This window comes from Trinickia sp., from assembly GCF_051953405.1.
In the GTDB taxonomy this organism is placed as follows: domain Bacteria; phylum Pseudomonadota; class Gammaproteobacteria; order Burkholderiales; family Burkholderiaceae; genus Trinickia.
Genome location: NZ_JBQCIV010000159.1, coordinates 56,274 through 168,380, shown reverse-complemented (window position 1 = coordinate 168,380; position 112,107 = coordinate 56,274). Strand labels below are relative to the sequence as shown.

At 60.6% G+C, this 112,107-nt stretch carries 112 protein-coding genes and 1 tRNA gene (2 of these 113 running past the window's edge); 62 read left to right on the top strand and 51 right to left on the bottom strand.

Translation table 11 applies throughout. From position 1 onward, the window contains the following. The 6 genes from ACTHN9_RS29550 to ACTHN9_RS29525 all read left to right on the top strand — a co-directional run. Positions 1-442: the 3' portion of a YqgE/AlgH family protein gene (locus tag ACTHN9_RS29550; protein WP_440540376.1), read on the top strand. The gene continues 137 nt to the left of window position 1, outside the view; the window shows 442 of its 579 coding nt (coding positions 138-579); its start codon lies beyond the left edge, outside the window; the stop codon is at positions 440-442. Beyond that, complete coding sequence (gene ruvX / locus ACTHN9_RS29545; protein WP_440540375.1) at positions 439-873, top strand: Holliday junction resolvase RuvX; 435 nt, start codon at positions 439-441, stop codon at positions 871-873. The genes ACTHN9_RS29550 and ruvX overlap by 4 nt, the downstream gene beginning before the upstream one ends. Beyond that, on the top strand, positions 860-1,375 hold the full coding sequence (gene pyrR / locus ACTHN9_RS29540) for a bifunctional pyr operon transcriptional regulator/uracil phosphoribosyltransferase PyrR (protein ID WP_440540374.1): 516 nt from the start codon (positions 860-862) through the stop codon (positions 1,373-1,375). The genes ruvX and pyrR overlap by 14 nt, the downstream gene beginning before the upstream one ends. 116 nt (positions 1,376-1,491) lie before the next feature. Next, positions 1,492-2,529 carry an aspartate carbamoyltransferase catalytic subunit gene (locus tag ACTHN9_RS29535; RefSeq protein WP_440540373.1) on the top strand — a complete coding sequence of 346 codons (1,038 nt, stop codon included), beginning with the start codon at positions 1,492-1,494 and terminating at the stop codon, positions 2,527-2,529. Between the two features lie 86 nt (positions 2,530-2,615). After that, entirely contained in the window at positions 2,616-3,899 is a 1,284-nt protein-coding gene (locus tag ACTHN9_RS29530; RefSeq protein ID WP_440540372.1) for a dihydroorotase, read from the top strand. A gap of 63 nt (positions 3,900-3,962) precedes the next feature. Then, entirely contained in the window at positions 3,963-4,817 is an 855-nt protein-coding gene (locus ACTHN9_RS29525; protein WP_440540371.1) for a lysophospholipid acyltransferase family protein, read from the top strand. A 10-nt stretch (positions 4,818-4,827) separates the two neighbouring features. On the opposite strand, the gene cysC is transcribed toward ACTHN9_RS29525, so the two are convergent. Both cysC and ACTHN9_RS29515 read right to left on the bottom strand, forming a co-directional pair. Further along, positions 4,828-5,397: an adenylyl-sulfate kinase gene (gene cysC / locus ACTHN9_RS29520; protein ID WP_440540370.1), complete on the bottom strand. Its 570-nt coding sequence runs from the start codon at positions 5,395-5,397 to the stop codon at positions 4,828-4,830. A gap of 17 nt (positions 5,398-5,414) precedes the next feature. Continuing rightward, complete coding sequence (locus ACTHN9_RS29515; RefSeq protein ID WP_440540369.1) at positions 5,415-6,263, bottom strand: symmetrical bis(5'-nucleosyl)-tetraphosphatase; 849 nt, start codon at positions 6,261-6,263, stop codon at positions 5,415-5,417. Positions 6,264-6,448: 185 nt separating this feature from the next. Here ACTHN9_RS29515 and rfbB point away from each other — a divergent pair, with 185 nt between their 5' ends. From rfbB to ACTHN9_RS29385, 26 genes are all read left to right on the top strand, one after another. Next, the gene (rfbB, locus tag ACTHN9_RS29510) at positions 6,449-7,510 is read left to right on the top strand and encodes a dTDP-glucose 4,6-dehydratase (protein WP_440540368.1); all 1,062 of its coding nucleotides are present in this window, start codon (positions 6,449-6,451) and stop codon (positions 7,508-7,510) included. 12 nt (positions 7,511-7,522) lie between these two features. Continuing rightward, positions 7,523-8,404 carry a glucose-1-phosphate thymidylyltransferase RfbA gene (rfbA, locus tag ACTHN9_RS29505; protein ID WP_440540367.1) on the top strand — a complete coding sequence of 294 codons (882 nt, stop codon included), beginning with the start codon at positions 7,523-7,525 and terminating at the stop codon, positions 8,402-8,404. Between the two features lie 2 nt (positions 8,405-8,406). Then, positions 8,407-8,955: a dTDP-4-dehydrorhamnose 3,5-epimerase gene (gene rfbC / locus ACTHN9_RS29500; RefSeq protein ID WP_440540366.1), complete on the top strand. Its 549-nt coding sequence runs from the start codon at positions 8,407-8,409 to the stop codon at positions 8,953-8,955. Continuing rightward, positions 8,952-9,878, top strand: coding sequence for a dTDP-4-dehydrorhamnose reductase (gene rfbD / locus ACTHN9_RS29495; RefSeq protein ID WP_440540365.1), 927 nt, complete (start codon positions 8,952-8,954; stop codon positions 9,876-9,878). Before rfbC ends, rfbD begins: the two co-directional genes overlap by 4 nt. Before the next feature lie 23 nt (positions 9,879-9,901). Further along, positions 9,902-10,504, top strand: a complete 603-nt coding sequence (locus tag ACTHN9_RS29490; RefSeq protein WP_440540364.1) for a GDP-mannose pyrophosphatase — start codon at positions 9,902-9,904, stop codon at positions 10,502-10,504. Then, entirely contained in the window at positions 10,504-13,590 is a 3,087-nt protein-coding gene (locus ACTHN9_RS29485) for a family 78 glycoside hydrolase catalytic domain (RefSeq protein WP_440540363.1), read from the top strand. Before ACTHN9_RS29490 ends, ACTHN9_RS29485 begins: the two co-directional genes overlap by 1 nt. Positions 13,591-13,885: 295 nt before the next feature. After that, positions 13,886-15,169 carry a nucleotide sugar dehydrogenase gene (locus ACTHN9_RS29480; protein ID WP_440540362.1) on the top strand — a complete coding sequence of 428 codons (1,284 nt, stop codon included), beginning with the start codon at positions 13,886-13,888 and terminating at the stop codon, positions 15,167-15,169. Between the two features lie 10 nt (positions 15,170-15,179). Continuing rightward, a complete protein-coding gene (locus ACTHN9_RS29475; RefSeq protein WP_440540361.1) occupies positions 15,180-16,208 on the top strand; it encodes an NAD-dependent epimerase/dehydratase family protein in 1,029 nt (342 codons plus the stop codon). A 75-nt stretch (positions 16,209-16,283) separates the two neighbouring features. Next, a complete protein-coding gene (murJ, locus tag ACTHN9_RS29470; RefSeq protein WP_440540360.1) occupies positions 16,284-17,579 on the top strand; it encodes a murein biosynthesis integral membrane protein MurJ in 1,296 nt (431 codons plus the stop codon). Further along, the gene (locus ACTHN9_RS29465; protein WP_440540359.1) at positions 17,576-18,640 is read left to right on the top strand and encodes a glycosyltransferase; all 1,065 of its coding nucleotides are present in this window, start codon (positions 17,576-17,578) and stop codon (positions 18,638-18,640) included. Before murJ ends, ACTHN9_RS29465 begins: the two co-directional genes overlap by 4 nt. Before the next feature lie 90 nt (positions 18,641-18,730). Beyond that, a complete protein-coding gene (asnB, locus tag ACTHN9_RS29460) occupies positions 18,731-20,632 on the top strand; it encodes an asparagine synthase (glutamine-hydrolyzing) (RefSeq protein ID WP_440540358.1) in 1,902 nt (633 codons plus the stop codon). An 18-nt stretch (positions 20,633-20,650) separates the two neighbouring features. After that, positions 20,651-21,763, top strand: a complete 1,113-nt coding sequence (locus ACTHN9_RS29455) for a glycosyltransferase family 4 protein (protein WP_440540357.1) — start codon at positions 20,651-20,653, stop codon at positions 21,761-21,763. Between the two features lie 90 nt (positions 21,764-21,853). Continuing rightward, positions 21,854-22,810, top strand: coding sequence for a UDP-glucose 4-epimerase family protein (locus ACTHN9_RS29450; protein ID WP_440540356.1), 957 nt, complete (start codon positions 21,854-21,856; stop codon positions 22,808-22,810). A 73-nt stretch (positions 22,811-22,883) separates the two neighbouring features. Next, complete coding sequence (locus tag ACTHN9_RS29445) at positions 22,884-23,444, top strand: sugar transferase (RefSeq protein WP_440540355.1); 561 nt, start codon at positions 22,884-22,886, stop codon at positions 23,442-23,444. Continuing rightward, positions 23,444-25,396, top strand: a complete 1,953-nt coding sequence (locus tag ACTHN9_RS29440) for a polysaccharide biosynthesis protein (protein ID WP_440540354.1) — start codon at positions 23,444-23,446, stop codon at positions 25,394-25,396. The genes ACTHN9_RS29445 and ACTHN9_RS29440 overlap by 1 nt, the downstream gene beginning before the upstream one ends. An 11-nt stretch (positions 25,397-25,407) precedes the next feature. Continuing rightward, positions 25,408-26,658: a glycosyltransferase family 4 protein gene (locus ACTHN9_RS29435; protein ID WP_440540353.1), complete on the top strand. Its 1,251-nt coding sequence runs from the start codon at positions 25,408-25,410 to the stop codon at positions 26,656-26,658. Positions 26,659-26,724: 66 nt separating this feature from the next. Continuing rightward, on the top strand, positions 26,725-27,591 hold the full coding sequence (locus ACTHN9_RS29430; RefSeq protein ID WP_440540352.1) for a dTDP-4-dehydrorhamnose reductase family protein: 867 nt from the start codon (positions 26,725-26,727) through the stop codon (positions 27,589-27,591). 11 nt (positions 27,592-27,602) lie between these two features. Beyond that, positions 27,603-28,613, top strand: a complete 1,011-nt coding sequence (locus ACTHN9_RS29425) for an SDR family NAD(P)-dependent oxidoreductase (RefSeq protein ID WP_440540351.1) — start codon at positions 27,603-27,605, stop codon at positions 28,611-28,613. Further along, a complete protein-coding gene (gene wecB / locus ACTHN9_RS29420; RefSeq protein WP_440540350.1) occupies positions 28,606-29,736 on the top strand; it encodes a non-hydrolyzing UDP-N-acetylglucosamine 2-epimerase in 1,131 nt (376 codons plus the stop codon). Before ACTHN9_RS29425 ends, wecB begins: the two co-directional genes overlap by 8 nt. Positions 29,737-29,936: 200 nt before the next feature. Further along, positions 29,937-30,800, top strand: a complete 864-nt coding sequence (locus ACTHN9_RS29415; protein WP_440540349.1) for a hypothetical protein — start codon at positions 29,937-29,939, stop codon at positions 30,798-30,800. Between the two features lie 285 nt (positions 30,801-31,085). After that, on the top strand, positions 31,086-32,318 hold the full coding sequence (locus ACTHN9_RS29410) for an O-antigen ligase family protein (RefSeq protein WP_440540348.1): 1,233 nt from the start codon (positions 31,086-31,088) through the stop codon (positions 32,316-32,318). After that, positions 32,319-33,653, top strand: coding sequence for a hypothetical protein (locus ACTHN9_RS29405; protein WP_440540347.1), 1,335 nt, complete (start codon positions 32,319-32,321; stop codon positions 33,651-33,653). It abuts the gene before it with no gap. Positions 33,654-33,949: 296 nt separating this feature from the next. Beyond that, positions 33,950-34,693: a hypothetical protein gene (locus ACTHN9_RS29400; RefSeq protein WP_440540346.1), complete on the top strand. Its 744-nt coding sequence runs from the start codon at positions 33,950-33,952 to the stop codon at positions 34,691-34,693. Between the two features lie 12 nt (positions 34,694-34,705). Then, positions 34,706-34,870, top strand: a complete 165-nt coding sequence (locus ACTHN9_RS29395; protein WP_440540388.1) for an IS4/Tn5 family transposase DNA-binding protein — start codon at positions 34,706-34,708, stop codon at positions 34,868-34,870. Between the two features lie 270 nt (positions 34,871-35,140). After that, positions 35,141-35,911: a methyltransferase domain-containing protein gene (locus ACTHN9_RS29390; protein ID WP_440540345.1), complete on the top strand. Its 771-nt coding sequence runs from the start codon at positions 35,141-35,143 to the stop codon at positions 35,909-35,911. 310 nt (positions 35,912-36,221) lie between these two features. Further along, the gene (locus tag ACTHN9_RS29385) at positions 36,222-37,064 is read left to right on the top strand and encodes a phytanoyl-CoA dioxygenase family protein (protein WP_440540344.1); all 843 of its coding nucleotides are present in this window, start codon (positions 36,222-36,224) and stop codon (positions 37,062-37,064) included. A gap of 115 nt (positions 37,065-37,179) precedes the next feature. Here ACTHN9_RS29385 and ACTHN9_RS29380 read toward each other — a convergent pair whose 3' ends face one another. The 9 genes from ACTHN9_RS29380 to ACTHN9_RS29340 all read right to left on the bottom strand — a co-directional run bounded on the left by ACTHN9_RS29380 (position 37,180) and on the right by ACTHN9_RS29340 (position 44,626). Continuing rightward, entirely contained in the window at positions 37,180-37,797 is a 618-nt protein-coding gene (locus ACTHN9_RS29380; RefSeq protein WP_440540343.1) for a class I SAM-dependent methyltransferase, read from the bottom strand. Positions 37,798-37,815: 18 nt separating this feature from the next. After that, positions 37,816-38,964, bottom strand: coding sequence for a dTDP-4-amino-4,6-dideoxygalactose transaminase (gene rffA / locus ACTHN9_RS29375; protein WP_440540342.1), 1,149 nt, complete (start codon positions 38,962-38,964; stop codon positions 37,816-37,818). A gap of 63 nt (positions 38,965-39,027) precedes the next feature. After that, positions 39,028-40,116, bottom strand: a complete 1,089-nt coding sequence (locus tag ACTHN9_RS29370; protein ID WP_440540341.1) for a glycosyltransferase family 2 protein — start codon at positions 40,114-40,116, stop codon at positions 39,028-39,030. A 5-nt stretch (positions 40,117-40,121) separates the two neighbouring features. Next, on the bottom strand, positions 40,122-41,030 hold the full coding sequence (locus ACTHN9_RS29365; protein WP_440540340.1) for a hypothetical protein: 909 nt from the start codon (positions 41,028-41,030) through the stop codon (positions 40,122-40,124). Between the two features lie 14 nt (positions 41,031-41,044). Next, positions 41,045-41,710, bottom strand: coding sequence for an acetyltransferase (locus tag ACTHN9_RS29360; RefSeq protein WP_440540339.1), 666 nt, complete (start codon positions 41,708-41,710; stop codon positions 41,045-41,047). A 6-nt stretch (positions 41,711-41,716) separates the two neighbouring features. Then, positions 41,717-42,346, bottom strand: coding sequence for a class I SAM-dependent methyltransferase (locus tag ACTHN9_RS29355; protein ID WP_440540338.1), 630 nt, complete (start codon positions 42,344-42,346; stop codon positions 41,717-41,719). Positions 42,347-42,353: 7 nt separating this feature from the next. Further along, positions 42,354-43,082: a WbqC family protein gene (locus ACTHN9_RS29350; protein WP_440540337.1), complete on the bottom strand. Its 729-nt coding sequence runs from the start codon at positions 43,080-43,082 to the stop codon at positions 42,354-42,356. A 108-nt stretch (positions 43,083-43,190) separates the two neighbouring features. Continuing rightward, a complete protein-coding gene (locus ACTHN9_RS29345) occupies positions 43,191-44,075 on the bottom strand; it encodes a class I SAM-dependent methyltransferase (RefSeq protein WP_440540336.1) in 885 nt (294 codons plus the stop codon). Continuing rightward, the gene (locus tag ACTHN9_RS29340) at positions 44,072-44,626 is read right to left on the bottom strand and encodes a hypothetical protein (protein WP_440540335.1); all 555 of its coding nucleotides are present in this window, start codon (positions 44,624-44,626) and stop codon (positions 44,072-44,074) included. The genes ACTHN9_RS29345 and ACTHN9_RS29340 overlap by 4 nt, the downstream gene beginning before the upstream one ends. A 200-nt stretch (positions 44,627-44,826) precedes the next feature. Between ACTHN9_RS29340 and ACTHN9_RS29335 the strand changes: the two genes are divergently transcribed. Beyond that, positions 44,827-46,725: a polysaccharide biosynthesis protein gene (locus ACTHN9_RS29335; protein ID WP_440540334.1), complete on the top strand. Its 1,899-nt coding sequence runs from the start codon at positions 44,827-44,829 to the stop codon at positions 46,723-46,725. Positions 46,726-46,784: 59 nt separating this feature from the next. Here the strand turns inward: ACTHN9_RS29335 and ACTHN9_RS29330 are convergent, their stop codons facing one another. The 6 genes from ACTHN9_RS29330 to ACTHN9_RS29305 all read right to left on the bottom strand — a co-directional run bounded on the left by ACTHN9_RS29330 (position 46,785) and on the right by ACTHN9_RS29305 (position 53,527). Beyond that, a complete protein-coding gene (locus ACTHN9_RS29330) occupies positions 46,785-47,888 on the bottom strand; it encodes an MraY family glycosyltransferase (protein WP_440540333.1) in 1,104 nt (367 codons plus the stop codon). Positions 47,889-48,034: 146 nt separating this feature from the next. Then, complete coding sequence (locus tag ACTHN9_RS29325) at positions 48,035-49,066, bottom strand: hypothetical protein (RefSeq protein WP_440540332.1); 1,032 nt, start codon at positions 49,064-49,066, stop codon at positions 48,035-48,037. A gap of 173 nt (positions 49,067-49,239) precedes the next feature. Continuing rightward, entirely contained in the window at positions 49,240-50,271 is a 1,032-nt protein-coding gene (gene galE, locus ACTHN9_RS29320; protein ID WP_440540331.1) for a UDP-glucose 4-epimerase GalE, read from the bottom strand. A gap of 2 nt (positions 50,272-50,273) precedes the next feature. Beyond that, positions 50,274-51,431, bottom strand: a complete 1,158-nt coding sequence (locus tag ACTHN9_RS29315) for a glycosyltransferase family 4 protein (protein ID WP_440540330.1) — start codon at positions 51,429-51,431, stop codon at positions 50,274-50,276. 9 nt (positions 51,432-51,440) lie between these two features. Next, positions 51,441-52,274, bottom strand: coding sequence for a glycosyltransferase (locus ACTHN9_RS29310; protein ID WP_440540329.1), 834 nt, complete (start codon positions 52,272-52,274; stop codon positions 51,441-51,443). Next, positions 52,271-53,527, bottom strand: coding sequence for an oligosaccharide flippase family protein (locus ACTHN9_RS29305; protein WP_440540387.1), 1,257 nt, complete (start codon positions 53,525-53,527; stop codon positions 52,271-52,273). Before ACTHN9_RS29305 ends, ACTHN9_RS29310 begins: the two co-directional genes overlap by 4 nt. Positions 53,528-53,730: 203 nt before the next feature. On the opposite strand from ACTHN9_RS29305, the gene ACTHN9_RS29300 reads away from it, so the two are divergent. After that, entirely contained in the window at positions 53,731-55,125 is a 1,395-nt protein-coding gene (locus tag ACTHN9_RS29300; RefSeq protein ID WP_440540328.1) for a phosphomannomutase/phosphoglucomutase, read from the top strand. A gap of 66 nt (positions 55,126-55,191) precedes the next feature. On the opposite strand, the gene ACTHN9_RS29295 is transcribed toward ACTHN9_RS29300, so the two are convergent. After that, on the bottom strand, positions 55,192-56,172 hold the full coding sequence (locus ACTHN9_RS29295; protein WP_440540327.1) for a DUF2242 domain-containing protein: 981 nt from the start codon (positions 56,170-56,172) through the stop codon (positions 55,192-55,194). Between the two features lie 344 nt (positions 56,173-56,516). Here ACTHN9_RS29295 and waaC point away from each other — a divergent pair, with 344 nt between their 5' ends. The 4 genes from waaC to ACTHN9_RS29275 are packed head-to-tail and all read left to right on the top strand — an operon-like array spanning position 56,517 to position 61,504. After that, entirely contained in the window at positions 56,517-57,458 is a 942-nt protein-coding gene (gene waaC, locus ACTHN9_RS29290; RefSeq protein WP_440540386.1) for a lipopolysaccharide heptosyltransferase I, read from the top strand. 22 nt (positions 57,459-57,480) lie between these two features. Beyond that, positions 57,481-58,365, top strand: coding sequence for a Kdo hydroxylase family protein (locus ACTHN9_RS29285; protein ID WP_440540326.1), 885 nt, complete (start codon positions 57,481-57,483; stop codon positions 58,363-58,365). Positions 58,366-58,370: 5 nt separating this feature from the next. Then, entirely contained in the window at positions 58,371-59,696 is a 1,326-nt protein-coding gene (gene waaA / locus ACTHN9_RS29280) for a lipid IV(A) 3-deoxy-D-manno-octulosonic acid transferase (protein WP_440540325.1), read from the top strand. 23 nt (positions 59,697-59,719) lie between these two features. Further along, positions 59,720-61,504, top strand: coding sequence for a DKNYY domain-containing protein (locus ACTHN9_RS29275; protein WP_440540324.1), 1,785 nt, complete (start codon positions 59,720-59,722; stop codon positions 61,502-61,504). Between the two features lie 88 nt (positions 61,505-61,592). Here the strand turns inward: ACTHN9_RS29275 and ACTHN9_RS29270 are convergent, their stop codons facing one another. The 5 genes from ACTHN9_RS29270 to ACTHN9_RS29250 all read right to left on the bottom strand — a co-directional run bounded on the left by ACTHN9_RS29270 (position 61,593) and on the right by ACTHN9_RS29250 (position 68,880). Next, on the bottom strand, positions 61,593-62,933 hold the full coding sequence (locus tag ACTHN9_RS29270) for a type VI immunity family protein (RefSeq protein ID WP_440540323.1): 1,341 nt from the start codon (positions 62,931-62,933) through the stop codon (positions 61,593-61,595). A gap of 33 nt (positions 62,934-62,966) precedes the next feature. Continuing rightward, entirely contained in the window at positions 62,967-63,158 is a 192-nt protein-coding gene (locus tag ACTHN9_RS29265; protein WP_440540322.1) for a hypothetical protein, read from the bottom strand. Between the two features lie 237 nt (positions 63,159-63,395). Further along, the gene (locus tag ACTHN9_RS29260) at positions 63,396-64,742 is read right to left on the bottom strand and encodes a type VI immunity family protein (protein ID WP_440540321.1); all 1,347 of its coding nucleotides are present in this window, start codon (positions 64,740-64,742) and stop codon (positions 63,396-63,398) included. A gap of 36 nt (positions 64,743-64,778) precedes the next feature. Continuing rightward, a complete protein-coding gene (locus ACTHN9_RS29255) occupies positions 64,779-66,050 on the bottom strand; it encodes a VRR-NUC domain-containing protein (RefSeq protein WP_440540320.1) in 1,272 nt (423 codons plus the stop codon). 13 nt (positions 66,051-66,063) lie between these two features. Continuing rightward, a complete protein-coding gene (locus ACTHN9_RS29250; protein WP_440540319.1) occupies positions 66,064-68,880 on the bottom strand; it encodes a type VI secretion system Vgr family protein in 2,817 nt (938 codons plus the stop codon). A 349-nt stretch (positions 68,881-69,229) separates the two neighbouring features. Here ACTHN9_RS29250 and ACTHN9_RS29245 point away from each other — a divergent pair, with 349 nt between their 5' ends. Further along, entirely contained in the window at positions 69,230-69,388 is a 159-nt protein-coding gene (locus ACTHN9_RS29245; RefSeq protein WP_440540318.1) for a hypothetical protein, read from the top strand. Positions 69,389-69,411: 23 nt separating this feature from the next. On the opposite strand, the gene ACTHN9_RS29240 is transcribed toward ACTHN9_RS29245, so the two are convergent. The 16 genes from ACTHN9_RS29240 to ACTHN9_RS29165 form a co-directional block, all read right to left on the bottom strand. Next, entirely contained in the window at positions 69,412-70,659 is a 1,248-nt protein-coding gene (locus tag ACTHN9_RS29240) for a glycosyltransferase (RefSeq protein WP_440540317.1), read from the bottom strand. 116 nt (positions 70,660-70,775) lie between these two features. Then, positions 70,776-71,396, bottom strand: coding sequence for an urease accessory protein UreG (ureG, locus tag ACTHN9_RS29235; protein WP_440540316.1), 621 nt, complete (start codon positions 71,394-71,396; stop codon positions 70,776-70,778). 25 nt (positions 71,397-71,421) lie between these two features. Continuing rightward, on the bottom strand, positions 71,422-72,102 hold the full coding sequence (locus tag ACTHN9_RS29230) for an urease accessory protein UreF (protein WP_440540385.1): 681 nt from the start codon (positions 72,100-72,102) through the stop codon (positions 71,422-71,424). 4 nt (positions 72,103-72,106) lie between these two features. After that, on the bottom strand, positions 72,107-72,787 hold the full coding sequence (ureE, locus tag ACTHN9_RS29225) for an urease accessory protein UreE (protein ID WP_440540315.1): 681 nt from the start codon (positions 72,785-72,787) through the stop codon (positions 72,107-72,109). A 17-nt stretch (positions 72,788-72,804) separates the two neighbouring features. Continuing rightward, a complete protein-coding gene (gene ureC / locus ACTHN9_RS29220; RefSeq protein ID WP_440540314.1) occupies positions 72,805-74,511 on the bottom strand; it encodes an urease subunit alpha in 1,707 nt (568 codons plus the stop codon). Positions 74,512-74,557: 46 nt separating this feature from the next. Further along, a complete protein-coding gene (locus tag ACTHN9_RS29215; RefSeq protein WP_440540313.1) occupies positions 74,558-74,863 on the bottom strand; it encodes an urease subunit beta in 306 nt (101 codons plus the stop codon). A 13-nt stretch (positions 74,864-74,876) separates the two neighbouring features. Next, a complete protein-coding gene (locus tag ACTHN9_RS29210; RefSeq protein ID WP_102648250.1) occupies positions 74,877-75,179 on the bottom strand; it encodes an urease subunit gamma in 303 nt (100 codons plus the stop codon). A gap of 247 nt (positions 75,180-75,426) precedes the next feature. Continuing rightward, complete coding sequence (locus ACTHN9_RS29205; RefSeq protein ID WP_440540312.1) at positions 75,427-76,332, bottom strand: urease accessory protein UreD; 906 nt, start codon at positions 76,330-76,332, stop codon at positions 75,427-75,429. Between the two features lie 62 nt (positions 76,333-76,394). After that, positions 76,395-77,087 (bottom strand): urea ABC transporter ATP-binding subunit UrtE, encoded by a 693-nt coding sequence (gene urtE / locus ACTHN9_RS29200; RefSeq protein WP_440540311.1) that lies wholly within the window; start codon positions 77,085-77,087, stop codon positions 76,395-76,397. A gap of 63 nt (positions 77,088-77,150) precedes the next feature. Further along, positions 77,151-77,936 (bottom strand): urea ABC transporter ATP-binding protein UrtD, encoded by a 786-nt coding sequence (gene urtD / locus ACTHN9_RS29195; RefSeq protein WP_440540384.1) that lies wholly within the window; start codon positions 77,934-77,936, stop codon positions 77,151-77,153. Between the two features lie 62 nt (positions 77,937-77,998). After that, entirely contained in the window at positions 77,999-79,249 is a 1,251-nt protein-coding gene (gene urtC / locus ACTHN9_RS29190; protein WP_440540310.1) for an urea ABC transporter permease subunit UrtC, read from the bottom strand. After that, a complete protein-coding gene (gene urtB / locus ACTHN9_RS29185; RefSeq protein WP_440540309.1) occupies positions 79,246-80,859 on the bottom strand; it encodes an urea ABC transporter permease subunit UrtB in 1,614 nt (537 codons plus the stop codon). Before urtB ends, urtC begins: the two co-directional genes overlap by 4 nt. A gap of 112 nt (positions 80,860-80,971) precedes the next feature. After that, complete coding sequence (gene urtA / locus ACTHN9_RS29180) at positions 80,972-82,270, bottom strand: urea ABC transporter substrate-binding protein (protein ID WP_440540308.1); 1,299 nt, start codon at positions 82,268-82,270, stop codon at positions 80,972-80,974. Between the two features lie 392 nt (positions 82,271-82,662). Continuing rightward, a complete protein-coding gene (locus tag ACTHN9_RS29175) occupies positions 82,663-82,986 on the bottom strand; it encodes a rhodanese-like domain-containing protein (RefSeq protein ID WP_440540307.1) in 324 nt (107 codons plus the stop codon). A gap of 87 nt (positions 82,987-83,073) precedes the next feature. Next, positions 83,074-83,727 (bottom strand): protein-L-isoaspartate O-methyltransferase family protein, encoded by a 654-nt coding sequence (locus tag ACTHN9_RS29170; RefSeq protein ID WP_440540306.1) that lies wholly within the window; start codon positions 83,725-83,727, stop codon positions 83,074-83,076. Between the two features lie 94 nt (positions 83,728-83,821). Further along, complete coding sequence (locus ACTHN9_RS29165; RefSeq protein WP_440540305.1) at positions 83,822-84,079, bottom strand: hypothetical protein; 258 nt, start codon at positions 84,077-84,079, stop codon at positions 83,822-83,824. A gap of 127 nt (positions 84,080-84,206) precedes the next feature. Between ACTHN9_RS29165 and ACTHN9_RS29160 the strand changes: the two genes are divergently transcribed. The 4 genes from ACTHN9_RS29160 (at position 84,207) to ACTHN9_RS29145 (ending at position 87,134) form a co-directional block, all read left to right on the top strand. Next, entirely contained in the window at positions 84,207-84,488 is a 282-nt protein-coding gene (locus ACTHN9_RS29160) for a YkgJ family cysteine cluster protein (protein ID WP_440540304.1), read from the top strand. 23 nt (positions 84,489-84,511) lie between these two features. Next, positions 84,512-85,531 (top strand): tryptophan--tRNA ligase, encoded by a 1,020-nt coding sequence (gene trpS, locus ACTHN9_RS29155; protein WP_440540303.1) that lies wholly within the window; start codon positions 84,512-84,514, stop codon positions 85,529-85,531. 66 nt (positions 85,532-85,597) lie between these two features. After that, positions 85,598-86,203: a DUF1439 domain-containing protein gene (locus ACTHN9_RS29150; protein ID WP_440540302.1), complete on the top strand. Its 606-nt coding sequence runs from the start codon at positions 85,598-85,600 to the stop codon at positions 86,201-86,203. A gap of 94 nt (positions 86,204-86,297) precedes the next feature. Next, positions 86,298-87,134 carry an undecaprenyl-diphosphate phosphatase gene (locus tag ACTHN9_RS29145; protein WP_440540301.1) on the top strand — a complete coding sequence of 279 codons (837 nt, stop codon included), beginning with the start codon at positions 86,298-86,300 and terminating at the stop codon, positions 87,132-87,134. Positions 87,135-87,197: 63 nt separating this feature from the next. Here ACTHN9_RS29145 and trmB read toward each other — a convergent pair whose 3' ends face one another. The 4 genes from trmB to ACTHN9_RS29125 form a co-directional block, all read right to left on the bottom strand. Further along, complete coding sequence (gene trmB / locus ACTHN9_RS29140; RefSeq protein ID WP_440540300.1) at positions 87,198-87,974, bottom strand: tRNA (guanosine(46)-N7)-methyltransferase TrmB; 777 nt, start codon at positions 87,972-87,974, stop codon at positions 87,198-87,200. Between the two features lie 177 nt (positions 87,975-88,151). Then, a complete protein-coding gene (locus ACTHN9_RS29135; RefSeq protein WP_440540299.1) occupies positions 88,152-88,358 on the bottom strand; it encodes a hypothetical protein in 207 nt (68 codons plus the stop codon). Between the two features lie 266 nt (positions 88,359-88,624). Beyond that, a complete protein-coding gene (locus ACTHN9_RS29130) occupies positions 88,625-89,065 on the bottom strand; it encodes a lysozyme inhibitor LprI family protein (protein WP_440540298.1) in 441 nt (146 codons plus the stop codon). 328 nt (positions 89,066-89,393) lie between these two features. Beyond that, positions 89,394-89,468: transfer RNA gene (locus tag ACTHN9_RS29125), tRNA-Gly, on the bottom strand. A 469-nt stretch (positions 89,469-89,937) separates the two neighbouring features. Here ACTHN9_RS29125 and ACTHN9_RS29120 point away from each other — a divergent pair. The 4 genes from ACTHN9_RS29120 (at position 89,938) to ACTHN9_RS29105 (ending at position 93,177) form a co-directional block, all read left to right on the top strand. Continuing rightward, the gene (locus tag ACTHN9_RS29120; protein ID WP_440540297.1) at positions 89,938-91,257 is read left to right on the top strand and encodes a DUF6402 family protein; all 1,320 of its coding nucleotides are present in this window, start codon (positions 89,938-89,940) and stop codon (positions 91,255-91,257) included. Beyond that, on the top strand, positions 91,254-91,901 hold the full coding sequence (locus tag ACTHN9_RS29115; protein ID WP_440540296.1) for a hypothetical protein: 648 nt from the start codon (positions 91,254-91,256) through the stop codon (positions 91,899-91,901). The genes ACTHN9_RS29120 and ACTHN9_RS29115 overlap by 4 nt, the downstream gene beginning before the upstream one ends. Positions 91,902-92,044: 143 nt before the next feature. Beyond that, positions 92,045-92,527, top strand: coding sequence for a hypothetical protein (locus tag ACTHN9_RS29110; protein ID WP_440540295.1), 483 nt, complete (start codon positions 92,045-92,047; stop codon positions 92,525-92,527). A gap of 353 nt (positions 92,528-92,880) precedes the next feature. Then, positions 92,881-93,177 (top strand): hypothetical protein, encoded by a 297-nt coding sequence (locus ACTHN9_RS29105; RefSeq protein WP_440540383.1) that lies wholly within the window; start codon positions 92,881-92,883, stop codon positions 93,175-93,177. 66 nt (positions 93,178-93,243) lie between these two features. On the opposite strand, the gene ACTHN9_RS29100 is transcribed toward ACTHN9_RS29105, so the two are convergent. Further along, a complete protein-coding gene (locus ACTHN9_RS29100; RefSeq protein WP_440540294.1) occupies positions 93,244-93,378 on the bottom strand; it encodes a hypothetical protein in 135 nt (44 codons plus the stop codon). A gap of 239 nt (positions 93,379-93,617) precedes the next feature. After that, entirely contained in the window at positions 93,618-94,343 is a 726-nt protein-coding gene (locus ACTHN9_RS29095; RefSeq protein ID WP_440540293.1) for a DUF5343 domain-containing protein, read from the bottom strand. An 879-nt stretch (positions 94,344-95,222) separates the two neighbouring features. Between ACTHN9_RS29095 and ACTHN9_RS29090 the strand changes: the two genes are divergently transcribed. Both ACTHN9_RS29090 and ACTHN9_RS29085 read left to right on the top strand, forming a co-directional pair. After that, the gene (locus ACTHN9_RS29090) at positions 95,223-95,525 is read left to right on the top strand and encodes a type II toxin-antitoxin system HigB family toxin (protein ID WP_440540292.1); all 303 of its coding nucleotides are present in this window, start codon (positions 95,223-95,225) and stop codon (positions 95,523-95,525) included. Between the two features lie 4 nt (positions 95,526-95,529). Continuing rightward, positions 95,530-95,892, top strand: coding sequence for a helix-turn-helix domain-containing protein (locus tag ACTHN9_RS29085; protein ID WP_440540291.1), 363 nt, complete (start codon positions 95,530-95,532; stop codon positions 95,890-95,892). A 271-nt stretch (positions 95,893-96,163) separates the two neighbouring features. Here the strand turns inward: ACTHN9_RS29085 and ACTHN9_RS29080 are convergent, their stop codons facing one another. After that, on the bottom strand, positions 96,164-96,760 hold the full coding sequence (locus tag ACTHN9_RS29080) for a hypothetical protein (RefSeq protein WP_440540290.1): 597 nt from the start codon (positions 96,758-96,760) through the stop codon (positions 96,164-96,166). A gap of 492 nt (positions 96,761-97,252) precedes the next feature. On the opposite strand from ACTHN9_RS29080, the gene ACTHN9_RS29075 reads away from it, so the two are divergent. Both ACTHN9_RS29075 and ACTHN9_RS29070 read left to right on the top strand, forming a co-directional pair. Next, positions 97,253-98,002: a hypothetical protein gene (locus tag ACTHN9_RS29075; protein WP_440540289.1), complete on the top strand. Its 750-nt coding sequence runs from the start codon at positions 97,253-97,255 to the stop codon at positions 98,000-98,002. Positions 98,003-98,156: 154 nt separating this feature from the next. Next, the gene (locus ACTHN9_RS29070; RefSeq protein ID WP_440540288.1) at positions 98,157-98,444 is read left to right on the top strand and encodes a hypothetical protein; all 288 of its coding nucleotides are present in this window, start codon (positions 98,157-98,159) and stop codon (positions 98,442-98,444) included. A 175-nt stretch (positions 98,445-98,619) separates the two neighbouring features. Here the strand turns inward: ACTHN9_RS29070 and ACTHN9_RS29065 are convergent, their stop codons facing one another. From ACTHN9_RS29065 to ACTHN9_RS29055, 3 genes are read right to left on the bottom strand one after another with little or no spacing between them, the layout of a single operon-like run. Further along, positions 98,620-98,976, bottom strand: a complete 357-nt coding sequence (locus tag ACTHN9_RS29065) for a hypothetical protein (protein ID WP_440540287.1) — start codon at positions 98,974-98,976, stop codon at positions 98,620-98,622. A 52-nt stretch (positions 98,977-99,028) separates the two neighbouring features. Continuing rightward, entirely contained in the window at positions 99,029-99,376 is a 348-nt protein-coding gene (locus tag ACTHN9_RS29060) for a DUF1493 family protein (RefSeq protein ID WP_440540286.1), read from the bottom strand. Continuing rightward, entirely contained in the window at positions 99,376-99,807 is a 432-nt protein-coding gene (locus ACTHN9_RS29055; RefSeq protein WP_440540285.1) for an STM2901 family protein, read from the bottom strand. Before ACTHN9_RS29055 ends, ACTHN9_RS29060 begins: the two co-directional genes overlap by 1 nt. Positions 99,808-100,248: 441 nt before the next feature. Between ACTHN9_RS29055 and ACTHN9_RS29050 the strand changes: the two genes are divergently transcribed. Both ACTHN9_RS29050 and ACTHN9_RS29045 read left to right on the top strand, forming a co-directional pair. After that, positions 100,249-100,452, top strand: coding sequence for a hypothetical protein (locus ACTHN9_RS29050; protein ID WP_440540284.1), 204 nt, complete (start codon positions 100,249-100,251; stop codon positions 100,450-100,452). 88 nt (positions 100,453-100,540) lie between these two features. Further along, positions 100,541-100,846 (top strand): helix-turn-helix domain-containing protein, encoded by a 306-nt coding sequence (locus ACTHN9_RS29045; protein WP_440540283.1) that lies wholly within the window; start codon positions 100,541-100,543, stop codon positions 100,844-100,846. 245 nt (positions 100,847-101,091) lie between these two features. Here ACTHN9_RS29045 and ACTHN9_RS29040 read toward each other — a convergent pair whose 3' ends face one another. After that, positions 101,092-101,559, bottom strand: a complete 468-nt coding sequence (locus tag ACTHN9_RS29040) for an ASCH domain-containing protein (protein ID WP_440540282.1) — start codon at positions 101,557-101,559, stop codon at positions 101,092-101,094. 405 nt (positions 101,560-101,964) lie between these two features. Here ACTHN9_RS29040 and ACTHN9_RS29035 point away from each other — a divergent pair, with 405 nt between their 5' ends. From ACTHN9_RS29035 to ACTHN9_RS28995, 9 genes are all read left to right on the top strand, one after another. Then, positions 101,965-103,683 (top strand): CHASE domain-containing protein, encoded by a 1,719-nt coding sequence (locus ACTHN9_RS29035; protein ID WP_440540281.1) that lies wholly within the window; start codon positions 101,965-101,967, stop codon positions 103,681-103,683. Continuing rightward, positions 103,680-104,315 carry a response regulator transcription factor gene (locus ACTHN9_RS29030; RefSeq protein WP_440540280.1) on the top strand — a complete coding sequence of 212 codons (636 nt, stop codon included), beginning with the start codon at positions 103,680-103,682 and terminating at the stop codon, positions 104,313-104,315. The genes ACTHN9_RS29035 and ACTHN9_RS29030 overlap by 4 nt, the downstream gene beginning before the upstream one ends. Before the next feature lie 136 nt (positions 104,316-104,451). Further along, positions 104,452-105,603, top strand: coding sequence for an FG-GAP repeat domain-containing protein (locus tag ACTHN9_RS29025; protein ID WP_440540279.1), 1,152 nt, complete (start codon positions 104,452-104,454; stop codon positions 105,601-105,603). Between the two features lie 107 nt (positions 105,604-105,710). Further along, positions 105,711-106,622, top strand: coding sequence for a DUF1566 domain-containing protein (locus ACTHN9_RS29020; protein WP_440540278.1), 912 nt, complete (start codon positions 105,711-105,713; stop codon positions 106,620-106,622). A 624-nt stretch (positions 106,623-107,246) separates the two neighbouring features. Next, a complete protein-coding gene (locus ACTHN9_RS29015) occupies positions 107,247-107,465 on the top strand; it encodes a hypothetical protein (protein WP_440540277.1) in 219 nt (72 codons plus the stop codon). A gap of 201 nt (positions 107,466-107,666) precedes the next feature. Beyond that, on the top strand, positions 107,667-108,473 hold the full coding sequence (locus tag ACTHN9_RS29010; RefSeq protein ID WP_440540276.1) for a transporter substrate-binding domain-containing protein: 807 nt from the start codon (positions 107,667-107,669) through the stop codon (positions 108,471-108,473). Between the two features lie 69 nt (positions 108,474-108,542). Then, positions 108,543-109,220, top strand: coding sequence for an amino acid ABC transporter permease (locus ACTHN9_RS29005; RefSeq protein WP_440540275.1), 678 nt, complete (start codon positions 108,543-108,545; stop codon positions 109,218-109,220). Continuing rightward, complete coding sequence (locus ACTHN9_RS29000) at positions 109,217-109,867, top strand: amino acid ABC transporter permease (protein ID WP_440540274.1); 651 nt, start codon at positions 109,217-109,219, stop codon at positions 109,865-109,867. The genes ACTHN9_RS29005 and ACTHN9_RS29000 overlap by 4 nt, the downstream gene beginning before the upstream one ends. Further along, complete coding sequence (locus tag ACTHN9_RS28995; RefSeq protein WP_440540273.1) at positions 109,854-110,573, top strand: amino acid ABC transporter ATP-binding protein; 720 nt, start codon at positions 109,854-109,856, stop codon at positions 110,571-110,573. Before ACTHN9_RS29000 ends, ACTHN9_RS28995 begins: the two co-directional genes overlap by 14 nt. A gap of 83 nt (positions 110,574-110,656) precedes the next feature. On the opposite strand, the gene ACTHN9_RS28990 is transcribed toward ACTHN9_RS28995, so the two are convergent. Further along, a protein-coding gene (locus tag ACTHN9_RS28990) for a LamG-like jellyroll fold domain-containing protein (protein WP_440540272.1) crosses the window boundary here: on the bottom strand, positions 110,657-112,107 show its 3' portion. 766 nt of this gene lie beyond the right edge of the window; 1,451 of the gene's 2,217 nt are visible here — the last part of the coding sequence; the start codon falls outside the window, past its right edge; the stop codon is at positions 110,657-110,659.

Below are 112,107 nucleotides of genomic sequence, written 5' to 3'. Positions count from 1 at the left end.
CAATCGGCCGACGGACATCGATCTCGAAGCGCTGTTTACCCGCATCGATCTGAAGCTCGAAATCGAGCCGCTGCTGCATGTTCCCGTCTACTTCGGCGGCCCGGTGCAAACCGAGCGCGGTTTCGTGCTGCACGAGCCCGTCGAGGGCAGTGCCTATACGTCGTCGATGGCGGTCACGGGCGGCCTTGAAATGACAACGTCGAAAGACGTGCTCGAAGCGGTGGCGAGCGGCAAAGGTCCGCAACGCTTCTTGCTCACGCTCGGCCATGCGGGTTGGGGCGCGGGGCAGCTCGAAGAGGAAATCTCGCGCAACGGCTGGTTGACGGTCGAGGCCGATCCGAAGATCGTGTTCGACGTTCCGGCCGAGCAACGTTTCGAGGCCGCGCTGGCGCTGCTCGGCGTCACGCCCTCCATGCTGTCGGGCGACGCGGGTCACGCATGATAAAAGCGGTCGGGCGTGAGGCGACGCTGCTTGCGTTCGATTACGGCGAAAAGCGCATCGGTGTGGCAGTCGGCAATGTCCTGATGCGCCAGGCGCGAGCGCTCGTCGTCGTGCCGAATCGCGATCGCGCGTTTCGCTTCGAAGCCGTCGGCAAGCTGATCGGCGAATGGAAGCCCGAGGCCTTGGTGGTGGGCTTGCCCTGCCACCCGGACGGCACGCCGCACGAAATGACGCAGCTCGCCAAGCGCTTCGGCAACCAGTTGAACGGGCGTTTCAACTTGCCCGTCGCATGGGTGGACGAGCGCTACAGCTCGGTGGCGGCCGATCTCGACATGCGCGAGCGCGGCGTGGCGGCCGAGATGCGCGATGCCGAGGCGGCGCGCATCATTCTTCAACAATACCTGGACGGGCTTTCCGATGAGTTGCATTGATGCAGAAGCGTCCTACGCGGCGCTCCTCGCCCAGATTAGCGCCGCTTACGGTGCATCGTTCGGGGCCGCGGACGGCCCCGTTCTTGCAGGAATCCACAGCGGCGGCGCGTGGCTGGCCGCGCGTCTTGCGCGCGATCTCGGCGCGAAGTTTTTCGGGGTCGTGAACGTGGCGCTGCATCGCGACGATTACGCCAAGAAAGGGCTGCACAGCCAAGCGAGCCCCACGTCGCTGCCGTTCGACGTCGAGGGCCGGCGCATCGTGCTCGTCGACGATGTCTTGCATACGGGCCGCACCGTGCGGGCGGCGATCAACGAACTGTACGATTACGGGCGTCCCGCCGCCGTCGAGCTGGCGGTATTGGCGGAGCGCAGCGGCCGCGAAATGCCGTTCGAGGCGCGCTTTGTCGGGGCGCACGCGGAAATCGGCGAGGACGCGACGCTCGTGCTCGAGCAAGGCAGCGAGATGACCTTCACGTTCCGTACCGAACCGCGCGGCGATTGACCTTGCAACGGGCTTGCCGCGATGTTTTTTGCGTTGTTCTTCGCGTTGTTTTTCGACCAGGCGCGTGCGTATTGTGCCGGCGCGCTTCGTCCACCCCTGTTTTAACCTGACCGATTATGAACACCGTCACCCCGGGCCGTGCCGATCACGGCGGCGAGTCTGCTGCCGCCTCCGCCGAGCGCTTTCGCTATGGCTTCCTGAAGGGCAATCCGCAGCTCACGAAGAACGGCGAGCTTAAGCATTTGCTGTCGATCGAAGGGCTGCCGCGCTCGATTCTCACGCATATCCTCGACACGGCCGAGCCGTTCGTGAGCGTGACCGATCGCGAGGTTAAGAAGGTGCCGCTCTTGCGCGGCAAATCGGTCTTCAATCTCTTCTTCGAGAATTCGACGCGCACGCGCACGACGTTCGAGATCGCGGCCACGCGCCTGTCGGCCGACGTGCTCAATCTGAACATCAACGCGTCTTCGACGAGCAAGGGCGAATCGCTGCTCGATACGATCAACAACCTGTCGGCCATGCATGCCGACATGTTCGTCGTACGCCACGCGTCGAGCGGCGCGCCGTATTTGATAGCCGAACACTGCGCACCGCACGTGCATGTGATCAACGCGGGCGACGGGCGCCATGCGCACCCCACGCAAGGCTTGCTCGACATGTACACGATTCGTCACTACAAGCGCGATTTTACGAATCTGCGCGTGGCGATCGTCGGCGATATCCTGCACTCGCGCGTGGCGCGTTCCGATATCCATGCGCTGACCACGCTCGGCGTGCCCGAAGTGCGCGCGATCGGTCCTCGCACGTTGTTGCCGGGCGGGCTCGAAGAGCTGGGCGTGCGCGTGTATCACGATCTCGACGAAGGGCTGAAAGACGTCGACGTCATCATCATGCTGCGGCTGCAGAACGAGCGCATGAGCGGTGCGTTGCTGCCCTCGGCGCAGGAGTACTTCAAGAGCTGGGGGCTTACGCCAGAACGGCTCGCGCGCGCGAAGCCCGATGCGATCGTCATGCACCCGGGCCCGATGAACCGTGGCGTGGAGATCGATTCGCAAGTGGCCGACGGCCCGCAATCGGTGATCCTGAACCAAGTGACGTTCGGCATCGCGGTGCGGATGGCCGTCATGAGCATCGTGGCCGGCAACAACGAGTGACACGGCCGAGCGGGCCGCATCGAGCGGCCGAACGGCCGAACGGCGATAGAAAATAGAAGAGCGACGGAAAGACAAAAAGGCAGCGCATGAAGATTCATATCGAAGGCGGCACGGTGATCGACCCGCAAGCGGGCGCCGAACAGCGCGCGGACGTGTTCATTGCCGAGGGCAAGATCGCTGCCATCGGCGCGGCACCCTCCGATTTCAAGGCGGACAAGACGATCGACGCGAAGGGGCTCTACGTGGCGCCGGGCTTCGTCGATTTGTCGGCGCGGTTGCGCGAACCCGGCTACGAGCATAAAGCGACGCTCGAATCGGAGATGGCGGCGGCCGTGGCCGGCGGGGTGACGACACTTGCGTGCCCGCCCGATACCGATCCGGTGCTCGATGAGCCTGGGCTCGTGGAAATGCTGAAGTTCCGGGCCAGCAAGATGAATCGCGCGCACGTGCATCCGCTCGGCGCATTGACGGTCGGTTTGAAGGGCGCCGTCATTACCGAGATGGTGGGACTGACCGAAGCCGGTTGCGTCGGCTTCACGCAGGCCGATTCGCCAATCGTCGATACGCAAGTGCTGCTGCGCGCATTGCAATATGCGAGCACGTACGGCTACACGGTCTGGCTGCGGCCGCAAGATGCTTGCCTCGCGAAGGGCGGTGTGGCGGCGAGCGGTGCCGTGGCGTCGCGCTTGGGCCTGTCCGGTGTGCCGGTGGCGGCCGAAACCATCGCGCTGCATACGATTTTCGAATTGATGCGCGCCACGGGGGCGCGGGTGCATCTGTCGCACTTGTCGTCGGCCGCGGGCGTCGCGCTCGTACGGGAAGCGAAAGCAGAAGGGCTGGCGGTGACGTGCGATGTCAGCGCGAACCACATTCATTTGATCGATGTGGACATCGGCTACTTCGATTCGCAGTTCCGTCTCGATCCACCGCTGCGCACGCAGCGCGATCGCGAGGCGATTCGCGCGGGGTTGGCCGATGGCACGATCGACGCGATTTGCTCGGCGCACACGCCTGTCGACGACGACGAAAAGCTATTGCCGTTCGCCGAGGCCACGCCGGGTGCGACGGGCCTCGAGTTGCTGCTGTCGCTGACGGTAAAGTGGGCCGACGAAGCGCGGCTGCCGCTCGCGCGGGCGCTGGGACGCATCACGGCCGAACCGGCGAAGGTGCTGCAGTTGCCCGTGGGCCGGATCGAAGCGGGCGCGGTGGCGGACGTTTGCGTGTTCGATCGCAACGCCTATTGGCGTGTCGAGCCGCGCGCGCTCAAGAGCCAAGGGCACAACACGCCGTTCCTCGGCTATGAGCTGCCGGCACGGGTGCGTGCGACGCTCGTGGCAGGGCACGTCGCGTACGAGCACGTACCGGCTTGATGTCCGGCAACGGCATGACGGACGCGCGAATCACGAACGGCTGACTAACGATTGCTGAATGCAATGAAGCTCGCTTTTGCCAAACTTCGGCTGGTGCTCCATCTGCTGCATGGGGTGTGGATCATCGCCGTCCGGTTCCCGCGCCTCTCGGAGGCGGCCAAGCTCGAAGTGAATCGGGCTTGGTCGATCAAGATGCTGCGGCTCGCGGGCATGCGGCTCGTCGTGCATCACGACGAACGCAGGATCGATCATGGCGCGCTCGTGGTTGGCAACCACATCTCTTGGCTCGATATCTACGTCGTTAATGCGTGGCGTCCGACACCGTTCGTCTCGAAGGCCGAGGTGCGTCATTGGCCTGTGGTCGGGTGGCTTGCGCATCGGCTCGGGACGATTTTTATCCACCGCGAGAAGCGCCGGGACGCGCATCGCACGATGCATGAGATTGTCGAACGGGTGTCGTCGGGCGGATCGGTTTGTTTGTTTCCCGAAGGCACGACGTCGGATGGCACCTCGTTGCTGCCGTTCCATGCGAACTTGTTTCAATCGGCCGTTTCGGCGCAGTGTCTCGTGCAGCCTATTTGCCTGCTGTACGAGGATCGGGATGGGCATCAATCGACTACGCCCGCTTATATCGACGAGGTGACGCTCGGGCAGTCGCTCGATGCCGTGCTGCGCGGCGGGCCGTTTACGGCGCACTTGTATGTCGGGGCGCCGATCGAGCCGATGAGCGATCGGCGGGCGCTGTCGGCGAAGGCGCGCGAAGCGGTCGGGGCGGGGTTGGCGGCGTTGCAAAGCGGCGTGAAGGCCTCGGTCGCATCGGCATCGGCAACGGCAGTGGCGCCGGCGCCGGCTCAACCGTTGCCCTCCGACTCGGGCAACGAGCTACCGCCCAGTCACGCTGTTTCAGGCGACGTCTAAGCGCGGCGCGTCAGCCGGGCGTGCGATAGGCTAGGCGCAGCCGGGAGCGAGCGAAGCGCTCCAACTCGCTTAGCGATTGCGCGATGGTCGAGCCGCTGGTGTCGATTGCCAGATCCGGCATGGCGGGCACCTCGTAAGGGGAGGCCACGCCCGTAAATTCAGCCAGCGTGCCGCTGCGCGCTTTGGCGTACAGGCCCTTGGGATCGCGCCGTTCGCAAACGCTGAGATCGCTGCTTACATGGACTTCGAAGAAGCGCTCGCCCACAATGGTGCGCGCGAGCTGGCGCTGCGCCGCCGCCGGTGAGATCAACGCGCAGATGACGACGAAACCCTCGGCCTTGAACAACGCGGCGACCTCGGCCGTTCGACGAACGTTTTCTTGACGGTCGGCGGGGCTGAAGCCGAGGCCAGCGTTCAGGCCCGTGCGCAAGATATCGCCGTCGAGCACGACCGCCAAGCCACCTTCGTTTGCCAGGCGCTGTTTCAGCGCGGTGGCTAGCGTGGTTTTGCCGGCACCGGACAAGCCGGTGAGCCATAGGACGCCGCCGGGGGCGTGCGTCGGGTTGTTGGTGTTTTGCATGGGGTGCGCGATCGGACCTATTCGGCGCCGGAAGCGCATCCATCGCATTCGACCTGCATGACTTGGCGCTCCGAAGGTATCGCGGCGAGTTTAACAGCGGACAAGCGATTGCCCCAGACGCAGCCCGAATCGAGGCCGATGAGATTGTCGCGCAGCATGAGCCCAAGGGCGGCCCAGTGGCCGAATACGACGGTGACGTCGGCTGTGCGCCTGTCGGGCACGTCGAACCAGGGTAGATAGCCGGGCGGGGCCGAAGCGGGGCCTCCGTTGGACGCAAACTCCATCGTTCCGTCGGGCGTGCAGAAGCGAATTCGAGTAAAAGCATTGAACGCGACGCGCATGCGGTCCTTGCGCTTCAAATCCGGCGACCAGCGGCGCGGCTCGTTGCCATAGAGATCCCTGAGCGTTTCCTGCCAATCGGGACCGCGTAATGCCCTGTGCAGCTCGTCGGCGAGTTCGAGCGCGAGCCTCGGATCCCATTGCGGAAGGAGTCCCGCGTGCACCATCAACATGCCGTCTTCGAAATGCGCGAACGGGCGGTGGCGCAGCCAGTCGAGCAGAGGCTGCGCGTCTGGGGCGTCGAGGATGCTGGCGAGCGTATCGCTCCCCCTCATTTTTCGGATACCGGCGGAAACCGCCAGTAGGTGGAGGTCGTGGTTGCCGAGCACGGCCCGCCCGCGCGCGCCCAGTTCGGCGACCGCCCGAAGGGTGGCAAGCGAATCGGGGCCGCGATTGACCAGATCGCCGGCAAACCATAGGGGGGTGTCGGGCCCGAGCGGAAGCGCGGCGAGCAAGCGCAGAAAGGGCGTGTGGCAACCCTGGAGGTCGCCGAAGGCAAACGGGGTGGAAAGGGAAGAAGGGTTCATTGCGATCGTTTCCGGCCGTGTCGCGGCGTTTGAGCGCTCATGGGCCGGTATAATCCCACGTTTTGGGCTTGTGTCCCCGTTGGGCATCGGGCTTGATGCGCGACAGCCGTACGGATGCGGTCCTCTGGCTGGGATTGTACGGAAAGCGGCATCGCGAGCGGCTATTAGTTTTGCAAGGGAACCCTATGATCCTCATTACGGGCGGCGCCGGTTTCATTGGCGCGAATTTCGTCCTGGATTGGTTGCGCGACTCCAGCGAGCCAATCGTCAATGCCGATAAGCTTACTTACGCGGGCAACCTGCGGACGCTGCAGCCGGTGCTTCACGATCCCAGACACATTTTTGCACGTGTCGATATCTGCGACGGCGCGGCACTCGAGGCACTGTTTGCCCAACATCGTCCGCGAGCGGTCGTCCATTTTGCCGCCGAAAGCCATGTCGATCGATCCATCCACGGCCCCGCGGATTTCGTACAAACCAACCTCGTCGGCACATTCACGTTGCTCGAGGCGGCGCGTGCCTATTGGGGCAAACTGAACGCCCCCGAGCGCGCTGAATTCAGGTTCTTGCACGTCTCCACGGACGAGGTGTTCGGTTCGCTCACGGCCCAAGATCCGCAATTTTCCGAAACCACCCCTTATGCGCCGAATAGTCCCTACTCGGCTACGAAGGCGGGGTCGGATCATCTCGTGCGTGCCTATCACCACACTTACGGATTGCCGACGCTGACAACGAACTGCTCCAACAACTATGGCCCGTACCAGTTCCCCGAAAAGCTGATTCCGCTGATGATCGCAAACGCGATCGCGGGCAAGCCTTTGCCTGTCTATGGCGACGGCCAGAACGTGCGCGATTGGCTTTACGTCGGCGATCATTGCTCGGCGATTCGCGAAGTGCTTGCCCGCGGTAAGCCGGGTGAGACGTACAACATCGGCGGTTGGAACGAGAAGACGAACATCGAGGTCGTGCATACGATCTGCGATTTGCTGGATGCGCAGCGTACCAAAGCGCAAGGCTCGTACCGCGATCAAATCGCGTTCGTGAAAGATCGCCCGGGGCACGACCGCCGTTACGCTATCGACGCTCGCAAGCTCGAGCGGGAGCTTGGATGGAAGCCGGCCGAGACGTTCGAAACGGGGCTCGCGAAGACCGTGCGTTGGTATTTGGACAGCCAGGCATGGGTGGACGAAGTGGCTTCCGGCGACTACCGCAAATGGGTCGAGACGAATTACGCGCATCGCGACTAAGGAGACACAACCATGGCGCGAAAAGGGATTATTCTCGCGGGCGGCTCGGGTACGCGGCTCTATCCGATCACGCATGTCGTATCGAAGCAGTTGCTGCCGGTATACGACAAGCCGATGATTTACTACCCATTATCGACCCTGATGATCGCGGGGATCCGCGACGTGCTCATCATATCGACGCCGCAGGACACGCCGCGGTTTTCCGCGATGCTTGGCGACGGCAGTCAATGGGGCATGAACATTCAATATGCGGTGCAACCGTCGCCCGACGGGCTCGCACAGGCATTCATCATCGGCCGCGATTTCGTCGGAAGCGATCCATCGGCACTGATCCTCGGCGATAACATCTTCTATGGCCACGACCTTGTAGGCCAGTTGGAGCGCGCAAACGCACGCGAGTCCGGTGCAACGGTCTTCGCCTATCACGTGAACGATCCCGAGCGGTACGGGGTGGTGGAGTTCGATCCCGCGTTTCGTGCACTTTCGATCGAAGAAAAACCTGCCAAGCCGCGTTCGAATTACGCGGTAACCGGACTTTATTTTTACGACGAGCGCGTTTGCGATATCGCCGCGGACATTCGGCCATCGGCCCGAGGCGAACTCGAAATCACGGACGTCAATTCGCGCTATTTGAACGATGGCGCATTGAACGTCGAAATCATGGGGCGCGGGTACGCGTGGCTCGATACTGGAACGCACGATTCGCTCATCGAGGCAGCATCGTTTATCGCGACCTTGCAGAAGCGCCAGGGGCTCGTGGTCGCCTGCCCGGAGGAAATCGCATTCCGCCGTAAATGGATTTCGGCCGAACAACTCGAATGCCTCGCGGCACCGCTTGCGAAGAACGCCTACGGGCGATACCTGCGCAACCTCCTCTCCGATCCTGCTCCCTGAACATGAAAGTCATCGCGACCAGTTTGCCCGACGTCAAGATTATCGAGCCCAAGGTATTCGAAGATCCTCGCGGCTTCTTTTTCGAAAGCTTCAACGCGCGCCACTTTGTCGAACACGTCGATCCCACGGTGCAATTCGTCCAAGATAATCACTCGCGCTCGGTAAAGGGCGTGCTGCGGGGCCTGCACTATCAAATTCAGCATCCGCAGGGCAAGCTCGTGCGTGTCGTGGCGGGTGAAGTGTTCGATGTGGCCGTCGACATTCGTCGCAGCTCGCCCACGTTCGGCCGGTGGGTAGGCGTTGTGCTGTCCGCTTCCAACCGGCGTCAGCTTTGGGTGCCACCGGGTTTCGCTCACGGCTTTTACGTGACGTCCGACAGCGCTGAGTTCTTGTATAAGACGACCGACTACTGGTATCCCGAACACGAGCGTAGCCTGCTTTGGAACGACCCGGCACTCGCGATCGCATGGCCGCTCGACTGCACCGCGCCGCAAGTTGCCGCCAAGGACGCCGCGGGCCGTGTGCTGGCCGATGCCGAGGTATTCGAATGAAATGCTTAGTAACGGGTTGCCGCGGCCAGGTAGGCTGGGAACTCACGCGCTCGCTGGCGGTGCTCGGCGAGGTGGTGGCTTGCGACAGGAGCACGGCCGATCTATCGAGACCCGATAGCTTGCGTGCGCTCGTCGCCAACGTGCGGCCGGACGCGATCGTGAACGCGGCGGCTTATACGATGGTCGATAAAGCGGAAGAAGAAGAGGCCCTCGCGCACGTCGTGAATGCCGACGCCGTTGGCGTACTTGCGCAAGAGGCGCGCAAAGCGGGCGCGTTGCTGGTTCACTACTCGACCGAGTACGTCTTCGACGGGGCGAAGGCTGCCCCCTACGTCGAAAGCGACACGCCGAATCCGCTCAATGCTTACGGGCGTAGCAAGCTCGCGGGCGAGCGGGCGATCGCGGCGGTTGGCGGCGACTGGCTCACGCTGCGGACATCGTGGGTCTACGGCGCGCGCGGCAAGAATTTCCTGCGGACCATGTTGCGGCTGGCGTCGGAGCGCGAAACGTTAAAGGTGGTGGCGGATCAATTCGGCGCGCCCACTTCGGCTCGAATGATCGCCGACCTCACGGCCGAGATACTGCGCGAAGCGTTGCGCGAGCGCCATGCGGGGACATTCGAAAGCGGTCTCTTTCATTTGACGGCCCAAGGTTCGACGAGTTGGCACGGGTTCGCCTCAAGCATCGTCGAAGCGGCGCGTGCCGCGCTGCCGGACGGCGCAATCGCCGCGCGGGAGATCGCCGCGATCGCAACGAGCGATTACCCCACGCCGGCGCGTCGTCAGAACAACTCTCGATTGGACAATGCGAAGCTGGACAAGCGCTTTGCGGTTCGGCGCCAGCCGTGGGAAGAGGCGATGCGTCTCGTGCTCGACGACCTATTAGATCAAGCGCAGGCGCCCGCGGTCGTTCGCCGCGGTTGACTCGCCGCTGTTGGAGAATATCGATGTCCTTGGATGACCGCGTGCGGGTGACGGACGTTGCCGTGCTGTCCGACGATTGGAACCGACTCGAAAAAGTCACCTTCGATTACCGGCGCAGCGACGGTGCGACGCAGACATTGACCCGCGAGGTCTATCACGTCGACGATGGCGCGACGGTGCTGCTTTATGACGTCGCGCGCCGCACCGTGGTGCTCGTCAAGCAATTTCGCTTGCCCATGCATTTGCGCGAAGGGCGCGGCTACATGATCGAGGCGCCGGCCGGCCTCGTGGGCAATGCGAGTCCCGAGGCGCGCATCAAAGCGGAAGTCGAAGAGGAAGCCGGTTACCGGGTGAAGACGGTGACGAAGATTTTCGAGGCCGTCATGATGCCTGGCTGCGCCGGTCATCGCGTTCATTTCTTCGTCGCGCCATATACGCCATCGGACAAGGTGTCGGCTGGCGGCGGCATGGTGGTCGAGGGCGAGGACATCGAGGTGATCGAAGTCGAGTTCGAGGAAGCGCTCGCGATGGTGGAACGCGGCGCGATCGTCGACGCGAAAACGATCCTACTGCTGCAGCACGCCAGGATCGGTCTTTTCGGAAACGCCACGGCAGGGGGCCGCTGATGCGCGTCGTTGGTATGGTGCGGCGCGTTGCGGCGGCCTTCGGCGCGGCGCTCTTGTGGTCGGTTTGGATGTCACCCGTTTCGGCGCAGACATCGAACATTCATGTGGTTAGCACGACGGTCGACTACGCTACCGATCCGCTGGGCATCGATACGGTTCGACCACGCTTGAGCTGGGTGCTCGCCTCCGATCGAAGGAATGAAGCGCAAAGCGCCTATCAGATTGCGGTGGCCTCCGACCCGTCGAAGCTCGGCAAGCCCGATGTCTGGGATAGTGGAGAGGTCCGTTCGAATCAATCGGTGCTCGTCTCGTATAGCGGGTCGCCGCTCGTCTCTCGAATGCGCTACTACTGGCGCGTGCGCGTATGGGATGGAGCGAATCGGCCGTCGGATTGGAGCAAGCCGGCGGTATGGGAGATGGGGCTGCTGTCGCCCGGCGATTGGCATGCCGATTGGATCGGATACGACCACCCGTTGCCGCCGCCTCCGGCCTTCGATCGGCCCGATATGCCGACGTCGTTGCGCCCCGGCGAAACGCAGGGCCAGAGCTTCGAGACCGATAGGCCGTTCAGATCGGTCGCGGCGCTTATTCCGACTTTTCAGACCAAGAATTCGAGCGTTACCTTGTCGCTCTACCGAGGCGGCCCGAATGGCCCGCTTGTTGCACGCAAGCGGTTCAAGAATCAGGGCGACGGCCAGTGGTCGGCGATCGCATTGAGCCGTGCTGCCGCGCCTGGCAAGTACTATCTCGCGGAGTCGCACGTCGAAGGTCAGATCGGCTGGTGGACGTCGAGCAGAAGCAACTACGACTACGGCGATGCATACCTGAACGGGAAGGTCGTCCCAGGCTTCCGGAAGATCCAAATAGCGACAGTGGGGGATGCGCCTTCGGGGGTACTGAATCCGCAGTTTCGCAAGACGTTTTCGGTGGGCAAGCCGATCAAGTCGGCAAGGCTTTATGCGACGGCGCTCGGATTGTACGAGGCGCGAATCAACGGTCAGCGTGTCGGCGACGACGTCTTGACGCCGGGCTGGACCGACTACAACGCGCGCGTGCAATACCAAACTTACGATGTGACGAACCTTGTCAAGCGTGGCAAGAACGCGATCGGCGCATTCATCGCGCCGGGATGGTATGCGGGACACGTCGGGGGATTCGGCATGGCACAGTTCGGCCTGATGCCGGCTCTGCTCATGCAACTCGAAATCACTTATGCGGATGGCACCACCGAGCGGATCGCAACCGATCGCAGTTGGAAGTCGAGCCTTGGGCCGCTCGTCCAAGCCGACCTCGTCATGGGGGAAACGTACGACGCGCGTCGCGAGCTAACGGGCTGGGATTCGCCGGGTTTCAACGACGCCAGATGGAAGCCTGTCCGAATCAAGCATGGCGTGAGCGCAAAGCTGGTGGCCCAAGTCGACGAGCCTGTCCGAGTCACCCAAGAAATCAAGCCGGTGTCCGTTTCGAAAACGAAAGCGGGCGCCTCTATTTTCGATCTCGGCCAGAACATCAGCGGTGTCGCGCGCATACGGGTATCCGGGCCGGCCGGCCAGCGGGTCACGATTCGGTACGCGGAGGTGTTGAAGCCAGACGGCACACTCTATGTGGACAACCTGCGATCGGCGAAGGCAACCGATGTCTATATCCTCAAGGGGCGCGGCGTCGAGACGTTTGAGCCCACGTTTACCGTCCATGGCTTTCGCTACGTCGAAGTGTCCGGCAGCCGCGGCCCGGTGGACGTCGTCGGGTGTGTCGTCAATACGGCGGCACCCGTCACGTTGTCGTTCAGCACGGACGTGCCGCTGCTGAACCGGCTCCAAAGCAACATCGCGTGGGGGCAGCGGGATAACTCCGTTTCGGTGCCGACCGATACGCCTGCGCGGGACGAGCGTCTCGGGTGGACTGGCGATATCGCTGCGTTCTCGGGAACCGCCGTCTACAACATGAACGTCGCCCGGTTTCTCGGTAACTGGCTGACCGACTTGCGCGCGACGCAAACGGCGGAAGGCGAGTATGCCGCCGTGGCGCCGATCGGCGAGACGATGGGTGTCGACAAGGCAGCGCCGGGCTGGGGCGACGCCGGTGTGATCGTGCCGTGGGCACTCTACCGGCAGTATGGCGACCGCCAGGTGCTCGAGTCCAATTTCGATGCGATGGCGCGCTGGGTGGCATTCCTGCAAAAGAACAGTTCCGCCTTCCTTCGCCCGGCGCTTGGCTACGGCGACTGGCTGAACGTCCACGATGAAACGCCGAAGGACCTGATCGCCACGGCGTACTTCGCCCACAGCACGGCGATCGTCGCGAAGGCGGCGCGCGTATTGGGAAAAGACGCGACGCCTTACGACAAGTTGTTTGGCCAGATTCGGGCTGCGTTCGACAAGGCATACCTGCTCAAAAACGGGCGCCTCGCCGGGGACACGCAAACGGCGTATGCGCTGGCCTTGACGATGGATTTGCTGCCGGAGGGGGTACGCGCTGCTGCCGCGAACCGATTGGCTGAACTCGTGAAGGCCGATGGCTGGCACTTGTCGACCGGATTCCTCGGCACGCCCGCGTTGCTCGGCGCGTTGTCGGAAAACGGCCACGCCGATGTCGCGTATCGTCTGCTCCTCCAAACGAGCTACCCGTCTTGGGGCTACGAGATCGGCAAAGGCGCCACCACGATATGGGAGCGCTGGGACGGTATCCGGCCCGATGGCACATTTCAGAATCCCGCCATGAACTCGTTCAACCACGCTGCCTTGGGTTCGGTAGGACAGTGGATGTACCAAAACGTCGCAGGCATCCGTCCGGAAAACGCAGGCTTTGAGCGAATCGTCATCAAGCCGCTGCCGGCGCCCCAGATTCACACGGTCGAGGCACAGTATCAATCGGTTTATGGCCCCATTTCGTCCAATTGGTCCCAACAGGGCGGCCGGTTCACTCTGGGCGTGACGATTCCCGTCAACACGCGGGCCGAAGTATGGGTGCCGTCGGCCGAGGGCGCGAAGATCGACGTGGATGGCGCGACATTCTTACGTCGAATCGACCGCTACGCCGTGTACGACGTAGGCTCCGGGACCTATCGCTTCGTCGTTCGGCAGTGAGCGGCCGAAGGTTCTGCCGGGCAGGGCATCCCGCGAATTGAGCCCAGATCGACAAGTCGGGCGGCGCGACCTTGCATGGTAAAATCCCCTGTTTTCGTACAGGGCGGCGTTCGGCCCGTCGAGCGGGGCCTGCCGTCGGCCGGAAAGACGAACGGCTTCATTGGGCGATGTGCGCCGGTGCGCTTAGCTGTGCGTTTTCCGAGCGCGGCAAGGGCGCGGCAGTGTGGGGCGACAGCGCCCACAAAGACAAAGCGCATTCCCGTTGCGGGAATTCGAGAAACTTGGACTAGGACTCATGCACGGTAGAAAGATTTCGGTGGTCGGCCTGGGCTACGTCGGCTTGCCGGTCGCGATCGCGTTCGGCAAGCAGGGCCGCACGATTGGGTTTGACATCAACGAAGCGCGGCTCGCCGAGTTGCGTGAAGGCCACGATCGAACGAGAGAAGTAGCCGGCGACGATCTCGCCTCGTCGGATATCGGGTTCACGTCCGACATTGCCGAACTTGCCTCTGCCGACTTTCATATCGTCGCTGTGCCTACCCCTGTCGACGATGCGCATCAGCCCGATCTGACGCCTGTCGTGAAGGCGTCGGAAACCGTCGCCCGGGCGCTCAATCGCGGCGACATCGTCGTCTATGAATCTACGGTTTATCCCGGCGTTACCGAGGAAATCTGCGTTCCGATTCTGGAGCGCATTTCCGGCTTGCGCTTGGGTACCGATTTCGCGGTCGGCTACAGCCCGGAGCGGATCAATCCGGGCGACAAGGAACATACCTTCACGAAGATCTTGAAGGTGGTGTCGGCCTCCGACGCGAAAGCCCTCGAAGTGGTCGCGGCCGTCTACGGGTCGGTCGTCGTTGCCGGCGTGCATCGAGCGCCTTCGATCAAGGTTGCCGAAGCCGCGAAGGTGATCGAGAACACGCAGCGCGACCTGAACATTTCGCTGATGAACGAACTGGCGATCATTTTCGATCGCATGAATATCGACACCTTGGAGGTTCTCGAGGCTGCCGGTACGAAGTGGAACTTCCTGAAGTTCAAACCGGGGCTCGTGGGCGGGCACTGTATCGGCGTCGATCCGTATTATCTGACGCATAAGGCGGAGAAGCTCGGCTACATCCCGCAGGTGATCTTGTCGGGCCGCCGGATCAACGACGGCATGGGCGCTTTCATCGGCCAACGAACGATCAAGGAAATGATCCACGCCGGTCACCATGTCGCCAATGCGAAGGTGACGGTGCTGGGTCTCACATTCAAGGAAAACTGCCCCGACTTGCGCAACTCGCGCGTGATCGACGTCATTCGCGAACTCGAATCGTTCGGCCTGAGTGTCCAGGTCTGCGATCCCGAGGTCGACGCGGCAGAGGCGCGACACGAATATGGGATCGAAGTCGTCTCGCTCGAAGACTTGGCGCCGGCTTCGGCCATCGTCGTTGCCGTGGCTCACGAGCGATTCTGCAAACTGACCGCCAAGGACTATCTCGCGATGCTGGAAGGCTCGCCGGTCGTCGTGGACGTCAAGGGTATCTGCGATCGCGAAGCACTGGTGGAAGCCGGCGCGCGCGTATGGCGTCTGTGAGTAGAACGACATGACAAAATATCTTTCCGTGCAGGAATCGCTGCGCAGCACGCCACGTCGTTGGCTGATCACAGGGGTGGCGGGCTTCATCGGGTCGAATCTGCTCGAGACATTGCTGAAGCTCGATCAGCAAGTGGTCGGGCTCGATAATTTCGCGACGGGCCATCGGAAGAACCTCGAGATCGTCCAATCGCTCGTGACGGCCGATCAATGGGCGCGCTTTCGCTTTATCGAAGGCGATATCGCCGATCTGGCCGCGTGCGCCGCCGCCACGGCGGGCGTCGACTACGTCCTCCATCAGGCCGCGCTGGGCAGCGTGCCTCGCTCGCTCGAGAACCCGATCCGCACGAACGAAACGAACATCACCGGCTTTCTAAACATGCTCGTGGCGAGCCGCGATGCGGGCGTGCGCCGTTTTGTCTACGCGGCGTCGAGTTCGACCTACGGCGACCATCCGGGCCTGCCGAAGATCGAGGATCGTATCGGTCGTCCGCTGTCGCCCTACGCAGTGACGAAGTACGTCAACGAGCTATATGCGGACGTATTCGCGCGCTGCTACGGTATCGAAACGATCGGGTTGCGTTACTTTAATGTCTTCGGGCCGCGCCAAGACCCGAACGGCGCCTATGCGGCTGTAATCCCGAAGTGGTTCAGCACGATGCTGCGCGGCGAGCCGATTTTCATTAACGGCGACGGCACGACAAGCCGCGATTTTTGCTATATCGCAAATACTGTCCAGGCCAATCTTCTTGCGGCCGTGGCCGATGGACCGGAAGCCGTCAACCAGGTATACAACGTTGCGCTCGGCGATCGCACTACGCTCAACGAATTGTTTGCGCACATTCGCACGCTTGTCGCGCGGGGCGCGCCAGAGGCCGCGGCGATGGAACCTGTTTACCGCGATTTCCGGGCCGGGGACGTGAAGCACTCGCAGGCCGACATCTCGAAGGCGCGCACACTGCTCGGCTACGAGCCGACGCATCGCGTGGTGGAAGGCCTTGGGCTCGCTTGCGGGTGGTATGAGAGCCTTGGCAAATAAGCTCGCAATGAGGCCGAGCGGCATGCGCTTATCGACGCCGCTTAGGCCACTGTCACGTATCGAAAAGGGTGCGCCATGAGACGCGCGTTCGTGTTGATGGCCATCACGGGCGTCAATATCGTTGCGCTCTTCGTCTACCAATGGTTTGTCGTCGTGAAACTGGGCGCGGGGCCGCAAAGCGACGCGGTCTTCGCGAGCATGGTGCTGCCGCAGGTCATCCTGAACGTCGTGAGCGGTTCTCTTGCATTTGTGCTCGTGCCGATGCTCGCGACCGCCGCCGATGAGCGGTTTCACACTGAGGTATCGAACTTCTTGGCCGCGCTCGGCCTGTTGTTCGGTGCCGTCGGGCTGTTGTTGTTCGTCTCGGTCGACGTCTGGGTGCCGTTGACCGTGCCTGGGTTTTCGGCGAGCGGCAAGGAGATTACCGAGTCGCTGGCGCGGGTTCAGTTGATCGGCATGTTCTTCACGGGCGTAGGGGCAGTGGGCACGGCGGCCTACCAGGCGCGGCACCGTTTCGTTTACCCCGCAACGACAACCGCCGTCGCGTCGATCTGCGCGCTCGTGTTTCTCGTCTTTGCGTTGCCCCGCTTCGGGGTCGTGGCGGCAGCTTGGGGCCTTTCATTGCGCGCGTTCTTGCAGTTCGCGCTCCAGTGTCCAATCATGTGGCCGTTGCGCGCGCCGAATTGGCGCGATGCGGAGTTCCGCCAGACACTGAAGAGCCTCAAGCCGCTCGTGCTCGGTACGAGCTACTACAAGACCGATCAGCTCGTCGATCGTTTGCTCGTTTCGATGGCGCCGGCGGGCGTGCTGTCGCTCCTGCATTTGTCGCAGCAGATGTACGCGGCTGCGAACCAGGTGCTGGTCACGGCAGTGGCGGCACCGGCGGTGCCTGTGTTGGCGGCTCACGCGAGCAAGCGCGACTGGCTCGCCTTCGAGCGGAAGATGATGCGGACGCTAGGAATCCTCATGGCGCTCGGCGTCGCTGTGTACGCCTTGATTGCGTTTCCCGGCTACTACGTGCTCGGTTTTGTTTTCGGGCACGGCAAATTGACGCAGCATGAGATCCAGCTTTTGTGGCTCATTTTGCTGGCGTACATCGGATTTTGGATGACCGGGCTGTCGGGGCAAATCTTATCGACGAGCTTTTTCGCGATGTCCGACACGAAGACGCCGACCAAGATCGGGGTCATCGGCTTCACGATCGGCATTGGACTGAAGATCGGAGGCTTCATGCTCATGGGTGTTTGGGGCATCGCGGCGGGTACCGGCGTGTACATGCTGTTCAATTCGATTGCGATGTACTGGATTTTGCGTAAGCGGCTCAAGTCCAACTGCGCGGCCTTTCCCATCCCGAGCGGGGCGGCGCCTTGAAAGTCGCTGCATTGACCAGCGGACTCCATACGCCGTCGGCGCGGTTCCGCGTTCGGCAGTATCTGTCCAAGCTGAAGACGCTCGGCGTGGAGGTGACCGACTATCGCCCCGCGGTGTCGAACGCTGCACGCCTGCCTGGCGCGCTGCGGCATATACGGATGCGGTATATGCCGCCGGTCATGATTGGCCAATCGTTGCTGAACGTGGCATTGCGCGTACCGGGTGTACTCGGTAGTCATCGTGCGGACGTGACCTGGCTCGAGCGCAGCTTTGCGCCAGGTTGCGACGATTTGTCGTTCGTGCTCAAGCGTCCCCTCGTTGTCGATATCGACGACGCCATTTGGCTGTACAACCCATTTGGCGCGAGCATGATCGGCAGGCTCGTCCGCCGCGCCGACATGGTATTTGCGGGAAACAGTTTTCTTGCCGAATGGTCCTCGCAGTATTGCCGCAACGTTCGGATGATTCCGACGGCCATCGACGCGGAGCGCTTTCGGCCCGCCGAGGAGGGCGCGAGTGCGCGAAGCGCAGGGCGCGAAGGCTTTGTGGTCGGGTGGACGGGGACATCGGGAAATTTTCGATTTCTTCGAGATATCGAGCCGGCGTTGGCGGCGTTTCTCGGAGCGCACCCGGACGCGACATTCCTCGTCGTTGCGGACGAGCGGCCGATGCTGCCGTCGTTGCCGCCGGCGCAGCTTACGTTCGTGCAGTGGACGCCGGACGTCGAACATAGCGTGTTGGCGGAGATGGACGTCGGCATCATGCCGATCGACGATTCGGATCTTTCGCGCGGGAAATGCAGTTTCAAGATGCTGCAGTACATGGCCGCGGGTCTACCGGTGGTCGTGTCGCCGTTCGGGATGAACGCCGAGGTCCTGAAAATGGGGGAGATCGGCTACGGCGCACGGACGAACGACGAATGGCTAGGTGCTTTGCAGGCCTTGTACGACGATGCTTCGGTACGCGCGCGTTTCGGTCGTACGGGGCGGGCCGTCATCGAGGCGGATTTCTCGACGGCGATCGTGGCCGGCAAGATCGCGAACGCTTTCGCCGGCCTCTAACGTTTCTCCGAGGAGGCCGATCACGCGCCCGCGAGGCGCAATCGGCCGCAATGGCTTTGTTGTGGGCGACTGACTAAGGAGACACAGTCGATGTGCGGAATATGGGGGCTGCTGGGCTCCGACTTGCCGGCTCATCGTGGCGAACTGGCAATGCGCACCTTGCGCAAGCGTGGGCCCGACTCGCAGGCGACCTACGCGGAGCCGGGGCTGACCTTGGGACATCTGCGCCTCGCCATTATCGACCTGACCGAAACGGGTGCGCAGCCGATGCATTCCGCGTGCGGGCGGTATGTCATCGTCTATAACGGCGAGATTTACAACTTCGAGGCGATTCGCGCCGAGATCGGCAATGCGTATCCGTGGCGATCGCATTCCGACACCGAGGTTGTGCTCGCGGCCTTCATCCAATGGGGCATGAAATGTCTCGACCGCTTTCATGGCATGTTCGCGTTTGCGCTGTGGGACAAGCGCGAGCGCCGGCTATGGGTGGGGCGGGACCGGCTCGGCGTGAAGCCGCTGTATTTTCATGCCGGCGCCCGCGAGTTCGCATTTGCTTCGCGTCCGCGAGCGCTGTTCGACCTGCTGCCCGGATTGCCGCGAGAGCTGGATAGTCAAGCGCTGCGCTACTACTACGAGGCCGGCTACGTGCCGGCGCCGCATTCGATCTACACGTCGGTTCGCAAGCTCGAGCCCGGACACTATCTGATCGTCGACGATCAAGGCGTCACGAAGACGCGCTATTGGAACCTGGAGCAGATCGGGACCGACGAGAGCCTTGCTACCGCGCGCGAGGAGGATCTGCTCGACGAGTTGGACGCGCTCGTCGACCGTTCCGTCAAGCAGCGGCTAGTCAGCAATGTACCGGTGGGCGCGTTCCTCTCCGGCGGCATCGACAGTTCGCTCGTGGCCGCGATGATGACGCGCCACGCGAATGGACCAGTGCGTACGTTCACGATCGGGTTCGGCGATCCGTCCTTCGATGAAAGCGGGCACGCGCAAGCGGTCGCGTCGCACCTGGGCACGGACCATACTTGCGAACGGCTAGAGCCGGACGATCTGCTCTCGCTCATGCCCGACTACCTCGAGCAGTACGACGAGCCGTTCTTCGACTATTCCGCGTTTCCGGTGATGGCGGTGTCGCGCATGGCGCGACGTCGTGTGACGGTCAGCCTCTCGGGCGATGGCGGCGACGAAGCCTTCGGCGGATACCACTACTACAGGATCATGAACAACTTGGCGCCCGCCTTTGCGATACCGGCGGGCTTGCGCAACGCGATCGGTGCGCTTCTGCGGCGCTTGCCCAAGCATCAACTGCGATTGCTCGGCAGTGCGCTGCAAAAAGAAGGACCCGTGGCCGCCTTTGCGTTCATGCGCAGCATCATCAAGGATTCGACCGATATTCTCGGTGGGGAACTCGCGGGCGGCACGCGTTCGATGGCTGAATTGTTCGGTGAGTTTTCCGCGCGTTTGCCGTCAGGATTGCATCCGGCCGAGCGCGCGATGCGTATCGATACGGCTTTCACATTGCCCGACGATTACTTGCAGAAAGTGGACGTCGGCAGCATGGCGTTTTCGCTCGAAGCGCGAGACCCGTTGCTCGACCATTCGATCTTCGAGTGGGCGGCCCGGTTACCCATGAAATGGAAACTGCGTGGGGCGACGAACAAGTATCTGTTACGTAAGCTTGCATACCGTTATGTCCCGCAGCAGATACTCGATCGCCCAAAGATGGGCTTCGGCGTGCCGATGGCCCGCTGGCTAAGAACTTCGTTGAAGGACTGGGCCGACGCGTTGCTGAACGACCGCGCGCGTTGCGAAGCGATCGGCCTCGAGCACGCTGCGGTTGCCAAATTGTGGGCGCAACATCTCGCGGGGCATCGCGAAGCGCATACGAGCTTGTGGTCGATACTCGTCATGTTGCAGTTTTACGAAAATATGGCGGCCACCGGCACATCGGTCGGCACCGGCCGTGAAAAGATTGTCGCGGCCTGAGAGGCTCCGAAGGTAAATATGAGAATTCTGATCAACGCATATTCGGCGCGGCTAGGCGGCGGACAAACGTATCTCATCAACTTGCTGAGACGTTTGCCCGAAGATCCGTCGCTCGAGCTGCTCGTTTATGCGCCGGCTTCGCTCGAACTGCCGAACGATCCCCGCATCGAGCGGCTGACCTCGAAATGGCCGACAACGAACCCGATCGCACGCGCGCTGTGGGAACGGCTGGTGCTGCCGAAAGTGCTGCGAGCGCGCAGCGTCGACGTGTTGTTTTGCCCAGGCGGCGTCATCGCGACGCGCGTTCCTCGCGGGTGCCGGAAGGTCACGATGTTTCGCAACATGATGCCCTTCGATATGCGCGCGCGCCTCGCGTTGCCGTTTGGGCCGCAGCGCGCGCGCCTCTGGCTGCTCGAGCGCGTGATGCTAAAGAGCATGGCGGCGGCGGATCTCGTCATCTTCATCTCCGAATTTGCGCGGGAAGTCATCGCTTCCAGGATCTCGGTGCGCCAGTCGGTCACCATCCCGCACGGTGTGCCCGAGGCGTTCAAAACAGCCGATCGGGCCATCGAGCGGCCGCCCTTCGTGCCGGAAGACGACTACATCCTCTACGTTTCGCGATTCGATCTCTACAAGCACCACTTCGAAGTTGTCAGTGCGTATGCTCGTCTGCCGGAGGCATTGCGCAGCCGGTATCGTTTGCTGCTAATCGGCGAAAGCGACATGCCCGAAGCCGACCGCGTGCGCGAGCTGATCGCGCACCACGGGCTGGGCGAGCGTGTCGTCATCCTGGGTGCCGTCAAGTATCCGCTGCTTCCGGCGGCCTACCGCCACGCGGCGCTGATACTGTTCGCATCCTCATGCGAAAACTGCCCGAATATTTTGCTTGAAGCGCTGGGTGCGGGCCGCCCGGTTTTGTCGTCGTCGGTCGACCCCATGCCGGAATTCGCAGGCGATGCGGCGCGCTACTTCGATCCTCGCAAACCCGAGGAAATCGAGGCAGCCATGTTGGACGTTCTTCAAAACCCCGCGCTCGCGAGCGAATTGGGCGACAGGGCGTCCGAACGGAGCCGGCGATACGATTGGTCGAAAACGGCCGAAGCGACTTGGCAACGCATTCTCTCTTTGTAAGCGTATGTCATCTCGCATTGTTGTCTTTCGCCGGCAGGCGCTGCTTTTCAGCCATCGTCGGCATGCGGACGCCGGCTATAGGAGGCTACTGTGACGGTTCTTGCGACTGGGGCCAACGGGTTCGTTGGGCGAGCCGTGTGCGCGGAGCTAAGGCGTCGCGGTGCGTCGGTGCGTGCCGCCATGCGCGCGCCGAAGCCGACCGACGTCGATGCCGTGCCGATGCCCGATCTTGGCCCGGAATCGGACTGGAGTGCGCTGCTAGCAGGGGCTGCGATCGACTGCGTCGTTCATCTTGCCGCGCGAGTGCATGTGATGAACGACCGTGCGCCAGACCCGCTCGCCGATTTTCGCCTGGCGAATACGGCCGGCACGTTGCAGTTGGCACGGCAGGCCGCATCGGCCGGCGTTCGGCGCTTCGTCTACGTCAGTTCGATCAAGGTCAACGGCGAAGAAACGCTACCCGGCCGCCCATTCGTTCCGCGCGTCACGCAGGCGCCTCGAGATCCTTATGGTCTTTCGAAGTTCGAAGCGGAGCGCGGGCTAGCCGAACTGTCGCGCGATACGGGCATGGAAATCGTCGTGGTTCGGCCGCCGCTCGTCTATGGGCCCGGTGTCCGTGCGAACTTCCTCAGCATGATGCGTTGGATCAAGCGCGGCGTGCCGTTGCCGCTTGGGGCGATCGATAATCGACGTAGTCTAGTTGCGCTCGATAACCTCGTCGATTTGCTGATTCTGAGCACCGAGCATCCCGCTGCGGCCGGCAAGACGTTTCTTGTCTCGGATGGCGAGGATTTATCGACGACAGCGCTTCTGCGCCGCATGGGTTCGGCGCTCGGCAGGCCGGCGCGGTTGATCCCAGTCCCGCCGATTTTGCTGACGAGCGGTGCGGCGTTGCTCGGTCGCGGCGATGTGGCGCGCCGGCTTTGCGGCTCGTTGCAGGTGGACGTTTCGGAAACCCGGGAGGTATTGGGGTGGAAGCCTGTGGTCGATGTCGACGCCGCGTTGAGCAAGACCGCGGCGGCGTTCCTTTCGAGCGACTTCGCCTAAGCCTCCGTGTCGAGCACGATCGTTTACGTTTGCAAACAAGGTGCCTCTGTTTTTTGCATCTGACCTTCTAGCGATGAAAAGAACGTTTGATTTTTTGATGGCGGCAGCGCTTTCGATCGTACTGCTGATCCCAATGTTGTTGATCGCGCTCGCTGTCAAAGTGACGGACCCGGGTCCCGCGCTCTATTGGTCGGAGCGCGTCGGGAGGGGAAACAGGACGTTCAAGATGCCTAAGTTTCGTTCGATGCGCGTGAGCACGCCGGCGGTTGCCACGCATCTACTCGGCGATCCGGCCAGCTATTTGACGCCGATCGGCAGCTTTCTGCGCAAGTCGAGTCTGGACGAGCTGCCGCAGCTGTGGAATATCTTGACCGGCGACATGAGCTTCGTCGGCCCACGTCCGGCGCTGTTCAACCAGGACGACCTGATTGCGCTGCGCACCGACAAAGGTGTCCACACGCTGCGCCCGGGGTTGACGGGATGGGCGCAGGTAAACGGTCGCGACGACTTACCGATTCCGATCAAGGTGGAGTTCGACGCGCAATATCTGGCGCGGCGGTCGTTTTTTTTCGATTTGCGAATCTTGTGCCTCACCTTTCTCAAGGTGGCGCTTCGCAGCGGGGTATCGCACTGATGAGCGAGTTCGGAAACGTGTTCAAGCGGGTGGCAAACTGGCCGCGAGTCGTTAAGAGCCTGATCGTGCTTGGCGCCGATGCGCTTCTGCTGCCGTTGTCGATGTGGACGGCGATCGGGCTCCGTCTCGGCGTGTGGTCCTTTCCGCAAATGCGCCCATGGTGGGTGTATTTGCTGTTTCCGATCGTCGGTATTCCGATTTTTATCCGTCTGGGCTTGTATCGGGCCGTCATCCGTCATATCGAGGAGCGCGCGCTCGTCAGTATCGCACTCGCGGTCACGATCTCCGTCTGGCTCTTCGCGGGGTTGCTCGCGCTGCTCGCGCTGCCTGCCGTGCCGCGCGGGGCCCTGATCATCTTTTGGCTGATCGCCATCATCTATATTGGCGCGAGCCGCTTCGTCGCGCGGGCCGCGTTGCGCAATTTCGTCTATTCGGACGAACGTCGCAAGATTCCCGTACTGATTTACGGCGCGGGCAACGCGGGCCGCGAACTGGCGATGGCTTTGCGCGCCGGGCCGCTATACCGCCCTGTCGGTTTCATCGACGACAACCCGGCGCTCGAACATCTGCAAATCGGTGGGCTCAAGGTGTATGCGGCGAGTCGGCTGCCGTGGCTGATCGACCGCTTCAACGTGCACGAAGTGCTGCTCGCCATGCCGTCGACTAGCCGTAGCCAGCGTATTGAAATCATCAATCGGCTCGAGTTGCTGAAGGTAGAAGTGCGCGCCGTGCCGGGCATGGCCGAATTGTTAGGCGGCGACATTAAGATTTCCGGCGTGCAAGAAATCGAAGTGGACGAGCTGCTCGGCCGCGACACCGTGCCGCCAGATAACGCGTTGCTCGACGCCAACATCAAGGGCAAGCGCGTGATGGTTACTGGGGCGGGCGGCTCGATCGGCTCGGAGCTGTGCCGGCAAATCTTGCAGCAGCAGCCTCAATTGCTCGCGCTTTACGAACAGACCGAATTCGCTCTGTATTCGATCGAGCAGGAAGTCCAGCAGTTGCTGCGCGCGAAGCCGTTTCAGGTCAAGGTCGTCCCGATTCTCGGATCGGTGCAGGACGAATCGCGCGTATTCAACGTCATGAAGCGCTACGGCATTCAAACTGTCTACCATGCCGCCGCCTACAAGCATGTGCCGATCGTCGAGTTCAACATGACGGAGGGCGTCCTGAACAACACGTTCGGCACCTACGCGACGGTATCGGCCGCGGCTAGGGCGCGCGTGGAAGCGTTTGTGCTGATCTCCACGGATAAGGCTGTACGGCCGACCAATGTCATGGGCGCGAGCAAGCGCATGGCCGAACTCGTGCTTCAGGCATTTGCGCTGCGAACCGATGTGTCGATGCGGATTTCGATGGTCCGTTTCGGTAACGTGCTGGGGTCGTCGGGGTCCGTGGTCCCGCTATTTCGGAAACAGATCGCGGCGGGTGGCCCGGTATCGGTCACGCACCCGGAAATCACACGCTACTTCATGACGATCCCCGAAGCCGCGCAGCTCGTCATTCAGGCAGGGGCCATGGGCGTCAGCGGCGAGGTGTTCGTGCTGGACATGGGCGAGCCGGTGAAAGTGCTCGATCTTGCTCGGCGCATGATCCACCTCAGCGGGTTTGGCGTGAAGGGGGAGGGGGAGCCGGAGGGCGAGATCGAGATTCGGTTCACAGGGTTGCGCCCTGGCGAGAAGCTTTACGAGGAGTTGCTGATCGGCGACAACGTTTCGAAGACGCGTCATCCGAAGATCATGATGGCAAGCGAAGACTCCCTGCCGTTCTCGGAGATGGAGAACGTGCTAAGGCGGCTCAAGCATGCTTGCGAATCGAACGATCACGCGTTGATCCTGGATATCTTGCGAGCGTGCGTCTCCGGCTTTTGCCCCGAGGATGAAATCAAGGATCACCTGTTCGGCCTTTCCGCTGCGTTCGACCACGGCGCCGCGGGCGCGCCGCTTCATTGAGGGGCGCGCCCATGGTTGCCGAAGACAAGCAAGCTGGCATGAATGTATTGATCGTCTCGCAGTATTTCTGGCCCGAGGTATTTCGCATCAACGACTTGGCGCGCAATCTCTCGGGGCAGGGGGTACGGGTGAGCGTGCTGACCGGACAACCCAACTATCCGGAGGGACGCACGTTTCCGAACTATCGCTGGTGGTCGTGCAAGCGAGAAACGAAAGACGGCATCGACGTGCTTCGTGTACCGTTGGTGCCGCGCGGAAAAGGCGGCGCCCTTCGATTGGTGGCCAACTACCTTTCGTACGTTATCTGCGGGTCCCTGCTTGGGCCGTTTTTGACGCGTCGGCAGCGCGTGGACGTCATTTTCGTCTACGGAATATCCCCGATTCTGCAAGCGATTCCGGCGATTTTTCTGAAGTGGAGCAAGCGCGCGAAGCTCGTGGTCTGGGTGCAAGATCTTTGGCCGGAAAGCCTCGAGGCGACGGGCTTCGTCAAGAATCGGAAGATTCTTGCGCTCGTGGGGCGCGTTGTGAAGTGGATCTATCGGCATTCCGACGCCGTATTCGTCCAGTCGCATGCATTCATCGAACCCGTCGCCGAGTTATGCGCGCGGGACAAGATTGTTTACTATCCGAATTCGGCGGAGGACGCCGTCGCTTCGGTCCGACAGATCGACGACTGTCCGATACCTGCGCTCAAGGATTGCTTTTCGGTGGTGTTCGCCGGGGCATTGGGGACCGCGCAAGCGTTGGACGTTATTCTCGATGCGGCGCAGCGACTGAGCGGCGTGTCCTCGATCCGGTTCTTTTTAGTCGGGCACGGTAGCCGATCGGATTGGCTAACCGAGCAGATCGCGGCGCGAAAGCTCGAGAACGTCGTGCTCGCCGGGCGCTATCCGATCGAAGCCATGCCGAGTATTTTTGCCGCTGCTTCTGTGCTGCTCGTGACCTTGACCAACGATCCGATCTTCGCCAAGACGGTGCCGAGTAAAGTGCAGTCGTATTTGGCTGCGGGGCGCCCGATCGTTGGATGCATCGACGGCGAAGGGGCGAGGGTCATCCAGGACGCCGACGCCGGATTGACGTGTGCGGCGATGGACGCACAGGGGCTTGCAGCAGCGGTTGATGCGCTCTACCGATTGACGCCGGGCGAACGCGCGCAACTCGGACAGAACGGCCGGAAATATTTTGAAACGCATTTTGAAAGCCACAAGCTCACCGTCGAACTGATCGATAAATTTAGATCCATCGCGGCAAACAAGGCCTAAGGGCAGTTGCGGGCGAGTCGGAGCAAGTGAGCACGAACGGAAGTCAGCAAAGGGACAGATAGAGAGATGTCGCAAGTAAAAGTACTCGTGTTGGGCGCGACCGGCATGCTGGGCAGTGCCATGGTTCGTTATCTTTCGCGCAACCCTCGTTACGAGGTGTATGGTTCGGTGCGGGGCGCATCCGCTCCGCCTTCGCTGACGGCCGAAACCGCTGTGCGCATTGTGCCGGGCGTCGATGTCGAACAGCAGGACTCGCTCGTCCGCGCCTTCGCACGCGTTCAGCCGGACATCGTGATCAATTGCATCGGCCTCATCAAACAATTGGCCGCCGCTGACGATCCGCTTTGCGCGATTCCGATCAACTCGATGCTGCCGCACCGGCTGGCCGCGCTTTGCAAACTTGCCGGCGCCCGGCTCGTGCACGTCAGCACCGATTGCGTCTTCTCGGGAGCGAAGGGGCACTACGTCGAATCCGATGCGAGCGACGCGAAGGATCTCTACGGCAGATCCAAATACCTCGGCGAGGTCACGGCGGCTCACACCATCACATTGCGCACTTCGATCATCGGTCCCGAGTTGAACGGCGGCGCACATGCGTTGCTCGATTGGTTCCTCTCGCAGCAGGGCGCGGTCAACGGCTATACGCGAGCCATTTTTTCGGGTCTTCCGACGGTCGAACTCGCGCGCGTTGTCGATGAGTTCGTGATTCCGCGGCCCGATCTGTCGGGGCTCTACCACGTGGCTGCCGAGCCCATCTCGAAGTTCGACCTGCTGACGCTGACCGCCAAGATTTACGGCAAGACAATCGAGATCAAGCCGCTGGCCGAACCGGCGATCGACCGGTCTCTCGACGCCAGCCGCTTCAATGCCGCGACCGGCTATCGCGCGCCCGACTGGCATGAGCTGGTCTCGCGCATGTTCAATTTCAAGTAATAGAGGTCAAAGTGTTCGACGATAAAGTATTGATGATTACCGGGGGCACCGGCTCTTTCGGCAACGCCGTGCTCAAGCGCTTTCTGAGTACCGACGTCAAAGAGATTCGGATTTTCAGCCGCGACGAGAAGAAGCAAGAGGACATGCGGATCGCGCTGAATAATCCCAAGGTCAAGTTTTATATCGGCGACGTTCGCTCGTACGATGCCGTGCACGCGGCGATGCGTGGCGTCGATTACGTTTTTCACGCTGCGGCCCTCAAGCAGGTTCCGTCCTGCGAGTTTTACCCGATGGAAGCGGTGGCGACGAACGTGACCGGTGCGGAAAACGTGATGCGCGCCGCTATCGCGAATCGCGTCGGGCGTGTCATTGTGCTTAGCACCGACAAGGCCGTTTATCCGATCAATGCCATGGGGCTGTCCAAGGCGATGATGGAAAAGGTCATGGTGGCGATGTCGAGACAGCTTGGAGAGAGCGACACCGTTCTCTGTGCCACTCGCTACGGGAATGTGATGGCATCGCGGGGTTCGGTTATTCCGCTGTTCATCGACCAACTCCAGGAGGGGAAGGCGCTGACGGTCACGGATCCGAACATGACGCGCTTCCTGATGTCGCTCGACGAGTCTGTCGACCTCGTGCTGCACGCGTTCCAACACGCGCATCAAGGCGACATCTTCGTGCAGAAAGCGCCTGCGTCGACGGTCGGCGATTTGGCCACGGCATTGCGGGACATTTTCGGCAAGAGCAATCCGATCCGTGTGATCGGCACGCGTCACGGGGAAAAGCTGTACGAGTCGCTCGTTTCAAGAGAAGAAATGGCGCGAGCGGAGGACATGGGCCGCTACTATCGTATTCCCGCGGATGATCGCGATCTCAACTACAACAAGTATTTCATCGATGGCGAGACGAAGATCTCGGCGTTGGACGATTACACGTCGCACAACACGAAGCGGTGTACCGTCCCGGAAGTGAAGGAGTTGCTGCTCGCCCTGGACTATGTGCAGGAGCGGCTCGATGCTTAAGGTCATGACCATCGTCGGGACACGGCCTGAGTTGATCAAGATGAGCCGCGTCATCGCCGAGTTCGATCGCCACACGCAGCATGTGCTTGTGCACACGGGGCAGAACTTCGACTACGAGCTCAACCAAGTCTTCTTCGACGACCTCGAAATCCGCAAGCCCGACTATTTCCTCGGGGCGGCGGGGGAGACGGCTGCGCAGACCATCGCGCAAGTGATTGCGAAGTCGGACGAAGTGTTGGCAGCCGAGGCACCGGATGCCGTGTTGCTGTACGGCGATACGAATTCATGCCTTTCGGTCATTTCCGCCAAGCGCCGTAAGATTCCCGTCTTCCATATGGAAGCGGGAAATCGATGCTTCGATCAACGCGTGCCGGAAGAGTTGAACCGGAAGGTGCTCGACCATCTTTCCGATATCAACTTCGTGTTGACCGAGCATGCGCGGCGATACCTGATGGCGGAAGGCATTCGCCCGGAGACCATCGTCAAGACCGGCTCGCATATGCGCGAAGTGCTCGATCACTATGCACCGAAGATCGAGGCGTCCGACATCGTTTCGCGGCTCGGGCTGGAGGCGGGGCGATACTTCGTTGTTAGCGCGCACCGGGAAGAGAACGTCGATTCGCCCGAGGCGTTGCGCGATCTTCTGGACAGCTTGGACGCGCTGGCGAAGCAATACGACTTTCCCGTTATCGTGTCCACGCATCCGCGCACGCGCAAGCGGCTCGAGGCGTTGGACGCGCAATCGCTCGACCCGCGCATTACGTTTTCGAAGCCGTTCGGTTTCGTCGATTACATCAAGTTGCAGAAGTGCGCGTTTTGCGTCCTATCGGACAGCGGAACGATCACCGAGGAAGCATCGTTGCTCAATTTGCCGGCGATCACGGTGCGCAACGCGCACGAGCGTCCGGAGGGTATGGACGTTGGCACGTTGATTATGAGTGGGTTGAAGAAGGAGAGGGTATTGGATGCGGTGCGCGTGGTGACGGCGCAGTACAGTGCATCGCCTCGCAATATCGGTCCGGTGATCGACTACGAGAATCCCAACGTTTCGCAGCAGGTGCTCCGCGTTGTGTTGAGCTACCGCGACTATGTGAAGCGTACGGTGTGGCGTGAAGAGGTCTGACGATGAATGGAGAGAATGCGCGGTCGTTACTTTTGCGTCGACGTGACGCTTCGTGCTTCGTGCTTCGTGCTTCGCGCTCAGTCGTGCGCTGCGAAGATGCATCGCCGGATAGCTGCGTTACTGCGTAGGCGTGCCATGTGCCTACAATGCAAATACCGTTTATGTGAAGTGATCGCTGGATACGCGCCAGTGGGGAAAAAATGCCTGAAAGAGAGAATGGGTTACAGGAGTATGTCGACGATTCCGTCTCGAGCGTTGAGATATTGCGCTTCTTGCGGGCGCAGTTCTGGGTTATCTCTGCGACACTTATCGCCGGTGCCATTGCGGGGTTCGGCGTTTCTCATCTCAAACCTCGTCAATGGGAAGCAACGTCGGTACTGCAAATTGGACAGATCGCCGATAGCGCTCAGGGTACGGCCGAATTAATTGATCCCCCGGCTCGAGCTGCGGAACGCGTAAAGGTTCGCTCATTTCAAGACAAGGTACTACGAACTTTATCGTTGCCGATTGGTAGCGCCGAAAATTCGAGCGCAGTGCTAATTCGCAAGACCTTGGATGCTGAGGTCGTGCCTAACACAGACCTCGTCCACCTATCTGTTGATGGGTTTTCGCCGGAGCAGGCAAGAGCCACTCTTGAGGTGGCGCAAAATCAGTTGTTGGCTATTCATCAGCCGATCGTTTCAGATGCGATCAATAGGCTACAGGCGCAGTTGGGGAAATTGGATGCGCAAATTGCCAATCTCCAGGCCAAACGGCGTTACCTTCCGTCTGCCGCCGACGTCAAGGCTCAAAGCGGCGCGGGTAGCCAGGGTGCGGCGGATGTTCTCTTGAGTAACATTCTCGATACGTCGAATGAGGGGGTTCTCGTCGAAGCCGAGCGTCGGCGTGCGGAAGTCGCGACGCAGCTGAGTCCTGACCATACGTTTGCCACCAAGCCGCTCGGGGACATCACTGTCTCTGAGTTCCCGGTCGCACCGAAGCGCTCCAGTTTTATCATACCGGGCGCACTAATCGGCCTCTTGATAGGGTTGCTGATTGGTGGCCTCCGATGGGTACGACGCTGAGCGGAGGACCCTAGCTGGGTCGGTCGCAATCGATGTGGCGGCCGGTCCACCGGATCTTTTGCATGTTCACGCGTGATCAGTTGGCCTTCGCATAGCAGTACAGATTTAATCGCGGAAAGGCCGGCGGCCGTTTCGATTTTTGGAGATCGTCGAATGATGAAGCCTAGTGACTTGCAATCCCGGTCGGCGTTAAAATCACGCGGTCGTTGCTGACCGCGCGATGGTGGCCCGATGAATGTGAGGAAACCTGATTGCTGCTGTTGCGGGTGATTGAGATTGTAAATAATGAATAAAATTGACCTCGATGAGATAGCGTTCTGGCTATTGGGCCTGGCGTTCGTTCTGTACGTCTATCGCATTGACGTGCTCGGTGTAAACCTTACTCTCCTAAGAATTGTGAGCCTCGGGTTGATCGGGCGCGGCATATTGCTCGTCTGTATGCGCGGTATGGGGGCTTGGCGCGTGCGGTGGTCGACTGTAATTTTGTTGGGCGCAACATTCTTCGTCGTGGTGATCAACGCGATGGACTATCGCTTACTTTTCGGTTGGCCAGATTTGCAAAAACCGATTATCGCTCATATATTCAATATATTAACACTTTTATCAATCGCGGCCTTTATCGATAACGAGAAGAAATTCAATTTGGCGATAAGAGCGTACGTGTTGTCGTCCGCAGCGGCGTTAGTCATAGCGTATTATGCATTTTTCATGGGAGATATCCCATTTGCGTCGGTGCTGCGAGAGTATGGATCTGACATAGCTCGGTCGCTTCAATATTTGAATGTTAATGGCAACGTCGTTCGTTTGACTGGGCCGTTTTTTGATCCGAATTTCTACGGCATCTATTTGCTGTCAGTCATCGTTTTTTCGGGGTGGTTGTATATCTATGTAGAGCGCAATAAAATATATCTGGTGCTAATTGGGGTTAGTGGCTTGTCTTTGATTCTCACGGGGTCGCGAACCGCCTTAATGGGATTGGGTGTCGCATATGTGCTGTATATCGCGCTCGAAGCCGAACGAAAACGTGCGCACTGGTGGGGGCTGCTCATTACCATGCTAGTCGGGGCCATCGCGTTCACAGCCAAGGCTTCGACAGGACACTGGTCCGACACTGCGAGCATCGTAGATAGATTTCGCTTTTATCAGCCAGCATGGAATGCATTTCAGGAGAACATTTTCTTCGGCGGCGGCTCACTTGCTCTTCTGGATAAAGAGTCTGGTGTGTCGACCGCACATATGGTGTATCTCACGTTGCTCGGAAAGTATGGGCTCGTTGGAACGATCTTCTATCTCGTATTGATATTTTGCCCTGTCGCGTACGTGCATTTTAGACGAAAGTTCGTACAAAGAAACTACCGAAATCTCGTGCTGTTTTTGTATGCCCCTTTGGGGGTTATGTATCTGTCATACGATTTTATGGCCTACCTCGAATTTCAATATTTCATGTTCGCGATAGGGTATGTGATCGTAATGTATCGCTTTTCTGAGTCCCGGCGGGGCGGGGTAGGCATCCTTTGAATGTTCGCCTCGAGCCTTAGGGTGATCCTGCCGGATATGCGCCAGACAAAAACACGATTCAACCCACTGCTTATGCACAATTCGCCGTCACGAAAAATCAAACTGTTTGCGTTCTTTGCAATCGTCATTCTTGGATTGGGCATGGCGGTGGTTTACCTCGCCGGGTTCGGTCAGATGGCAGCAAAGGCCAGTCTTCAGCCGGAGCGACTTAGAGATTTTACTTTTCCGGTCTGGCATAAATATCCGTTGACGAAGCATGGCTTCCTTACCTTTCTCGATGCAGACGGCTACGCGAAGCAGCAAGCATACGCCAATGAATCGACTATTTACCTCTGGATAATGTGGGTGCTTTACCGTATCGAGCTGGTGTTTCCGTCGGCATCAATGCGGCTGACCAACGCCTTTCTCGCTATGGCGACGACGTTGCTCGCCATCGGCTGCGCGATCCGCAAACCGACTTGGGAGAAGCTCGACTTGCGGGGCGGCGTGTTGTTGCTCGCCGCCTTCTGCTATTTCCTAACCACGCCCATCTTCTGGATATCGCTCGGGAAATTTAACGTCGACAACGTTTTTGTGCTGAACTTGCCCGTTTTCGTGCTTGCAAGTGCGTTTCTGGTGCGGGATGGTGCGCACGGACTGCGCTTTTGGCTCGTAGCAGTCGTGATGTGCTTGCTTGTGCCGGTGAATGCGGCGTTGTTCGGTGCGTTTATGGGCCTGCGTGCGATTCTGTCGCGGCGGTTGGCGGCGCGCATGCTGCGTTCCTCCATCGTGATGACGACCATCGCAGTAGTAGTTTATTTGCAGCCGGTGATCGTCGCGAGGTTACTGCACTTCACGAGCGAAAACAGCACGTGGCTGTTTCGATCGGGGCTTGACGGCGATATGCGCTTTTACGGGAATTTCATCGATTCGGTTCTCGCTCCCCAATTCAACCGGCCGATGTATTTCGTGTTGATTCCGGCTGCATTGCTCGTTCTTCAGCTTTGGTATAGAAGGAAATTTGCGCTTGCTGTACACGGTCCCAACGAGCGTTACGGGCAATCTGACGACAGCATGATGTCCTACTTGTTCTGCTCCTATTTCCTGACGCTGCTGTTTTGGCCACAGGCCGTGTCGATTCATCCATATTTGTACGACCAGATTTTGATTGGACCGATCGGGGTGTGGGTTGTCCTGAATTTTGCCATGCCGGATGTGCATGAGCGGCATTACCTCGGCTGGCTATTCCTTCTGTTATTCCTCATCACGTTGAACGTCACCAAGATTGCGCAGGCTGCTCACTGCGTTGGCTGCTATTTCCCACCATGGGGTATGCAAGGTCCGCGCGGCGGTTAAAACCATCGGCTTATACACATGGATCCGCGCCGTTGGGCAGGCTGGAAAGAAGCTTTTATGATCAACGACATAGCGCGGTGCTTGTAAGCGCGGCGCGACAAACCTTAAACTACTCCGACATTGGCGGCACGATGCATTCGTTCAGTAAAACTAACTTTGCGGAAGCCGCTCGCGACTATGTGTACGCGGCCTGATTGGTGGTAGGAGGCCTATTCTCGGCGATGCCGACCACTCCGTGTCAATCCCTCGGCTTGTGATATGATCATCGCCGAATACATGCCTTTTCTTCTGGTGAAATGATGTTGAAAGATTCGAGCGCGTTGGTGCGAGATTTATTTGAAAATAACCGCTTGAGCATCAGCGCCGGTCTCGAACGAGATGGTTATTTCATACTTCGCAATGAAGAAGTCTCGGCGCTTGTGCATGCTGCGCGAGGTGAATATCTCTCGGCCTTAGATGGGCTGGAAATCAACGCTCAAAAATCGAGATTTAATAGGGCAGACTTGTCCCATCAGCCCTGGCGAAAAATGGCGATTGGAGCGACGAATGGTGTAGGTGAGCCGTATGCTCAGTTTCTTACATCCACATATTTTTCCGAGTCGACGCCGAAATTTTTCGCGATAAATGTTTTGTTTGGTGTGTTGCTTGGGCTTAGAGACATTCTGTTCAATTTGACCGACAAAGACGCCCTAAGCGGAACATGGAACGCATGTAGAATCCACCATTACCCGCGCGGCGGCGGATTTATGAGCATGCACAAAGACACGCATTTCCCAAAAGTCCTAGGTACAACCGGGATGCCATTTCTGCAGGTTTCGGCATGCATGTCGCGGCGCGGGATCGATTTCCAAAACGGCGGCGGATTCGTTGTCGACAAGCTCGGAAACAAGGTTGATTTGGAGTCATACGGGGCGATCGTGATGTTTGATGGCAATCAGCCCCACGGCGTAGATTGCATCGACCTTGATGTCGTGCCGGACATCCGCTCGAAATCCGGGCGATTGGCTGCCTTCACGAATATCTACGAAATCCTTGATTAAGCCGATGTCGTTATATACAGGGTCCCCGCTGCTCCACGGCGGCGAGAAAGGGCATTCGCCCCCCTGCAGCTTGGCGACGCGCGCCTGGACAGGCGAGCGAGGACATTGATGGAACAATTGGCGGCCAACCCGACGGTGGGTGTTTCTCAGGCCTTTCGCGGCTGGGGGAGACGATAGCGGCGTATCGCTTCTTCGATCACGAGCAGGTTGAATGGGCCACGATACTGGTGCCCCACTTGCAGCACACCTAGCAGCGCATGGTGGCGCACTCGGTGCTGCTGTGCCTGCCTTATCGCGCTGCCGTCGAGCAGTCCGGCGTATGCGGCTGCGCCTTATGGGCGGAAGCTCCCGGTGCGTAAGGCTTGCGGAAGTGGCCGCAGGCGGGCGTTGGGCCTGGATGGAGGAAAGTTGCGGTAGAATCTGTCGCCCACAAAGTGATAACGCCCGATGACTGTACTGCCGCCTGGCACCTTGCTGCAACTGATGTACCTCAAGGAGCGCATCAAAACGATGCGTCCCGGCCGGTTCGTCGAGATCGGTCCGGGGGCGGGCCACGTCACCGCGTTGCTTCTCGACTGCGGATGGACGGGGATCGCCTATGATTTCGAGCCGTCTACGGTTGCCGCTATCTCCGCTCGCTTTCACAAAGAAATCGAATCGGGAAGGCTCCGTGCGGAAACCAAGAATTGGCTGGCGATCCGCCTCGCGGAGCCCGTCGAACTGGTGATTTCGTGCATGGTTTTGGAGCACTTTGACGACGCTGGTGAGCGTTCGTTCATCGAGGTGGCTAAACGCAATCTCGTGCCAGACGGAGTGATGATTACGATTGTTCCGGGCTCGTCGCGGCACTGGGGAATCGAAGATGAGATAGCGGGGCACTTTCGGCGATACTCGGACGTCTCCGCGCGCGCGCTGTTCGAATCGGCCGGCTGGGTCATACGCCATACCGCCGGGCTCACATTCCCCGTCTCGAACCTACTCTTCCCGCTATCCAATTTCTTGGTGAAAAGGGCCGAGGCGCGGAAGCTTTCTCTGAGCATGGTGGAGCGGACGAAGCAGTCCGGTATCAGAACCGTCTCAATGAAAACGACATTCCCAAGCATATTTGGGTTGTTGCTCAACGAAATTACCATGTATCCGTTTCACCTCGTGCAGAAGGCTTGCCGCCGATCTGTGCGAGCGATGGTGCTATACGTGGAGGCGACCCCGAATCGCTAGTCTTCGAGCATTGCCTTCGGCGGGTGGACGGCCAACTCGCTGTGTGCGGTGACATATACGCGTGAGAGGCGCCACCGACCCGACGGCAACCATGTCGTTCAGGCGATGCTCGCGAAAGGAGGGGGACGTGTCACTCGCGTACTCTGCCGCTTCTCGCGCGAGTCTGTGGGCGAATTTCAAAGACTGGGTGGGATGCGAATGCGATATGCAGCGCTCTCGCGGTCGTTCAGGGCGCCCAAAGGTTCACGTCCTATCGCACCGCCCGATGCGGCGACACGGAGTCTGGTCTCGCAGTCATGGAGAAGTGAGGATGTCGAAAGAACGTTACTACGGCGCGGATGCGCCTCGGCGCATCGACGATTTAATCGAACGAGGCGCCGAAGAGTTAACGATGCTTGGCTATACGGTCGTTGAAGACGTGCTGCCGACCGTGGAACTGGGCGACTGGCGGCGGAGAATCGACGCTGCATATTCGCAGCAGGAGGCAGAACTCGGTGGACGAAGCGCGATGGCCGCTATCGGCGAGGCGGATCTATGTCGTGCGCCGTTGCTTTACGATCCATCGTTTCTCAGCTTGGCACGCAACGAGACCGTGTTGAAGGTCGTGCGCCGAATGATCGGCCAGTTCGTGGTTCTGCACTTGCAGAACGCCATCATCAATCGGTCCGACGAGCCGCATCATCAGGGAGCATGGCATCGCGACCTACCACATCAACACTGGACGAGTTCGAAGCCGCTCGCAATAGGCGCGCTGTTTGCCATCGATCGGTTCGATGCGTCGACGGGCGGTACATTGGTGCTGCCGCACACGCATCGATTCGAGACGTTGCCGTCCGAACAGTACATTCGCAGACACGCCGCTCAAGTCGTGGCTGAGCCTGGATCGGTGCTGATCTTCGATGCCATGGTTTTCCATCGTGCGGGCGACAACCGATCTGGACAGGTTCGTCGAGGTGTGAACCACCTCTATACAGTGCCGATCTTGAAGCCGCAGTACGACTTCGTGCGTGCGCTTGGCGACGAATTCGGCGCGGACCCGGAGCTTCGTCAATTGTTGGGATTCACGTCTGCAGTCCCAGTTGACGCATTGGATTGGCGTACGGAGCGCCAGCGTCGCCTCTCGATTCAGCAATCCGGGAACACAGCAAAATGACCATGATCGTGCAAATCGCTGTGCCCGAATTACATGTCGTCGTTCCCTCTAGCAATTGCCTCGGGTGCTTCGGGGGAGTGTCCGCGTATTTGATTCCCCCTCCATTGCTCACGTGCTAGTCGCTCGTGCAAACCAGGATACAGTGCGTGTACGGAATCCAGCTTCGGTGCGCGACAGTGGCGTGAACTTGGCTGAACGTATCGGCGACGAGTGAAATATAGCCATCTCGATCGCGGACATTCTGGCCGCGATCGGCCCTTACCAGCCATCTTGCAATCGGATTCTGCCCGTCGGCGAAGCAAGGGTCGATCGTGATCAGCCGTCCTCCGGGTTTTAGCGCTCGCTTCGTCATCTGAATGAAGCCGCGCGCCTCGTCGTCGTCGAGATGATGAAGAAGACCAACCGCAAGTGCGATGTCGAACGGTTCCATGGTGCTGAGTTCGTCCGACGTCAGCAATCGGCAATGAAACGCGCCGCGCGAACCGAACCGCTCTCGCGCCGCTTCAATATAATGTTCGCTGATGTCGTAGCCGGTGTAATCGACATCGGGCAGGTAGGCGAGCAAATCCCCAGTGCCGCAACCGATGTCGACGATTCGGTCCCCCGCGTGCGCCTGTACGAATCGCGTCGCGAACTCAGTTCTGCCTTTGCGCGCACCCATGATCGTTTGAAATAGGTCGTAGACGTACGGATGCGATAGCAGTGCGCGTACACCGGTCGTAATCTGAGCCATATGTGCCGAATCGAACGATCAAACCAACGCGAGTGCTTTGCCGAGCGTCTTGACGACACGCTCTTGCATCTCTTCGGTTAACCCGACCCAAAGCGGGAGCCGAATGAGGTGGTCCGAGACCGAATTCGTCACCCGTAGATCGCCGTGCGCGCGGCCGTATTTGAGACCGGCCGGCGAGGAATGTAGAGGCACGTAGTGGAACACGGACGAAATATCGTCGCGCCGGAACTCGTCGAGCACCGTTTGACGATCGACATCGGAGGACAGCAGGACGTAGTAGAGATGCCCGTTGTGCTCGCATGCTTCGGCTAGCATGGGACGACGCAAGCGTCCCGCGGCTTCGAACGGCGCGAGCAGCGCGTGATACCGTTCCCAACTCGCCATTCGCCGTTGCGTGATGCTTTCGGCTTCCTCGAATTGAGCCCACAAAAATGCGGCGACCAGTTCGCCGGGTAGGAACGACGAACCGACCTCCTGCCAAGTGTATTTATCCACCTGGCCACGGAAAAATCGGCTCCTATCCGTACCTTTTTCACGAATGATCTCTGCACGCTCGATGAGCTGCGGATCGTTCACCAACAAGGCACCGCCTTCCCCGGAAATGACATTCTTCGTTTCATGAAAGCTGTATGCGCCGAGATCTCCGATGCTGCCGAGTGCGCGCCCTTTGTAGGTTGCCATGACACCTTGCGCGGCGTCTTCCACTACCTTCAACCCATGACGCCTCGCGATCGCCATAATCGTGTCCATCTCGCAGGCGACGCCGGCGTAATGGACGACAACGATAGCTTTGGTCCGCTGAGTGATCGCGCCCTCGATCAGGTGTTCATCCAAGTTCAGCGTATCGCTGCGAATGTCGACGAAGACAGGTACCGCGCCGCGCAGGACAAACGCATTTGCGGTCGAAACGAACGTATACGACGGCATGATGATTTCATCGCCGGGCGCGATGTCGAGCAACAGCGCCGACATTTCGAGCGCAGCCGTGCACGAGTGAGTCAGCAGCGCTTTGCTGGACTGGGTGCGCGCCTCTAGCCATGCGTGGCAACGCTTGGTGAACGGACCGTCACCCGCGAGGCAACCGTTGAAATGCGCCTCTGCGATGTAGTGCAGTTCCTTCCCCGTCATGTTGGGCCAATTGAACGGGATATGCTTCTCGGTCCTCAAGTTTCTTTCTCCTTAGTGCGCACGCACGAATCGGCTTGGCGCGCAGTCGTCGAACAGGCAGCGCTAAAGCCGCGTCGTCTCTCCGATGTCTTTCGACGCGGAGTCGCAGCCACACTCCCGGTCCACCACGTAGAGCGGCCTACCTTTTGACATTTCGAATATGCGCGCGATGTACAAGCCTACTGCGCCGACGCTGGCCAGCATGAGCCCTGTCGAAAAGAGCACCGCGACGGCCAGGCTCGTCCATCCTGGCAGCGAGGATGAAACGAAATATCGATAAATGAAATAGATCCCCGCGCCGAAACTCGCCGCCGTAAAGAACAGTCCTGCATAGACGATCCAGTTCAAGAATACGCTCGTATGAAAGAACATCCCATTCAGCGCGTGCTTGGCGAGCTTCAGGAAATTGTAAGAACTGCGTCCCGCATGCCGTTCCGTGTGCGCGTACTCGATCGTGCCTCGATCGAAGCCAAGCCAACTCAAAATCAAAATGTAATGGCGCTCGCGCTCGCGGAAGGCCAGGAATGCCGTCACGACTTTACGCGACAGCATACTGAATGCCCCGTACCGTCCATCCACGGCCTGTCCCGTTAGCCGATGCATGAGGGCGAAATAAGTCTTGGCCGCGGCCAGTCTGAACGCCGAATGGGTGCGTTCTACCCGCTTGGCCATCACAAGATCGTGCCCCTTGCGTATCTCGGCGTAGAGATCGGGAATGCGCTCGGGCGGGTCTTGCAGATCGCAGTCCATGACAACAACATAGTTGCCCTGCGATGCTTCGAGCCCCGCTGCGATCGCGATTTGCTGCCCGAAGTTGCGGCTCAATCGAATCCCTCGCACCGCACGATACTTCATAGAGAGCGCTTCGATGACTGGCCAGGATGCATCGGGGCTGCGATCGTCGACCAGTATGATCTCGTAGCTCGGTACGAGGTTGGATAACACGTGGTCGAGTCGCGCGCATAGCGTTTCGAGACAGTCCCGGCAGCCGTAGCTTGGAACGACGACGCTGATCTCTGGCAACGGTGCGCGTTCGTCGTCCGACGGCGCAGCCTTGTTCGATGGCTGTTCGTTAGTCAAAGGTGAGTTCATATTCAATGCGGACGACGCGTGCGGGGCCAACGCATTGTCGCGATCGTTATTAGCAGTCATCCCGGTCACTTCTCGAGAACGGCCAAGCCAAAGCCGGAATCGCCGTATCGGCCGCCGTTATAGAGCATGTAGCGCTCGCCTGCGTGGTCGAATACGCATGGATAGCAAACGGCACCGGCGTCCCATCCGGAAATCGACGGCTCTAGTCCGGCCAGTTCATCTCGCCGAGTCCACGCGATTCCATCCGCGGACTCGGCGTAGCCGATCCGATATGCGGCGCCGCGGTACGAATACCACATGCGATACAGATCGTCATCTTTGACGACGGTCGGCTTCGACATCGCGTACTCTGTCGGATCCTTGAAGTGTAGAGCGATGGTGCCGTCGCGTCGCCAGACGCGGCCGTCATCGGATTCGCCATATTTGAACAGGTGGTTCATTTCTTCTTGGCGCGTACCGGTTCCCCAAGTCAGATTGGACCCGTACCACACGCGCCAGCGCCCATCTTCGACGATCACCCATGGATACGAAACGGAAAATGGGTCGCTGTCGCTGCGATCGATTACCGGTGCCCGCGATACTTTGACGAACGGGGCGTCGGGCGATTCGCTAATCGCGAGCCCGATCGCGTTGCGCCACGGCACCGTCACCCCAAGATTCCAGCCCAGGTAGTACAAGTATCGCCGTGCTCCGAGTTGGACGAGGCAACCCATCGATACACCGCTGTCGTCGAACAGACCGGTTTCTCCAGGGGCGACCACCGGCTGGTCGGACAGCGCAATGATTTGCTCGGGACGCTTCAGGTCGATATCCACGTAGCCGACATGCGCGCGGCGATGCGCGTCACGCGCGCTGAAATAAACGCGGAAGACGTCGCCGTATCGCCACTCCGCTACGGGATTGGCCGCGTGAGTGAGCATCCAGGGATACTCGCCGGCGGCGCAGAATACTTGGCCGAGCTTTCGCCAATGCATCGCTTTGGCTCCTCCTAGATGTTGCGCAATCGCGAACTCGGCACCCGCGAACGTTCCGTGGCGACTGCCGAGTAAACGCCATCGGGTGCTGCATCGGACGTGAGTAAGGAACCCGCCCCGATCACGCAGCGCGGGCCGATGGTCACGTGATCGCGAATCGTCGAATTGACGCCAATGAAAGTGTTGGCGCCTATGCGCACGCCACCTGAGATGACGACGTGCGAACTAATGAAGCAGTTATCTTCGATGGTCGAATGGTGGCCGATATGATTGCCGCTCCAGAGCGTGACGTTGTCCCCGATTTGTGTGAACGGTTGGATTGTATTGTCTTCTAAAATGAAGCAGTTTTCGCCCGCCGCGAAGCCAGGGAACACAGTCGCTCTACTGCTCACGTAGCTCGCACATCGGTATCCCGCATCGCGAACCGCTTTCACCTTGCTCGCGCGCAATGCGTTGACTTTTGCGTAGCTGAGCGCGACGAAAACGTCTACTTCCCCGGGGGCGTATGCGCTTGCTAATTCTTCGAATGCGATGACAGGCAAACCGCAAAGCGTTGCATTCTCGATATAGGCCCGATCTACGGTGAATGCCACGGGTTGATAAGCGGAGTCATGGCTGAAATAAAACCAAGCGAGTTCCGCGATCTGTCCTGCACCAAAAATCACAAGCGGCTTGCGCATCTTCGATTACTTCCTTACGAGGATCGTGAATTCGTACAGACCGTAGTCGTGCAGCAGCGCTACGTTCCTCGAGAAAGTGCGCTTGCAAAAATCGAATAATTCGCAAGGATCCGCATAGTAGAGGTCTGGCCGCATCCTGTCGCGATCCGAGTACGAGGTCAGGCAATTGAATGCGAAACCTTTCGTGGAAGACACATCCATCGTTGCGAGGGTGTCGCGGATATAGGTGCGCCACGCCTCGTCGGTGCTCGTGAGCCTGACGTTAAAAATACCGCTCGCTACGACAAAATCGGCGCGGGTCGGCGCTTGTGTCCCGTGGACGAAACGTGCGTACGGTCGATTGGCATGGCGCCGCGCCGCAGCCTCGAGCATGGCGTCCGAGATGTCGAGACCAAGGTATTCGCATGCGGACATGCGTTCCTTGAAGCGATCCTCGAGGAAGTCCAACAACGCGCCATACCCGCAGCCGACGTCGATGATCGAGAAGGGTGAGTCCGGCGTCAGCAACTGGCAAAGCTGTGCAAAGCGGTGAGCTTGTCCTTCGGGACCGTTCCAGTCGACGCCACGTGGTTCGTCGCCAAACTGCCGCAGTTTGTCGGTGTAGTAGCTAGCGATGGGCGCAAGCAAGTCGTTCATGGTCGGTCTACCGATTGAGGGCAGGGGTGTTGTGCGATGCGAACTTCATGTAGAGGCGCGCGTCCTCGCCACAGTTGAAAAGTAGGTCCAATGCCGTGACGCCATGCTGAAACTCGCCCCAAAGCTGGGGGTACGATGGATAGCCCGAATAATCGAAATACTGGAGTTCGATCCCGGCGTCCGCGAACAGGTCCGCTTCGATATAGTCGCGCGCGGCCGGGCCGGACAAATAGAGCGATGCGTTCGCCTGGCGGCATAGGTCGACGAGGCGCTCGGTCTTTCCATCCGCGAGCGCGTAATCCCACGACCATTTGAGCGTAGTCGTGATGCCGAGCAAGGCGCAAATGGCTTCCGTCAGCGCGCGATTCAGATCGGACAGATGGGTGAACTCGCGCCCAAGGTAAAAGGGCTCGAGCGCGGCCGAGATTCGCTCAAAATGAGGCGCACGTCGATAGTTCTGCTGCAGTGCCTTCCAATGATCGTTCCGCCATGCTTGCCCGTCGATCTCGGTCTCGCGAATCGTCTGAAAATACCGCCCCTTCGCCTTCACCGGCACCGTGAGCCACTGAAGACCCTGGGGCGTCTTGATTTGGTTGCGATTGCGCCAATCGCGGCGCGTGTACTGCATGTCGTCGTAAAGGATGAACTCGTCGACCGAACCGATCAGATCGAAGTACCCCTTCCACGGGATGTAGCAAGATTGGACGATTGCGACGCGTCGCTCGGAGCGTTTCACTTGAGCTTATCTCTGCTGGGTGTGGGTGGGCCGAAGGCTGTGAAGCGGCTGCGGTCCGCTTGCTTACCGCGAGGCCGTTCTAAGGCAATGCGACAGTATAAGACACGATCATCGGCGCACCACTCTGCAGTCCATGAGCGGTAGCCACCGCACGGGAATGAGTCCCGCAAGCGCAGTGACACGCAGCCACGTCAAGATGGAAAGCATTCGTGCAAAAAGAGGCCCGCGCCGTTCGCTAAATCGTCCCCCCGACAACATCCGCGTCAGGTAGATGTCTACGATGCGCCGGTCGAACTGAGGGGCGGTCTGCAAGCGCGTGCGACACACGCGACGGACCTTGCCCACGGTGATCCAATTGAGCGATGCCCATGTTCCCGCCGGGTCGACGACTTTCTTCGATGCCATGATATGGCGCGACATCACGCGTTCCGTCAGCTTCCGGCTAAACAGCGTCGGCAGATTGAAGTGCGGTTCGTAAGGGAACGCATAGTTAGGGCAGATGAAGCGGTAGGTGCCACCGGGCTTGAGCGACGCGTAGACGTTTTCCAACACGCGAGCGACGTCGCCCACGTGCTCCATGACGTTCACCGAGAAGGCGTAGTCGAATTGATTCTTGACCGACAGATCTTCCCCCGGCGCACGGATCAGCTTCGGCTGCGCTCCGTGCTCGTTCGCGTACTCGAGCACGACGCGCTGGAGCTTGGACAAATGCGAGAACCCGTCGCCTACCGGCTCCACCGCTGTCACGTCGTATCCTTCGCGCGCCAGCATGCAGCTCAGCATGAGCGCGCCCGCGCCGATTTCCAAAATGTGGGCGCGCGCCGGCAACTGCCGCAGCGTCTCTTCCAGCAATTCGTGGCCGAAGAGCGCCTCACCTGCGTATTCGTCGAAGGTCGAGAGAATGTCCGGCGCGCTTCGGCGAACGTGCTCGCGTAGCCCCGACAAAAACGTTTCCGGCGATTCGTTGCAGCCTAGGCTGCCGATGGTACTCATCCTCGAGCCCCTATGGTGACGCCGGTTAGGATCAAAAGGGCTCCGATCAGTTTGTGCGAATTCATTGGCTCACCGAGCAAAACAGTACTACATGCAATGACCGCAATGAACGTGAGCCCTTGATAGATCGGAAATGCTTGTGCAAGCGGCAGCTTCGAGATGGCGTAGAGCCAGACGACTGAACTCGCAAAGCCCGCGATGTAGGCGGAGAGAATGTAGGGATCGAGCAGGTAGGCGACATAGCGCAGGATGCCAGTCAAATGGAGACCCGGGGGCGCACCAAGCTGCTCTATGCGCCACTTGACAATTACCTGACTGTACGCGACCAGCAATACGGCGGGCAAAACGCGCAACACAACACCCATTGTCTGTCCTATGATTTCGAGCGTGTTTCCCGGTCGCGCGAACGCGCGGAAAGCTAAATCGACTGCGCCGTCGCACGTTGCATCGGCGGGGAAAGGCGAGATTTTACCCTGCCGGAGAGGGCGGCAAAAGCAATAAAAGGGGACAGCGCCGCCCAGCAAGCGCCGCCTGGGGCGCGAGCTGTTCATGTGTCTAGTCGGCCCGCGCGGGCGTTGTGCCGCGTTGTCACCGGCCGACATCGGCTGGCATAATGCGCGTCGTTCAGCTTGCGGTTGCGCGGTGCGTCGAGTTCCAGTCGACCGGTTCGCTTTGCGGCACCGGTTGTTCCGCTAGGAGCGGCCTACCGCTGCGCCGTTTCCAACGGCTGACAAGCTTCGAGGTGAGATCCATGCTCGTACCGAACAAAGCCTGGTGGCTTTCCTGTTGCGCATTTCTCTTTGATCTATGCGCCGTCGCGCTTGCTTGGGAAGCGGCTTATTTCATTCGTTTTAATGGCGCGATCCCGCCCGACTTTCTGGTCGGATCGTTGAAGTCGCTCCTATGGGTTTTGCCGATCTACGGCGCGATGTTCCGCATATTCGGTCTTTATCGCGGTATTTGGGTTTTCGCCAGCCTTCCCGATTTGGTGCGAATCGCGAAGGCCATCGCCGTGGGGGGCGCGTTGGCGATGATCGCCTCCGTGCTGGTGCAACCCGCGCCCATCACACCGCGTTCCGTGCAGCTCGTATCGCCCTTGTTGCTATTTCTCGTCATGGGCGGTGCCCGCGCGGCATACCGGGCGCTGAAAGAGTTCCATCTCTACGGTGCGCTTCTCGCGCAGGGCAAGCCGGTACTCGTACTCGGCGCGGGCAACGCCGGCGCGAGCCTGGCCCGCGAGCTGTCGCGCTCGCACGAATGGCGTCTCGTCGGTTTGCTCGATGACGACCCATTAAAGCAAGGGCGGGAGATTTACGGTTACAAGGTGCTTGGCCCAACTAGCGAGTTGGCGCGCTACGCGAGCAGCCTCAAGGTCGAGCATGCAATTATCGCGATTCCCTCTTCGTCCACCGAGGTCCAGCGCCGCACGGCGTCGCTATGCGTTCGCGCCGGCGTCCATGCGATGGTCTTGCCGCCCTTGACTGTGCTGCCGCCGGGGCAGGGCATACTCTCGCAAGTCCGGCACATCGATCTCGAGGATTTGCTGGGGCGTGAACCCGTCAGCGTGGATACCGTTCACGTCGAAGCCCAATTGCGAGGCCGTGTGGTCATGGTCACCGGCGCGGGTGGGTCGATAGGATCCGAGCTATGTCGCCAAATTCTGCGCTTTGCTCCGGCGCAACTGGTTGCGCTGGACGCTTCCGAATTTGCGATGTACCGGTTGACGGAGGAATTGCGCGAGCGGTTTCCGGACGTTTCTGTCGCGCCCATCATCGGCGATGTGAAGGATTCGCTGCTGCTCGACCAAACGATGGCCCGGTACGTGCCGCATATCGTCTACCACGCGGCGGCCTACAAGCATGTGCCGCTGATGGAAGAGCACAATGCGTGGCAAGCCGTTCGCAATAACGTGTTGGGCACTTACCGAGTCGCGCGCGCCGCCATGCGCCACAACGTGAAGCGCTTCGTGCTGATTTCAACGGACAAGGCGGTCAACCCGACCAACGTCATGGGCGCGAGCAAGCGCCTTGCGGAAATGGCTTGCCAAGCGTTGCAGCAGACGAGCGAACAACTCCAATTCGAAACGGTGCGTTTCGGCAATGTGCTCGGCAGCGCAGGCAGCGTGATTCCGAAGTTTCAACAGCAGATCGCCAATGGGGGGCCTGTCACGGTCACGCATCCCGAGATCACGCGCTTCTTTATGACGATCCCCGAGGCGTCGCAGCTTGTCCTTCAAGCATCCAGTATGGGACGCGGTGGCGAGATTTTCATTCTCGACATGGGGCAGGCGGTCAAAATTGTCGATCTGGCGCGCGACCTCATTCACCTGCACGGTTTCACCGAAGAGCAAATCAGAATCGAGTTCACGGGGCTCCGCGCGGGCGAGAAACTTTATGAAGAGCTGCTGGCAGACGACGAGACGACGACGCGCACACCGCATCCGAAGTTGCGGATCGCACGAGCACGGGAGGTGCCCGAGCACTTGCTCGACGAACTGCTGCCGTGGCTCACGCAGCATCGAGTGCTCGGCGACGACGAAGTTCGTCGCGATCTGCGGCGTTGGGTTCCCGAATACCAGCCGGCTACCGCTCCTGCGTTGCAGGCCGTGCAGCGGGTCGCAAGCGCGCGCGGTAGGTCGCTATCGAGCTAAAGCCGCACATTGAGCCTCGCCGAATGCGAGGCGCGCAATCCGCGGCGCCGCATGCACCGTCATCTGCGCCGCGAGTTTCTAAAGACCAGCCACTTCGGCGACCTAAACCGCACGATACTTACGTAAAGCCACACATACGTCGCGGCGAATACGACGACGAATACGAATAAATGCACCGTGTGCTGCCAAAAGAGCGTGGCCGGAATGACGCCGATCAAGCAAAGCAACCACAGGTAGGGTGACGTGAACGAGTTTCTTCGCGTCAACTCGTGCGCGGTTTTAGCGCCGACAGCCCACCGCATGAGCCGCTTGTAGACGAGCATATGCAGATGCACGCCGTCGGGAATGCCGGGTGACATGCCGCGCACGAACTTCTTCCGATAAATCGAAAAGCAGGTCTCGAAGATCGGATACACGAACAACAGCACCGGATACCAAGCCGATACTTCACGGTGCCGCATCACGAGTGAAATCGCGAGTTCGGCGAGCATGAAGCCGATGAAGTAGGCACCGCCGTCGCCGAGAAAGATCAACCCCGCCGGGAAGTTCCAAATGAAAAACCCGAGCACGGCGCCCATCATGATCAACGATGCGGATAACACGATGGGATCGCCGAGCCGAAAAGCGACGTACGCAAGCGATGCGAACATCATCAGCGCGACCATCGATGCTAGTCCGTTGAATCCATCGATGATATTGATGGCGTTGGCGAGCGCGGCGACGGCTAGCACGGTCACAACGAACGATATCGCCGCATATGAGAGCAGAAAATCGAGCGGCGGTACGCTGATGCGCACCACGGCCACGTGCAGGATAAAAAAGGCGATCGCGGCCGCGCTCATTGTGGCGACCAGCCGAGCCGTCGGAGAGACGCGCTTGGTCAAATCCTCGATCAGCCCGGAAGCGAAGGCCGGTAGCCCACAGGCGACGAGCGCGAGAATGCCGTAGCAGACCGCGGGATAGCGGCCGATCAACTGAAGGGCGGCGAGCGTCAGGCCGACCAAAATACCGATGCCGCCGACGCGCGGCACGGGGCGCGCGTGGAATTTCTGAACGCCGGCTAGGTCGCTGTCGATCGAGAATTTTTCGTGCAGGTGCGCATAACGCACGATCAACAGCGTAACGAGGAGCGAGATAAGAAAACCGAGCGCGAAACTGAGCATGGGCGTGGCCTGAGGTCGAACGGCGAATTATACCGGCGAGGTCGGCCCCCGACTTGCCGGCATGAACTGTAGAGCCACCGCGGACACAGGCGAACCTCGTGGCTCGGTGCGAGGTTCGCCGACGTCTCGGCGATGCACTCGGTAGATTAGTTCGTCGGCGTATCGAGGTAATAGAGAGAAGAGATCGTCTGATTGTCCCCCGCGCACTTCGGCGTCTGCGCCGCCGACGAGTCCGAGAAGACGAAACCTCGAAAGTGCCCCGACATATCGATGATTTGCAAACCGGAATAAGTATGGCCGGGTTCGTTGCTAGCGAGATAGCCGGCGCCATCGAAATCGTGTCCCGTTTGATAGTTCACTCGAATGGACAGCAGCCCCTGATTGGCCGGGGGCTCGTCAAGATAGCTGAAAACCGGGTACCCCTCGTTAGAGGTGACGTAGCGCAGCACGTTGTTCGTCGTTAGCAAGAAGTAACTCGCCAAGTTCATTTGGTCTGCGCTGACGGGCTCGTCCGTGCAACTCCATGCGTTGTGTCGGATGACGTAACCGGAAAGGTCTTTTTTGACCGCAGACGTTGCCACGCCGTTTGTAAAGCCAACGCCAGGGCCGCCGAACCCCCAGCCTGCGTTGACCGCAGAATAGTTGCGTACTCCACCAGCCTGCAGGAACATACCGCCCGTGACGTAGCTCGCTTGAGCCAACTCGATCTTGATCAAGTTTGGGTCGGACCATGTCACATTCCACGTTTCCGTGTCGCCGGTAGCCCAGGTAATTTGCACGGAGCTGCCGTTGGCAGCCCACTTCCCGTACAGCGTGTTGACGTTCGAAATACCGCCGCTGAATTTCAGCGAACCTTGGACATACTGATTCTGATCGGCGGACGCGTAAGGAGGCTGGTTCGCATAGCCGACCTGTGTTCCCGTCGGTCCATAATCGCCAGGGTTCGACGGGGACCAGAGGGGTGCGTTTCCAGACCAATACCAGAAGTCTTCGCGCATGGTGCCGTCGGGTTGAAAACTGTACATCGCGAGCCGTGTAAAGTGAACGCCACTGGCGAGTTCGCCTTTGATGGTCACCGCGTAGCCACCGGGAAACGGTGCAGCTTGAGCTTGCGCCGAGCCCTGGAAAATCAACATCGAGAAAAAAAATAGCAGGACGTGCACTAGTCTCTTAATCATCTTTGTTCCTTTTTTCGTTTAGATACGAGAACTCGCCCGACTTGTCACGCCCGTCGGCGTCGTAGCTTACTAACCACTAAGAATGAATAGGTGTCATTAGCCGAATTTCGGTCCGCGAGGTCCACCTCTGCAAGCAGCGACTCGATCGTACCCCGGCCATCGGCCATTGGCACTTACGCAAACCCCCGCGGATTCCCCGCCTGCCACCGCCAATGATCCTCGCACATCCGCTCGATCCCATACTGCGCGCGCCAGCCGAGCACGGCCTCGGCGGCCGCCGTGCTTGCATAACACTCGGCCACATCGCCGGGCCGGCGCGCCACGATCTCATACGGCACGCTTCGCCCTGACGCCGCTTCGAACGCCCGCACCACTTCGAGCACCGAATACCCGCGCCCAGTCCCCAGATTGACCACCAAACTCGCATCGCGTTTTTCAAGCGCATCGAGCGCCGCGATATGCCCGCGCGCCAGATCGACCACATGAATGTAGTCGCGCACGCCGGTGCCGTCGGGCGTCGGGTAATCGCCGCCAAACACCCGCAGCTTCTCGAGCTTGCCCACCGCCACCTGCGCGACATACGGCATCAAGTTGTTCGGCACCCCCGCCGGGTCTTCGCCGATGAGCCCGCTCTCATGTGCGCCGACCGGATTGAAATAGCGCAGCGTGGCAATGCGCCAGCTCGGGTCGGCCCGTTCGATATCGCGCAGGATTTGCTCGGCGATCACCTTCGTTTGACCATAGGGGTTCGTTGCCGAAAGCGGAAACGATTCGTCGATCGGCGAACGCTCGGGCACGCCATACACCGTCGCCGACGAGCTGAACACGAGCCGCTTCACGTTACGCGCGCGCATCGTATCGAGCAGGACGAGCAGGCTATCCAAGTTGTTGCGGTAGTACTCGATCGGTTTGGCCACCGATTCGCCGACAGCCTTGAGCGCCGCGAAATGGATCGCCGCATCGATCGGGTGTGCATCGAACACGGTCCCGAGCGCGGCGCCGTCGCAAGCGTCGACCTCGTAGAACGGCACGGAGCGCCCGACGATCCGCTCGATCCGTCGCACGGCTTCGCGCTTGCTGTTGACGAGGTTGTCGACGATCACAACCTCATATCCGCTCGCAATCAATTCGACGGCGGTATGCGAGCCGATGAACCCGGCTCCCCCGGTCACGAGGATGGTGCCTCGCGTGGCTTTCGATGTCATGGCTATTTTCCCTGTGTTCTTTCGAATAGGTTCGAACCCGTCAGCGCGTAAAGCGTTTGCCGATAGCGTTCGATCACCAACGCTTCGTCGAATTCGGCCATCACTTTCTCGCGCCCGCGCAGCCCCATCTCGCGGCGCGCGTCTTCATTCATGGTGAGGATCTGCGCGAGTTTAGCCGACAAACTTTGCGCGTTCTTGACTTCGCACAATAGGCCCGTCACGCCGTCGTCCACCACTTCTCGGCATCCGGGCACGTCGGTCGCCACGATGGGCCGCCCCATCGCCGAGGCCTCCATGAGCGTTCGCGGCACCCCTTCCCGATACGAAGGCAGGACGACGCAATCGGCCGCGGCGATGAGGGGCCGCACGTCGTGCGCTTCGCCAAGATACTCGATCACGCCTTCGTCGAGCCAACCGTCGATATCGGCTTGCGTGATCGCACTCGGATTGTCGACGCCCACCGGCCCCAGCAGTTGAAACCTGGCGTGCGGGTAGCGTTCGCGCAGCGTGCGCGCGGCTTCGACGTATTCGCCCACGCCTTTGTCCCACAGCAAGCGCCCGATCAGCACGAACGTCAGGCGCTCGTTGCGCGGCAGCGGTGTCAGCGCGAATTGGTCGATGTCGACGCCTTCGCCATGCAGCAGCTTCGCGCGTTCGGGGTGCGTCAGCAAGCGTTCGCGCAAGAACGCTTGTTCGTCGTCGCGATTCAGGAACCAGACCTCGCGCGGGAAGCGGAACGCGAAGCGATAGAGCGCCTTGGCGATCATGGCGGCCCGGCTCTTTTGGATGAACACGTAGCCGAGGCCCGTCGTCACGGCGATCGACGGCACGCGCGCGAGCCAGGCGGCGACGGAGCCGTAGATGTTCGCCTTGATCGTGTAGTGGAACACGACATTGGGGCGGATCGTCCGATAGTGCCGATAGAGCGCCGCGAGCGTGCGCAGATCGTGAAGCGGGTTCGTGCCCTTCGACGCCACGGGCAAGTCGATGCACTCGCAACCCATCGCCTCGAGCAAAGGAAACGTTCGGTCGCGCGGCGCGAGCACGACCACGCGCACGCCCTTGGCGACGAGCATGCGAATGAAGCCTTGCCGATACGTGTAGATGGCAAAGCCCGTGTTGCAGACGAGACTGACGGTGAGCGGCGGGGTGGCCTTCATGGCGAGCGGTCAGGTGGCGTGTGTCGCGAACAACGCGAGCTTAATCTTCCGCAAAGCCGAATACGGCGTCACGAAGTGCAGCAGATTCTTGGCGAGGCCGAGCCAATCGTAGAGATTGCCGGCATCGAAATAGCGCCATTGGAGCTTGAGCGTCGACACGATTTGCCGGCGCCGTTTCGTCGCGCTGATCCCGCCTTCGTTCAACTCGTAGTACAAGCCGAGTTCAGGCAAATTCGCGCAATCGTAGCGCTCCATCAGCCGCAAGAACAGATCGAGATCCTCGGCCGCGCGATAGGCGACGCGATAGTTGCCCACCGCGCGCACGGCATCCACGCGCAGCATCATCGACGGATGCACGAGCGAGGCCCGAAAAAATCGCAGGCGACGCACGCGCTCGGGCTCGCTAGCGGGACGCAGCATGAACAGCGGCGCGCCCTCGCGCGACACCACTTGCGTCCACATGCCGAGGCCGGCCACGTTCGGATGCGCTTCGAGGTAGGCACGCTGTTTGGCCAAGCGCCCCGGTGCGGCGAGATCGCCCGCGTCGATGCGGGCCGTGTAGCGATAGCCGCGGGCGGCCAGCGCTTCGATGCCGGCCTGCAACGCGCGTTCGATGCCGCCGTTTTGCGGCATGCGCACGATTTCGATGTCCATGTTCGGCAAAGTCGGAGCAACGATCGGCGGCGTGCTGCCGTCATCGACGATCACGACGCGCACGCGCGCGCTTTCGGCGAACGAGGCGAGCGTGCGTTCGACGTCGGCCTGCCCGTTGTAGGCCGGCATTAAGACGGCGACGTCGGCCAAGCCGTCCGACGGTTCGAGGCGAGAAGAAGGCGTGGTCATGGGCGCAGCTTGAAGCGAATGTAATAGACGTTGACGGCAACGGCCGCGCAATACCCCGCCGCGAGGCCCGCTAGCGCGCCATAGGCGCCGATGCGCGGAATCGCCATCAGGTTCACCGCGAACGCGACGGCCAGCGCGAGCAGCCATTTCGTTAGGAGGACGAACTTGGCTTGGTACTTGAGCAGCACGAGATTGCCGATGGCCTCGATGCCGGCCGGTACCGAGAGCCAGACGCACCAGCGAAAGATCGGGATCGCGCCGACGTAGTTCGGGCCGAAGACGCGCGTGATGACGAGCGGCGCGAGCGCATCGAGCACCAGTGCGCCGCACACCATGACCGCGGCGGCGAGCACGATCAAGCGGATGACATTGCGAATAAGCTGCGCGCGATCCTGCACGCGATAGACGAAGGCCGGCGCGATGGTTTGCGCGAGCATGAGGGCCAGCGCGATCCAATTCTCGTTGATCTGCTGGGCGGCCGAATAGCGGCCGAGATCGGCGAACGAGATCGTCCGCTGGAGCATCAGCCGGTCGAGCTTCAAAAACAAGTACATGCAGACGAGGCCGACCCAAAATACGGTCCCGGCGCTCGCGAAATGGCGCAAAAGGCCGGGTTCGACGCGCCAGCCGAGCTTGCCGCCGTGGCAGCGCGCGTAATAGGCCAGCAACACGGTGCCGACGACGGCGGCCTCCATCGCCCACAGCCAAGCGAAGCGAGGCGCGGCGAGCGTCATGCGCACGAACAGATAGACGAGCGCGAGCTTGGCGAGCGCGGCCGCCATGCTCGTCACGAGTTGCGGTTTGCTGTAGGTGCGGCTTTGCAGCCATGCATTCACGACGCCGATAAACGGTTCGCGAAAGAGCATCGTCACGGCCAGCCCCGCGAGCATCGCCCCGACGACAGGATCGGTCAGGCCTGCGGCGATCCCGGCCCACGTGGCGGCGAGGGCCAGCACGGAAATGGAGAATCGTAAGACGAACGCGCTGCCGAGCACCGTACTGAGGTCGGCTTCGCCGCGCTGGACGATTGTCGGCACGAGAATTTCCGCGCCGCATACCCACGTAAGCGGGGCGAGCACGAGCAGGAGTGTGTTCGCGTACTGCCATTTGCCGAAGACGTCGGGCCCGAAATAGCGGGCCAGCAGCCCCGCGATGGCAATCGCGACGACAATTTGCGTCACGCGCTCGAGCCCTAGCCAGACGATATTGGCCGCGGCTTTTGCGATGTCGGGATGGGCGATGCGGCTCAGCATGCGAGGGAAGGCAGAAATCTTGCTCACCGTGCTTGCCCCGGGAGGGAAATGGCGCGCTTTTCGGCCTTCATCTCGTACGGCCGTATGGCGAAGGGGCATATGCGCATTAAAATGGGCGCCACATGCGCCGGTCGAAAAACCGCAATTATAGGTGGGTTATCGGCGCCAGCATTTTTCCAATCGAAGCCAAAAGAGAGCCATCCATGATCTCGCAATCCATCTTCAAGGCGTACGACATTCGTGGCGTCATCGGAAAAACGCTCGACGAGGACGTCGCACGGCTCGTCGGCCAAGCCTTCGGCAGCGAAGTGCGCCAGCAAGGCGGCGATGCCGTCGTCGTCGCGCGCGACGGCCGCTTGTCGGGCCCCTCGCTGATCAAGGCGCTCGCCGACGGGCTGCGTGCCGCCGGCGTGGACGTGGTCGACATCGGGATGGTGCCCACGCCCGTGGGCTATTTCGCGGCCAGCGTGCCGCTCGCGCTCAAAGGCGGCGAGCGCAGCGTCGATTCGTGCATCGTCGTGACGGGCAGCCACAATCCGCCCGATTACAACGGCTTCAAGATGGTGCTGCGCGGCGCGGCGATCTACGGCGAGCAGATTCAGGCGCTCTATCGCCGCATCGAACAGCGCGAGTTCGCCAGCGGCAGCGGCGGCTACGAGCAGATCGATATAGCAGATCGATACATCGAACGCATCGTGAGCGACGTCAAGCTCGCGCGGCCGATGAAGATCGTCGTCGATGCCGGCAACGGCGTGGCCGGTGCGCTTGGGCCGCGCTTGTTCAAGGCACTGGGCTGCGAACTCGTCGAGCTGTTCACGGAGATCGACGGCAACTTCCCGAACCACCATCCCGATCCGGCCCATCCCGAGAATCTCCAGGACGTCGTGCGCGCGCTGAAGGAAACCGATGCCGAGGTCGGTTTCGCGTTCGACGGCGACGGCGATCGTCTCGGCGTGGTGACGAAGGACGGTCAGATCATTTATCCCGATCGTCAGCTCATGCTGTTCGCGCAAGAAGTGCTGTCGCGCAAGCCGGGCGCGCAAATCATCTACGACGTCAAATGCACGCGCAACTTGGCGAAATGGGTGCGCGCACAAGGCGGCGACCCGGTCATGTGGAAGACGGGTCACTCGCTCGTCAAGGCGAAGCTGCGCGAAACGGGTGCGCCGCTCGCGGGCGAAATGAGCGGCCACGTGTTCTTCAAGGATCGCTGGTACGGTTTCGACGATGGCCTTTATACGGGCGCGCGCCTGCTCGAATTGCTCTCGCGCGTGCAGGATCCGAGCAAGGTACTCAACGATCTGCCGAATTCGCTCTCGACGCCCGAGTTGCAACTGAAGCTCGAGGAAGGCGAAAACTTCGCATTGATCGGCCGTTTGCAAAAGGAAGCGAAGTTCACCGGTGCCGATGAAGTCATCACGATCGATGGCTTGCGCGTCGAATACCCGGATGGGTTCGGCTTGGCCCGTTCGTCGAATACGACGCCCGTTGTCGTCATGCGGTTCGAGGCCGATAACGCCGACGCCCTCAAGCGGATCCAAGACGATTTTCGTCGTGTGATCGTTGCGGCGAAGCCCGACGCGAAGCTGCCGTTCTAAGGCACGGCGGGCCTGCTGCGGTGGCGGCAGGCCCGAGCCCGAGTCTGAACTCGAGCCCGAAAGGCGTTAGGGCGAAACGGCCGGTGTCGCCGCCGGGGCGGATGCGGGCTGCGTGACCGGCGTCGGAGTCGGGGTCGTTGCCGGCGAGGCGGTGGGTGTCGGCATTGGCGTCTGCGTCTGCACCGCAGCCTCGGTCGACGGCACGTTTGCCGGTTTGGCGGCGTTTGTCGGCTGCGCGATAGGCAACGGAAGCGGCGCCGAGGCCGAGACGGCCGGCGTGGCCGCGGGCACGGCCGGCACGAGCATCGATGCGGCCGGTGCAACGACCGACGTGGCCGCCGCAGCGGCGGGTGTGGCCGTCATCGCGGGTGACTTGACCATAGCCGGCGTGTTCGCCGTGCTGCCCGAAGCGGTCGAAGCGTTCGATGCCGTCGTCGAACTCGTGATCACGAGCCCCGAGCCGGGCAGGGCCGTCGACGTGACGGAGCCGACCGGCACGGGTGCCGTCTTGATCAGCGTGCTCACATAGTGGCCGACCGAATCGAAGAATCGATCGTAGAACGCGTTCGATTGAATCGTTTCGCTCGACACCTTCACCATGGCGTCGCTATTGGAGCGGATCGGCAGCGAGAGCGATCCGAGAATGCTCAAGCCGACGCTGGCCGACGTGTCGCTCTTTTTCAGCGTATAGCCGCTTTGGATCGCATTGGCATAGACGATGCTGGAGCCGTCCGCGTCCACGCCCGGCGTGCAGACGACGTGAAATTCCACCGTCACGTGCGAATCGCCGTTCGGTTGGAAATCCTTCGTTGCGTCGATGCGATCGGTTTGCGTGAGCGTTGTCAGATAGCCTTGATTGAGCAGGGCGCGGCGGGCCGCTTCGCACGCGTCGGCGCTGCCGACGTGGAAGGTGCGCGAGAACGGGCTCGCCCCCGTATCGAACATTTCTTGCTGAAATTTCGGCTGCGGCGCGCTGGAGCATGCGGCGAGAGCCGTGAGCACGGCGAACGGGAAGGCCGCGCGCATGAAGCGGTACGAACTAGGCATGTTGCGTTCAGGATGCTGCGCTCGGCGAGCGCGTGATTCGAAGACGAGCATTGTAGTGCCTTCCTGCCATCGAGATCGGGTGGCCCGATATCCTGGGGCCGGCGTCTTCGACGCACAATGTGCCCGATCCGGCACATTTCCGGCCAAATGCGGTTCGATGCGGCCGAATGCGGCTCAAGATCGGTGCCCGGGCGCGGTAGAATCCCAGCCCTTCAGGCAGCGCTCGGCGAGGGCGCCGTGAACGTCCCCGCCATGCCCTGCGATGCCGTCCCTTTCTTTTTCCTTTCAGCGTGCAAAAGATACTGCTCGTTCGCGTGTCGTCGCTCGGTGACGTCGTCCACAACATGCCGGCCGTCGCCGACATCCGGCGTGTCTATCCCGACGCGCAAATCGATTGGCTTGTCGAAGAAAGCTTCGCCGATCTCGTCACGCTCGTGCAGGGCGTGCGCCGCGCGATTCCGTTCTCGTTGCGCCGCTGGCGCAAGCGGCCCTTCTCGTTTTCGACGTGGCGCGAGATCAAGGCGTTCCGGCAAGCGCTGGCCGCCGAGCGCTACGACTTGGTGATCGACTGCCAGGGGCTCATCAAGACGGCCTGGGTGGCGAGCTGGGCACGCGGGCCGCTTGCCGGGCTCGGCAATCGAACGGACGGCGCGGGCTACGAATGGCCCGTGCGGTTCTTCTACGACCGGCGCGTGGCCATCGAGCCGCGCACGCACGTCGTCGAACGCACGCGCCAACTCGTCGCCGAGGCAATCGGTGCGCCGCGGCCGGCGCCGACCGACGAGATCGAATTCGGCCTCGATACGTCGCGTGCCGCGCTCGCGCTGGCGCAGATGGGCTTGAATTTGCCCGTACCCTATGTCGTGCTCGTGCACGCCACGTCGCGCGCGGACAAACAATGGCCCGACGCTTCGTGGATCGACCTCGGCCGTGCGCTCGTGGCCCGGGGCGCCTCGCTCGTGCTGCCCTGGGGCAGCGAAGCCGAGCGTGCCACGAGCGAGCGTTTGGCCAAGGAATTCGGCGCGGCCGCAATCGTGCCGCCGCGCTTGTCGTTGCCGGCTGTAGTCGGCCTGCTCGACGCCGCCGCGGCGACGGTCGGCGTCGATACCGGTTTAGTGCATATTGCCGCGGCGCTGAAGCGTCCCACGGTCGAGTTGTACAATTTCGCGACCGCATGGCGCACGGGCGGCTATTGGTCGCCCCGCGTCGTCAACCTGGGCACCGCCGGCGATCCGCCGACGCTGCAGCAAGTCAAGACCGCACTGGCCGGATTCGGCCTGCTGTGACCGCACGCGCTAAGATCGGACAATGAAAGAATCGCAAATCCTCGAAGTGAACTGCACCGATTGGTCGGGCTCCGACCTTTCGGTCACGCGCGATACGTTGCGCGTGGCGTTGGAAACGGGCAAGGTCCTGTTCTTCCCGAATCTGTGCTTTGCGATCGAAGGCGGGGAGACGGCGCTGCTCGATCCGGCACTCGCCGATCCGAAACGCAAGAACATCAGCCTCGATCCGCACGGCGGTGCGTTGCACGGCGTGGCGGCCGACCCGGTCACGCAATCGGCGGTGCGCGCGCTGGTGGCACGCTACCAAACGCAGGCGCGCATGCTCGTCGATCACCTGGTGCCGGAATACCGCGATGCGTTGCGGCCCGCGCCCACAAGCCTGCGCCTCATGCGCGTGGAAACGCGCCATACGTCTTGGCGCAAGGACGATAGCCGGCTGCATGTGGATGCGTTCCCGTCGCGGCCGAACCGGGGCGAGCGCATCATGCGCGTGTTCGCGAACGTCAACCCGCACGGCGAGCCGCGCGTCTGGCGCGTGGGCGAGCCGTTCGAGCAGGTGGCTCGGCGCTTCTTGCCGCATATCGAGCGGCAAGTGCCGGGCTCGGCGTGGCTGCTCAATGCGCTGCACATCACGAAGTCGCCGCGCAGCGCCTACGACCATTTCATGCTCCACTTGCACGACGGCATGAAGGCCGACCTCGACTACCAAAAGACCTGCCAGCAAGAAACCATTCCGTTCCCGCCCGGCAGCGTGTGGATTTGTTTCTCCGATCAAACCTCGCATGCCGCGATGTCGGGCCAATTCATGCTCGAGCAAACGTTTTTCCTGCCGGTGCGCGCCATGGTGCAGCCCGAGTGCGCGCCGCTCGGCATCCTCGAGCGGCTGGAAGGCCGCGCGCTGGTTTGACGTCGATGCTCAGAGCCGTCTATCGCGCGTTGTGGTGGATCGTCGCGCCGCTGGCCGTGTTGCGCCTCATGATCCGGTCGCGCCGCGAGCGCGGCTATCGCGAGCATATCGGCGAGCGTTTCGGGTACGCGCGCGGCCGGGTGCCGGAAGACGGGGCGCCGTTGATTTGGGTTCATGCCGTGTCGGTGGGCGAGACGCGTGCGGCGCAGCCGCTGATCGCGGCACTGATGCAGGCGCGGCCCGATGCGCGCGTGCTCGTCACGCATATGACGCCGAGCGGGCGCGCCACGAGCGTGGAGCTGTTCGGCGATCGCGTGCTGCGCTGCTACCTGCCGTACGACTTGCCGCACGCCGTGCGTCGCTTCCTGCGTGCTTGGCGCCCCTCGCTGGGCATCGTCATGGAGACGGAGGTGTGGCCGACGCTCATCGACGAGTGCCGCGCGGCCGATGTCCCGCTGGTCTTGACGAATGCGCGCATGTCGGCGCGCTCGTTCAAGCGAGCGGTCCGCTTCGGCGCCGCCGCGCGCGAAGTGTTCGGCGGTTTTACGCGCGTGCTTGCGCAAAGCCCCTCCGATGCCGAACGGCTCACGGCGCTTGGGGCGCGCAACGTCGCTGTGCTCGGCAACCTGAAATTCGATATGGCGACACCGCCCGACATCGTTGCGCGCGGCCGGGCCTGGCGTGCGGCGATCGGCTCGCGGCCGGTGTGGGTGGCGGCGAGTACGCGCGAGGGCGAGGAGGCGCTCGTGTTGGACGCGTTCGCGGCGGTGGTGCAGAAGGACGCGTTGCTGATCCTCGTGCCGCGCCATCCGCAGCGTTTCGACGAAGTCGCTGCGCTGCTCGAGCGGCGCGGGCTGCCTGCGATGCGGCGCTCGGCGTGGGGTGGGGCGCCGCAGGCCGCTGCCGCGGCAACATCCGTCGCGACACAGCCGTTACCGCGCGACGTGAAGGTCCTGCTCGGCGATTCGATGGGTGAGCTTGGCGCTTATTACGCCGCGTCGGACGTGGCTTTCATCGGTGGTAGCTTGTTGCCGCTCGGCGGGCAGAATCTCATCGAAGCGTGCGCGGTGGGGGTGCCGGTGCTCATCGGTCCGCACGTGTTCAACTTCTCGCAGGCGACGGCCGATGCGGTTGCCGCGGGCGCCGCCGTGCAAGTGGCCGATCCGACGGATCTGGCGCGTGTGCTCGGCGAGCTGTTCGCCGACAAATCGCGAAGGGTGGCGATGGGCGCGGCGGCATCGGCGTTTGCGGCACGTCATCGCGGGGCGACGGGACGGACGGTGGATGTGCTGTCAGCCTTGCTCGCGTCGAGCGAGTCGGCCGAGGCTTAGCGTTCGTAGAGAGCCGTCGATCAATGGCTGAACCTCTTTTTCTACTGGCTGAAGTTGAAATCGGCGCATCGACCCTGCGTCGATGGCTGAATGCTGCGCCACGGTCTGCCGCGTCCTTCGATGATTGGCCGGACGCATTGTTTCGCGGCGACTCCGGGATTTTCAACGTAGCAGTACCCGCCGAACGCAGTGTCGCCGACGCACTGGTCGCTCACTGCGTCAACAGCTTTGGGACACGTGACGGCTACCTTCATTGCAGTTACGACGAGCAAGCCCGTGTGCTCCGATTCGCGACGTGTTTTCAGTATGGCGACGAACCGGGTGTCATAGAATCCGCGATGGTTCTGTGCGCGTTGCTGCGTGCCGTTGCGGAAATCTATACGGCAAAGACGCCGTCGTTCATCCGCCTGTTCGACGCCGGGGGGGACCTGCTGCGCGTCGAGATCAGTAAGAAGGCGTCGCGAATTCAGTCCGGTCGAGCGGATGCCTCGGTACTTCCCGCATGGTTCGATGAGTGGATCTCGCAAGAGAATCTTGGCGATCCAGACCATCTCATCGAGGGACTTTTCCCGCCCTTGGCGCGTGCCTTGAAGAAGCAGGTCGCGCTGGGGGCGCTGCGCGCAAGCCGGCAAGATCCCTACCGCTATGACGATTGTTTCTGGACCGATGGGGAGGGCGTGTTTGGCGGGACCGGCGGCGAGCCGCTGCAAAACGCAGACCCCAAAACGTTTCGCCGAGCCACGCCGCCTAATGCCTTGGGCGCCGCGTTTTACGCTGATGCGCGCCAGATCTGGTATCGCACCCCGATGGGGGACGCGGTGCCCTTACAGTCGGTTGAACCGGGGATGTCCTTGCAGGGATGGCGGCCCTTCGGCTTGGATGGCGAGCCGCTGCTGCGCTGCGGAGATACGGTATGGGCGTGCGCAAACATCGACTATCCCAATGGTGGGAGTATTCCCGGCAACGTGGACTACCCCAACGGCGGCAATGTCCAGGCGAACGTCGAAAGCGTCTTGCCGGTCATTCGATCGCATGGCGGCGTCCCGACATGGGAGAAGCGGTACTCGTTCGAATATGTGCGCCCTACCCGGGTAGAGGGCGCATCGTTTGGCCATGTGAAAGGCAGCTTGTTCGAAGACGGCCAGTCGGTTTATGTCCAGACGAGCCGGGGCTTGATCCGTCTGGAAGGCGCGCTTCCAGGGATGACGACGTATGTGGGCGGCCTGACTTGTAACAACGGACGGGTTTTCCGCAACGGATACGAAATCCGGCGCGAAGTGGACATCGCATCGCTGCACTGTCTCAATCACGATCTTTATGCGGACCATCGCCGCGTCTACCATCTTCGCGACGCGACCGACGACGGCCATCGTCCGCGCCCCGACCTGCACATGTTGCAGGACGCCGAGCCCGCGAATTTCCGGATCGTACGTGCCCTGCCGAACGCCACGCTGAGCGGGGATGAGACGCATGTGTGGCTCAATGGCGAACTCATTCCGGAATTGACGCCCGATGCTGTCCGATTCATCGGTTCGTATTTTTGGACCGATGGAAATCACGTTTATTACTGCGAAAAGCGGATCCCGAGCGCCAGTCCGAACACGTTTGAAGTGCTGACGGATTCCTATAGCGACTCCTACTCCGACTACGCCCGTGAGGGGACGAAGATTTATTTCCGCGCCGGAGAGGTTACCGGCGCGGATGCAGCCACTTTCGTTGCCGACGGCACGACGTGGGGGCATGACCGGCACTGTCGCTATCAATTCGGTGAAGCGGTCGGTGCGCGGCCGAGCGAATTTCAAGCTTAGTCGCGCGAGCGCTTCGAGCTGGTCCGGTTGTTCGCGAGACATCGGCGCGTCGGCCCGTGAGCGCAACGGCCAACGGTGTCGCTCGATATTACGCGCTGCTGTCCTGGCTGTGCTCCCAGATCCAATACGTCCAGCCCCATGAACTGCCTTCGACAATCGGCATGATTTCGCCCAGCTTGAAATAGCGTCGACTATTTTGCATCGCGTGCGTATGCCACCAGCCGGCTTCTGGACAGGGACTGCCGCCGCGTACGCTCTGGCGAAGCTTGCCGAGGTTAGGCGGTACCACTTTGGGCGGTTCGGGGATCGGCGGTGCATTGGGCAAATCGAAACGAGCTTCCCACGAACGTGCGTGCTTGCTGTCGGCATTCGGCAAGTGCGGATCGTAAAAGTGCAAACCGTCCGGCTTCGGGTTGCGCAGCACGCGTAGAACCTTGTTGACGAATACGTAGGGTTCGGGCAAGCCTTCCTCCGGCGCACCCAGGCGAGGGAAGGGACCGGCGCGTACCAGCACGCAGTGGTTGATGCGCTCGACGCCGATATCCTCGCGATCCAGGGCCTTGCGTAGTGCTGCGTCACCGCCCAGGCGCTCGACGAAAACATCGCCGAGCAACGTGTACCAGTTCACGCCTTTGATGAATCCCCAGCGATGAACCTTTGTGCCGGGACGTAGCGGGCGATACATTGCGGTCACTTGATCGTTTTCGTTGGTCTCATAGGAGACGGGGTCGTATTCATCCTTTCCCAGGTGAGCGCAGCAGTCGATTTCGATCCCGCTGAAGCGTTCCGCGATCGCCCATTCCTGCGCCTGCCAGTTATGGTAGTTGTACGCAGTCACCGCGGACAAGCCACCGTAGCCGCCGAGCACGTTAAGCTGCTCGCAGACAAACCGTAGAAACTGCTCGTACTTTTCCTGGCCTTCGGGGTGCGTGATCAGCTCCATCGGCACACTGAATTTCATGTACGAGATGTCCAGCTCTTGGCCCTTAGGTACCTTATACCCTGCCGCCGATTCATAGTCCTCCGGGCAGGCGCGGCCTGTGAGCGTTTCGATGTGGTACTCCGGTGCAGTCGTCGGATTGGGCGCGCTCGAACGCATCACGCTGACCTGCATGGATTCCGGTGTGTCGCTAATCGCCTTGCGGATTTTCTCGACGCCTTTGGCGGTCTTCTTACTGAACTTGGCCAAGTCCTCGTCTTTGCCGCTGATCAGGTGTTCTCCGAACATCTCGGCGAATCGATCAAAGCAAGCGAGCAGGCCGCGTCGTCCATCGGGCTTCGAACCTCCGGCGAAATAAACGGTTCCGATGACGCCGGGCCTTACCGCGAAGCTGTTGTCCGGCATGCGGACGCTCAAATCTTCAAAGTAGCGTGCATGGGCCGCGAACGGCTCAAGTACGATCGAACGCTTCTGATCAACGTCGCTCATTCTGTTTGGTTCCTTCAGATATCGGAATGTTCTTTACGACGCCGTTGCGAGACTGGCCGTGGCCGAAACGCCGAGTGCTACGGCCAGTGCGCTCAGCGTAGCGGCCGACGCCGTTGCGATAATGGCCGCGAGCGCCAACAGGACGGCGACCAACGCTTCGATGAGCACAAACGCGACGACGGCGCCACCCACAGTCACCACCACGACCACGAGGCCTTTGATCAATGACGTGCCGAGCTGCGCCCAGTTGATTTGCTATCCGCGGTGCGTGCCTGGCGGAAACGGGGTGAGACTGTCCCGGCGCCTCCTCCGACTCTTCCATGACCGCGCAAATACCGTCATGCGATTTCAAGCAAATGATGCTCTAGCGTCCGATGCCCCGCTAAATACGCTGCAAACCGTCGTCGCACGGGCCTCTCACCGATCGCGGGGCGACGTGCCTTGCGCGTAACCCTTTCGACATCAACTGCTGCTGTCTTGGCTGTGCTCCCAGATCCAATACGTCCAGCCCCATGAACTGCCTTCGACGACGGGCATGATTTCTCCCTGCTTGAAATATCGCCGGCTGTTTTGCATCGCGTGCGTGTACCACCAGCCGGCTTCCGGGCAAGGACTGCCGCCGCGTACGCTGTTGCGCATTTTTCCAGGGCGAGGCGGCACGATCTTCGGCGGCTCGGGGATCGGCGGCGCATTCGGCAAGTCGAAGCGTGCTTGCCAGGAGCGGGCATGCTTGCTGTTCGCATTCGGCAAGTGCGGATCGTAGAAGTGCAAACCGTCCGGCTTGGGATTGCGCAGCACGCGCAAGACTTTGTTGACGAATATGTAGGGCTCGGGCAAACCTTCCTCTGGCGCGCCCAGGCGAGGGAAGGGACCGGCGCGCACCAGCACGCAGTGGTTGATGCGTTCGACGCCGATATCGTCGCGATCCAGGGCCTTGCGCAATGCCGCATCTCCGCCGAGCCGCTCGACGAAAACATCGCCGAGCAACGTGTACCAGTTCACACCCTTGATGAAGCCCCAGCGATGAACCTTTGTGTACGGTTTCAAATACCGATACATCGCGGTTGGCATTGTATTTTCCCCTTCCTCGCCTTCGTACGAGACTGGGTCGTATTCCTCGCTGCCGAGATGAGCACAGCAGTCGATTTCGATACCGCTAAAGCGTTCGGCAATCGCCCATTCCTGTGCCTGCCAGTTGTGATAGTTATAGGCCGTCACTGCTGACAGCCCGCCGTAGCCTCCCCGCACATCCAATTGCTCGCATACATACCGTAGGAAGCTCTCGTACTGTTCGAGCCCTTCAGAGCGCGTAACCAACTCCATCGGGACGCTGAATTTCAGATACGACAGTTCCATTTCTTCGCCCTTCGGTACCTTATAGCCGGTTGGCGCTTCGTAGTCCTCTGGGTTGGCTCGCCCTGTGAGCGTCCGAATCTGGTATTCCGGCGCCGTCGTCGGATTGGGCGCACTCGAACGCATCACACTGACATCCATGAACTCGGGCGTTTCGCTGATCGTCTTGCGGATCTTCTCAACGCCCTTGGTGGTCTTCTTGCCGAACGTAGCCAAGTCCTCATCCTTGCCGCTGATCAGGTGCTCGCCGAACAGCTCGTCAAAGCGGTCGAAACAGGCCAGCAGTCCACGTCGCCCGTCGGGTTTCGAACCGCCGGCGAAATATATAGTGCCGATGACGCCTGGCCTCACGGCAAAGCTGTTGTCCGGCATGCGCACGCTCAAATCTTCGAAGTAGCGCGCATGCGCCGCAAACGGTTCGAGCACGACCGAACGCTTGTTCTCAACGTCGCTCATTCTGTTGGGTTCCTTCCGTCATGAATCGAATGATGGTTACGAAGCAGTCGCGAGACCGGCCGTGGCCGAAACGCCGAGTATCACCGCCAGTGCGGACAGAGTAGCCGCCGACGCCGTCGCGATTATTGCTGCCAGCGCCAACAGGATGGCCACCAGCGCTTCGGCTAGTACGAACGCGACGACCACTCCCGCGACAGTCACGACCATAACTACGAGCCCGTTGATAATAGAGGTGCCGACCTGTGTCCAGTCGACTTGCTTGAGCGCATCCCACGTCAGATCCGTCTCACGAACGATGGCGTCCCAGCCGGCCCTCAGTTGCGCTGCTGTATAGCGATAGACTTCGTGTCCCTTCTCATCGACCCACGTCCACGTTGCCGAGGCGGTATCGGTCACCCATTTACCCGTCGTCATGACCCACGAGGCATGCTGTTGCAGCCACGCATGCGCCTCGGCGGAGACGAGGCTGATGCCGTCGTTCAGCATATCCCAGACAGACGCAACTGCACCCTCTGCGTCCTGTTCCAGTTGTCGCGCGTGGCTAACCCATGCCTCATACCAGGCCGGTTCGGGAATCGGGTTGACACTGCGAATCGGTGCCCGAAGCCGCTGCTTTCGTTCATTCTCGCGTTCTTCGGGCGACATCCCCAGCACTCGCTCGCGTACCTTTTCTAGTTCACCATTGCAGTCGCTAACGTCTATCACAGTCATGCGGTGCATGTACTCACCGGGTTTCGCCGCGATCTTCCGATAGGCTTGCTCTTGGCGATCTCCCCACTTATCGCCAGGGAACTTGACTTCGACAAGGCGCAGCGAGTTTCCCGTGTGTCGGTTACCCTGGTGATCGACATCGCCGCGGCCCGGCCACCTGTTCTCCGGATTCGTCACGATGATGACATCGGGACGCCGAAGATAACCCGCCCGCATACCAGGTGGGAACGGATTTAAGCTATGCCGACGCCCCCCTGGTGGCTCCATGGCCTCATCGCTAAGGAAGGGGATCGGAGCTATGCGCCCTTGTGTAATGAATTCTGGATACATATCAAAGCTGACTTCCGCCTTGTACTGCCAACGAAATTTTCCGAGGGCCTCGTCAGCTCGAATCGCCTCGGTCATGACGAGCTGCTTGAGCAGCGCAATCGTATTCGATCCATCTGGCAATCGGATATTGACGAAGTCCGGTGCCTTCAGCGCGTATTCGATCTTTTCCTGCAAGTAGCCCTTCGTGCCAGGCGGGAGTTCCGCGTAGGTCTTTTGTTCGTCAACCGTTGTGCAAGTGGTCGCCACTTGCACCATCGTGCTTGCCATCTATCGGACCCTCTCAAGAATCAACGTAGTCTTTTGCGATGCCCGTCCTGTCCAGTCCGGCGAATTGCCACGACTCGGTCTGTACAGGTTTCTGCTTTACGGCGTGCAGCGGGACATCCTGTTCATCTTGCGTGAAAACGGGTGTCGTTTCGCCCCGCTCACTCGTGACGCTTCGCAATGTTCGACCGCCCGGCGTTTTGAGCGAGTAAGGATGCCGCGGCAATGGCGTGCCGTCGCTCTGATCCCGCAGGACGTACTGCGCTTGATGCGACGGCTTGAAGGGCGCGAGTTGGGTCGGGCTACTGGCCGGCCCGTGGAAGCTGTGGGAACTGCCCTTGTACGTGACGCCGCCCGGTGCGTGAATCTCGATGTTGCCGTCCGCGATGCGGATGACGGCCCCGCCGCATTGCAGTTCGATGGCCTTGTTTGCCGAGAGCCGGATAACGTCCGTCATCGACTCCATTTCCACGGCCTTCTGCGCAGCCAGTCGGATCGAATCGTCGTGCGCTTCCAATTGCATCGGGCCATGCGCAGCGGTCGCCTTCAGTCCCGCACCCGCGTTGAACTCCATCCGTTCACGCGCCGACGCGTGCAGGCGAGCGCCGGCCGTCATTTGGATATGCTTGGCCGCCGCATGGTCGACGTTCTCGCCCGCGAACACGCCATACGTCTTCGGCGTGAAGTGACCGGCACCGCCGCGCGCGGCGAATGCCATCATGTCGCCGTCATTTGCCCCCGGTTCAGAACGCCACTGCTTCAGTTTTTGCCCGAGCCGGTCGAGCCCCGTCTTGTCCGGTCCTTCTAAGCCGTGCTGATGAGCGTAATCGCCCATTGCCGCGAACAGTTCGCCGAACTGGTCCAGCAGTTCGAGCATTTCATTCCGGTCGAGCAAGCCGCCGCTTGCGGCCGTGCGCGCGTAGGTCGTCAGCATCAAACCCTGCGCGGCACGAGCCACGAGCGCCGCATCGGTGCGCAGCTCTGCCCCGTACCCGCGCGACTTGCCTCGGCCGCTCGCGCTCGGATGGGCGATGTGACCGAGGTTCAGTTGGGAGTAGCCCTCGTCGCTTGCTACTTGCGCATTGATTTGCCCTGGCCAGTCGGAAAAGACCACCTGGTTGCCTCGGCCGCCATTGATTTCTCGACTGCGAAATCCGAGCATGTATGGATTGCCGGGCAACTGCGTCGCGCGCGAGAACGCCGTCGGCATGTGGGCCGCATCGTTGAGCGTGCCCTTGATGAATAGGCGGTTGGGGTCGCCTCCCAAACTGTCCAACACGACAAGCATTCCGGGACGTAACGGGAACGAGAAGCCATACCGTTCGCCCGCCCGCGGATTGAGCGCAAGTAGCGGGGCGCTATCGGCCGGCGTGCCGCTCGTGCCGGCGCCGTCCTCGTGATCTCTCGGGTTCAGTCCTAGCAACTGCACCCATGCGCGACCGTATTCGTCGGTCGTCAGCGGCATGCCTTCCGATGCGACGACACGCCCGAGAATCGGCGGAGTCGGTGGAAGATCGATGCGAGGATCGTAGGCGGGTGTGAGCGGCACGCCTCGCGGCACGCAAGAAAACGCGATCTCATAGCGTTCGCCGCTCAAGGGCGCGTAATCCGTGCCGAAGGCCGCGTTCTCGATCGGGCCGGCAAAACGGGCACGGCTCGCGGCAAACACCCGCTGTGCCTGTTCGTCGAGCATCTTGGGCAAGTTGTTCCACAGCCGACGGTGAAGCTCGATGGTGACGAACCTGCGTTCCTCTTCCGGCGTCAGTGCCAGCGGGGCATACCCCTGCAACTCGAACCATTCGGCGATCCCGATATCGATCACGTTGCCCGTGAAATCGACGCGCTGAGCGCGGTGGTCGTGCGACAGCATTCGGGCCTGTGCAAGCCGGTTCAGATCGCTCTCCGAATCCCCTGCATGGGGGGCGTCGATGCGATAGTCGGCGAGCAGCGCGGCGAGGCCATTGCCGAACTCGCCATGATCCACCTGGCTTTTATAGCCGGCGCCGTCCACGTCGGCGGTCTTGTAGTCGGGCGACCGAATGCTCGTCTTGCCCGGCGTGATCGTCTGCATCCGCTCGATCGACACGATTCCTTCGGTGGTATCGGTGCCGGTGGAGCGGCGAAAGCGCAACGCTCCGGCGGGAGTGTGCGGCAGGCGCATCGGATCGTCGAACATGGCGATCGTATGCATGGGCGTCGAGCTGTCCTTGCCCGTTTTGCCGTCGCGGTCGCCCGCGCGCGCGAAATACGCGATCCCATCGCGGCGGGCGAGCCGCTCGATGAACTTGCCGTCCGATTCGTCCGCTTGCCGCACAAACGCTCGTTCGGGATACCGATCGCTGTCCAACATCGACAAATCGATATCGACGGCGCGGGAAAAAGCCGGCGTTCGGCTATATCCGGAAAATAGCGTGTGAACGATGTCGGGCAGGCTTTGACTCTTGAAAATACGCGAATTGAATTTCCCGCGTAGTAACGCAATGGCATCGACGATCGTGAACTCGTAGCAGGTCAATTCGCCATCGGATGCACCGATGCGCACTTGAGCGACGATGCCGTTGATCGTCCGAAACCGACGCGTGGCGGCAGCATACATTTCGATCCCGACGGGAAGCCCAAGGAATCGCGACGGCAACAGATCGCGGTACGCGGAAACATAGACGAGTCGACCGATCACGCCCGTCATCAGTCCTTCGTGGATATCGGCGTACAGCAGCGCGAGCAGGTAGTCGAATTCTCGCTGGCGGTCATGCCCCCAGTTCGTGCGGACGGGACGCTTCCCGAAAGCACTCGTAATTTCGGCGACGCTGCGTATTTGGTCGACGTATGACAAAACAGTCCTTTCCGCCAAATAATGACGGTGCAAAGATCCGCGGCGCCAATGGCGCGCGATCGATGATGGAATATCTGTAGTGTGACCTGTCAGCGAACGTTTGGCAGCCTGACTATTCTGCTATACGAACGCATCGCGATGTTTGGCGGCCGCCTCAGCGATTTCTCTCGCGTTTTCTTGCGTTTTGCATAAAAGTTGATCCTTTCGATTCGGCCATAATCTTCGGAAAATGCGCTCTCGTACTGCTCTTTTAAATTTTATAAGCCGCGCATTATAGCAATGGCGCGTTGGCGCGCCGGATCGATTTGATGACCGCGACTGGATGCATTGCTGATTCTCGTGCCGCGCCATGCGCAGCGTTTCGACGAAGTGGCTGCTCGGGTCGAGCGGCGCCCGGTGTGGGGTGGCGATGGGCGCGACGGCATCGGCGTTTGCGGCACGTCATCGCGGGGCGACGGGGCGAACGGTGACGGTGCCCGAAGCGTTGCTGCCGCAGCCGGAGGCTTAGCCGGCTGACAAGGCCGCCGATGCTCAAGTGGGAATAGGTTCGAGCGCCAAAGCCGCTTTCGGATGGTGGCGAGCCTTCAACACGTTGCCCAGACAAACCGCCAGCCGCTCCTTGCTCGCGTCGATGCCATAGTCTTGCGCCCGAGCACGCGCCGTGGCGCTCATCTCTTCACGCAGTGGCTCGCTGGTGAGAATCCGTCCCATGGCGTCCGCCATCGTCTGTGTGTCGCCGATGGGGACGAGCATGCCCGCGCGCCCGTGGTCCAGAATGTCCCGCGGGCCGGTCGGGCAGTCCGTCGAAACGGTCGGCCTGCCGTGCGCGAGCGCTTCGAGCAGTCCCATCGGTTGGCCCTCGTTGCGAGAACTGAGGATGAACAAGCTGGCGCCGGCGATCAGCGCATGAGGGTTGTCGACGTGCCCGATAAAATGCGTGCGCTCGGCGATACCGAGCGATGCCGCGCACGCTTCGAGTGCTTGCCGGAAGGCGCCGTCGCCGACAATGACGAGGTGTTCGGCGATGGGCGTCTCTTGCAGCAGGCGGGCGTACGCGTGGAGTAACGTCCGATGATCCTTCTGCAGTTCGTCGAGACGCGCTACCGAGACGATATAGGGAGCCGCCACGGGGCTGCGCGGGGCGGCGGGTTCATTCGCACGCGCGCGGATCGCATCGACATCGATCGCATTCGGCAGCAGAAACGGGGACGGCAGATCGTTGCCGAATAGCAGGGGCGCTTCATCGGCCATTTGCTGGTTCAGCGCGATCACGCGGTCGTAATCGCGCAATTGGCGCGACAAGCGGCGCACTTTGCGCGGGCGATGGCCGAAGCGGGCGTTGAAGCTGAAATGGCTGACCGCCACCGAAGCAATGTCGAAACCGCTCATCCATCGGCGTAGCGACATGTCGAAGTCGATCAGCACGTCGTGCTGGCGTGCGAGGGCCGCAAGACGCCTGCGCACATAGGGGTGGACCGCCGCGGTATTGAATACGTCGCGGCAGACGCGCCCAAGCTTGCCCAGGCGGCCGGCGTAGCGGCGCGCTTCGAGCCGGGTCAGCCACCTGCGATCGGCCAGTACTTCGATTTTGACGTCGGCCGGTACGCGCGCGCGAAACTGCTGCTCGAATGACGGCGACGAAAACATCACCGAAAGCGTGACGTCGAAGCGGTGACGGTCGAAGATCCGCAGCCACTGCATGAGCGCCGATTCGATGCCGCCCTTATTGAATCCGACGATATGTATAAGGACTGCGATGCGTTCCTGCGAATGGCTCATGGTCGATATGCGAGGTCTTGCGCGGCCTACCGCCGTGGCGACGGATGGCACTGTTGATATGCGCATGAGTCTAGCATTACACGCCGGAATGGGACAGCGAGGGGCCATTCCCCGCGCTACCCGGCGAACAACCCCTTGCGCTCGATGAACGCAACCACATCCGCCAGCCCGCTTTGCGTCTTCAGATTGCACATGACGAACGGCCGCTCGCCGCGCATCGTTTTCGCGTCGGCGGCCATGATGTCGAGATTCGCGCCGACATGAGGCGCGAGATCGGTCTTGTTGATGACAAGCAAATCCGACTTCGTAATCCCCGGCCCGCCTTTACGCGGAATCTTCTCCCCGCCTGCCACATCGATGACGTAGATTGTCAAATCGGACAACTCGGGGCTAAACGTTGCGGCGAGGTTATCGCCGCCCGACTCGATGAAGACGATATCGGCATCGGGAAACCGTTTCAGCATCCGGTCGACGGCTTCGAGGTTGATCGAAGCGTCTTCGCGTATCGCCGTATGCGGGCAGCCGCCCGTTTCGACGCCCATGATTCGCTCGGGGGCGAGGGCGCCTGCAACGGTCAGCAGCCGCTGGTCTTCCTTCGTATAGATGTCGTTCGTGATCGCGACGAGATCGTAGCGATCGCGCATCGCCTTGCACAGCATCTCGAGCAGCGTCGTTTTGCCCGAGCCCACAGGGCCGCCCACGCCCACGCGCAGCGGCGGCAGCTTCTTGGTTCTCATCGATCGATTTCCTTACAGATTCGAGTTACGAACGGAACAGGCGCGAATACTGCGCCTCGTGCCGTGCCGACAGTACGCCCAGCATGGGCGAGAAGGTATTGATTCGCTCGGGCGGCGTGGCCAGCGCACAGTCGACGGCCTGCCCGATAACCGCGCGCGCAGCCACCAAAATGCGCTGCCCCGCGAGTTGGCCGAGCGGCACGGCTTTGATGGCCGCGGCCACTTGGTTTTCGGCCCAGGCGAAGGCGTAGGCCGCGAGTGCGGCGTCCGCCGTCACGTCGTGCGCCCATGCCGCGAAGGCGAATGCCGTAGGCTGCGAGAGCGGCGTCATCGCGCCGAGCGTCGCGCGCCGCGCCGTATCGCCCCATTCGAGCGACAGCGCAAGCTGCTTGAGCGACCACCCCATCTGTTCGGTTTCGCGCCGCAACTCGGCCGCCTCGCGACTCGCCAAGAATTGCGCGTCGGCCGCGGCGAGCGCATCGGCATCGTGTTGCTCCCAGCGCGCGAGTTGATGCGCGATGAACGGCAATTCGCCACGTGCGAGAACGTGCAGCAACCCCTGTTCGATCCAGGTGCGCGCGGTGTCCCCATCGCCGATCCAGTGCGCTTCGACGGCCGCTTCGAGCCCCTGCGAATAGCTGAATGCGCCGATCGGTAAAGCCGGCGAGGCGAGATGCAACAGGGCCGTCAGTTCGGCAATGCGCATGATGTCAGTGCCGATGAGGGTGGTCGTGCCCGCAACTGTCGCAGCCTTCGTGGCTGCGATCGTGGCCGTGTCCGTGCTCGTGGGCGTGGTCATGGCCGTGGCCGTGGTCATGAGCGTGGTGATGCTCATGCTCATGCTCATGGCCGTGTCCGTCATCGTGCGCATGCCCATGACGCTGCTCGAAGACCTGCTGCGCGAGCGCGTAATCCTCGGCGAAGGTTTCGTCGTGGCCGTGACGGTGGCCGCCACCGTAGGCGCCTGCCTCCGGGTGAAACGGCAGCGTTGCCCGCTCCACTTGCGCACCCAGGCGCATGAGCATCTCCTCGAGCACCGAGTCCGCCTCGAGCTTCAAGTAATCGATGCCGATTTCCACGGGCGTATGTCGATTGCCTAAGTGATAGGCCGCGCGTGTTAGCGTGAGCGCGTTTCGCGCACGCACGACAAGCACCGATTCGGCAGCAGCAATCACGCGCACGAGCGCACCGTCGTCGGCAACGAGCACATCGCCGTCCGCGAGGATCGTTCCGCGCGGCATCACGAGCCCGACTTCCTCGCCCGTATCGAGCGCGGCGGCGAACCGGCTCTTGCATCGCGCGCCATAGGCGAGCGTGAGCGTAGGCGCGCGCGCGACGAGCGAGGCCGCGAGTTTCGCTGGAGGGGCAACGCGTTTATCGATGGTTCGCATCGGAAATGAATGTCCTCTTAAAACAAGAAATACCGCTGCGCCATCGGCAACACCGTCGCCGGTTCGCAAGTCAGCAATTGGCCGTCGGCCACGACCTCGTACGTTTCCGGGTCGACGCTGATCGAAGGTTGCCACGCGTTGTGCACCATATCGGCCTTCGATACGGTACGGCATCCGCGCACGGGCACCACGCGCTTTTGCAGCCCATAGCGTTCGGCGATCCCCGCATCCAAAGCCATCTGCGACACGAACGTCAGCGAAGTCTGCGCAAGCGCAGCGCCGCGCGTGGCGAACATCTCGCGATAATGCACGGGCTGGGGCGTGGGAATCGACGCATTGGGATCGCCCATTTGCGCTAGGGCGATCATGCCGCCCTTCAGAATGAGCGTGGGCTTCACGCCGAAAAACGCCGGCTCCCAGAACACCAGATCGGCCCATTTTCCGGCTTCGATCGAACCGACCTCATGCGCGATGCCATGCGTGAGCGCCGGATTGATCGTGTACTTCGCCACGTAGCGCTTCGCCCGAAAATTATCGTTGCGGCCGCTGTCTTGCGGTAACGGACCGCGCTGCGCTTTCATCTTGTGCGCGGTTTGCCACGTGCGAATGACGACTTCGCCCACGCGCCCCATGGCCTGGGAATCGGACGAGAGCATCGAGAGCGCGCCGAGATCGTGCAGGATGTCTTCGGCTGCGATCGTCTCGCGGCGAATGCGCGATTCGGCAAAAGCCAGATCCTCGGCGATCGACGCGTCGAGGTGATGGCACACCATCAGCATGTCCAGATGCTCGTCGAGCGTATTGATGGTGTACGGGCGGGTCGGATTCGTCGACGAGGGCAGCACGTTCGCCTCGCCGCAGACCTTGATGATGTCGGGCGCGTGGCCGCCGCCGGCGCCTTCCGTGTGATACGTATGAATCGTGCGCCCTTTGAAAGCGGCGACGGTCGCTTCGACGAAGCCCGCTTCGTTGAGCGTATCGGTATGAATCGCCACCTGCGTGTCGGTGGCATCGGCTACGCTCAGACAGTTGTCGATCGCAGCCGGCGTCGAGCCCCAGTCCTCGTGCAGCTTCAGGCCGATGGCGCCGGCGGCGATTTGCTCTGTGAGCGGCTCGGGCAAACTCGTGTTGCCTTTGCCGAGGAAGCCGAGATTCATCGGCCAGCCGTCGGCGGCCTGCAGCATCCGCTCGAGATGCCAGGGCCCGGGCGTACACGTCGTAGCGTTGGTGCCCGTTGCCGGGCCCGTGCCGCCGCCGAGCATCGTCGTGACGCCCGACGCGAGCGCCTCTTCGATCTGCTGCGGACAGATGAAATGGATGTGCGTATCGATGCCGCCGGCCGTCACGATCAGCCCCTCGCCGGCGATGATCTCGGTGGCCGCGCCGATCGCGATCGTCACGCCCGGCTGGAGATCGGGGTTGCCGGCCTTGCCGATCGCCGCGATGCGCCCGTTCTTGATCGCGATGTCGGCTTTGACGATGCCCCAGTGATCGAGAATCACCGCGTTCGTCACGACGGTATCGGCCACCTCGTGCGCGTTGCGCTGCGATTGCCCCATGCCGTCGCGGATCACCTTGCCGCCGCCGAACTTCACTTCCTCGCCGTACACGGTGTAGTCGCGTTCGACCTCGATCGTGAGGTCGGTATCGGCGAGCCGAATGCGGTCGCCCGTCGTCGGTCCGAACATTTCCGCGTAGGCGCGGCGGCTGATACGTACTGTCATGACGATTGGGAATCCTAAATATTAACGATGAGCGCCGACGAAAAAGTCACAGCGGTCCCATGACCTTGCCGTTGAAGCCGTAGACGATGCGTGCGCCGGCTAGTGCCACGAGTTCGACCGTGCGCGATTGCCCGGGTTCGAAGCGCACGGCGGTGCCGGCGGCGATGTTCAGCCGAAAGCCCCGGGCCTGTTCGCGATCGAACGCGAGCGCCGTGTTGGCTTCGTAAAAGTGATAGTGGGAACCGATCTGCACGGGGCGGTCGCCGGTATTGGCGACGGTGAGCGTGCGGGTCTCGCGGCCGGCGTTCAGTTCGATGTCGCCGTCGTCAAGCAGGATTTCGCCGGGAATCATAATGCGCGTCCCTTTAGGGAATCGGATGGTGGACCGTGACGAGCTTGGTGCCGTCGGGAAACGTCGCCTCGATTTGAATCTCGGGGATCATCTCGGGCACGCCTTCCATGACGTCGTCGCGCGTGAGCAGCGTCGTGCCGTAATGCATGACTTCGGCAACGGTTTTGCCGTCGCGCGCGGCCTCCATCAAGGCCGCGGAAATGAAGGCGACCGCTTCGGGATGGTTCAGCTTCAAGCCGCGTGCGCGGCGTCGTTCGGCAAGCAGGGCGGCGGTAAACACCAACAGCTTGTCTTTTTCTCGGGGCGTCAGTTTCATGGCGCGCGGCGCTCAAACGTTGTGTCGATAAAAAATAAGGCGGCGATGCTCGGGACGGCGACCAACCCAGCGTCGATTCGTCGGCAGGCCGGACGGGGCGCGACAAAGTGCGCGGTTATCGTAGCACCGGCATGCCGCTCGCGGGGGTGTCTTTGTCGTCGATCGAACCGGACCGAGGCCCTGACTTCCCGGTGGGATGCCGCGGTGCAAAAAACGCGAGACCCGTACGCGATTCGCTTAGATGCACTTAAGTGCTCCACAGGCGCAGCGCGCGAGCGTCCACCCCATGCACCAGCGGGCGCAGCATCGACCAACACTGCATTAGCGTGTGTTGCAGCGCTTCCATCGAGTGCGCCAATGCGCGGACGACGAGCACACCCGGCGTCACGCAAGAAGCGCCCGCGCGCTGGGCGTCGTCGAACGGCAAGCTTTGCGTCAGCATTTCGGCCAGCGCGTCGTCGCACGCGGGACCGACCGCCCAGAGCGTCCCGTAAGCGGGATACCCGCCGAGCCCCTGGCGCGCGAGACGCAGCGCATCGTCGGCCGTCAATTCCGCATGCTCGAACCAAAGCAGGTTGCCCGAGGCGCCCACGATGCGCGCCGTGCTCGACTGCGCGCCGGCCCGCCATTGCTCGCCCGCGGCGATGCGGCCCAGTTGCGTCGCATCCCAGCCGAGAGCCGTCGCGCCTTCGGCCAGCGTCAACGTAAAGTCCAGCGCAATGCGCGCGGAATCGAACACGATGTTGTTTTGCGGCAGCCAATCGAGCTTCGCCCCGGGCCCGAGCGCGATATCGATCCGCTGACGAGCGAGGCGGCCGTTCGACTTGTACCACTTCGCCGCGCCGGGGGTGGTCAGCACCGCATGCGTGCTTGCGCCGAGCGACACGTCCAGCGTCAAGGCGTCGCCACCGGCAATCCCGCCTGGCGGATGGACGATTACCGCGTGGCAAATCGCGTCGCCCTCGGGATAGAGCGGCTTTTGCACGCGCAGCGGCCCTTTGTGCAGGCGATGCGTCAGCGTAGTGCGTGCACCGTGCTTGGCGAAGCCCAAGGCGAGGCTCGCTTGCCAGCCCTGGGGCTGGCCGCGGCCACGCTCGGGATCGTGCGAGGCCGTCGTCGTGAAAGGGTGAGCGTCGGATACGTAAGCAGACATGAAATGCGTCGGGTGCGCAGGACGCGCGCGTGAGAATGGGATCGAGCATAGCACCGGCCCTCTCAGACGGCGATCATCTCGCGGATACCGTGTGCATCCATCGCGCTGCCGGGGCCGTTCGCGACGATCTCGCCGCGCCGCATGACCCAGTAGTGATCGGCGAGCGCTTTGGCGAAGTCGTAGTACTGCTCGACGAGCAGCACGGTCATCCCCGTTTCGTCGACGAGCTTGCGCAGCGTCCTGCCGATCTCTTGAATGATGGACGGTTGAATCCCTTCGGTCGGTTCGTCGAGAATCAACAAGCTCGGCTCGCTCATCAAGGCGCGACCGATGGCGAGCTGCTGCTGTTGGCCGCCGGACAAATCGCCGCCGCGCCGCTTACGCATCTGCTCGAGCACGGGAAATAGCGTATAGATGCGCTCCGGCACGTGCGAGACGCCGCGCTTGCTGGCCGCGCCGACGAGCAGGTTTTCCTCGACGGTCAATCGCGCGAAGATCTCCCGTCCTTGCGGCACATAGGCGATGCCGCGTGCCACACGCGCCGGCGGCGCGAGTGCATCGAGCGGCTGCCCGCGCCAAGCGATCGTGCCGCTCCTGGCGCGCACGACGCCCATGAGGCAGCGCATCAACGTCGTTTTGCCGACACCGTTGCGGCCGAGCAAGACGGTTAGCGAACCCTGCGGCACGTGCATCGTGACGTCGCGCAAGATGTGGCTGCCGCCATAGAACTGATTGAGTCCGGTCACGTCGAGCATCGATGCGGTCCTTGCGGGGTACGGGTGGTGTAAGCGTATGAGCTTGTTGCGGCGGCGATCGATCTAGCGGCCGAGATACGATTCGATGACGGCCTCGTCGCGCTTGACCTCATCGAGCGTGCCTTGTGCAAGCACGCGGCCCTCCGCCATCACGGTCACGCGTCCGTGCGCGCCGGCGAGCGCGGCAACGAACTCCATGTCGTGTTCGACGACGATCATCGAGCAGGTGCCGCGCAGGCGATCGAGCAGAGCCGCAAGCGCCATGGTTTCGTCGTCGGTCATGCCGGCGGCGGGTTCGTCGAGCAAGAGCAGCGCCGGTTGCTGCATGAGCAACAGGCCGATCTCGAGACGCTGCTTTTGTCCGTGCGACAGTTCGCCGGCCGCCCGCCACGCCTCCTGTTCGAGCCCGATCGTCGCGAGCGTTTCTTCGATCCGTGCGAGCGCCGTGCCCGTCAGCCGTGCGCGCAAGGTGGCGTACCAGCGCTTATCGGCTTTCATCGCGAGTTCGAGGTTTTCCCAAACGGGAAGCTGCTCGAACACGGTCGGCTTCTGGAATTTGCGGCCGATGCCGGCGCGTGCGATCGACGGCTCGTCCATGCGCGCGAGATCGAGCGTCTGGCCGAGAAACACGCGCCCGCGATCGGGGCGCGTGCGGCCCGTGATGACATCCATCATCGTTGTCTTGCCCGCGCCGTTCGGGCCGATCACGCACCGCAGCTCGCCTGTATCGAGCGTGAGCGAGAGGCTATTCAGCGCACGGAATCCGTCGAAGCTGACCGTCACGTCTTCCAGATAGAGGATCGTGCCGTGCGTGACGTCGATGGCGCCCGGCGTCACGAGATGCGCCATCGGCGCGTCGCCCGCGGGTGGCGCGTGGACGGTGGCCCTTTCGTTAGGTGTGCCGTTCATCGTCATGTGCGCTTGCTCCTCGTCCAGAGCGTGGCGGCCAAACCGGCTAGCCCGCGCGGCAACGCCAGCGGCACGACGACGAACAACGCGCCGAGGAAAAAGAGCCAGTACTCGGGAAGATGCGCGGTGAAGACGCTACGCGCCGTGTTGACGGCGAAGGCGCCGGCTATGGGCCCGAGTAGCGTGCCCCGGCCGCCTACCGCCACCCAGATCGCCATTTCGATCGAGCTGGCCGGCGACATCTCGTTCGGATTGATGATGCCGACCTGCGGCACATACAAGGCTCCCGCAATCGCGCACAGCATCGCCGATACGGTCCAGACGAACAGCTTGTAGGCGAGCGGGCTGTAGCCGAGAAACATCAATCGCGTTTCGCTGTCGCGCATGGCGGTCACGATGCGGCCCAGCTTCGACGTCACGATTGCGCGCGCGCCGATGAACGCGAGGACGAGCGCGCCGAACGTCAGCAAGAACAGCGTGACGCGCGTGTCGGGATGCGTGATCGGAAAACCCGCGATGCGCTTGAAATCGGTAAAGCCGTTATTGCCGCCGAAGCCCGTTTCGTTGCGGTAAAAGAGCAGCATCGCCGCATAGGTCAGCGCTTGCGTGATGATCGACAAATAGACGCCCTGCACGCGCGAGCGGAACGCGAAAAAGCCGAACGTCCAGGCGAGCAGCGCGGGCACGGCGAGCACGAGCGCGAGCGCGTACCAAAGATGCTCGGTGCCGTGCCAGAACCAAGGCAGAGCGTGCCAATTGAGGAACACCATGAAGTCCGGCAAATCGCTGCCGTAGACGCCGTCGTGACCGATCGAGCGCATGAGGTACATCCCGATCGCATACCCGCCGAGTGCGAAGAACAGGCCGTGGCCCAAACTCAGGATGCCGCAATAGCCCCAAACGAGATCGAGCGCGAGCGCCGCGATCGCGTAGCACATGAACTTGCCGCCGATCGTCAACGCGTAGGCCGACAGATGGAACGCGCTCGATTCGGGCAGCACGAGCGCCGCGATCGGTGCGCCGCAGCCGACGGCGAGCACGAGCGCGACGAGTGCCGTCCACGCGGGGCGAGACATCAACGGACGCCGCTCGGGCAACGAAAGCCATGGGGCGGTGGCTTGCCGGGGCAGGGCGGGAGGCAGGGCATCGGCGCGATCGGGTTCGCGCGGGAGATCGCGCCCGATGTCTTCGGCGGTGCGCGACACGGGCGTGGCCGCCACGGACGGAGTAAGGGAAGGCATCGTAGGCCTCATGCGCTACGTCCTTTCAGAGCGAACAAGCCCTGCGGACGCTTTTGGATGAACAGGACGATCAAGACGAGGACGGCGATTTTTGCGAGCACGGCGCCCGAGAACGGTTCGACCGCCTTCGTCACGATTCCGAGCCCGAAGCTGCCGAGCACGGTGCCGGCCAGTTGTCCGACGCCGCCGAGCACGACGGCCATGAACGAATCGACGATATAGGTTTGACCGAGGTCGGGGCCCACGTTGCCGATCTGCGACAGCGCGCAACCGCCGAGCCCGGCGATGCCCGCGCCGAACGCGAACGCGTACGTGTCGACGAATGCTGTTTTCACGCCGACGCAAGCGGCCATGCCGCGGTTTTGCGTGACCGCGCGCACGAATAGCCCGAGCCGCGTGCGCGTCAGCACGGCCCACGCGATGGCGACGACGGCCAGCGAAAACGCGAGGATGGCGATCCGGTTATACGGCAGGATCAGGTTCTGCATGACGGCGATGCCGCCCGTCATCCAACTGGGGTTCGTGACTTCGACGTTCTGCGCGCCGAACAACGTCCGCGTGGCTTGCATCAAGACGAGGCTCGCGCCGAACGTCGTGAGCAGCGTCTCTAGCGGGCGCCCATAGAGGCGCTTGAGCACCAGCCGCTCGAGCGCCACGCCCACCAGCGCCGCGGCGATGAACGATGCCGGCACCGCGGCGAGCGGATACCAGTCGAAGCGGCTTGGCGCGTAATGTCGAAAGGCGTTCTGAACGACGTAGGTCGCGTAGGCGCCGATCATCAAGAACTCGCCGTGCGCCATGTTGATGACGCCGATCACGCCATAGGTGATGGCGAGCCCCAGCGCTGCCAGCAGCAACACGCTACCGAGCGAGATGCCGGCGAACAGCGTACCGGCGATGCGGCTATTGCGCTGGATCGCATCGAGCGCGTCGATCCCGCGCTGCGCGGCGGCGCGCACGCGCGGATCCGGCTCGGCGAAGGTGCCGTCGGCCCGTTGGGCGACGAGCGGGCGCAGCAAAGGATAGAGATCGAGATCGCGGCGCGCCGCGACGAGATCGACGGCTTCCAAGCGTTTCGCCGCGTCTTTATCGGTCAGCGCGGTGGTGGCCCACAGCGCGTCGAGACGCCGCTTGAGCACCGGATCGGTTTCCTTGGCGCGCGCCGCTTCGATGAAGGGCTTCATCGACGGATCGGGATTCGCGAGCAGCGCATCGGCGGCTTGTCGTCGCACGGCGAGATCGGGCGAGGCCAATTGCACGCCCGCCAGCGCGTGTGCCACCTTGTTGCGCAGCAAGTTGTTGAGCATGACCGGCTGTGCATCGCCGATGGCGACGAGCCGGCCCGAGAGTGCGTCGTGCGCTTGCGTGTCGTCGGCGTTGTCCTCGATCAGCACCGCGCCCGCGTCGGTCGTCAATGCGCGGCCGTCGGCCAGCGCGCCGAGCAACGCAAGGGCGGCGGCGTCATGCCGGGCGGCGAGCGCGTCGATGGCCGCGGCCTTTGCGTCGAAGTCGTCGCCTGCTAGCGGGGCCACGTCGGAGGCTGTGAGCGCGAAGGCTGACGAAACCCCGAGCGAACAGGCAAAGGCGATGGCGAGGGCGCATCGGCGTAAAGATCGATTCATAGGTAGACGCCTGAAAGGAGCGACGAAGGGTGGCCGCGAGGCGCGCTCGAACGCGCCGCGCCTGGCGGCTGGGCCGCGCAGGCGCAGGGGGACGGCCGAACGAATCGGCCGCTTAGGCGACGCGTCGCCGGCGCAGGAACTCGCCGATCGAACTGACGACATCGGGCTTGCCTTCGTTGCCGGCGATGAACGGGCTCCACGGCTGCGCGCGAATGGCCGTCTTCGTCTTCCACACGATATTGAATTGGCCGTCGCCGCGAATCTCGCCGATCATCACGGGCTTATGCAGGTGGTGATTGCCGTCCATCGCCAACGTGAACCCGGACGGCGCGGCCACCGTCTGCCCGATCATCGCGGCCCGCACCTTATCGACCTCGGTGCTCTTCGCTTTTTCGACGGCTTGTTTCCACATATGGATGCCGACGAACGTCGCTTCCATGGGGTCGTTCGTCACGCGTTTGCTGCCGCCGGGCAGATTCTGCGATTTGACCCATTCGGCCCACTGCGATTTGAATTTCGCATTGGCCGGGCCCTTGACCGACATGAAGTAATTCCACGCGGCGAGATGGCCGACGAGCGGCTTCGTGTCGATGCCGCGCAACTCCTCTTCGCCGACGGAGAAGGCGACGACGGGCGTATCCGTCGCTTTGATGCCTTGGTTGCCGAGTTCTTTATAGAACGGCACGTTCGAATCGCCGTTGATCGTGGAGACGACGGTGGTTTTGCCGCCTTGGGCAAACGCTTTGATGTTGGCGACGATCGTTTGATAGTCGCTATGGCCGAACGGCGTGTAGACCTCTTGGATGTCGGCATCCTTGACGCCCTTCGAGTGCAAGAAGGCGCGCAAGATCTTGTTCGTCGTACGCGGATAGACGTAATCGGTGCCGAGCAGGAAGAAGCGTTTGGCGCCGCCGCCTTCGGGGCTCATCAAGTACTCCACGGCGGGAATGGCTTGTTGATTGGGCGCCGCGCCCGTGTAGAAGACGTTGCGCGACATTTCTTCGCCTTCGTATTGAACGGGGTAATAGAGCAAGCCGTTCAGCTCTTCGAACACGGGCAAGACCGATTTGCGCGAGACCGAAGTCCAGCATCCGAAAACGCAGGCCACCTTATCTTGCGTCAGCAGTTGTCGAGCCTTTTCGGCGAAGAGCGGCCAATTCGAGGCCGGGTCGACCACGACGGGTTGAATCTGGCGGCCCATGACGCCGCCGTTTTTATTGATGTCGGCGATCGTCATGAGCGCCGTATCTTTGAGCGACGTTTCCGAAATCGCCATCGTGCCCGAGAGCGAATGCAAGATACCGACTTTGATCGGCCCGCTGGACGACTGCGCGCGAGCGAATGGCGCTTGCCCTGCGAGCGCAAGCGCGCCGGAGAGCGAACCGAGCTTCAACAAGCTACGACGTTTCATGAGGCATCCCCTTGCCGGTGCTGAAATAGCGATTTGAAATACGCCGCGCGCGGTGTGGTTCGATCGATGCGTCGAGGGCTCACGCGCGGACCAGCGTGTTATGCAAGGGGTATGCCAATTGGGGCGAGATAGGCCGGAGGCTGCCGGCGAGCCGGCTCATCGGCAGGGGCGCGGCCGGAAAAGATAAGCTGCGAGGCTCACGATGGTGCGCGGCGCGCCGAACCCGAGCGCGACGCGCGATATTGGTGATTGCATCGCCCCAAAAAAATGCCGGCCCGCGATAAGGGGCCGGCAGTCTTCGTCGCGTATCGCTTCGATCGTCAGGCGGCGATCGGCAATCGACGGTCAGCGATCAGCGATTCGCAATCAGCGATCGACAATCGATGCGACGCTCAATAAAGCGGGACCTTCGGATCGACCTGACGCGACCACGCGTCGATCCCGCCCTGCAGATTGAAGATGTGCTTGAACCCTCGGCCTTCGAGAAACATCGCGACGTTCGCGCTGCGCGCACCGTGATGGCAGATACAGACGATCTGCGCTTCGTCGTCGAGTTCTTCGCTGCGCGCCGGGATATCGCGCATCGGGATGTCCACGGAGCCGGCGATATGGGCGGTGGCGAGTTCCCACGGCTCGCGCACGTCGAGCAGGACGGGGGCGGGACGCGAGGTATCGGCCAGCCATTCGGCAAGTGCGGGCGCGGTCAGATTTTGCATGATGGGCGATCGATCGAAAGGGCGGTTCGGCTAAGGACGGCGCGACCGGAGACGGCCGCGCCGACGAATGGCGCGGTGCTCGGAACCTTAGAACTTGAAGCGCGGCGGCTGGACGGCGTTCGCGAGCGGTTCGATGAAGGTTTCGAAGACGTCGGCCACGCGGAATTGCTTTTCGTCGATGCGCGTGATGATTTGCGCCTTCATGACGGGCGCCGTCCCGACGAATGCCGCCAGGCGGCCGCCGATCTTCAATTGTTCGAGCATTTCCTGCGGCAGCACGGGCAGGCCGCCCGAGACGCAGATCACATCGTACGGCGCACCCGCGGGCCAGCCGCGTGCGCCGTCGCCCAGTGCGACTTCGGCGTTCGTCGCGCCGTTCTCGGCGAGGTTGCGCTTGGCGAGTTCGGCCAATTCCGGCTTGATGTCGACCGTCAGCACGTGACGGGCGCGGTGCGCCAGCAGGGCGGCCATATAGCCCGAGCCCGCACCGATTTCGAGCACGCTTTCGTGCTTCTTCACCGCCAGCTCTTGCAGGATGCGCGCTTCGACGCGCGGGAAGAGCATGTGCTCGCCCGTGGGCAGCGGCACTTCGAGATCGGCGAAGGCCATCTCGCGGTAAGCGGCGGGGACGAAGTTTTCGCGTTTGACGACCGACAGCAGATTCAGCACGTCCTGGTCCAGCACGTCCCAGGGGCGAATTTGTTGTTCGATCATGTTGAAGCGGGCTTGCTCGATGTTCATGGCGACTTAGCGGACTTGGACGTAGCGGTTCGGTACGACGGAAAGAAACCTCGGGATTGTACCAAACCGCGCGGACCGGCCCCAGCCGCCGCGCTTAGCGTTTGCTGCGCTTGATCTGTGCCTCGAATGCCACGTCGAGCTTGCTGACGCGCTTGGGCTTGGCGGGCGACATGGCGTCGACGAACGCGACGAAGGCGTCGAGCGGCAGCGGCTCCGACAGCGGCAACTCGATCCCGGTGGCCCGGTCGACCAGACGAAAAAGCCCGCCGGGCATGCCGATGGCCGCGTAGTGGGGATTGCCGGTGCGCTCCTTGAGCTTTTGCACCGCGGAAATGGCGCGCGTACCGCGCATGCTGGGATCCTCTAAAATCTCGGGCGAAGTCGCTACTTTACCAAGGTACGTCCGCCCAACCGAACTCGCCGGGCTCGCCAGTCTCGTGCACCGAGTTCGCGCCGACGGTGCGGCGCCGTGCCTCTCGATGGGTTTTACCATGCAATGCCGTAACCGCTGCGGGGCGTGTTGTATCGCGCCGTCGATTTCCAGCCCCATTCCGGGCATGCCGTTGGGCAAGCCCGCGGGCGTGCGCTGTATCCAGCTCGACGCCGACGAACGCTGCAAAATCTTCGGGCATCCCGATCGCCCCGCGGTCTGTTCGTCGTTGCAGCCGGACGAGGTCATGTGCGGCGATAGCCGCGAACAAGCCCTGCGTTGGCTTGGATATATTGAAGTACAGACCACGCCGGGCAGCGATCCCGGCTGATTCACCCCATACAACCCGAGCCCATGACGAACAAAAAACAGCCCATTATCCTCACCGGCGACCGTACGACGGGGCCGCTGCATCTCGGCCACTACATTGGCTCGCTGCGTGCCCGAGTGCAACTGCAGCACGAAGCGACGCAGTTCCTATTGCTCGCCGATACGCAGGCGATGACCGACAACGTAGGCCGCCACCAGCGCGTGACGGAAAACGTGTTGGAAGTGGCGCTCGACTATCTTGCGGTCGGCATCGACCCCGCCAAGTCCACCATCTTTATTCAGTCGCAGGTGCCCGAACTCGCGGAATTGTCGCAGTACCTGCTGAATCTGGTTTCGGTGGCCCGTCTCGAGCGCAACCCCACGATCAAAGCGGAGATCGCCTTGCGCGGCTTCGAGCGCGACATTCCCGCGGGCTTCCTGACCTACCCGGTCAGCCAGGCCGCCGACATCACGGCCTTCAAGGCCACGCACGTGCCTGTCGGGGACGATCAGTTGCCGATGATCGAGCAGGCGAACGAACTCGTGCGCCGCTTCAACTACATCGTCGAACGAGAAGTGCTGGTGGAGTGCGAGGCCGTGCTGTCCGATACGCCGCGGCTGCCGGGTATCGACGGCAAGGCGAAGATGAGCAAATCGCTGGGCAACGCGATTACGCTCGGCGCCACGCCCGATGAAATCTCGAAGGCGGTGAAAGAGATGTATACCGACCCGAACCACTTGCGCGTGAGCGACCCGGGCCAGGTCGAGGGCAATGTGGTGTTCGCGTTTCTCGATGCATTCGAGCCGGACACGCAGAAGGTGGACGAGCTGAAGGCGCACTACCGCCGCGGCGGGCTGGGCGACAGCGTGGTCAAGCGCGTGCTGGACGAACGGCTGCAGGCGATCATCGAACCGATCCGCGCGCGTCGCCGCGAGTTCGAGACCGACCGGGCGCAGGTACTCGAGATCTTGCGGCGCGGCACCGCGCGGGCGCGAGAGGTGGCCGGACAAACGTTATCGGAAGTAAAAGGCGCACTCGGTTTGTCCTATTTCGAGCAAGAATAACGGGGCAGCTTGGATAGGCAGATGGGTACAAAGGTAGATGGGGACGCTAAGTCCAGGAGGTTATGCATGACGTACGCCGTCGCGCCCCGCCGGCGCCGGTTGTTGGGCTTGGCTTGCGCCGCGATCGCCGCCGCGAGTGTCGTTGCGAGTGTCGGCGTTTCGCTCTCGGCTTGCGCGAGCCAGACGTTTCCCTTTATCCCCGATCACTACACGTTTTCGCGCGAACAGGTGCAAGCGGCGGTCGGGCGCAAGTTTCCGTACCGGCACACCGTTTCGCAGCTATTCGAGGTGGCGTTGACGAACCCCGTCGTCGGCTTCGAGCCGAGTGCCGACCGCGTGACGGTCCACGTCGACGCGCATGTGGAAAGTCCGTTTCTGCAAGCGCCGGTCGACGGCGCGTTTCTGTTGACCAGCCAGCTTCAATACGACGAGCCCAGCCACTCCGTCGTGCTGCGCTCGCCGAGCGTCGAGCGCGTCGAGGTGAGCGGGCAGGCGCGCGCCTACCAGCAGCAGATCGAGGCGGCTGGCGCGCTCGCCGCCGCGCAGTGGCTCGACGGCTATCCGATCTACACATTCAAGCCCGAGCAGTTGCAGTTTGCGGGCGTGAACTTCGAACCCGGTACAATTACGATCCTTACAAACGGCATACGCGTCCAGATCGTCGAAAAATAACGACGGGCGCGGCCGCGAGAGGTCGCGCCCCGTGGTTGCCCGGCCCCTCGCGCCGTTCCGACTGAGCGAACTCAAGCGAACAGGGAGGGCATCGATGGATTGGGTGTTGATCGGCAAGGCATTGATCCTCGGCATCGTCGAAGGGCTGACCGAGTTTCTTCCCGTCTCCAGTACGGGGCATCTGATCGTCTTCGGCAGCTTGTTGAATTTCGGCGGCGATGGCGCGAAGACGTTCCACGTTGTCATCCAGTTCGGCGCCATCCTCGCCGTTTGCTGGGAATACCGTCGGCGCATAGGCCGCGTGGCGTCCGGCGTGTGGGGCGATCGGTCGCAGCGCCGGTTCGCGCTGAATGTCGTCATCGCCACGATCCCGGCCGTCGTCCTGGGGCTTTGCTTCGAAGCCGTGATCAAGGACGCGCTGTTCGCGCCGGTGCCCGTGGCGCTTGCGCTCGTGGCAGGCGGGGTCGTCATCCTTTGGGTTCAAGCGCGGGAGCGTCGCTCGGGCGGAGCGACGGGGCGCATTCGGACCATCGACGAATTGCGTCCGCTCGATGCGTTGAAGGTGGGTTTCGCGCAATGCTGCGCGTTGATTCCCGGCGTGTCGCGCTCCGGTTCGACGATCATCGGGGCGATGCTGCTGGGCGTCGAGCGCAGGGTGGCGACGGAATTTTCGTTCTTTCTGGCGATTCCCGTCATTGGCGGCGCTACGCTATACGAACTGCTCAAACACCGCGGCGGGGCCTTCGTCGATATGGCCGACATCCTGACGGCAGGCACGGCCGCCGCATTCGTGAGCGCCTTCATTTGCGTGCGTTGGCTTTTGCGCTACCTCGCCACGCACGATTTCACCGCCTTCGCTTGGTATCGCATCGCGTTTGGGATGATCGTTCTGGTCATCGGCTACGGCGATGTGCTCGATTGGGGCGCGTGACCGTCCGGGTGCGCCCCGCCTTCGGGCAGCGTCTCGGCCTTCCGGCAGCGGAACGCGGCGACCTTAACGGCGCTTGAAGACGAGGTCCCACACGCCGTGGCCGAGCCGTAAGCCGCGCCGTTCGAATTTCGTCACGGGACGATAGTCGGGCCGCGGCGCATAGTCGGACGCCGTATTTTCGAGCGAAGGGTCGGCGCCGAGTACTTCAAGCATTTGCTCGGCGTAGTTTTGCCAATCGGTCGCGCAGTGCAGATAGGCGCCGGGCTTCAGGCGCGAAGCGAGCAGCGCGACGAACGGCGGTTGGATCAGCCGGCGCTTGTGATGTCGTGCCTTGTGCCACGGATCGGGGAAGAAGATGTGCACGCCGTCGAGCGTCCCCGGCGCGATCATGTGTTCCAGCACTTCCACGGCATCGTGCTGAACGATGCGGATGTTCGTGAGTTGCGCTTCGCCGACGAGCTTGAGCAGCGCACCTACGCCGGGTTCGTGCACCTCCACGCCGATAAAGTCGTCGCCCGGCCGTGCCGCGGCGATTTCAGCCGTACTGGCGCCCATGCCGAAGCCGATCTCGAGCACGCGCGGGGCTTGCCGGCCGAACAGCGCCTCCCAGTCCGCGGGGGCGGGCGAGTAGGGGACGACGAAGCGCGGGCCCAGTTCGTCCATGGCGCGGCGCTGGCCTGTCGAGACGCGGCCGGCGCGCGTGACGAAGCTGCGGATGCGGCGCGGAAAGAGCGGCGCTTCGTTCGGGGGCGACGCGGAAGGGTCGTTGGCGTGGGTGGCGCTGTCTGCGTTGTTCGGGGTATCGGGCGGCAGGCCCGGTTCGTTCGGATCGTGAATCATCGTAGGTAACAGTCTAGGGCGTCGGCACCTGGCGACATGAAAAAGCCGCCAACGGGGCGGCTTGCGTGTCGGGTGCACGCCGGCACGCGGCCGGCGTCGAGTCGTGGGCGAGATTGTAGACGATGTCGGCGGGCGGGCGGCGCAGGGCGCTGGCTTGTGCCGGAGGCGGGGGAGGCGTTAGTCGGAGACGATCACGTGGATCCGACTCGGGAATTCGAGCTGAAACTCGCGGGTACGACCGACGCGCACGTCGAGCAATAGGCGCTCGACGTCGCGGAGCATTTGCTCGCTGCTCGGCCCCGAGTGCGACGGTTTTTCACGCAGGTCGGCGGCGAGCGCTTGACGCGTATCGACGAGCAACCCGATGGCGCTCGTGCGTGACATGAAATACCGTTCCATCTTTTTCGGGTTGCACTAGAAGTGGGCGGGCGGCCTGAGCGAAGGCTGTTCGTTGTGTGGCCGAGCCTAGTATCGACAGCGACGCGCGCCGGAAATTCCGCGATTGCTTCAAAACGCGCTGGCTGGTTGCCCCGGAAAGCACGGAGCCTGGCGCGCCGAACGATTCGCGCTGCAAACGGCGAAGCCGACGCTCACAGAGTGGGGGGCAGAGCGTGACATTTCAAGCGTTGATGACAAGATTTATGACGAGGCTATCGGCAGGTGTTCGACGCGAGCGATTGCATCAATTGTTTGGTGCGGTCGGTGGCGCATAGGGCGACGGCTGCGGATTGCATCGATCCGTCGGTCCATTGCTGTTCGGCGGATTGACGGCAGGTTTCGTCGCGCCGCTTTTGCCAGCTGGCGACTTTTTGCGCGAGGACGGCGCCGCATTTGGGCGAGGCGGCGCGTTTTTCGTCGATGAGGCGGCGCAGGGTGCGTTCGGCTGCGAGTTCGTCGCGCCAGGCGCAGAACTTCATGCTGGTTCGGTTCGCGTCGCAGTTGGCGAGCAGCGTCGACACTTCGGCGGGACTGACGCCGCTGCGCTGGGCTAACTCGTCGGTGAGCGTTTGCGCCGAGGCGGCGGCCGACGCCGAGAGCAAGGCGAACAGGATCGGTAAGACGATGCGTACGGTCGATGTTTGCGCTGACATGGCTTGTTCACGTCATCAGAGCAACTTGCCGACTCCGGATGAGGCGCCGAGCGGGGGCGTGCGATCGGAATCCTAGCGGGGGCTCCGCAGGTTCGTGGGGCTCGAGAGGAGCGAACGATGCGGGTGCGCGGCTCGGGCGTTTGCACGCTTTCCGAGAGGAGCGCACGGCAGTATAGCAAGTCTTGGGGCGGGGGGAGAGGCTTGGCGTGCGGGCAAATCTGGGGTGGGAGCGGGGGGGACGTGCCGCTTCGGGAAGGGGCGGTGCGATGAGGGGATCGGTATGGATGCTAGACGATGCGCCAGGGACTAAAGCCCCTGCGATCTCGAGTGGAGCGGGCGATGGGAATCGAACCCACGTCTCTAGCTTGGGAAGCTAGGGTAATAGCCATTATACGACGCCCGCAGAGCCACAAATTATACAGTGGTTTTGGTGGTTTGGGGAGTGGGGTGTCGCTGTCGCTGTCGCTGGCGTGAAAAGTGTATCCGCTTCGGAAGTTCTTGCTGGCATCGTCCGTCCGGCGGGGCGGCATTAGCGTTCGGACGAAGGCTCCCGGTGCTTTCAGCTCTTACCTGGCCGCATCGACTGCATCAGCTCCTCGGGATCTGCTTGTAGCCCGGATCGACGATCGAGCCCGGAAAATCGGCGCTAAGGCGCCAGGGCGCGGAAACGCCGTGTTGAACGCTTCAAGAATGCAGTCTTTCGCTCCGTTGTTCAATGCATAAAACCGGTGATTTGTACTCGTAGCGCCGGGGACTCCATCAAGCGAAGAAGGTTTCATCCATAGGCGTCGTCCGATTTTTCCTGCCCTTGTCGCCCAATTTGACATACCTATGATATTGGTTCGGGTCCAAAATTCTGACGGCAAGCTGATATGGTCGCAAAGGTGAGAAAGGTTCCGTATTACACAATAGAGCCTTCGGTCTTTCGTGGAAGGGTATGGAAGGAGCATGATGGGTTCCGAGGCGCGGTTCCCATCAATACTATCCAAACCATCTCATACGCGAGGCTTGCGCCTGGCGAGACCCCACCGCCAGCGCCGCCTAAACCCACTGCGGAACAGGTCAAGGCCCAGAAAGCGGAAGCCGCACGCCAGCAGCTGCTTGTAGAACAGGCGAAGCGACAGCAGCCGAAGGAACCGCCCAAGCCTCAGCCCGGGGAACTCGAGGCCGAGGACCATGACAAGGTTCCCGAATTTGACCTTCAGGATGTTCCTGGGGCCATGGAAAAAATGAGATGGCCTATGGCAGCTAAGGTTGCCAGGAAGTGGTTCGCCGGTCCGAGTCATATCTACAATGACAAACCTGATTCGGAACAGCCTTTAGACGATACAACCATCACCCTCAATTGGGCTTTGAAATATGGCAAGGTAAAAGAAAGGCTGGGTGAATTGCTTTTTGAAGACATCTACTCAGAAAAGGCGCTTCCTTTAATAAGAAGGAAAATCCTCCAACATGTCACCAAGAATTTTACGGATGCGAAGAGCTTGAGCCCTAATCTCAGCTTTGAAACAGCGGTCTTCAATTCCGATATAAGGCAGTTCCACATAGACTGGCAAATTCAGAAAAAGAAGATCGGCACCTTTGATACTCTGGATGGAGCTACTCCGACCGATTTATCTGCGACATTGGGGAACTTCCTCCTATACGCCGCTATCGGGAGGGTCGAAGTCAGTAGTGAAAAATTCTTCAAATACGAAAGGAAGCCAGCCGAATACTGCATTGATTCGATGGCGACGCTCACTCATATCTACATTTACCTTAAGGACAACTATTCCTTCAACGATGCCGACCCCGCAAATAGCCAGTATCTCGGCCATTGGAACAAAAGCGGTATGATTACCTCCTATGTGTTGGCCGCCAACGATCTGATTGGACAGATTCGCCCGTCATGGAAGGCGAGGTTGGATAATAATACAATTGAGGAGGTGCGGATTAATTGGGACTACCTGTCCGTCAAAAAGGAAGTTGGCAAGCCCGTTGATGCAAGGCGCGGGTTCTTTGGGAAATTTCTAGAAAAAGACGTCTACTGGCCTGTCTACAACAGGTCTTATAACGAATGGAGGGCGAAGCACAAAAGAGGTGAGGATTTCATGATTTACAGCAAACCTCAGCTCTATAAGCTCAAGAAGCCCATTGTCATTAAACTGGAAACGATATGCCGTCCGTACGACAATATTTCTATCGGTCAATGAGGAATTTCCTTCTGATCGTTGCCTCGATTGCTGCGTTGATTTTGGTGTGTGCAATCGTGGATTGGTTTATTCCGAGCAATATCCACAACGGGCTTGTTATCGCTTCTCTTCATTTTGCCGGCGATATTGGGATTGGTTTGGTGGTGGTAATCATGCTGTTTTTTGGATGCAAAGCAGTTCAGATTTACAAGACGGAGAAATCATTTGGTCGAGAATTACTAAAAATGACGCCGGCTATCATATTTTGGCTGGGCGTTCTGTTGTATTTGGCTAATTTTCTTGTTGGTGGGGGAAGTTATGATTGTCAGAAATACAATTACACCAGTCAATTGAATGGTGGGGTTAAGTACTTTCAAGGAAGGAAGTACGCAATCAAAATTTGCGGAAGCGGAGTTAACAATAGTCACTTCTTTGGCGATAGCATGGATCCCGTTGAACTAACTATCACCAATGATCAGGGGGCGATTTTGGCCAAGAGACACTACAAGGTCTTTTGGGACGGTCAGCCGGGCCATGAACCTCTCACGATAGGGGTGGCTACTATCATTTATCAGGACGATGATACACAGATAGACCACAGCATTGCCATGCCTCCCACAGTTATTGATTGGATAAGGGCAAGAGTCCCGGTTCTTAATTGGTAATGTGACAAATCCCCTCCGGGGTTTCCAGGTATTGCCCTTGGCTTGAATCTCGGAGGCAGTCACGCGAACGCATCAACAACGATCCTCCGGACTGATCAAGTACGTCGGTCATTGAGCGGAGCGATTACGCCCGGAAATCCAAGTTGTTGAAGACATTGCTGCGTGCGGCAGGTGTAGTGGACGAGCACGGAAGAATCGACACATTTGCTGAGTTCCAGTCAAGCACCCTTGGGCCGTTCATGGATGCGGCCGAGCTGCACGTTCAAGAAATTGGATTGGTGCTTGGCGTTCGTGTTCGGGATGACTTGCGGGAAAAGCCGATGCTTCAATTGTCGAACCTCCTCAAGATGATTGGTTTGAAGACGACGAGGAAAGCAGTGAATAAGGGCGCGAAAAAAATCTATGAGTACCGACTAGACCTCGACTCACTGGAAACGATCGACCGCTACCAGAAAGTACTTGCCAAACATCTGCGCAGCGTTCGGGTGCATATCAATCAAGCGACAGACGAGGCGATGATGTTCGTGGTCAACGGAGAGGTAAAACGTAAGAATAGGCGTCCGAGCGTGCCGAAGCCGTCCGACAGGAACGCAGCGGTTATTCCTTTTGCGCCCATCACTGACTGAGTCTTTGGTCAGGCAGCGCGCCGGGTGTTCATTGAATTGCAGATAAGTGTGTTTTTCTTGTGTTGATAACGCGACGACTTATCTGGGTGAAGAACAGGGCCAACCACGGGTTGGCCCTACGGCAGATTCTTAATAAGCTGATGACCCGGCTCGGAAATTCCCGGTAGATCAAGGGGATAGGAGAGAGCCGGGCGAGGGTGACGTGGAAACTGTCACTGTTGCTCGTCGGATTTCCTCCTGTTCGTCGTCGCGTTGGGCCTGCTTGCTTGGCCGCCGTTGTCTCGGAGGTCGATCTCCTGGACCCTGGACGCACTTTCAACGAACGGAGGGCGATCATGGTCGATCAGTAGCAAATCGTAGCGAGCAGCAAGGACGAGAAAGCTGCGAAGTCGGGTGCTGGTGAATCGAAGTCGGCTCTGAACGCTTCGACGGCTAACGATACCGCAGCGAAGGGGGCACAGGCGACGCCGGCTACGCCGACGAAGATGGAACTGGAGACGGAGATCTACAAGCGGATGCGGACGGTGAAGGATGTGACCCGGAAGGGCGTCATCGAGAAGTTCATCGCTGAAGTGAAGTTGACGAAGGCCGGTGCGAGCACGTACTACCAAATGATCAAGGACAAGCACGAGCCGATGGGTAAAAAATGAAGTTCGGGGCGCTGCGCGACGAGAAGGTCGGGTTGTGATGGACCCGACCGTTCTGTTGCCGGATGATCAGTCGAAGTTGAAACTCAACTGACCGGGTGCCGACCGCCAGTGCGCGCACACATGTTCCAGATGGCCGAAGCGAATCCGGGTGTAGTTACGCACGAAGACGGTCTTTGCCTGCTCGTGAGCGAGGTTGGGCATAAACCCCTCCATGTAAGGAGGTTGAAAGCGATTCTTGCCCCCAGCTCCCTTGTCGCGTAGACTACAAGGGTTATCTGCACGATAACTGTGGGTGACAGAAGCACGCTTTAACGCGCTGTCTTCTGCTCGCCGGCGCCTCCAACGTTTTGATCTCCTGCCAGAGATCGAGGGGTTGGGGGCGTTGTTTTTTCCGGCCTGGCTACTGCGAGCTATGTAACCAGGGCCGAACTATCTTCTTCTCATTCTTCCCTCTTCTCCGGTGCGAAGCCCTTCCATCGCTTGATGTAGGCCGCAAGCATGGTTTGCAGCATTACCCAATCGTCCCCGTCGAGACCGTTCGGAACGGTGATCTTGGCGCTACGCTTTCCCGGAAGCGGGATCTCGAAACGTTCAACGTCCTGATCATCGTCTTCAGGCGGCGCGGCTTTGCTGCCTTCTGGCTCGACCTTTGTCTCTTCAGTAGTCTTCGTCGCCCTTTTCTGAGGGCCGTTACCTTTCGGCGGCGGAGGCGGTTTGATGTGGGGGGACACAGGAATTCCGTACTCTTTCGCAGCGGCGAGGAAGAACGCGATTGTCTTCGTCAACGTGCTGCCGCTAATACCTAAGCTGCGGAACTTCTCTGTCATCTGTCCCGCGCTCGCGTGGCGCAGATCGAATTCCGGATCCTCGAAGAGAAAGGCGTAAGCATCCTGAAAAATCTGCTGCAACGTTGGTTTGCGAGCGTCGTCGTCTGCGAGGACGAGAGGCTTGAAATGCTCTTTCGGTTTGCCCGTATCGTCGATCAGCCCAAGATAGCGAAGGGCCGCCATTGTTCCGGATTGTTGGGAGCCCGAGGCTTTCGGCATCAACGTCTTATCGATACGCGTCGGCACTGTGCCCGCGTCCCGAAGGGAGTTGAGAAACGAGGTGAAGGACATGTGAGAAATGACCGGCGGTGTAGCTGGCTTCTCTTTGCTGCTTGCCATGATTCGTCCTACGGAGTCATCGATGGCATGACTGTATCATTAATCGGGTCGTTGTCAAATACCCAGATGGCAGAGAATTTTTCGGGCGAGTGTCTGCGTCGTCTCTGCGTGAATCAACGTGAATCAGAGTGAATCAGAGTTGAGCTGTGATGTGGGGCGATCTCGCCTTGTCTCGACTTCGTTGTGTAAGTCTTTGATTGTTCGGTATTTATTGTGCTAATGCAGGTTCCAGGTGGGCGGTATTGGATCTTTCTATGATTGTGGCTGATCGCTGGCGGGGGTGTATGGACGACGGTAGGCGATGTCGTCGGGTGAGGAGCTGATGTTGCGGGGCAGCACAGTTCCCGGCGAACGAGCGAAATCTGCGACGTGTTCGGACGGTAACGGTAGGTCAGTGTGACTTGCCGCTTTTGAGGATTGTAGCTGGGATGAAAACTGGCATCGCCCCGAAACCCGCGTGGCTAGTGGTGCTACGTGGAGGCGGGAGAAAAAGTGACGTGAGGACGCGCGTGAATAGTGGTGTTGCTTAACGCGCAGGGGCTTGGGAAGCTAGGGTAATAGCCATTATACGACGCCCGCAGAGCCGGTAATTTTACAGGGATTTTGGTGGTTTGGGGAGTGGGGTGTCGCTGTCGCTGGCACGGAAGCTAGCATGGCTCGCCGATGGAGCGGCGGCATCGCAGGGAATGGTGAGCGGCCGGCCGGGATTGGCTAAAAAAGAGGCATCGGTTGCACCTTTCCTCCCACTCAGACGTCGGGTTCGGAGCATGCACTTGCCAGACATCGGCACCTCCTTGAAGGGCGCTTATCGCGAGATCGGTCGCCATCGATTCGTAGGTAGCGTTGCGCCAGTCCCAAATTGGGACTAAAATGTGCAAGATGCGAATCGTTGCCAAAAGAACCTTGCTTGACTTCATCGTGCGTCACGCGCAAGCCCAACAACCGTTGTTGGCGTGGCACGCGGAAGCGTCGAAGGCTAACTGGAAGACTCCGCAGAACATCAAGGACCAATACGCCAGCGCCAGCTTCGTCGGTCGGAATCGCGTGGTCTTTAACATCAAGGGCAACGACTTCCGGTTGATCGTCGCGGTGGCCTATCAGATCGGCGTGGTGTACGTGAAATTTGTCGGCACGCACGCGGAATACGACAGGGTCGATGCGGCAACCGTAGAAATGGAGTAACGAGATGAACATTCATCCGATTCGAACCGAGGCTGATTACGAGGCGGCCCTGAAGGCCGTATCCGTGCTCGTGGATATGGATCCTGCTCCGGACACGCCGGAAGGCGACGAGTTGGAGATTCTGGCGATCCTCGTCGAGAAGTATGAGGCCGAGCACTTCCCGATGGTGGCGCCAGCCCCGATCGACGCGATCAAATTTCGGATGGAACAGGCGGGCCTGTCGGTTCCCGACATGCAGCCGTACATCGGGAACAGCAACCGCGTGTATGAGGTGCTGGCTGGCCGGCGTGCGTTGAGCCTTGCCATGATCCGCAAGCTGCGCGATGGACTGCATATTCCGGCTGACGTGCTGATCGGAACCGCATAACCGAGGGCAAGGCATGGACCCTCACGGAGATGAAGGCGCATGGTTTGGTGGAGTACCCCGACGCGGGGCTAGTGTCGGCCAGGAGCTGTCCTCGGGAATCGCTCAAGGAACGGCTGCTTTGCAGACCGGCAGGTAAGCTTGTCGCCCATATCACTTCGCCCGGCCACAACGATGCCGGCGTTTCCGATGGAGCTTAGCGGCTCAGTTCCTTGGTGATATCAGGTGGTTGCGAGGTTCGGCTGGTCGTGTCCGTTTTTCACTCTAACTCCGACTAGGCAGGCATCCGTCGAAGGGTCCCGCCTTGTTGGTCCATTCGACTGAGCTTTTCGTGAATTGATTGTATCTCCGCCGCCAATGGTTCGATCGAGAACTCTTCGCCGAGAAGCCTGAATATCCCTCGGTCGAAAAAGTATGCCCGAAAGAAATGCCCTGGGACGTCATTGTCGGCGGGTGCAGGCCCCACATATTCGGGAAACACGTATCCGACGATTCCGGAGGCCAGGTAATTATCCAAGCGTTCGTCAAAATGTTCGAGCGCGTTACGAAGGCTTCGGTCAAACATTGGGCTGGTTTCATTAATCGAAAAGGCATCACGGAGTACGGACCCCCGATTCTCATGTCCCTTCCTTACCGGCCAGAAATAGCGCGATAGTGAGGCAGCTTGCAGTACCACGTTTTGCAGATTATCGAGGATGCGCTTGGTCGGAACATCACCGGGGTCGACCGTCGGGGTCGAAAATATCTTGCGAAAAATCGCGTCGATCTCTGTCAGGGATTGCATAGCAGACGCGCTATTAAACAGCATGCTATGAATGTAGAAGACCTGATACGGAGTCCAAATCGACGGAAGATGGTCGTGTGTTTCCATGAAATATCTGCATCCCGTTTATTGTTGCTCGGGTAGGATGCCATATCGGCAGCTTCTTGGTGTTGCCAGTGGGGTGAAAACTGGCATCGCCGTGAGACCCGCATGGATAGTGACTCTACGAGGAACAGGGAGAAAACGTGACGTGAGAACGCGCGTGAATAGTGGTGTTGCTTAACGCGCAGGGGCTTGGGAAGCTAGGGTAATAGCCATTATACGACGCCCGCGGAGACCGCGATTGTCCGGGGTTTTTGGTGGTTTGGGTAGTGGGGTGTCGCGGTCGCTGGCGTGAAAAGTGGCGCCGCTTCGGAAGTGCTCGCGTGGCGTCACTCGGAGCGGTGGGGCGGCGTCACCGGGAGACCGGAGATCTGGCAGGTGCGGACGCCCGCCGCCATAGGGATATGGCGGCGGTTGCGACAGATCGGCATGGTTTTTCTGGGGATTCGTAGGAAGTCAAATACGATATAGACTGCTTCTTTTGATGACAACAAGACCATGACTACTGCGGAACTCGACCAACAAGGAAAGGCTGATGTATGGAACAACGTATTGCGCTCCGCGTTGGCTCTACCTGGCGCGCGTATCGACCGCGCCAGTTACCTCAGGCGGGAGTTCAAGAAGCGTGTCACGCCGGAACTGGTTGAATTAGCGATTGCATCTGGCCCAACAAGGGCTGGGATCTCACCGGGGGAGATAGAAAAGGTCGCAAGTTCATCGATTGCGTGGCACCGAACCGGCGTTACTAGTGCTTCGGTTGCTGCCGGTTTGCCGGGAGGCTGGTGGATGGTAGGTACGATTCCCACTGACCTGACGCAGTTCTTTTGGCATGTAGTCGTTGTTACGCAGAAGCTAGCGTACCTGCATGGCTGGCCAGATCTCTATTCGGATGGCGAAGAGATTGACGACGAGACGCTTCATATTTTTACGATCTTTATCGGTGTAATGTTCGGTGCCGCTGGCGCTGGCACGTTGCTTAGTAGGCTGAGTGAGAATGTTGCAAAAGAACTGGCTTCCCGCCTGCCCCGAATGCCGCTCACAAAGTGGGGCTTATACAACTTGGCGAAGCAAATCGCAAAATGGATCGGGGTGAAACTGACGAAGCAAACATTCGCTCGGATTGCGTCAAAGGCGGTGCCCGTGCTCGGCGGGCTAGCATCTGGGGCTATCACTTGGGTTAGTTTTTCGCAAATGAGTTCGCGTCTCGTCTCCCATCTGTCGGGACTTCATCCTCATATCCAGCGATGAGTTCACGAAGTACCTTTGGGGGCGCCATAGCAACCACGATGACGCAATTTTAAAAAAGAGAACGACGGGCCAATGAAGAACATAATCGCAGCGGGGATGCTCTTGACGGTTAAAATGACGGCCAATGCCGCAGGGGGGCGTGCCGCATTCATTCATGACGGGTAGCTCGTATCGACAATTTTCACCGGTGGAAAGACAGCGCTATGTGGCCGGAGTAGTTGACGGCTTTTTCTTTGCGCCGATGCTTGCCGCAACGCAGGTGAGGCGCGTCTACAAGTTGCAGACATGCGCGGTCAATCACCAAATGAACGACGCCGTGATTGCCGCCGTTGTCGACAAGTTCGTCGCAGACAACCCTGAAATCGGTGGTGCGGACATGGGTTATATCGTCTTTCGCGCCATGGGCGACGCGTGTGCCAAGCTGGGGAATCCCATTGATTGATGAGGTTGTCGGATGCCACGGAATGCGAACATTCGCTCGCCCCCGAAGGTCCCCAGGTACTCGTGCTGTCCCAGCTTCATTCGGACCCGCAGTTCCACCTCGCAACGCAAAGCATGAAATCGCTGGAGCAATTGCTTTGGCCAAGGCGAGCTGGACCGCTCTGCTGTACCGCGAGCTAGAAGTAGGCCCTCCAGAAGTCAGTTCGTGGTTTAGCGCGTGTTACCGCATTGATCCAGTCAGCAAGCGCCCGTAGCTCCGCTCCTGCTTGTGCAGCGTCGATCTCACCACCTCGCCAAGCCGTCCAAACCTTCTGGAACATTCTTTGGGTGACGGCCGGCGGGTGGATGCTGTCATTCCCCATCATGCCCTCAACGGTCCAGCCGCTCCATGCAGGATCCGCGTTGTCCCGCCAATCAGCGCGGGCCGTGTTAGCTCCCCTGGTGATCTCCAGGTGGTCCCGTTCGAGTTCGATCTCGTAAGTGTCTTCATGGCCCCAACGCGGGCTGAAAATCTGCAACTCAATTATCGGCATGCTCGTCTCTCGTGTGGTTGTTGTACTGCCTAATCCGTAGCGTAGTTGCCGGCTACCGTCGCGACAGCGCTTGTGAGTCCCAACTGCCATCAATCAGTGCCTTATGAAGCATACCGACCGTCAGCGTTTCCCGTTTAAACGAGTGCGGCTTTCTCAGTATTTTCATCGCCAAATGATACAGAATACCCTCGCCTTCCATTAGGAAGTAGCGATGAAAGTCGTAGTCGCCCCTATCCAAATGGAACGCTTCGAAGAAGTGCTGCATGAACTCGTCAGCATCGTCGCCCTGTTGCCCCAAATCCGTTTCTATCGTCGATTCGGGTGTTATGGCCTTCTTCGGTGATACGCACGCTTCCTTTCTGACAAACGATTCGAGGTCTTCCCAGGTATAGCTTGCCATTAAAACACCCTATCCTCAGGCGAAACGATGCGGTTGTATTGAATGACGGTGTGATACCCGATCTGGGCAACGTCGTTTGCCAATAGAACCCAACCGACGCCCGGCAGCGTTCGACCGACGAACGTGCTGAGCTTGTGAGTCAAAATCCAGCGAAGCCGCTTTATGCTGTTCAGCGTGAAGGTCGGCAAGACCTTCTTTTTTAGCTCGTAGCGGAACAGCGAACGAGACATAACGGAGGCGATAGACGTTCCCTTCGTCGCTCCTAATGGCTTGGCACGGGTTGGCAAAATCGGCAGACCGGAAAAAATCAAGATGACGTATTCCACGTCGTCGATCCCGAGCTGCTCGCAGGTCTGCTCAACAGCGATGAATAAAAAAAGCTCGGTCGGCTCAAGATCTTTGTGAGATCCGTAGTTATATGTATTGTTCATGCGGCCCTCATGTTTGTTTTTTTGCCTAGCTCGGATACAAGCCTACGAACAGCCGACGAAACGACGCCTGTTCGTAAGCTGGATCGTATCAAAAAGCTGGGGCGGCGGTCGATTCATCTGGGGAATCGGACGTCGACGGAGATGGGGCGTCATATCGCCATGCGTGAAACGCAGCCATCGTCAGATTCCGGGGCCTCGTGATTCGTGAAGCGGATGAGCTAGCGTTGCCGACTCCGACGTAGCGATGGATATTCGCTGCATGGCCGAAGGGCTGGCCGGTTCGTTTGTTGCGAGCAATGGACACATATTGAGATGGCTCATATCGCTCCCGGTGAGCTAACACTGTACGGTTCGAGCCAACAGTGTCGATCCGGCGGCCTAGTAAACGGCGAGAGGTCCCAGAGCTTGGTGCTGTACGGGAATCCCGTATAATGCGCATCTATGCGGACCGTGATCGAAACCCCAACCTTCCAGAAGCAAGCCGAGCGCATTTGGTCAGATGCCGAACGTTTCGACTTCATCGGCTGGATCGCCGCCAATCCGGATGCAGGGGATGTGGTCCCTGGCGCCGACGGCACTCGTAAGGTTCGCTGGAAGCGCGCAGGTACCGGCAAGTCCGGCGGTGCGCGCGTAATCTACTTCTGACCGATGAGGAGATTGTGTTGCTCGTGGCGGTTTATGCCAAGGCCGAGCGCGAGAACTTGCTCCCCAAGGACATCCGAAAGGTGCTGTGATGGACATCGAGAAAATCGCCAAGGCCATTGAGGCCGACGCCGGTGAGTTGCTGCCGGATCTGCGGCAGGCGCTTGAGGAAGCCAAGGCGCGCGTCGGTCGCGTAACCACTCCCGAGCAGATGCTTGTGCGTCAGGCGCGCGAGGCGGCGGGGATGACTCAACCTGCTTTCGCCGAGCGGATCGGTACGCCCGTGGCCACGCTGCGCGATTGGGAGCAAGGTCGCTTTGCTCCCTCTGGCGCTGTCCTGTGCCTGCTGCGCTTGATTACCAGGCATCCTGAGTTGACTGCCGAACTTGCTGAGTAATCGGACCTGTTGCGTCCTACCGCCCGCCTCGAGCGGGCGTTTTCCAGAGCGAAATAATGTGCGATCCGAAGTGAGTTTGCGAAAAGCTGCTGGGGCTACCGAGCCAGCAGTCTACCCGGTCTGCTGGGCAAAAACGTCCGGGAATTCATCGCCACATAGCGCAAAAAGTGCGTCATAGATTTCGCGATCTTGCTCTGGGCCGTTGGAGTGGGTGCAGATCGAAAGGTAGAGGTTTTTTTGTTCTGCTAACGCAAATCGACCATCAGGTCGAACGTTTCGCAAACGAGCGGCATTGACGCTACGGCCTGTCGTCCTATCCGCTGACACTCCCTGCTGAAGAACGTCCAGTGCTCCGCGCGCCAGAATTCAAGCGAGAGGTCACCTTCTCCTTCGGCCGCCGCAAACTCGCTAGAGACTTTCTCGAAAGGGACTAGCTCGACTTTCGTCGTCCGGAGCAGCAGAGCGGGGCGATTGCGAAAGCCCAGAACAATTTCGATGTCCCCTTCCTGCGGCAGGGGTTCCCCGTCATGTTCCCACGACCACAGCAGGCTGCACGTGCTGCGCTTTACCTTGGACGCTATCAAGGAAATGAGCATTGCAGAAGATTGCTCCGAATCGCCATAGCTACCCATTCGAACGTTGGCCCCGGAAAGATCGATTCCGCGTTCGCATAGCGCTGTAATCAACTCGGGCAGTGTTGGCGTATCGGACATAGACATAGACTAAGGCGAGACATGGTACGGCGTCAGGAACCGCATTCTATTGCATGCCAAGGTACGCATTGAACGTCCTGCATTGACCGGTGAGCCGACGTCGGTTCGAGGCGCCGACAAGGCAGCAACGGGTCGATGAGCGTCAATCGTCATGCCTTCAATGCCGGTGATGCATTCGATGCCGGCGATGCCGAAGTCGTCTTCACGTTCGCGGCATCCGCGACTACGCCTACTTGGTCATCCGATCAAATGCCATCCGCGCGTTCATTTCATCGGTGAGTGGTGTCAGGCTTGCACTTACAATTGTTGGTCCTGCTCTCATGCTTGATCCTGATGACGTCGTTCGTTCGGCACCGCCGCCCTTCCGCCAAAGTGATCGCTGCTGCCCTTGCAGGGTGGTTAGCTGTGGCGCTGATCATCATCGGTATCCTCATGGCGTCAGAGATTTCTCGCCTGCGGAGAGACTTCACGGTCCAGAGCGAAACGACCTACGAGATCATTCGTCAGCGTCTCGACCAGAACGAGGCGGTGCTGGCGGGCGTCGATTCGCTGCTGCACACGTTTCCAGGCGTCGAGTCGAAGGGTTTGCGCGACTACGCGCACCAAATGCTGATGCGTTATCCGCACATCTACATGATCGAGTTGCAACCGCGCGTGGAATATGCCGGCCTCCGGCGGTTTGAGGCGTGGGCAAAGACAAAAATCTATCCAGGGTACTTCGTTAAAGATTACGGGTATGGGGGCGAGCGAAAATGGCATCCCGCATCGGTCCGTCCTGCGTATTACCCAATTACCTTCATGGAACCGCAGGAGAAGACGGCTCTCCCTGTGCTTGGGTTGGATGTCTACGCGGATAGCAAGTTTCGCGGTGCGATAGACAAGACTATCAGGACCGGGCAAACGTCCATATCCGCACCGTTCGACCTGTATGAGGGCGGAAGAGCGTACCTGATATTCAAGGCGATCTATAGCCGCTCCCCGGCGACTAGTGACGCGGCGTTGCGAGCGAAGCTCGCCACTCGCATCGTCTCGATGCTGATTCACACGGGGAAATTCCTCGGCGCTCGCGAGATTCCGTCCGCCTCCGTGTCAATGCGAATCTATGAGCAGGGATTCGCGTTCGACCAAGCAGACGGACTGATCGACAGGATGGATGCGAAACCTGCGCCGGCATGGGCGAGGGTGTTGCTTCCCGAGCTTGTGTACCGGAAGGCCCTACCCAGTCAAACGCAGCCTTTCGTGTTCGAGACTCGGCGGCAGCTTGGCTCCGAGGTCGTGCCGATACTGCCCGCAGCCTTGACGGTGGCCGCGACGCTCGCCATTGCATTATTGACGCTGGCTGTCTACCAGCAACGGAGGGCGAGCCGGAGCGCTGCCCGAGAGGCAGAACGACGCCTATTTCAACGAGAGGAACAGGCACATGTGGCACGTCTGCACACGATGGGCGAAATGGCGTCGGGCATTGCCCACGAACTTAATCAACCGTTGACAGCGATTCTCAGCTACAACCAAGCCTGTATGCGCTTGCTGCGCGAATCCGCTCCGGACTTGGCAGCCATCGAGGGCGCGATGCAGTCAATGACGGAACAGGCGAAGCGGGCGGCCGACATCATCGTGCGTCTTAGAGCGTTCATCAGCAAGCGTCCCGCCAATGTGGCCTCGCTGGACATCCGTGAAGTCGTGCGAAATGCTTTGGTACTCGCCGAACCTTGGCTTCGACAGGGCGAGATCAAGGTACAGTTCGATCCACCGGCCGACATCCCCGGTATCCGAGCCGACAACGTACAAATCGAGCAGATTGTGCTGAATCTGATTCGCAACGCGGTTGAAGCGATGGAGCCGATGCCGATAGACGCGCGCATGCTGTCGCTTTCCATCGAATGCGATGGAAGCAGCGTCAATCTGCGTGTGCGAGATACGGGGCCGGGCATTTCTCCCGGCGTTCGTGAAACCCTGTTCCATCCATTTCACACCAGCAAACCAGAAGGTATGGGGCTCGGATTGACGATTTGCCAGTCGATCGCGGAAACCTACGGCGGAATGGTGCTCGAGAACGCGTCGGTATCGTCCGGTGCGGAATTCCAACTGATACTTCCGGTCAATTCATCAAGGAGATCGCCGTGAACACGAGCGGCGAAGAGGCTATCGTATATTTGGTCGATGACGATACAGCGGTGCGGGATGCGTTGGCGCTGCTCATTCGTTCCATCGGTCTGAAATCCAAAACCTACGGCGACCCGAAGGCGTTCCTTGAGGACATCAACGGTGACGAGGCTGGGTGCCTCGTGCTGGACATTCGAATGCCCGTCGTGAGTGGGTTCGCTGTGCAGGAGCGGCTCAATGCGATGGGCTGCGCTCTGCCCATCATCCTGATTACCGGGCACGGCGACATCGCGCAATGTCGGCGGGCATTCCAAAACGGAGCTGTGGATTTCCTGACGAAGCCGATCGACGAGCATGCCCTCATCGAGAGTCTACAGAAGGCGATTCGTTGCGGGCAGGAGCAAAGAATGTTGAGGCGCCAGACCATAGACGCTCGCGCCCGGCTGGCGAGGTTGTCGGCCCGCGAGCGCTCGGTGTTCGAGCTTGTCAGCGACGGTTTGCCGAACAAATTGATCGCTGAGCAACTGCACTTGTCGCTGCGAACGGTGGAGGCATACCGTGCTTCCGTGTTCGAGAAGCTTGACGTGGCTTCGATTGCCGATCTCGTGAGGTTGAGGCTCATCGGCAACGGCGAGGAAAACTTTATACCGTAGATTCCGCATTTATTGAGGTGGTTGCCGCTCTGTTGCTGCCGTGCCCGAATTTCTAGAATTCATAGACCCTTAACGCTATGACTAAGGGTTCGAATCTAGGGGCAATCAGGGAATGAGCAATCTACGGAAACTTTGTGTGGTCGCGTCTGTGGCAGCGATGTTCATCGTCGGCGGATGCGGGGGCGGCGGAGGCGGCGGTAGCAGCAGTAGTAGCGGTTCCACGGCGACATCGCAGCCCACCGTAAAGCCTATTGCGGTGGCTGCGACCTCATATCAGAACGAGAAAGGGCTAAATATTCCGGCGCAGACTCTGCCGTACTCCGGAAACGCAGCGCATGCTTTTGGCGACTTCTTCCAACGCGGCCAGGAAGACCTATTCATCGCCACCCAGACCTACGATGTGACGAAGCCACTATCGCAGGCAACGAAGGGAACTTTCGAATTCTGGAAGCGCCAGGCAGATGGTTCATTCGCCAAGGATACGACCTTGCTCGCGGACACGACCGGGTGCGTACATCCGCGCAAAGCTATCGTTGCTGACTTCAATCACGATGGCAAGCCGGATATCTTCGTCGCGTGTCACGGCTACGATGCGTCACCATTCCCTGGCGAAGAAGCGGCAGTAATCCTGAGCCAAGCGGACGGCTCTTACAAAACGACGTTCATCCCCTACACCGGGTACTTTCATGGTGCAGCGGCGGCCGACATCACGGGCACCGGCAACATCGATGTAATCGCCGTTGATCCAAGCACTAATGGCGTTGGGCATACGCCTGTCGTGTTCGTCAATGATGGGAAAGGCAACTTCACCGTTCGCACCGACCTCCTACCGGCATTGACGCCAGGCCAGTTGTATTACTCGGTCGAGGCGCTCGACCTGAACGGCGATGGAAAGCCGGACCTATTGTTCATGGGTGACGATGCATGCCCTAACTCCGGCTGTTCGCAGCTCTCGGCTCCGCCGACAATCCTGTTCAACAACGGGACCGGGTCGTTCGCGAATGCACAGCAACTGGTTTTGCCCACGGTTCCAGGAACTGTTGCGCTGGATGCCACGCTTATTAATAGCACGCTTTATCTGGCTCGTACATCCGATCTGGCGTCGAATTTCTATCAGACTCGGGTTCTTCAGTCCATCGATATGAAGAGCTTGAACTCGAACATTCTCGTTAACGATACGAACGGATCTGATCCGTGGATTCGGTGGCTTTTCCCGTACACCACAAGCGGGCATACGGTGCTTGTCGATGATGATGCAAGCATTTCGTTCAATCTCCAAATCAATTGAGTTCGCGTGTTTTTATGTGGTGCCGTGTCTGACAGGCTGGCGGTTATACTCGACGGGAAACGGGTTATTTCGCAGTTTTTCGTTTAATTGTATAGGGAAAATTTGCCGTGCTTTCCGCTAAAAAAATAAGTTGGCTGATGTTGACTGTCTTGCTCAATGGAGCAAGCGCAATCGCAATCGCAAAAGACGCCAGTGATGCAACTCGCTACGCGATATCTCGTGATGGTGCCGAGGTAACTGATTTGGATACGAAGTTGGTCTGGCGCCGATGCGCGGAGGGGATGCATCTTGAGGGTAATCAGTGTCGCGGTATGAATGGACAAGAGCAATTTGGGGATGATTTCAATCAGCGTCAAGCGATTCGTCACGCACAAGAGGAATCGGACAGAACGGGGGTGGCATGGAGAGTTCCAACGTCTGCTGAGATGAGAACGCTCGCAGATTTCAAAGATTTTCATGCTGCTAGGCAGAATTCAGATATCAATCAATCTGTATTTCGTGGTACACCATTAGGCCCATTTATGACATCAAGCCAGAATGGGGGAGGAGAGTGGGGCGTCATTGCCAGGAACGGCGGTGACGTAGTAACGCTATCGAGGTCAGGTAAAGCCTATTTGCGATTGGTGAGGGATGCGGCTTCCACGGTCGGGAAGGGAGGCGATGCGATTTCCGGAAACGGTGGTGCCTCAGATAACGAAATCCCTGTTCGTTTCCGTGGTGTATGGGCTTCGCAGTCCGATTGTCAAAATGTGGCGGGTGGTAAGCGTTTGGATAATGGCGCATTGGTTGTGCGTGTAACTGGATCCGGCTTCAGCGTCGGGGTGATGCAATGTCGGCTCAAGGAAATTGCAGGCTATGGCCGCGCCGGGGATAATATGGCGGCGTCATTTGATTGTCAGGGCGGTGGCGCGCCGGGGTCGGCGATATTTGGATTTCAATTGGCGAGGAATCAATTCCGCCTTCAGGCAAAAATCGGGAATGATTTCAAATACACTGAGCCGCTAAATTCGTGCAAATGATGACTTCTTCTGCGCATGTGTGCGTGTCCGGTGCTTAATTAGATGTAATGTAATAAGATGATATCTAACTGCCGCTAGAGTAAATAATTTTAATTGGGTGACGAAATGCGGGTGCTTGCTAGGTTGATAGTGTTGTCGATGGCACTGCCGCTGGGAGCTTGCGGCGAGAAAGTCGACCCTTCAAAAGTCGTGGACGTTCATTGGAAGTGCGATTTGATGGTGAATGGCGAGCGCACCGGTTCTACGGAAGATTTTATGTTTCGCCGGTCGGGTATGGTAAGGCACATCATCTACCCCCGAGATGGGGGTGGCCCAACCTTTTGGCAGGGCGACTATAAGGTGGACGGGGAGAAGCTTGAAATCACGGATCGTGTAATCGGATCCACATTGATAACCGGGGTTAATGGCCCCAGTTTTGTTGGAAGGTTCACCCGTACTGAGCCGAGGCACATGCAGTATGAAGGTGAGTCGGTAGGGGATGTTCCAACTAAAATCAAGGGTGATTGCGTTCCGCAGTCTTGAGATCATTGGCCCTATCGGGTGCTTGAGCTTGCTGCTTGCACATCTGGCCATTTCGCTATCAGCTAGATCCGGTAGTCCGAGTCGCCCTCATTACGCGTGTGCGTGACCTCCAGCGTGCGAGTTGAGCGTATAAAGCGAGCCGATACGATGGTCGGCTCTTCCGCACCGCGCTTGCGTGCGGCGGCAATTTCGGCAGCGGTGATGTTAGCCATGTATGTCTCTCCATTCCCCGCAAAGGCGCTCGATTTCAGGCTCGATCAGTTCGGCAAGCCGGACGATTATGCTCCAACCGGCAGCACGCAGATCGCGACCTCGCAATGACCGGAAATGGTGCCCATGCACGCACCAAAAAAGAAACGCCATGCAGCGACATGGGGCGCGCCATCCTCGTCTCCCCCCACCGGCTCCGCGCGAGCCGCGCCATCCCACGATTGGCCTGTTCCTTGCTCTTACCCGCCGCACCCGCGCCGCATGACCTCCCATGAAGCGCGTCGCTTCGCCAACTCAAGTTCGGGAATCAAGATGGAACACAAGCCGCACCGCACGCATCGCCGCCGCTGGCTAGCCGCATTAGTCGTCGCACCTGCCTTCGTTTTCTTCGCCGCTCAGGCCGCGCACGCCGATGCACTCGATGCGATCGCCAAGCGCGGCACGCTGCGGGTCGCAGTACCGGAGGATTACCCGCCGTTTGGCTCGGTCGGGCCCGACATGAAACCGCAAGGCTACGACATCGACATGGCGACACTGCTCGCCAAATCGATGAACGTGAAGGTCGAACTCGTCCCCGTCAACAGCGCGAACCGGATTCCGTATTTGCAGACCGACAAGGTTGATCTCATCATCTCGTCGCTCGGCAAAACGCCCGATCGCGAGAAGGTCATCGACTTCTCCGCAGCCTACGCTCCGTACTTCCAAGGTGTGTTCGGCCCGGCCGACGTCAACGTCAAAACCCCGGCCGACCTCGCCGGCAAGACGATTGCGGCGACACGCGGCGCGCTCGAGGAAATCGCGCTCACGAACATGGCGCCGAACGCGACGATCCGCCGCTTCGACGACAACAACGGCACCATCCAGGCCTTCCTCTCCGGTCAAGTCCAACTGATCGCAGCAGGCAACGTCGTGGCGGCCGCCATTATCGCGAAGCACCCGCCGCGGATGCCGCAGATGAAACTCATCATCAAGGATTCTCCGTGCTACGTCGGCCTAGGCAAGAACGAGCCGCGTTTGCTCGCGAAGGTGAATGCGACGATCGAGCAGGCGAAAAAGGACGGTGCGCTCGAAGCCCTGTCCAAGAAGTGGCTCGGCCAACCGTTGCCCGCCACGCTCTGAACCTTCCCGCATCGAGTTCGCCGCCGCAAGCGGCGCGCAGTCCCGTGATTTGTTTCGGCGGTATCGTTCATGAGTTATCAATTGCAGTTCGGCGAACTCTCGGCCTATGCCGGCATGTTCGCCAGTGGCGCGGCCGTGACGCTAGCGCTGACCGCTGCGTCGACGCTGCTCGGTGTGAGCGTCGGCGTGCTCGGTGCGGCAGCGAGCGACAGCCGCAGTCCCTCCCTCCGCCGGGTGACCCTAGCGTACGTCGAAGCCATTCGCAATACGCCGTTTCTCGTTCAGCTCTTCTTCGTATTCTTCGGATTGCCCGCGCTCGGCATTCATATCGGCGAGTACACGGCGGCTGTTGCCGCCATGACGCTCAATCTCGGCGCCTATTGCGTGGAGATCTTGCGCGCGGGCATTCGGGCCGTACCCAAAGGGCACCATGAGGCCGCCGCCGCGCTGGCGATGTCCCGCCGCGAAACGTTCGTTCATGTCTTGCTGCCGCAGGCGTTCGCCAAGGTGTCTCCCGCGCTCGCGAGCCAGATCGTCATTACGATGCTGGGTTCGGCGGTGGTCTCTCAAATATCCGTCGCCGATCTCACCTATGCGGCCAGCTACGTGCAATCGCGCAATTTCCGCGCGTTCGAAACGTACTTCCTCATTGCCGGCGTCTATTTCGTCATGGCGCTCGCGTTGCGCGCCGTGCTCTCGGCGGCGGCCCGCAGGCTCTTCGCGCGCAACTTGCGGGGGGCGCGATGATCGAGTTCACCTTCGGCCAGATCTTCGAAGCCCTGCTTCTAGCAGCGCGTTGGACCGTTTTGCTTTCGCTCGTTTCGTTCTTCGCAGGCGGGGCGGTCGGCCTCGTGTTGCTCGTCATGCGGGTGTCGCGCTCGCGCGCATTGCGTGCGCTGGTGCGCGTCTATGTCGAGGTGTTTCAAGGCACACCGCTGCTGATGCAACTGTTCATCGTGTTCTTTGGGTTGCCGCTCGTCGGTATCGATGTTTCCCCCTGGGTCGCGGCTACACTCGGGCTCACGTTTTTCACGAGCGCCTATTTGGCGGAAATCTGGCGCGGCTGTGTCGAGGCGGTGCCAAAAGGGCAATGGGAAGCCTCCGAAAGCCTTGCCATGAATTACTTCGAGCAATTGCGGCACGTGATTCTGCCGCAAGCAGCGCGCATCGCTATCGCGCCGACCGTCGGTTTCGGCGTGCAAGCGATCAAGGACACGGCGCTCGTGTCGATCATCGGATTCTCGGAACTCACGAAGGCCGGTACCGAAATTTCGAATGCGACATTCAAGCCTTTCCTCGTCTACGGCCTCGTCGCGCTCATCTACTTTGCGCTCTGCTATCCGCTCACGCGTTACGCGCGCACCTTGCAAAGGACGCTGTATGCCCCTCGTTGAAACTCTCGGTGTCGAAAAGCAGTTCGGCACGAACCATGTGTTGAAGGGAATCGATCTTTCGGTCGAACGCGGGCAGGTGGTGTCGATCATCGGCCGCAGCGGATCGGGCAAGAGTACGTTCTTGCGGACCTTGAACGGGCTCGAGAGCATCGATGCCGGATCGATCCGAATCGACGGCGCGCATATCGACGCGCGTCACGCCGACCTACGCACGCTGCGTTTGAAAGTGGGGATGGTGTTTCAGCAGTACAACCTGTTTCCGCATCTCACGGCCGGCGAAAACGTCGCGCTGGCGCAGACCGTGGTGAAGAAGACGCCTCGGGGCGAGGCGCGTGCCCAAGCCGAGAAGATGCTCGAGCGCGTCGGGCTTGGCGATAAATTCGACGCCTATCCCGATCAGCTTTCGGGCGGCCAGCAACAACGCGTAGCTATTGCACGTGCGCTCGCAATGAACCCGAGCGTGCTGCTGTGCGACGAAATCACGTCCGCGCTCGATCCGGAACTCGTCGGCGAGGTGCTGAGCGTTGTCGAAAGCCTCGCGCGCGAGCACATGACGCTCATCATGGTGACGCACGAGATGCGCTTCGCTCGCACGGTGAGCGATAAGGTGGTCTTCATGCATGAGGGCCGCGTATGGGAAAGCGGCCCGCCCGATGAGATTTTCGACCGGCCTTCGACGGTGGAATTGCGCCGTTTTATCCAGTAGGGCACAGCGGGCCGCCGCCCGCCGTCGACGATGGGGATGACGACGGAGGCGGCGAGCGCTATAGCTGTAGCTGTAGCGTCACTTCAACGGGCCAGCGCTGCTACCTCCGCGGTACTCAACGCGCCCGCGTAAATGCGCAAGCCCTGGATGCGACCGTTGAACGATGGATGCGCCCAATTGCGGCCCAGGAAGGCAACCTGGTCGCCCACCTGGCGCGGCGACAGCAGGATTTCGTCGGATTTTCCGGCCTCGGTACCGTCAACGTACAGGCGGCAGGTATTGCCCCGCAGCGTGACCGCGAGATGGACCCAGCGGCGAATCGGCAGGGGCCACGGCGCCGCCACCACCTGCGAATCGTTGAAGGTCGCGCCAAAGATCGAGAAGCACAGCGTGCCTGAGCCGGTCTGGGGTGCGATGCACATGGCTGCGTTCGCGTCCAGTCCCGCGAAGAACACGCAGCTGTCCCAGTGCAACCCATTCGCGTAGACCCAAAGCGACACGCTGAAGTCGTCGAGGTCGCTGAACAGCCCCGACGGCAACTGCAGGCCTGCCTTCTTGCCGTCGAACACGATGGCCTTGTCGTTGAGGCGCCCGTCGCCCCAGGTCGCGCCGTCCAGCAGCTTGCCCTCCACCGCGCTCCAGGTGCCCGCGGAGGTCATCAGCGCGCCAACCGTGCCGGTGCCGTTCGGGTTGTTCAGCGGCATGGATAGGCGCCACTCTCCGGGAACGGCGATACGCACCACGTTGGAGCCGGCTCCCTGGGCGCCGCGGCCTTGCGCCGTGATTTGGTAGAACCAGACGCCGTTGGGCGGGATATCGCTGTACGTGAGCCACTCGCTCGCCGAAACCGTGCCCACCAGCCTGAAGGGGCCGTTGGCCCCGCTTGCGCGCTTGACTTCGTACGAGGTCGCGCCGACGCTACCCCACCAAGACAGCACGACGCGGTCGCCGCGCAAGTTGGCCGTGAGGCCCGACGCCGGCTTCATGGGGCCGGCATAGTCCGGGCGGCGATGGATCAGCGTCGGCCACCAGACGTCGTCGCTGCTGCCCCCGTACTTCGGCTCGCACAACTTCACCATGCGCGCGACGTTCGGCGCCGCCAGACCCAGGCGGTTGACGTAGTGGTTGTAGATGGGCTCCCAGCAGTTGCGGCCCATGTGGCCGTAGTTCACTTGCGTCCAGAAAGACGGGTGGGGCTGCGACGGATTGTTCTCGCGCACATAGGGCATCGGGTAGTTCTTGCCGTTCTCGTCGAGCAGGTTCGAGCGCGCCACATACTCCGCCGCTGCCAGGAAGCGGTTGTTGTACATCCCGTACAGATCGTCGCCCTGGTTCCAGGCCATCTCCAGCAGGTCGCCGCCCAGCGACATGCCCAGTGTCGAGTGGCCCTGGTCGCGGCCGCTTTCCTCCCACTGGCCGAAATGGCCCGGGTGCATGAAGTACACGCCATGCCCGATCGCGCCGTTGCCGAAGTTCCGGAGCTTGCCGCGGTTGTTGCCCGCGTAGCAGTCGCAGGCCAGCCGGTAGAGGTCGG

Excerpts from the sequence above, each read along its gene's own strand:
- ACTHN9_RS29305 (WP_440540387.1), bottom strand. The coding sequence starts at position 53,527 with ATGCTGAGCCGCATCGCCCATCCCGACATCGCAAAAGCCGCGGCCAAT.
- ACTHN9_RS28995 (WP_440540273.1), top strand. The coding sequence starts at position 109,854 with ATGCCCCTCGTTGAAACTCTCGGTGTCGAAAAGCAGTTCGGCACGAAC.
- ACTHN9_RS29060 (WP_440540286.1), bottom strand. The coding sequence starts at position 99,376 with ATGGCAAGCTATACCTGGGAAGACCTCGAATCGTTTGTCAGAAAGGAA.
- ureE (WP_440540315.1), bottom strand. The coding sequence starts at position 72,787 with ATGCGAACCATCGATAAACGCGTTGCCCCTCCAGCGAAACTCGCGGCC.
- ACTHN9_RS29525 (WP_440540371.1), top strand. The coding sequence starts at position 3,963 with ATGAAGCTCGCTTTTGCCAAACTTCGGCTGGTGCTCCATCTGCTGCAT.
- waaC (WP_440540386.1), top strand. The coding sequence starts at position 56,517 with ATGCCGGCCGTCGCCGACATCCGGCGTGTCTATCCCGACGCGCAAATC.
- ACTHN9_RS29095 (WP_440540293.1), bottom strand. The coding sequence starts at position 94,343 with ATGGCAAGCAGCAAAGAGAAGCCAGCTACACCGCCGGTCATTTCTCAC.
- ACTHN9_RS29055 (WP_440540285.1), bottom strand. The coding sequence starts at position 99,807 with ATGAACAATACATATAACTACGGATCTCACAAAGATCTTGAGCCGACC.
- ACTHN9_RS29005 (WP_440540275.1), top strand. The coding sequence starts at position 108,543 with ATGAGTTATCAATTGCAGTTCGGCGAACTCTCGGCCTATGCCGGCATG.
- ACTHN9_RS29040 (WP_440540282.1), bottom strand. The coding sequence starts at position 101,559 with ATGTCCGATACGCCAACACTGCCCGAGTTGATTACAGCGCTATGCGAA.
- ACTHN9_RS29145 (WP_440540301.1), top strand. The coding sequence starts at position 86,298 with ATGGATTGGGTGTTGATCGGCAAGGCATTGATCCTCGGCATCGTCGAA.
- ACTHN9_RS29135 (WP_440540299.1), bottom strand. The coding sequence starts at position 88,358 with ATGTCACGCACGAGCGCCATCGGGTTGCTCGTCGATACGCGTCAAGCG.
- ACTHN9_RS29430 (WP_440540352.1), top strand. The coding sequence starts at position 26,725 with ATGTCGCAAGTAAAAGTACTCGTGTTGGGCGCGACCGGCATGCTGGGC.
- ACTHN9_RS29165 (WP_440540305.1), bottom strand. The coding sequence starts at position 84,079 with ATGCGCGGTACGCGCGCCATTTCCGCGGTGCAAAAGCTCAAGGAGCGC.
- ACTHN9_RS29335 (WP_440540334.1), top strand. The coding sequence starts at position 44,827 with ATGCTCGTACCGAACAAAGCCTGGTGGCTTTCCTGTTGCGCATTTCTC.
- ACTHN9_RS29070 (WP_440540288.1), top strand. The coding sequence starts at position 98,157 with ATGACGGGTAGCTCGTATCGACAATTTTCACCGGTGGAAAGACAGCGC.
- urtD (WP_440540384.1), bottom strand. The coding sequence starts at position 77,936 with ATGGCGCATCTCGTGACGCCGGGCGCCATCGACGTCACGCACGGCACG.
- ACTHN9_RS29275 (WP_440540324.1), top strand. The coding sequence starts at position 59,720 with ATGGCTGAACCTCTTTTTCTACTGGCTGAAGTTGAAATCGGCGCATCG.
- ACTHN9_RS29365 (WP_440540340.1), bottom strand. The coding sequence starts at position 41,030 with ATGCATTGGCGAAAGCTCGGCCAAGTATTCTGCGCCGCCGGCGAGTAT.
- ACTHN9_RS29475 (WP_440540361.1), top strand. The coding sequence starts at position 15,180 with ATGACAAAATATCTTTCCGTGCAGGAATCGCTGCGCAGCACGCCACGT.
- ACTHN9_RS29085 (WP_440540291.1), top strand. The coding sequence starts at position 95,530 with ATGAACATTCATCCGATTCGAACCGAGGCTGATTACGAGGCGGCCCTG.
- pyrR (WP_440540374.1), top strand. The coding sequence starts at position 860 with ATGAGTTGCATTGATGCAGAAGCGTCCTACGCGGCGCTCCTCGCCCAG.
- ACTHN9_RS29530 (WP_440540372.1), top strand. The coding sequence starts at position 2,616 with ATGAAGATTCATATCGAAGGCGGCACGGTGATCGACCCGCAAGCGGGC.
- ACTHN9_RS29490 (WP_440540364.1), top strand. The coding sequence starts at position 9,902 with ATGTCCTTGGATGACCGCGTGCGGGTGACGGACGTTGCCGTGCTGTCC.
- rfbA (WP_440540367.1), top strand. The coding sequence starts at position 7,523 with ATGGCGCGAAAAGGGATTATTCTCGCGGGCGGCTCGGGTACGCGGCTC.
- ACTHN9_RS29330 (WP_440540333.1), bottom strand. The coding sequence starts at position 47,888 with ATGCTCAGTTTCGCGCTCGGTTTTCTTATCTCGCTCCTCGTTACGCTG.
- ACTHN9_RS29410 (WP_440540348.1), top strand. The coding sequence starts at position 31,086 with ATGAATAAAATTGACCTCGATGAGATAGCGTTCTGGCTATTGGGCCTG.
- ACTHN9_RS29230 (WP_440540385.1), bottom strand. The coding sequence starts at position 72,102 with ATGCGCATTGCCGAACTGACGGCCCTGTTGCATCTCGCCTCGCCGGCT.
- ACTHN9_RS29205 (WP_440540312.1), bottom strand. The coding sequence starts at position 76,332 with ATGTCTGCTTACGTATCCGACGCTCACCCTTTCACGACGACGGCCTCG.
- ACTHN9_RS29090 (WP_440540292.1), top strand. The coding sequence starts at position 95,223 with ATGCGAATCGTTGCCAAAAGAACCTTGCTTGACTTCATCGTGCGTCAC.
- ACTHN9_RS29380 (WP_440540343.1), bottom strand. The coding sequence starts at position 37,797 with ATGGCTCAGATTACGACCGGTGTACGCGCACTGCTATCGCATCCGTAC.
- ureG (WP_440540316.1), bottom strand. The coding sequence starts at position 71,396 with ATGAGAACCAAGAAGCTGCCGCCGCTGCGCGTGGGCGTGGGCGGCCCT.
- urtB (WP_440540309.1), bottom strand. The coding sequence starts at position 80,859 with ATGAATCGATCTTTACGCCGATGCGCCCTCGCCATCGCCTTTGCCTGT.
- ACTHN9_RS29255 (WP_440540320.1), bottom strand. The coding sequence starts at position 66,050 with ATGGCAAGCACGATGGTGCAAGTGGCGACCACTTGCACAACGGTTGAC.
- ACTHN9_RS29285 (WP_440540326.1), top strand. The coding sequence starts at position 57,481 with ATGAAAGAATCGCAAATCCTCGAAGTGAACTGCACCGATTGGTCGGGC.
- waaA (WP_440540325.1), top strand. The coding sequence starts at position 58,371 with ATGCTCAGAGCCGTCTATCGCGCGTTGTGGTGGATCGTCGCGCCGCTG.
- rfbC (WP_440540366.1), top strand. The coding sequence starts at position 8,407 with ATGAAAGTCATCGCGACCAGTTTGCCCGACGTCAAGATTATCGAGCCC.
- ACTHN9_RS29405 (WP_440540347.1), top strand. The coding sequence starts at position 32,319 with ATGTTCGCCTCGAGCCTTAGGGTGATCCTGCCGGATATGCGCCAGACA.
- ureC (WP_440540314.1), bottom strand. The coding sequence starts at position 74,511 with ATGACAGTACGTATCAGCCGCCGCGCCTACGCGGAAATGTTCGGACCG.
- ACTHN9_RS29455 (WP_440540357.1), top strand. The coding sequence starts at position 20,651 with ATGAGAATTCTGATCAACGCATATTCGGCGCGGCTAGGCGGCGGACAA.
- ACTHN9_RS29400 (WP_440540346.1), top strand. The coding sequence starts at position 33,950 with ATGATGTTGAAAGATTCGAGCGCGTTGGTGCGAGATTTATTTGAAAAT.
- ACTHN9_RS29535 (WP_440540373.1), top strand. The coding sequence starts at position 1,492 with ATGAACACCGTCACCCCGGGCCGTGCCGATCACGGCGGCGAGTCTGCT.
- ACTHN9_RS29315 (WP_440540330.1), bottom strand. The coding sequence starts at position 51,431 with ATGAAGGCCACCCCGCCGCTCACCGTCAGTCTCGTCTGCAACACGGGC.
- ACTHN9_RS29150 (WP_440540302.1), top strand. The coding sequence starts at position 85,598 with ATGACGTACGCCGTCGCGCCCCGCCGGCGCCGGTTGTTGGGCTTGGCT.
- asnB (WP_440540358.1), top strand. The coding sequence starts at position 18,731 with ATGTGCGGAATATGGGGGCTGCTGGGCTCCGACTTGCCGGCTCATCGT.
- murJ (WP_440540360.1), top strand. The coding sequence starts at position 16,284 with ATGAGACGCGCGTTCGTGTTGATGGCCATCACGGGCGTCAATATCGTT.
- trpS (WP_440540303.1), top strand. The coding sequence starts at position 84,512 with ATGACGAACAAAAAACAGCCCATTATCCTCACCGGCGACCGTACGACG.
- urtE (WP_440540311.1), bottom strand. The coding sequence starts at position 77,087 with ATGCTCGACGTGACCGGACTCAATCAGTTCTATGGCGGCAGCCACATC.
- ACTHN9_RS29355 (WP_440540338.1), bottom strand. The coding sequence starts at position 42,346 with ATGAACGACTTGCTTGCGCCCATCGCTAGCTACTACACCGACAAACTG.
- wecB (WP_440540350.1), top strand. The coding sequence starts at position 28,606 with ATGCTTAAGGTCATGACCATCGTCGGGACACGGCCTGAGTTGATCAAG.
- ACTHN9_RS29435 (WP_440540353.1), top strand. The coding sequence starts at position 25,408 with ATGGTTGCCGAAGACAAGCAAGCTGGCATGAATGTATTGATCGTCTCG.
- ACTHN9_RS29080 (WP_440540290.1), bottom strand. The coding sequence starts at position 96,760 with ATGGAAACACACGACCATCTTCCGTCGATTTGGACTCCGTATCAGGTC.
- ACTHN9_RS29295 (WP_440540327.1), bottom strand. The coding sequence starts at position 56,172 with ATGCCTAGTTCGTACCGCTTCATGCGCGCGGCCTTCCCGTTCGCCGTG.
- ruvX (WP_440540375.1), top strand. The coding sequence starts at position 439 with ATGATAAAAGCGGTCGGGCGTGAGGCGACGCTGCTTGCGTTCGATTAC.
- ACTHN9_RS29215 (WP_440540313.1), bottom strand. The coding sequence starts at position 74,863 with ATGATTCCCGGCGAAATCCTGCTTGACGACGGCGACATCGAACTGAAC.
- ACTHN9_RS29270 (WP_440540323.1), bottom strand. The coding sequence starts at position 62,933 with ATGAGCGACGTTGATCAGAAGCGTTCGATCGTACTTGAGCCGTTCGCG.
- ACTHN9_RS29065 (WP_440540287.1), bottom strand. The coding sequence starts at position 98,976 with ATGCCGATAATTGAGTTGCAGATTTTCAGCCCGCGTTGGGGCCATGAA.
- ACTHN9_RS29240 (WP_440540317.1), bottom strand. The coding sequence starts at position 70,659 with ATGAGCCATTCGCAGGAACGCATCGCAGTCCTTATACATATCGTCGGA.
- ACTHN9_RS29440 (WP_440540354.1), top strand. The coding sequence starts at position 23,444 with ATGAGCGAGTTCGGAAACGTGTTCAAGCGGGTGGCAAACTGGCCGCGA.
- urtA (WP_440540308.1), bottom strand. The coding sequence starts at position 82,270 with ATGAAACGTCGTAGCTTGTTGAAGCTCGGTTCGCTCTCCGGCGCGCTT.
- urtC (WP_440540310.1), bottom strand. The coding sequence starts at position 79,249 with ATGAGGCCTACGATGCCTTCCCTTACTCCGTCCGTGGCGGCCACGCCC.
- ACTHN9_RS29300 (WP_440540328.1), top strand. The coding sequence starts at position 53,731 with ATGATCTCGCAATCCATCTTCAAGGCGTACGACATTCGTGGCGTCATC.
- ACTHN9_RS29075 (WP_440540289.1), top strand. The coding sequence starts at position 97,253 with ATGACTACTGCGGAACTCGACCAACAAGGAAAGGCTGATGTATGGAAC.
- galE (WP_440540331.1), bottom strand. The coding sequence starts at position 50,271 with ATGACATCGAAAGCCACGCGAGGCACCATCCTCGTGACCGGGGGAGCC.
- ACTHN9_RS29415 (WP_440540349.1), top strand. The coding sequence starts at position 29,937 with ATGCCTGAAAGAGAGAATGGGTTACAGGAGTATGTCGACGATTCCGTC.
- ACTHN9_RS29390 (WP_440540345.1), top strand. The coding sequence starts at position 35,141 with ATGACTGTACTGCCGCCTGGCACCTTGCTGCAACTGATGTACCTCAAG.
- rfbB (WP_440540368.1), top strand. The coding sequence starts at position 6,449 with ATGATCCTCATTACGGGCGGCGCCGGTTTCATTGGCGCGAATTTCGTC.
- rfbD (WP_440540365.1), top strand. The coding sequence starts at position 8,952 with ATGAAATGCTTAGTAACGGGTTGCCGCGGCCAGGTAGGCTGGGAACTC.
- ACTHN9_RS29045 (WP_440540283.1), top strand. The coding sequence starts at position 100,541 with ATGGACATCGAGAAAATCGCCAAGGCCATTGAGGCCGACGCCGGTGAG.
- ACTHN9_RS29325 (WP_440540332.1), bottom strand. The coding sequence starts at position 49,066 with ATGATTAAGAGACTAGTGCACGTCCTGCTATTTTTTTTCTCGATGTTG.
- ACTHN9_RS29360 (WP_440540339.1), bottom strand. The coding sequence starts at position 41,710 with ATGCGCAAGCCGCTTGTGATTTTTGGTGCAGGACAGATCGCGGAACTC.
- ACTHN9_RS29175 (WP_440540307.1), bottom strand. The coding sequence starts at position 82,986 with ATGCAAAATCTGACCGCGCCCGCACTTGCCGAATGGCTGGCCGATACC.
- ACTHN9_RS29370 (WP_440540341.1), bottom strand. The coding sequence starts at position 40,116 with ATGACTGCTAATAACGATCGCGACAATGCGTTGGCCCCGCACGCGTCG.
- ACTHN9_RS29385 (WP_440540344.1), top strand. The coding sequence starts at position 36,222 with ATGTCGAAAGAACGTTACTACGGCGCGGATGCGCCTCGGCGCATCGAC.
- ACTHN9_RS29210 (WP_102648250.1), bottom strand. The coding sequence starts at position 75,179 with ATGAAACTGACGCCCCGAGAAAAAGACAAGCTGTTGGTGTTTACCGCC.
- ACTHN9_RS29050 (WP_440540284.1), top strand. The coding sequence starts at position 100,249 with ATGCGGACCGTGATCGAAACCCCAACCTTCCAGAAGCAAGCCGAGCGC.
- ACTHN9_RS29120 (WP_440540297.1), top strand. The coding sequence starts at position 89,938 with ATGGTCGCAAAGGTGAGAAAGGTTCCGTATTACACAATAGAGCCTTCG.
- ACTHN9_RS29445 (WP_440540355.1), top strand. The coding sequence starts at position 22,884 with ATGAAAAGAACGTTTGATTTTTTGATGGCGGCAGCGCTTTCGATCGTA.
- cysC (WP_440540370.1), bottom strand. The coding sequence starts at position 5,397 with ATGCAAAACACCAACAACCCGACGCACGCCCCCGGCGGCGTCCTATGG.
- ACTHN9_RS29245 (WP_440540318.1), top strand. The coding sequence starts at position 69,230 with ATGCGCAGCGTTTCGACGAAGTGGCTGCTCGGGTCGAGCGGCGCCCGG.
- trmB (WP_440540300.1), bottom strand. The coding sequence starts at position 87,974 with ATGATTCACGATCCGAACGAACCGGGCCTGCCGCCCGATACCCCGAAC.
- ACTHN9_RS29310 (WP_440540329.1), bottom strand. The coding sequence starts at position 52,274 with ATGACCACGCCTTCTTCTCGCCTCGAACCGTCGGACGGCTTGGCCGAC.
- ACTHN9_RS29115 (WP_440540296.1), top strand. The coding sequence starts at position 91,254 with ATGAGGAATTTCCTTCTGATCGTTGCCTCGATTGCTGCGTTGATTTTG.
- ACTHN9_RS29100 (WP_440540294.1), bottom strand. The coding sequence starts at position 93,378 with ATGCCCAACCTCGCTCACGAGCAGGCAAAGACCGTCTTCGTGCGTAAC.
- ACTHN9_RS29515 (WP_440540369.1), bottom strand. The coding sequence starts at position 6,263 with ATGAACCCTTCTTCCCTTTCCACCCCGTTTGCCTTCGGCGACCTCCAG.
- ACTHN9_RS29160 (WP_440540304.1), top strand. The coding sequence starts at position 84,207 with ATGGGTTTTACCATGCAATGCCGTAACCGCTGCGGGGCGTGTTGTATC.
- ACTHN9_RS29170 (WP_440540306.1), bottom strand. The coding sequence starts at position 83,727 with ATGAACATCGAGCAAGCCCGCTTCAACATGATCGAACAACAAATTCGC.
- ACTHN9_RS29000 (WP_440540274.1), top strand. The coding sequence starts at position 109,217 with ATGATCGAGTTCACCTTCGGCCAGATCTTCGAAGCCCTGCTTCTAGCA.
- ACTHN9_RS29260 (WP_440540321.1), bottom strand. The coding sequence starts at position 64,742 with ATGAGCGACGTTGAGAACAAGCGTTCGGTCGTGCTCGAACCGTTTGCG.
- ACTHN9_RS29485 (WP_440540363.1), top strand. The coding sequence starts at position 10,504 with ATGCGCGTCGTTGGTATGGTGCGGCGCGTTGCGGCGGCCTTCGGCGCG.
- ACTHN9_RS29345 (WP_440540336.1), bottom strand. The coding sequence starts at position 44,075 with ATGAGTACCATCGGCAGCCTAGGCTGCAACGAATCGCCGGAAACGTTT.
- ACTHN9_RS29010 (WP_440540276.1), top strand. The coding sequence starts at position 107,667 with ATGGAACACAAGCCGCACCGCACGCATCGCCGCCGCTGGCTAGCCGCA.
- ACTHN9_RS29340 (WP_440540335.1), bottom strand. The coding sequence starts at position 44,626 with ATGAACAGCTCGCGCCCCAGGCGGCGCTTGCTGGGCGGCGCTGTCCCC.
- ACTHN9_RS29480 (WP_440540362.1), top strand. The coding sequence starts at position 13,886 with ATGCACGGTAGAAAGATTTCGGTGGTCGGCCTGGGCTACGTCGGCTTG.
- ACTHN9_RS29130 (WP_440540298.1), bottom strand. The coding sequence starts at position 89,065 with ATGTCAGCGCAAACATCGACCGTACGCATCGTCTTACCGATCCTGTTC.